We start from the raw sequence: 112,935 nt of genomic DNA, 5'->3' as shown, positions 1-112,935 counted from the left end.
ACCCGTCCGACAACCTCCCGGGCATCCCGGGCGTCGGCGAGAAGACCGCCGCGAAGTGGATCAACCAGTTCGGTTCGTTCGCGGAGCTGGTCGAGCGTGTCGACGAGGTCAAGGGCAAGGCCGGGCAGAACCTCCGTGACCACCTGGAGTCGGTGAAGCTGAACCGCCGGCTCACCGAACTGGAGCGCAACGTCGAGCTGCCGCGCACCGTCACCGACCTGGAGCGCGCGCCGTACGACCGCAAGACCGTCGCGATGGTCCTGGACACCCTGGAGATCAGGAACCCCTCGCTGCGCGAGCGGCTGTTCGCCGTCGACCCGGGGGCGGCGGAGGAGGAGGCAGCCCAGCCGGCCGCGCCCGGCGTGGAGCTGGACGGCGCGGTGCTGGGCGCGGGCGAGCTCGCTCCGTGGCTCGCCGAGCACGGCGAGGCCCCCCTGGGCCTGGCCACCGTCGACGCGTGGGGGCTGGGCACCGGCTCGGTGGCCGAGGTCGCGCTCGCCGCGGCGGACGGCAAGGCCGCCTGGTTCGACCCCTCGCAGCTGGACGAGGCGGACGAGAACGCGTTCGCGGGCTGGCTCGCCGACGCCGCCCGGCCGAAGGTCCTGCACAACGCGAAGGGCGTGATGCGCGTCTTCGCCGAGCACGGCTGGACCGTCGAGGGCGTCACCATGGACACCGCGCTCGCCGCGTACCTGGTGAAGCCGGGCCGCCGCTCGTTCGCCCTGGACGCGCTGACGCTGGAGTACCTGAACCGCGAGCTGGAGCCCGCCGCCGCGGCCGACGGGCAGCTCGCCTTCGGCGCGGACGACCAGGCCGAGGCCGAGGCACTGATGGTGCAGGCCCGCGCGATCCTCGACCTGGGCGGGGCGTTCGGCGAGAAGCTGACGGAGGTCGGCGCGGCCGACCTGCTGCGCGACATGGAGCTGCCGACGTCCGCGCTGCTGGCCCGCATGGAGCGGCACGGCATCGCCGCCGACCGGGCGCACCTGGAGGCCATGGAACAGATGTTCGCGGGCGCCGTGCAGCAGGCCGTGAAGGAGGCGCACGCCTCCGTGGGCCACGAGTTCAACCTCGGCTCGCCCAAGCAGCTCCAGGAGGTCCTCTTCGGCGAGCTGGGCCTGCCGAAGACGAAGAAGACCAAGACGGGCTACACGACGGACGCCGACGCGCTGGCCTGGCTGGCCGCGCAGACCGACCACGAACTGCCGGTGATCATGCTCCGGCACCGTGAGCAGGCCAAGCTGCGCGTGACCGTCGAGGGCCTGATCAAGACGATCGGCGCGGACGGCCGCATCCACACCACGTTCAACCAGACGGTGGCCGCGACCGGCCGCCTGTCCTCCACGGACCCGAACCTGCAGAACATCCCGGTCCGCACCGACGAGGGCCGCGCGATCCGCCGCGGCTTCGTGGTCGGCGAGGGCTTCGAGTCCCTCATGACCGCCGACTACAGCCAGATCGAGCTGCGGGTGATGGCGCACCTCTCCGAGGACGAGGGACTGCTCCAGGCGTTCACGTCCGGCGAGGACCTGCACACCACGGTCGCCTCCCAGGTGTTCTCCGTGGAGCGCTCCGCGGTCGACGCGGAGATGCGCCGCAAGATCAAGGCCATGTCGTACGGGCTCGCCTACGGGCTGTCGGCGTTCGGCCTCTCCCAGCAGCTGAACATCGACGCCGGCGAGGCGCGCGGCCTGATGGACACGTACTTCGAGCGCTTCGGCGGCGTACGCGACTATCTGCGCCGCGCGGTCGACGAGGCCCGCGCCACGGGCTACACGGCGACGCTCTTCGGACGCCGCCGCTACCTGCCCGACCTCAACAGCGACAACCGGCAGCGCCGCGAGGCCGCCGAGCGCATGGCGCTGAACGCGCCGATCCAGGGCACGGCCGCCGACATCGTCAAGATCGCGATGCTCAACGTGGACCGGGCGCTGCGCGAGGCGGGCCTCAAGTCCCGCATGCTGCTCCAGGTGCACGACGAAATCGTCCTGGAGATCGCGCCCGGCGAGCGCGCCCAGGCCGAGGAACTGGTCCGCCGCGAGATGGCGGGCGCGGTCCGGCTACGAGCACCGCTCGACGTGTCGGTCGGCTCCGGCGCGGACTGGGAGTCGGCGGCACATTAGCCCCGGAGCCCCGGGGCACGTGCGTTCCGGGGCGACGGGGGGTCCGACGGGGGCCGAGTCACCGGGGCTGGCGGGGCGGCGTCACCCGGGTCGGGGAGGCGGGGGCGCCCGGCCCGGCGGCGCAGGGTCACCCGGGCCGGGGAGGCGGCGTTGCTCGGGCCCGGCGGCACGAGGGCACTCGGGTCGGGTAGTCAGGAGCGCTTCGGCCTGGTGGCGCGGAGTCACCCTGGCCAACGGGGCAGCGTCACCCCGCCGGGGAGGCAGCGGTGCCCGGCCCCTCGGCGCGATGTCACCGGGGTCTGGCGGTGCGGAGTCACCCGGGACGGGGAGGCAGCGGCGCTCGGCCCGGGGCGCAGGGTCACCCCTGTCGGCGGGGTGACGTGGGGCCTGCCTCGGTTGGGGTGGGTCACCCGCCCGGCCCTCGCGAGAGCGCCCTCGGGCTGCCGGGGCCGTAAGGATGCGGGCATGGGTATACGCATGCTCCCGCGTCGGACGGCGACAGCCGGCCCCCTTCTCTCGGCGGTCGCCCTCGGGGCGGGACTGCTCGCACCGGCCCCGGCCTTCGCGGCCGGGGCCAGCACCGCCCGGCTACGCACCCCTCGCCGCGAGACGTCCAGACGCCGCCCGCTTCGTGATCGCGCCGCCCGCTCGCACCCGCGGCTGCGCGGGGCGGGGGAGAGGATCCGACGCCGTGCCCGGTCCCGAGGGACACGCGCCGGCCGCACGGACGCGATCTGCGTCGCGGCGGGCCACAGACGGGAGGACGAGGTGAGGACCCTCGTCGAGGTGCTGACCGGGACGGCGGTCGCCGAGCGGTGCCGGGCCCTGCGTCGCGACCTCCCCCGGCCATGGCGGGCCTCGCCGCGCGCCCCGCTCGCGAAACCGGGACGCCGCGCCGCACGCCACGCGTGGACCGGCCTGGGGCGCACCTACCTGGGCCGCGTCCTGGTCCGCGCCGCCACGGCGACCGCGGTCGTGGCCCGGGGAGACGCACGGCGCAGGCGCAGGTGCGTGCCGTAGGCCGGGGACGGGCGCCTAGCGCGGCGCAGAGCCCACCCGGCTGCCCGAGCCCGGGCGGAACCCGGAACCCGGCTAGACCCGGAACCCCCGGCCCGGACCCGGAACCCCGGGCGGAACCTGAAGCCCCCGGCGGAACCCGGAACCCCCAGGCCGGACTCAAAACCGCCGCCGGGCCCCCGTACCCCCTCCTCAGCGGGACGTCCGGGTCGGTTCCGTGGGGGATTCCGTGGGGCGGGGTGGGGCCGGGCGGCGCAGGCGGACTCCGGCGCCGTAGACGGCGAGCCCCAGCACCAGCCCCGCACCGGCGCCGAAGCACACCGTCGGGATCAGCTCCCAGAGCTCCGCGTCCGACCCCCAGTACGCCCACCACCGCGACGCACGCTGCACCGCCCCCACGAGGGCGCAGGCCGCGAGCACCGCGACCGCCAGCCATCGGTCCGCCCGGGACAGCACCGGAACGCCCACCGGCTCGCCGGGGACACCCCGCCGCGACGCGACGACGACGAAGGCGAGGATCACGACGGCCGCCACCGCGGAACCGCCGTACTGCAGGTACCAGTACAGCGGGGACCCGGCGATCTCCCGGCCCAGGACGGGAAACACCCGCATCCCCCACCGGTCGAGGTGCGTGAACGCGTCCCACACGACGTGGGTCAGCGCGCCGAGCGCGGCGGAGACGTACCAGCGCAGCAACAGGGAGGGACGCGGACGCGCGCGCGGCGTCCCGCAGTGCAGCAGCGCCGCCGTGCGCGCCTGCCGGGTCCGCGGCAGCAGCGCCACCAGCGGTTCGCGCAGGAACAGCCACAGGCCCACGAGGGCCCAGGCGATGAGCACGTCGACGGTGAAGACGCCGGTGAAGGAGTGCGTGACGTCGCCGAACTCCATCGCACCCGACAGGACACTCGCCGCGTAATAGGTCATGTCGGGAGCGAACGAACCGGCGACGAGGACCGCGGGCACCAGCCTGCCGCGACCGGTCCCGTCACCGCGTACCGCGGGCAGCACGGCCGCCGCGTGGCTGAGAGTGAAAGGCAAGTCGTCCCCCTGCGCCTGGCGTTGGGCGCCCGTCGCGGCGCCCGGTGATCGCTGGCCCCAGTATGAGGGAACCATGAGAATGTCCCGCCAGACCGCCCGCGGGGTGCCTGTGAGCACCGGGTATATGGCCAACCGGTGAAAACCGGGCGTGAACGGGTCCCGGCGCGACGGAAGTTGTCGTAGGGTCACCTGCGTCACCGTGCTGGGGAGCACGGCAGGGAACGGGAAGAGCGCGCGAAGCGCGAGGGTCGGCCACGGGAGGGGTTCACTCAATGGCGGCGCATTTCGGCAGGCTGCGCAAGGGAGCGGCGACGACCGCCGTGGCGGCGGCCGCGGTGGCGGCACTGTCCGCCTCCCAGGCTCCGGGAGTGACCGCTGACGACCCCGGCAGACAGGCGACGGGCTCCGAGGCTTCGGCCGACGGCACCGGCGGCGGCACCGCGACCGGCAACTCGCCCTACTACAAGGACCTCCCGCCGCTCAACAGCCCCACCGCCAAGCCCTCCCCCGACACCGGGGGCGGCACGGGGACGGACTCGGAGTCGGGCATCCCCGCGACCGTCCTCGACGCCTACAAGAAGGCCGAGGCGTCCCTGCGGAAGTCCAAGCCGGGCTGCAACCTGCCCTGGCAACTCCTCGCCGCCATCGGCAAGGTCGAGTCCGGGCAGGCCCGCGGCGGCCGCCTCGACGCGAGCGGCACCACGTACTCGCCGATCCTCGGCCCGGTCCTCAACGGCCAGGGCTTCGCGAACATCTCGGACACCGACAACGGCGCGTACGACGGCGACACCCGCCACGACCGCGCGGTCGGGCCGATGCAGTTCATCCCGTCCACGTGGGAGTGGGCGGGCCGCGACGGCAACGGCGACGGCGTCAGGAACCCGAACAACATCTACGACGCGGCCCTGGCCGCCGGCCACTACCTGTGCCGCTTCGACCACGACATGTCGGTCCAGTCGGAGATGAACGCCTCGATCCTCAGCTACAACAACTCCTCGGAGTACCTCCACACCGTCCTGTCGTGGCTGGACTCCTACCGCAAGGGCACGCACGAGGTCCCGGACGGCACGGGCCCGCTGCCCGAGCACCGCAGCGACGACCCCTCCCTCCCGGTGGTCCCGACGGCTCCGCTCACCCCGCATCCCGACCCGAAGCCGGACAAGCCCGGCACGGACCCGTCGTCGCCCGCGAAGCCGCCGACGACGCCCAGCAAGCCGCCGACCACCCCGGGCACCCCCAGCACCCCGCCCAGCACGCCCGCCACGCCCACCGACACGGTGGACCACCTGGAGGACGCGGGCACCGGCAAGCTCACCGCGACGGCCGGCGACACCTTCGCCAAGAGGATCAGCACGCGCGCCGAGACCAAGTCGGGCTCGGCGGTGGCGAAGGTCCGGGTGCGGTTCACCATCGTCGGCGACACGGACGCCACCTTCACCGGCGGTGAGAGCGTCGCCACGGTCGTCACCGACAGCGCGGGCAAGGCCACCGCGCCCGCGCTCGTCGCCGGCGAGAAGACGGGCGACTTCACCGTCCGCACCGCCGTCGTGGGCCGCTCGGTGACCGGTGTCGACTACCGGGCGACCGTCACCGCCCGCCAGGCCGACGCCCTCGCCCGCACCGCGGACACCGCGCTGACCTGCGTGCCGGGCGGCGAGTTCGCGGACCAGGTCGAGGTGAAGGCCACGTACAAGGGCGCCGTCGCGAAGGGCGTCGAGGCCACCGCCACGCTCGTCACGTCCGCCGAGGACGCCACCGCCAACGACAAGGGCCCCTACTTCAAGGACGCGGACGGCAAGACCGTGCGCACCCTCGCCGGCCTCAAGACGGACGCGAACGGCCTCCTCAAGCTGCCGAAGCTGTACGCGGACGACACGGCCGGCACCTTCCTGCTCCGCGTCACCACCACGGGCGGCGCGACGCTGACCGTGGAGCTGAAGGTGGCCGCCGCGGCCTCCTGACGGCCGCCCGGCACACCTTCCCCGCACGGCTCGTACGGCGGCGCCCCTCCGGTCAGCTCCGGAGGGGCGCCGCCGTCTGTGCGCGACGTGTTCTCATCTCGCCCCGCCGTTGCTACGGTGCCCGACCTGACGAAGTATCAGTTCCCGTTCCCCGCAACGGTTCGGGACGCCCGTCGGCCGGGAGGTCCCGCATGCGTGCCCTGATCGCCGCCGCGACCGGACTGGCCGTCGCGCTCGCCCTGGTCCTCACGGTCACGGCCCTGGGCTCGCCGTCCGGCACGACCTCGCCGAAACCGCTGCTCACCACCGTCCCCGAGCACCCGTAGACGTCCCCGACGCACAGGGAGGGCCGCCGAGATGCGACGCAAGGCCAGCCTCGTCCTGCTCGCCCTCGCCGTGTTCTGCACGGCGCTGTCCCCCCTGCTGCGCTGGTACGCCTTCCCGCGGCTCGCCAAGATCCCCGCCGGCCAGTACCAGGACATGGTCCTGGAGGCGAGGAACGCGACCCTGCTCGACTACGGGACGATGAAGGCCGAGAAGGTCTCCCGGGTGACCGTCGTGCAGACCCTCAAGGGCAACGTGGAGGCGTCCGAGGCGATCGAGCGGACGGCGGGCCGCGATGTCGTCGTCTGGGACTCCCTGTCCTACGTGGAGGGCCCCGACGGCGAGATGGTCTCCAAGCTGCCCGAGCGGTACATCTTCGACGCGCACACCCAGGAACCCGTCCACGCGACCGGCGAGTCGGTCGACGGCGACCCCGTGCGCAGGGAGGGCATCGAGTTCAAGTGGCCCTTCCGGACGGAGCGGCGGGACTACGAGTACTTCGACGCGCAGACCCGCACCTCCGCCCCCATCCACTACAAGGGCACCCGGGACTTCCGGGGCGTCGAGGTCTACTACTTCGAGCAGACCGTGCCGTGGACCGAGGTCCCGTTCCCCGAGGTGATGCCGGTCAAGGGCATCACCGCCGAGTCCGTCGCGAAGACGGGCACCACCCGCTGGTACACCACCGTCCGCAGATTCTGGGTCGAGCCCGTCACCGGCGCCCCCGTCTACGGCGAGGAGATCCACCGCGAGGAACTGCGCGGCGGCAGCCTCCTGGGAGGACGCGACAAGGTCACCGCCTTCGCCGGGCACGTCAAGATGCGCGAGGACTACATCGAGTCGACGGTCTCCCTGGTCAAGTCCAACCGCACGGTGATCCTGCTCATGACCACGTACCTGCCCTGGGGCCTCCTGGTCCTCGGCGTGGGCCTGCTGTCGCTGTCGCTGTACCTGGAGGCCCGCGGCCGCGGGCCGGACGGCCAGGCCCCCGCCGACGACCGGCCGGAACCGGCCCCGGTCAACGCCTGAGCCGCGCGTTCGTGAAGCGGGTCGCCTCGGCGGCGGCCGGATCCTCCGGCCACGGATGCTTCGGGTACCGCCCGCGCAGCTCCGCCCGCACGGACCGGTACCCGTCCCGCCAGAACGACGCGAGATCCGCCGTGACCGCCGCCGGACGTCCGGCGGGCGAGAGCAGATGCACCAGCACGGGCACGCCCGCCACCGCCGGCGACTCCTGGAGTCCGAACATCTCCTGGAGCTTCACCGCCAGGACCGGCCGCTCCGGATCGCCGTAGTCGAGGCGGATCCTGGACCCGCTGGGCACCTCGATCCGCTCGGGCGCCAGCTCGTCCAGCCGCGCCGCCTGCCCCGAGGCCCACGGCAGCAGGCGCGTCAGGGCCTGCCCCGCGTCGATCCGCGCCAGATCGGCCCGCCGCCGCGCCCGGCCCAGCTCGGGCTCCAGCCACTCGTCCACGCGCGCGTGCAGCGCGTCGTCGGCGACATCGGGCCAGGGGGCGCCGAGATGCAGCCGCAGGAACGCCAGCCGCTGCCGCAGCGCCTCGGCGTCCCGCGTCCACCGCAGCAGCCCGAGCCCCTCCTCGCGCAGCCCGCGCACCAGCGCCTGACGTACGAGCGCGGGGTCGGCGTCCCTGATCGGCCGCACCGTCAGCTCCACCGCCCCGAGCCGCTCGACCCGCCGCGCCACCACGTCCCCGTCGGCCCAGCGGACCTCGTCGCCGTCGGCGTGCAGGGTGCCCGCCGCCCGCCGCGCCGTCCCCTCGTCGACGCCCGCCGCGAGCCGCACGCGCGCGTGGCCTGCGCCCACCGGCCGGTCGGCCACGGCGACGGCCAGCCAGGGCGCGCCGCGCAGCCCCGAACCGTCACCGACCTCGGCCCGCGTCCCGGACACCATCAGATACGAACCGCCCTGCGCCCGCGCGATCCGCTCGGGAAACGCGAGGGCGGCCACGAGACCGGCGACCCGGTCGTCCCCGAGGGACGCCCCGCGCTCCCCGGCGCCCTCTCGCCCGTCCCGGTGGTCGCCACGCGCGGCACCCCGTCCCGGGGCCGCCGGGGCCGGGCCCTCCTGTCCGGACCGGCCGGTTCCGGCGGAGCCTCGCTCCGGCGACCCGGGGCCCTCGGCCGCCCGGGTGCCGGAGGTGCCGCCGGCAGCCGCCCGCAGCCGCCGGGCCTCCGTGCGCCAGCGCGCCGCGTAGGCGTCGCCCCCGCGCCGGGCCGTCCGCCAGGCCGCGGCGAGATCGTCGCCGTACTCCCGCGGCGGCTCCTCGCTCAGCAGGGCGACCACCTCGGCGGCCCGCTCGACGCCCACCTCGGGCGCCGCGTCGAGCAGGGCGCGGGCCAGCCGCGGATGCAGCCCGAGCCGGGACATCCGCGCCCCCCGCTCCGTCGCCCGCCCCGCCGGGTCCACCGCGCCGACGGCCTCCAGGACGCTCCGGGCCGCGGCCATCGCCCCGGCCGGCGGCGGGTCGAGCAGGGCCAGGCCCGACGCGTCCGGGTCGCCCCAGCTGGCCGCCTGGAGGGCGAACGCCGTCAGGTCGGCCACCTTGATCTCGGGGGCGGGGAAACGGGCCAGGCGCACGTCCTCGGCCTCCGTCCAGCACCGGTACACGACACCCGGCGCCTCACGTCCGGCACGCCCCGCCCGCTGCCGCCCCGCCGCCTGCGAGGCCCGTACGGTCGCCAGCGCGCTCAGCCCGCGCGCGTGGTCCACCCGCGGCTCCCGGGCGAGCCCGGAGTCGACGACCACGCGCACCCCGGGGACCGTCAGCGACGACTCGGCCACCGAGGTGGCGAGCACCACCCGGCGTCCCGCCCCCGGGGACAGCACCGCGTCCTGCACGGCCGCCGGCGCCCGCCCGTGCACCTGGAGCACCTCGACGCCGGCCACGTTCCCGAGCTGCCCGGCGACCCGCGCGATCTCGCCGACCCCGGGCAGGAAGCACAGGACGTCCCCCTCGTGCTCGGACAGCGCCCGCCGCACCACCGACGCCACGTGCGTCAGCTGGGCCGGGTCCACGCGCATCCCGTGCGGCGGCCGCACCGGCATGGCGGGCGGCGCCCACACCACGTCCACCGGGTACGAGACGCCCTGGGCCTCGACCACCGGCGCGTCGCCGAGCAGCCGGGCCCAGCCCGCCGCGTCGGTCGTGGCGGACGCGGCGACCAGCCGCAGCTCGGGGCGGAGCGCGGCCCGCACGTCCAGCAGGAAGGCGGCGACGGTGTCGGCGTCCAGATGCCGCTCGTGGCACTCGTCCAGCACCACCACGTCCACGCCGGCCAGCTCCTGGTCGCGCTGGAGGCGTTGCAGCAGCACACCGGTCGTCACGACCTCCACGCGCGTGTGCCGCCCGACCACGCGCTCGCCGCGCACGGTGTAACCGACGCTCTCGCCGGTCCTCTCCCCGAGCAGCCACGCCATCCGGCGCGCGGCGGCCCGGGCGGCGATCCGCCGGGGTTCGGCGACGACGACCCGGCGCGCGGGCCCGTCGCCGGTGAGACCGGCGAGGACCAGCGGCACGAGCGTGGTCTTGCCGGTCCCCGGCGGGGCGCACAGCACCGCCGTCCCGTGTCCCTCCAGGGCGGCGCGCAGCGCGGGCACGGCGGAACGGACGGGCAGCCGGTCGAGGGCGTCGGTACGGATCACGCCCCCAGTCTCGTACGGCCGCGGGATCGCCCTCCACGCGCGTGTGCGGGACGGCGGGAGGAGAGGGGGGACGTCAGTCGCGCTCGCACACGAAGATCGCGGTCCCCGGGATCAGGTTGCCGCGCAGCGGGGACCAGCCGCCCCACTCCTGGGTGTTCCACGAGGGCCACTCCGGCTCCACGAGGTCCAGCAGCCGGAAACCGCCCGCCACGACGTCGCGCACCCGGTCGCCGACCGTCCTGTGGTGCTCGACGTACACCGCGCGGCCCTCCTCGTCCTGTTCGACGTAGGGGGTGCGGTCGAAGTAGGAGGCGGCGACGGTCAGGCCCTCGGGCCCGGGCTCGTCGGGGAAGGCCCAGCGGATCGGGTGCGTCACCGAGAAGACGAAGCGGCCACCGGGACGCAGCACCCGGCGCACCTCGCGCAGCACCCGGACCGGGTCGGCGACGAAGGGCAGCGCGCCGTACGCCGAGCACGCCAGGTCGAAGGAGCCGTCCGCGAACGGCAGGGCGCCCGCGTCGGCCTCGACGAGCGGCACACCGCCCCCGATGCGCAGCGCGTGCTGGAGCTGGCGGTGGGAGAGGTCCAGGGCGACCGGACGGGCTCCCTGGGAGACCAGCCAGCGGGAGCACTGGGCGGCGCCGGCGCCGATCTCCAGGACGTCCTTGCCCTTCAGCTCCTCCGGCGGGCCGAGCAGCTCGGCCTCCACCTCGTCGAGCCCCTCGGGACCCCAGACGAAGCGGTCGTCGCCGAGGAAGGTGCCGTGCTCGACCTGGTAGTCGTCCGCGTTGCGGTCCCACCAGCCCCGGTTGGCCCGGGTGCTCTCCGTGCCGTCCGCGTCACGCCGGGTGGCCTCCGGCTCCGCGGCTTCGCCGAGTGCGTCGGTGGGCTGCTCGTGCTCTTGGATGATGGGCTCCCTCGTATTAGTCTGCGGGCTCGTCCGTCCAGGCGTTCCCGGTGTGTCACCGGAGAGGCGTGGAGGGGCCAGTACGGCCTCCAGGGACGGGACTTGTGCCGGGTATGCGGCGATCCGCCCCGGGTGTGCGCCTTCGCGCATTGACCCTGCCCGGCTGCCCCCGTATGCTACAAGTTGCGCTGCGGGCCTGCGCTCCTCAGACGTAGCAGGCTGCGCTCGCATCTGTTGTATGTCCCCTCGGTTTTCGAGGCGCCGACGGCAGTGCCCCTCACCGGGCACCACCGGATCTGGCGCTTCCTTGGCTGTCCGGCTTCTTCAGAGCGAAACGGGCTCCCGGCGTAAGCAGTACCTACGACTCACTGTCCGTACCGGAGCCCTTTCCCACATGACGAGCAGCACCGAGACCACCGCCACCACCCCGCAGGTTGCGGTCAACGACATCGGTAACGAGGAAGCCTTCCTCGCCGCGATCGACGAGACGATCAAGTACTTCAACGACGGCGACATCGTCGACGGCGTCATCGTGAAGGTCGACCGGGACGAGGTCCTGCTCGACATCGGTTACAAGACCGAAGGTGTCATCCCGAGCCGCGAGCTCTCGATCAAGCACGACGTCGACCCGAACGAGGTCGTCAAGGTCGGCGACGAGATCGAAGCCCTTGTTCTCCAGAAGGAGGACAAGGAAGGCCGCCTGATCCTCTCGAAGAAGCGCGCCCAGTACGAGCGCGCCTGGGGCACCATCGAGAAGATCAAGGAAGAGGACGGCATCGTCACCGGTACCGTCATCGAGGTCGTCAAGGGTGGTCTCATCCTCGACATCGGCCTCCGTGGCTTCCTGCCGGCCTCCCTCGTCGAGATGCGCCGTGTCCGCGACCTCCAGCCCTACGTGGGCAAGGAGCTCGAGGCGAAGATCATCGAGCTGGACAAGAACCGCAACAACGTGGTCCTGTCCCGCCGCGCCTGGCTCGAGCAGACCCAGTCCGAGGTGCGCCAGACGTTCCTCACGACCCTGCAGAAGGGTCAGGTCCGCTCCGGCGTCGTCTCCTCGATCGTCAACTTCGGTGCGTTCGTGGACCTCGGTGGCGTCGACGGTCTGGTTCACGTCTCCGAGCTCTCCTGGAAGCACATCGACCACCCCTCCGAGGTTGTCGAGGTCGGCCAGGAAGTCACCGTCGAGGTCCTCGACGTCGACATGGACCGCGAGCGTGTCTCCCTGTCGCTGAAGGCGACGCAGGAAGACCCGTGGCAGCAGTTCGCCCGCACGCACCAGATCGGGCAGGTCGTCCCCGGTAAGGTCACGAAGCTCGTTCCGTTCGGTGCGTTCGTGCGCGTCGACGAGGGCATCGAGGGCCTGGTCCACATCTCCGAGCTGGCCGAGCGCCACGTGGAGATCCCGGAGCAGGTCGTCCAGGTCAACGACGAGATCTTCGTCAAGGTCATCGACATCGACCTCGAGCGCCGCCGCATCAGCCTCTCGCTGAAGCAGGCCAACGAGTCCTTCGGTGCCGACCCGGCCTCGGTCGAGTTCGACCCGACGCTGTACGGCATGGCCGCGTCGTACGACGACCAGGGCAACTACATCTACCCCGAGGGCTTCGACCCCGAGACCAACGACTGGCTCGAGGGCTACGAGACCCAGCGCGAGGCGTGGGAGGGCCAGTACGCCGAGGCGCAGCAGCGCTTCGAGCAGCACCAGGCCCAGGTCATCAAGTCCCGCGAGGCGGACGCCCAGGCCGAGGCCGAGGGTGTCGCCACCCCGGGTGCGGCTCCGGCCGCCTCCGGTGGCGGCGGTTCGTACTCCTCGGAGTCGGACGACAACTCCGGCGCCCTGGCGTCGGACGAGGCGCTGGCCGCGCTGCGCGAGAAGCTGGCCGGCGGCCAGAGCTGATCGCTCACCGCTAGCACTGGCTGAGACTGCGGGCCCGCACCCTTCGGGGTGCGGGCCCGCGGTGCGTTCCCCCAAGAGGCCCCCGGCCGGGGCGAAAACCGGCGTTCCCGTGTCCCGCTCGGGGAATGCGCGTGCTCCGGACCACGTTGTCGAGGAGGAACACGAGGAGGAGCGGTCACAGTGCTTGATCCGCAGGGTTTGTACGCATGGGAGCCGAAGGGCCTGGCCGTCGTCGACATGGCGCTCGCCCAGGAGTCGGCCGGCCTTGTCATGCTCTACCACTTCGACGGATACATCGACGCGGGCGAGACCGGCGACCAGATCGTCGACCGGCTGCTCGACTCGCTGCCCCACCAGGTCGTGGCCCGTTTCGACCACGACCGGCTCGTGGACTACCGGGCGCGCCGCCCGCTGCTGACGTTCAAGCGCGATCGCTGGAGCGACTACGAGGAGCCCACGCTCGAGGTGCGGCTCGTCCAGGACGCCACCGGAGCGCCCTTCCTGCTGCTGTCCGGCCCCGAGCCGGACGTCGAGTGGGAGCGCTTCGCCGCCGCCGTCCGGCAGATCGTGGAGCGGCTCGGCGTCCGGCTGTCCGTGAACTTCCACGGCATCCCCATGGGCGTCCCGCACACGCGCCCCGTCGGCCTCACGCCGCACGGCAACCGCACCGACCTGGTGCCCGGGCACCGCAGCCCCTTCGAGGAGGCGCAGGTCCCCGGCAGCGCCGAGTCGCTGATCGAGTACCGGCTCATGGAGGCCGGGCACGACGTGCTGGGCGTCGCCGCGCACGTGCCCCACTACATCGCCCGTTCGCCGTACCCGGACGCCGCCCTGACGGTCCTGGAGGCCATCACCGCGGGCACCGGCCTGGTGCTGCCCGGCATCGCGCACGGCCTGCGCACCGAGGCGCACCGCACGCAGACGGAGATCGACCGGCAGATCCAGGAGGGTGACGAGGAGCTCGTCGCCCTCGTCCAGGGGCTGGAGCACCAGTACGACGCCGCCGCGGGCGCCGAGACGCGGGGCAACATGCTGGCGGAGCCCGTGGAGATCCCGTCCGCCGACGAGATCGGCCAGGAGTTCGAGAAGTTCCTCGCCGAGCGGGAGGGCGACGGCTGACCGGGGTCCCGCCCGGCGCCGACCGGACCAGGCCCTAAGCTTCCGCTCATGCTGAAGGTGGGCCTGACCGGCGGTATCGGAGCCGGCAAGAGCGAGGTGTCGCGGCTGCTCGTGGAGCACGGCGCCGTCCTGATCGACGCGGACCGGATCGCGCGCGAGGTCGTCGCGCCCGGCACCCCCGGGCTCGCGGCGGTCGTGGAGGCCTTCGGCGAGGAGGTGCTCGCGCCCGACGGCGGCCTAAACCGCCCCCGGCTCGGCTCGATCGTCTTCGCCGACCCGGACCGGCTCGCCGTACTGAACTCGATCGTGCACCCCCTGGTCGGGGCCCGCTCCCGGGAACTGGAGGCCGCCGCCGCGCCGGACGCCGTCGTGGTGCACGACGTGCCGCTGCTCACGGAGAACGGGCTGGCGCCGCTGTACGACCTCGTCATCGTCGTGGACGCCGCCCCCGGGACCCAGCTCGACCGGCTCGTCCGGCTGCGCGGCATGACCGAGGAGGACGCCCGCGCCCGGATGGCCGCCCAGGCCCGCCGCGAGCAGCGCCTGGAGATCGCGGACATCGTCATCGACAACGACGTGCCGCTGGACCGGCTGCGGGAACGGGTCGGGGAAGTATGGGCCGATCTCGTCCGCAGGGCCCGCACACCGCAGGAATAGCGGCCGCCGCCGGGGGCGTTGAACCCTTGCAGTGAGGGAAGGACTCAGCCGTGCCCGACATCAGCGGTTCCACCGGACGTACCCCGGAGACGCACGTCATCGACTTCCGCGCCGCCGAGCAGCTGCTCGACGCCCGCGACCCGCGGGGCGCGGTCAAGCTGCTCGACTCGGTCATCGCCGCGCACCCGGAGAACACGGCCGCCCGGTTGCTGCGCGCCCGTGCCTTCTTCGCCGCCGCGCAACTGCGGCCCGCCGAGCTGGAGTTCACCATCGTCCTGGAGCGCGAGCCGGACAACGCGTTCGCGCACTTCGCGCTGGCCCGCACCTACGAGCGCCAGCGGCGCCCGGACCAGGCCAAGCGCCACTTCAGGCTCGCCGCCGCCCTCGACCCGAAGCCGCAGTACCTGGAAGCGGCCCGCTTCGACTCCTGAGCAGCTTCACGACCCGCCCGGTGATTCCGTCGCCGGGCGGGCACGCGTGTGCCCCGGTCCGTCCTACGGGTGCCGGTGCTCCGGCGGCCGGTAGGGCGGGATGTCGGGGCCCGGCTGGTAGTGCGGTCCCTGCCTGATGTGTCTGAGGACCATCACCAGGTCCACGGTGACGATCAGCCACAGCACGCCGCAGGCCGCCGCCCACCCGGGCCGCCCGACGAGCATGAACGCGGCCGTGCCGCCGGTCGCCCACACCAGGCCCCAGACGCTCAGCCAGAGGCGCAGCCGCAGCGCACTGCGTGCTGTCGTCGGCTCACTGCCCGTACGCATCGCCATCACCGCTCTCTGTGCAAAACGTACTCTTCGTCGCGCCCGTTCACCACGGGACGGCGGCCGGGGCCACGGGGTCCGCCGACGGCGGTACGACAGCCCCGGCGACGTCTTCCGGCACACCCGCCGGGCGGGAGCGGCCCGCGCTCCGGCGGTCGCCGCGCGGCCGGGCCGGAACGGCTCCGCGTCGGCGACCGCTCCCACGGGTTCGGCGCGGCCACCGCCACAAATGCCGGTCCACACCGATGAGTTCCGGCGGGACCGGGGGTCTACCTCTCGACAGCAGCCACCCCGCTTCGCACAGGAGACCTCCATGTCCGAGACCGCCGCCTCCACCGCCTCCGTCGCCTCCACCACCTCCGTCACCCCCACGGCGGGCCGCACGGCACGCAGCCGCCGCGCCCAGATCTCGCTGACCGTGCTGCAGACCGTGCTCGGTCTCTTCTTCGTCCTGGCGAGCGCCCTGCCCAAGCTGATCGCGCACCCGTCGGCCGCCGAGGGCTTCGACAAGCTGGGCTGGGGCAGCACGGGGATGTACATCATCGGCGCGCTCGAACTCGCCGGAGGCATCGCGCTGTTGATCCCGCTGCTGTCCTCGGTGGCGGCCGTGTCCCTCAGCGCCCTGATGGTCGGCGCCTTCATCGTGAACGTCACCGCGATCCACGGGCCCTACCCGGCGACCCCGCTCATCCTGATGCTGCCGCTCGCGCTGATCGCCTGGGCGCGCAGGGGGAACAACGCCGAGCTGGTACGGGTGGTGCGGCGGCGCGTGTGATCCCACGGGACGCCGGGGCCTGCCTTCGGCCCGGCGGCACGACAGCGAGGGCTCCCCGGTCCACCGGGGAGCCCTCTTCGGCGTTCGCGGGCGGGAGGAGGCCCCGGCGTCCGGCCCGGCCGAGAGCGACGGCCGGTCGGTCGCGAGCCCCGCTCCGGTCACGGGGCCACGTACCGGGTGGGGCCGTGTACCGGGTCGGGCCGTGTACGGCGCCCGGCAGGGCGGCACAGGGGTGGGACCGGCACCGACGTCTCGTAGGGCCGGCCCCGGCGTTCAGTGGCCGTCGGTGTCGCCGTCCGGTCGGACGAGGCCGCGCAGGCGCTCCAGCTCGCGGCGGTCCCGTTTGGTCGGGCGGCCCGCGCCGCGGTCGCGGATGCCGGCCGGGGCGACGGCCTCGCGGGGCGGGGGCGGCGGGCTGTTGTCCACGTAGCACTCGGCGGCGACGGGCGGTCCCACCCGCTTGCGGACCACGCGCTTCACGACGACGACGCGTTCCCGGCCCGCGTGGCGCAGGCGCACCTCGTCGCCTACCCGGACCGCGTAGGCGGGCTTGACGCGTTCCCCGTTGACCCGGACATGGCCGCCGCGGCAGGCGGTGGCGCCCATGGAGCGGGTCTTCACGAGCCGTACGGACCAGATCCAGCTGTCGACCCGCACGCTCTCGCCGGTCCGCGGGCCGGCCGCCCGGGCGGCGGCAGCCGGGTCGGCGGTGCCGTGCGCGCCGTCCGTGCCCGTCTCGTCCTCGTCAGCACCCTCAGAAGCCATGCCTCGACCTTAGCCCCGGTGGCGAGCGGTCCTCACACCTTTTCCCGCCCGCCGGTCAGGGCCTTGATCCGCCGCACCGTGGCCTGGTCGTACGGTGGTGGGTATGGACAGCAGCCTGGCCGAACTGGACGCCCGCATCACCGGATGCCGGGCCTGTCCGCGCCTGGTCGAGTGGCGGGAGGAGGTGGCCCGCACCAAGCGCGCCGCCTTCGCCGACTGGACGTACTGGGGACGCCCCGTCCCCGGCTTCGGGCCGCCCGACGCCTCGCTGCTCGTCATCGGACTCGCCCCGGCCGCGCACGGCGGCAACCGGACGGGCCGCATGTTCACCGGCGACCGGTCGGGCGACGTCCTGTACGCGGCGCTGCACGACGTCGGTCTGGCGTCGCGGGGGACCGCGGTGAGCGCCGACGACGGGCTCACGCTGCACGGCGTACGGATCACGTCGCCGGTGCACTGCGCTCCGCCCGCCAACAAGCCGACGCCCGAGGAGCGGGACACCTGCCGCCCCTGGCTGCTGAGCGAGTTGCGGCTGCTGCGTCCCTCGCTGCGGGCGGTGGTGGTGCTCGGAGCGTTCGGCTGGCAGGCCGCGCTCCCCGCGTTCGCCGAGGCGGGGTGGCGGGTGCCGCGGCCCCGGCCCGCCTTCGGGCACGGCGCCCATGTCACCCTGGAGGGCGAGGAGAGCTCCCTGGACCTGTTCGGCTGCTTCCACGTCAGCCAGCGCAACACCTTCACGGGACGCCTGACCCCCCTCATGCTGCGGGACGTGCTGCGGGCGGCGGCGCGGAGCGCGGGACTGCCGACGCTCCCGGAACCCGACCAGGACCATGCGGCGGGAACGGGGCGCATCTGAGCGGCAGTTGGTCCCGCCGGTCCGGCCCGCACGGCAGGCTTCAGCCTCGGTAGCCTCGGGTCATGGCGCTCTATCCGGAGATCGAACCGTACGACCGGGGCATGCTCGACGTCGGCGACGGCAACCACGTGTACTGGGAGGTCTGCGGGAACCCCGAGGGGAAGCCCGCGGTCGTCCTGCACGGTGGACCCGGGTCCGGGTGCACCCCCGGCTTCCGCCGGTACTTCGACCCAGCCGCGTACCGGATCGTGCTGCTCGACCAGCGGGGCGCCGGCCGCTCGACCCCGCGGGCGAGCGCGTACGAGACGGACATGAGCGTCAACACCACCGCCCACCTGATCGCCGATCTGGAGCTGCTGCGACGGCGGTTGGGGATCGAGCGGTGGCTGGTGTGGGGTGTGTCGTGGGGATCGGCGCTGGGGCTGCGGTACGCGCAGACGCACCCGGGCGTGGTGTCCGAGCTGGTCCTGACCGGAATCGCCACCGGTTCCGATCCCGAAGTCGCCCTGCTGACACGGGGACTCGGCAAGATCTTCCCCGAGGCCTTCGCGCGGTTCCTCGCCGAACTGCCCGAGGACGCTCGGGACGGCGATCTCGCCGCCGCCTGCCACCGGCTGATCGAATCGCCCGACCCACGGGTGCGGGCGCGCGCCGCGCGGGCCTGGACCGACTGGGAGACGGCGATCGTGCCGGCGCCGCCGCGATCGGTGCCGCGCTACGAGGACCCGGAGTTCCGCATGGGCTTCGCCCGCACGGTCACGCACTACTTCGGCAACGACCACTTCATGGGCGAGGGCAACGACGAGGGCGTCGTCCTGCGCGACGCCCCGCTGCTCAAGGGCATCCCCGGCACGCTCGTCCAGGGCAGCCTCGACTTTGGCAACCTCCTCGGCACGGCCTGGCGCCTCCACCGGGCCTGGCCGGACAGCGAGTTGACCCTCGTCGACGAGGCCGGACACGACGCGGGCGCGGCGGGCGTGGTCGACCTGCTGGTCGCGGCGACCGACAAGTACGCGCGGCGCTGACCCGCGGGCCGCCGGTGACGCCGCCGGTAGGGCGGTGCGGGCTGCCCGTTTCCCGCACGACCGCGGGAGTACCGCCGCGGGTGTGAGGCGTCCGCCGGTTCCGCCGTGGGACACCCGCCGTCGGAGTGAAATCGCGGCGATCCGACGGCGCACGGCACGGCGGGCGGGCGCCCTGTCAGCAGACTCCGGAGCCAGACGAGCCGCCGCCCTTGCCCGCACCGGCGGCGGAAACGGAGTCGGCCGTGCCCAGACCGCTGTTGAGCGCCCTTGCCTCCCTCGCCCTGGTGGGCCTCTGCTGCACCCGGGCCTCGGGCGCGGACGAGCCGTTCTGGGTGAACCCCGATTCCCACGCCGCCCGACAGGCCGCCGAGTACCGCGCCGCGGGCCGGAACGCCGACGCCGCGCTCGTGGACCGCATCGCGACCCGCGCCCAGGCCGAGTGGTTCAGCGGCTCCGACCCGGAGGCGCGGGTACGGGAGCGGACGACCGCGGCCGCCGCACGGGGGCGTGCCGCCGTGCTCGTGGCGTACTACGTGCCGAACCGCGACTGCGGCGCCTACTCCCACGGCGGCGCCCCCGGCCCGGCCGAATACCGCACCTGGGTCGACCAGTTCGCGGCCGGCGTCGGCGACCGGGACGCGTACGTGATCGTGGAGCCGGACGCCGTCGCCCAGGTCGTGGCCGGCTGCACCCGGGTCGCGGAGAGCGAGCGGTACGCGCTGCTCGCGTACGCCGTCGACCGGCTCCAGCGGCTGCCGCGCGCCCACGTGTATCTCGACGCGGGCAACTCGGGATGGATCCCCGAGGCCTGGCGGCTGGTCGACGCGCTCAGGGAGGCCGGGGCGACGCGCGCGGACGGCATCGCCCTCAACGTCTCCAACTTCCAGACCACCGAGGCCAGTACGACGTACGGGAAGGCCCTGTCGAAGGACCTCGGCGGCGTGCACTTCGTCATCGACACCAGCCGGAACGGCAACGGCCCCTACACCGGCGCGGACAACTGGTGCAATCCGCCCGGCCGGGCGCTGGGCACGCCCCCGACCGAGCGGACCGGCGACCCGCTGGCCGACGCGTACCTGTGGATCAAGCGGCCCGGCGAGTCGGACGGGCAGTGCCGCGGCGGTCCGGTGGCGGGCCAGTGGTGGCCGTCGTACGCGCTGGAGCTCGCCCGCAACTCCGCGGGCGGATCCGGCCCTTGGGGCGTCACTCGGACACGACGGCCGTCGCGGTGATCTCGACCAGCTGTCCGGCGTACCCGAGGCAGGCCACGCCGATCAGGGTCGAGGAGTGCGGGCCGGCGCTGAGGCCGGACGCCTCGACGACCTCCCACACGGCGGACAGGACGGCGGGCTCGCCGCTCACGACGTACACGTCCGTCGACACCACGTGGGCCATGTCGCTGCCGACGGCGCGCAGTTGCTCGTCCAGGTTGGCGAGCACCTGCTCGGCCTGCCGTACGGGATCGCCCGCGCCGACGAGATTCCCCTCGGCGTCGAGCGGCACGGAACCGGCGAGGAAGGCCAGCCTGGTGCCCGCCTCGACCACGGAGGCGTGCGCGTAGACGGGCGGAGGGAAGAGGGTGGGGACGGTGACACGCTGGATCATGGAGGCTCCGGGGGTGTGCGGGCGCGGGCGATCGACGACCTGCCGATGATGCGGGCCGGGCGGCGGCGGACGCAGCCGGTTTTCCCGCGGCCGGTGCCGGTGCCGGTGCCGAGAGGCCGCAGGGCCGGCGAGGTCGGAGGCGGTGAAAGGAGGGTGCCGGCGCGGGAAGGTGCAAGGGGGCCTGGGCGCATCCGCCGACCGGTGGGCGAGGATGGTCCGTGCCGTTTCCCGGCCGACGTGGGTCCGGGGCGGCACGGTGAAGGGGGTTCGGTGGAAGCGGAGTTGACGGCGTCGGCCGGTGCGTCGGCGCTCGTGCGACGGGGACGGGGTGCCTCGCGGTGAACGACGCGGACTTTCTCGATCATGTGGCCGACCGGCTCGCCGCGCTGTCCGGCGTCCGCGCGGTCGCCCTCGGCGGGTCCCGCGCGCAGGGCACCCACACGCCGGCAAGCGACTGGGACACGGCGGTCTACTACCGCGGGCACTTCGACCCGGCGGAACTGCGCGCCGTCGGCTGGGAGGGCGAGGTCTCCGAGATCGGCGGCTGGGGCGGCGGCGTCTTCAACGGCGGCGCCTGGCTGACCGTCGAGGGCCGCCGCGTCGACGTCCACTACCGCGACCTCGACGTCGTCGAGCACGAGCTGGCCGAGGCCGAGGAGGGCCGCTTCCGCGTGGAGCCCCTCCTCTTCCACCTCGCCGGCATCCCCAGCTACCTGGTCGTCGCCGAACTGGCCGTCAACCGTGTCCTGCGCGGAAGCCTGCCCCGCCCCGCGGCATACCCGGAGAGGCTGCGGACGTCCGCCCGCGAACGCTGGCACGGCACCGCCCGCGCCACCCTCGCCTACGCCGGGACCAACCACGCGCCCGCGTGCCGCCTCACCGAGGTCGCCGGTGCCCTCGCCACGGCCGCCGCCCAGGCCGGGCACGCCGTGCTCGCGGCCCGGGGGGAGTGGGTGACGAACGAGAAGCGGCTGCTGGAGCGGGCGGGACTGCGCGGCGTCGACGCGCTCGTGGGGCGGCTGACACCCGAACCGGAGCCCCTCGCCGAGGCCGTCACCTCGGCCCGCCGGCTCATCGACGCCGCCGTCGCCGAGGCGCGAACGTCCGCCGGCACCTGACCTGAGGCACCCCCTTCGGCATCGGACCACGACGGCGGGCGGCGACGGTGGCCCGATGTCGAGGGTTCGGCTTCGGGCCACGACGGCGGGCGGGGGCGGTGGTCCGATGCCGGGGAGTTCGGCTTCGGACCAGGACGGTGGGCGCGGGCGGCGGCCCGATGCCGTAGTCGGCCATCCACTCGTCGTCGAAGATCTTGCCCAGGTAGCGAGGGGCGTGGACCGGGGGCGCCGAAGGCCCGCACAGCCGGTCACCGCCCCGGCCGTCACTCGCACCCCCGTCGCGGAATTGCGTTCATAAAGAAACCGGCATCCCGCCGAAGTGTCACACCGTGGAAACGATCTCGTCCTCTTCACGACGGCAACGCGATCTACCCTGGACCCACCGCCCGGCCGACGTCGCCCGAAGGCAGACCCCCGCCCTCGTCCACGACTGGAGTCCCGTGCCGCTCCTCACCTCCCGTCCCGCCCCGCCGCCCTGGCTCGCCCACGCCCTGCGCGCCCAGCGGGGGCCGGTCCCCTGGAACGCGGTCGTACGCGGGGCGCTGGCCGCCGGACCGCTGCTGCTCGCGGCCGTGCTCGCCGGGCGACCCTCCGCCGGTGTGGCCGCCGCGCTCGGCGCCATGCTCGCCGGCATCAACGACCGGCCCGGCAGCAGGCGGACCGCCGTCGAACGGCTCGGTCTGCCCGCGCTGGCCGGGGCCGGCGGTCTGCTCGTCGGCTCCTACGCCGGCCTGCACACCGGAGCCGTCGCCCTGACCGCCGTACTGACCGGGCTCGGGCTGCTCGCCGGAGCCGTCAGCGCCGTCGGACCCGTCGCGAGCGGATCGGGGACGCAGCTCCTGGTCGCCGCCGCGATCGGCGCGGGCATGCCGCTGCCCGAGCCGGGATGGCAGCGCGCGCTGTACTTCCTCGCCGGCGCCGGCTGGCTGCTGGCGCTGCGGCTCGCCCTGCCGACCCGCGCCGCCGCCACGGCCGGCGACTACCGCTTCGACGGGGAGCGGGACGCCGTCGCCGCCGTGTACGAGGCCGTCGCCGCGCTGCTCGACGCGGCCGGAGGAGCGGACGCCGTCGCCCGCCGGGCCGCGCTCACCGCGGCGCTCGACCACGCGCAGGACGCGCTCTCCGGACCTCGGCTGCGGCGGTACGCCAGTTCCGCGGCCGAGCGGCGGCTGCACGCGCAGTACGCCGCGGCGCTGCCCCTCGCCGAGGCCGCCACGGCGCTCGCCTGGGCCGGGGACGACGTGCCCGCCCGCGCCGCGGAAGGCCCCCGCAGGCTCGCCGCGGCGGTCCGCGCGGGCGGCCCCAGCGGACCGCTCCCCGCACCCGCGCGCTCCGCACCCGCGCTGCGCGCGCTCGACGACGCCCTGCTGCACGCCGCCGACGCCTTCGACCGCGGCGCGGCCGTCCCGCAGCGCGGCGCGCACACCCGGCGCCGTACCGCCGGGTCCCTGCTGCGCACCGTCCTCGGCGCGGGCGGACGCGAGTACGGGCTGCGGGTCGCCCTGTCCTTCGGAGCGGCCGTCGCCGTGGCGCAGGCACTGCACCACACGCGGTGGTACGGGACCCACGCGCACTGGTACTGGCTGCCCGCGACCGCCGTCTTCCTGGTCAAGCCCGACCTCGGGCCGCTCGCCTCGCGCGTCCTGTGCCGGGCGGCGGGGACGCTCCTCGGCGCGGTCCTCTTCGCCGGGTTCGCCGCGCTGCTGCCGAGGCCCGGCGGGCTGGTGGCCCTCGTCGCCCTGTGCGGGGCGCTGATCCCCGTCGCCACCCGGCACTTCGCCGCGCAGACCGCCGTCGTCACCGTCCTCGTGCTCGCCCTCGTGATGGTGGGCGGGGAACCGCAGGCCTCCTGGAGCCGGATCGGCGAGACGCTGCTGGCCTGCGGGATCGTGCTGCTCGTCGGGCATCTGCCCGCGCCGGGGCAGCGCGGAGGGACGGTACGGGCGCGGCTCGCCCGGGCCGCGCGCGCGGCGGACGCCTATCTCACGCACGTCCTCGGCGACGGCACGGCGGACGACCGGTCCGGCCGGTGGGTCCTGCGCCGCGAGGCCTACCGCGCGCTGGCGGAGGCCCGCGCCGCGATCGACCTCGCCGCCGCCGAACTCCCCGCGCTGGCCCGGCACTCGGCGGGCACGGACGAGGTGGCCGCGACCCTCGAACGGCTCGTGGACCTCACCACGGCCTGCGCCGTGCACCTGGACGACACCGGGCGGCTCGGCTCCCGCCACACGGCGCGCATCGCCGACCTGCTCGACGAACTGGCCCGGCAGCGCGAACGGGCGGGACTACGCACGTCGGACATCCCGACCCCGGACACCACCCCGGCCAAGACCTGACGCCCCGGGCACCCCCGCTACGACCGCTCACGGCCGGCAAAACCAGCCTGCCCCGGCGTCCCGACCACTCACGCCCCGACAAACGCGCCCGCCCCCGCGTTCCCGCCGATCACGCGGCTCGACTGACCCGCCCGCACCGCCGTTCACGGGGTTCGGGCAACCGGCCTGCCCCCGCGTCCCCGCCGATCACAGCCCGCACCCGCGTACCCGCCGATCACAGCCCGCCAGCCAGCCCGCCCCCGCGTCCCCGCCGATCACGGTCCAGCAGTCCCGTCCATCCGCCTCGGGCGCCCACCGGCCACCCCTCACGCCCCCACCCGTACCCACACCGGCGCGTGGTCGGAGCCCGGGGCACCGCGCCGTGCCGCCGGCTCCGTGTCCACCGAGGGGAGGCGCGGCGCCCCCGCGCCGGGCAGACCCGTTCCGGCCTCCGTGATCCGGTGGACGAGGCGGTGACTCACCAGGACGTGGTCGATCAGCTCGCGGCGGCCGGAGGTGACGCGCGAGTAGCGCCGGTCGGCCGGGATCAGCGGGGCCACGTCCCACAGCCGCGTCGCGTCACCCCGGTCCGGCTGCCCGAAGCCCGGCGTGCCGATCTCGGAGCCCGGCGGCCCGAGGAGGATCTGCGTCGTCGCGGCCTGAACCTCGTCGTTGAGGTCACCGAGCACCGTCACGTCCCGCTCGCGGCCCTCGCCGCCCAGCAGTTCGTCGGCCAGCGCCCGCAGCGCAGTGGCCTCGGCGGCCCGCCGGTACAGGGCGTACGCGCCGTAGCGGGCCCGCTCGCCCTCGTCGCGCGGCTGGAAGCGGCCGCCGGGGTACGACAGCAGCTTCGACTTCAGATGGCAGACCGCCGCGGTCAGGGGCGCCGTCGGCCCGCTGATCCGCACCGCCAGGAAGCCGCGGCCCGCCCGGGTCACGGGCTCTCCGTCGTCGTCGCCCTGCACGGGCCGGAGCAGGTCCGGGAAGGCGGTCGTGTCCGCGACGACCTCCGGTACGAGGCCGCGGCTGAGGAAGCCGACCCGGATGCCGCGGCTGTCGGCGTGCTCCGAGAGCGCGAGGTGCCAGCCGCCGTCGAGAAGTCCGGCGAGGTCCTCCAGCGCCTCGGGGTCGCCGACCTCCTGGACGCCTAGCAGGGTCGGGCCGAGTTCCGTGACCACGGCGGCCAGTGCGGCGAGCTTCGCCTCGTAGGCGGCCTTGTCCTTGGGGCCGAACGGGCCGCCGGGCCGGTAGAGGTTCTCCAGGTTCCAGGTGGCGAGGAGCATGCCGGGCTCCTTCCGGGAGCGGGTGACGGGAGGCCGGCCCGGTGACCCGGGGGACGGCTGACAGGGGAGGGAGGGCAGTGGAGGGGCGGGGGACGTGCGGCGGGTGTCGCCGGGACGGGTGACGCCAGAGTGCGCGCGAAAACGTCACCGCGACAGAGCGGGGACAGAATGCGCGGTTCACGCCGCCCGACGGCACGACCCCGTCGTACGTCGGTGAGGTGACCTCGCCTCCGGCCGACCTCGTCATCGCCGGCTGCACCGCCCTCGTGCACAGCGCCCGCTCCGGCGACGTCCGCAAACGATCGTTGCCGGGCGGGTGCCGATGCGGGACCGGCGGCTGCTGACCCTCGATCTGCCCGCGACCGTAGGGGAGTCGGAGGAGCGGGTGCCGGCGCTGACCGACCGGGCGAACGGCCGCGGCATCCACCGGTACGACACCTGACGGGCCCGTCGCGGCGCAGGTGGGCGCCCGCCCCGAAAAAACTTCCCGCGGCGCCGATGAGTTCCGATCCCGGGACCGGTCCACCTCAAGGAAGGCACCGTTTCCCGGGCCTTCCGCAGGCAGCAGGCGTTCCGTCGGCAGGAGGGGCACATGACGTATCCGCAGATCGTCTCGCGCGAGGAGTGGCGCATCGCGCGCGAGGAACTGCTCGCCAAGGAGAAGGCCGCCACCCGGGCGCGAGACGCGCTCAACGCCGAGCGGCGCGGACTGCCGATGGTGGAGATCGACAAGGAGTACGTGTTCGAGGGCGGCGACGGCAAGGCGACCCTCCTCGACCTCTTCGAGGGCCGGCAGCAGCTCGTCGTCTACCACTTCATGTTCGCCCCGGAGTGGGACGCGGGCTGTCGCAGCTGCTCGGCGTTCCTCGACCAGATCGGCCACCTGGCGCACCTGCGGGCCCGCGGCACCGCGTTCGCGGCCGTCTCCCGGGCGCCGTACACCAGGATCCTGCCGTTCAAGGCCCGGATGGGCTGGACGGTGCCCTGGTACTCGGCGTACGACACGGATTTCAACCAGGACTTCGAGGTGTCCTTCGAGCGCGACGGCGAGACCTGCGAGCGGCCGGGGATGAGCTGCTTCCTGCGGGACCGCGACCGCGTCTTCCACACCTACTCGACGTACGAGCGCGGTCTCGACGGGCTGGGCTCCACGACCACCCTGCTGGACCTCACCGCCCTGGGGCGGCAGGAGGAGTGGGAGGAGCCCCGGGGCCGGGCCTCGGCGCTGGGCGCCCCGGCGGGCAGCGAACGGATCCGGTACCACGACGAGTACGAGGACTGAGATTCACCGATTCATGTGACTGGCGAGCCCGAAGTGACAGAAGTGGTCGCAATGCGTACTCGGGCGAACACCAGGTGTACGGAGAGTGAGAGAACCCTCACCGCGAGGCGGTGAACTGGTGTCGACTACGTCTCAGTACCGTCACTACGCGAGCCGTTCACCCCATCGTTGGCGTTTAACTCTACGAGTACAGCGCGACATGGAGGTGCAGGGTGAACGGGCGAATGGTGCTGGAGCGCTTTCCCGCCGGTGGGCCGCGTGGTTCGTGGCCGGCGGAGGAGTTCGCACAGGCGTGCCGTCTGCAGGGCCAGGCGGCGGAAGTCGTCATGGACCTCTCCACGGACGCGTTCCTCGTGATCGTGCGCGGAGCGGACGGCGTCGAGTGAGCCGAGGCGCGACAGAGAGTCACCGCGCCTCCCCGGTGGGCACCCTCGCCTCCCCGACGGCAGCCACCTCGCCCGCGGACGCGCCTGCCTCCTGAGCGGACTCGGCCGCGTCGGCGGCCACACCCGCCTTACGAGCGGTCTCGGCCGCCCCTTGCGCCGGCACCGCCTCCCTCGTGGTCCCGTCCACGCCCGCTTTCCGAGCGGTCTCGGCCGCGCCTCCGTCCACAGCCGCCTTCCGGGCGGGTCCGACCCCGGTCGCCCCTCGGGCCGGCACCGCCTCCGCCGTCGTCGCGCTCCCGTTCCCGTTCGGCTTCCCGTTCCCGTTCGGCACCGGGGTGGTGAACTGACCCGCCTGGAGCGCGTACAGCTCCGCGTAGACACCGCCCGTGGCCAGCAGTTCCCCGGGGCTGCCGGACTCCACGAGACGGCCCTGCGCCAGCACGTGCACCAGATCGGCGTGGCGCACCGACGCCAGCCGGTGGGTGATGAGGACGACCGTCTGCCCGGTACCCGCCAGCGCCCTGATCTTCTCGAAGACCTCCAGCTCGGCCCGGGCGTCGAGGGCCGCCGTGGGCTCGTCCACGATCAGGATCCGACCGCGCCGGTACGCCGCCCGCGCGATCCCCAGCCGCTGCCACTGGCCGCCCGACAGCTCGTGACCGCCGCTGAAGGCGCGCGCCAGCAGGGTGTCGAGCCCGCGCGGGAGGTCCGCCACCACGTCCTGGGCCCCGGCCTCGGCGACCGAGGAGGCGAGCCGTTCGTCGGTGAGCGGTGCCGAGGCTCGGCCCACCGCCACGTTGACGCGGGCCGTGAACGGCCACCGCTTGAAGTCCTGAGCCACCATCGCGATGCGCTCCGCGAGCGCGCGCCGGTCCGCCGTCGCGGCGTCCACGCCGTCCCACAGGACACGGCCGTGATCGGGCGTGTAGAGCCCGGCGAGCAGTTTGACCAGGGTGGTCTTGCCCGACCCGTTCTCACCGACGAGCGCGATGATCCGGCCGAGGGGCAGCGTGAGGCTCACGTCGTCCAGTGCGGGCCGGGCCGCCTTGCCGGGATAGGTGAACGTGACGTTCTCGAAGCGGATCTCCCGCGGATCCTCGGGCAGCGGCTCGCCGCCCTCCGGGATCGCGCGCTGCGCCGCCTCCACGTACAGGCGGTGCAGGTCGCCCACGAACAGGGCCTCCTCGTGGAGCGAGTTGACCTCCAGGACGAGGGTGTCCAGGCTCGCGGAGCCGGTGCGGATCGCGATCACCGCCGTACCGGCCACCGACAGCGCCATCGTGCCGGCGAGCAGCAGCCCGCCGAGGGTCGCGTACGTCGCCGCCGTGGCGAGGCCCGTCCAGGCCGCCGCGATCAGCCCCGTGCGCGCGGCCAGACCGGCCAGCCGGGCCTGCTCCGCCTCCGCGGTCTCCGACATCGAGCGGAAGTGGCGCAGCAGGAACGGGCCGACCCCGTGCACGCGGATCTCCGGTGCCGCGGCCGGCTCGGTGAGCAGGTTGCCGATGAGCCGGCCCGCCCGGGCGTGCTGCACCCAGGCGTGGAAGGACTCGTACCGCCGCCGGGCGATCGTCAGGGCGCTCCACGCGCTCGGCAGCGTCATCATCACCAACAGCGGCAGCAGCGCGGGATGCAGCACCGTCAGGACACCGGCCGCCGCGACGAGCGAGATCATCGCGTTCACGACCTGCGTGGAGATCGCGATCATGCGCCGGGCGGACGAGGCGCCGTACTGCGCGGTGTCCAGCAGCTTGTGGAACGCGTCGTCCTCGATCGCGGAGAGCTCCACGGCCGCCGCCCGCTCCAGGTACAGCTCCGTCGCGACCCGCTCGACCTTCGGCTCCAGCCGGCCGGTGGCGTACGTCGAGGCCGCCCGCAGCAGCGCGGCGAACAGCATGACGGCGGCGACCGTGACCAGCGCCGGGGCCGCGCCGCGCAGCCGGTCCTCGACCGGGCCGTCGGCCATCAGCCGGCCCAGCACGCTGTTGACCGCCAGCAGGCTCACCGCCTGCGCCGCGCCGCGCGTGATCTCGGCGGTCAGCACGGTCCGAGCCGCGCCGCGGTCCGCCTGCCAGGCCAGCCGGAAGCTGGACGCCAGCAGGTGGGGGAGCCGCGTCACCATCGCGCGGAAGCCCAGCTCCAGGAAGGCGTCGGAGTGCTGCGACCAGCCCATGTCGTAGCGGAGCGGGCCGCCGAAGAGCAGGCGTTCCGAGTCCGACGGCGACGGATCGGCGTGCTGGCGCTTCTTTCCCACCGGTGACCTCCCCCGAGTGCGCACGCACGGTGCCCTCCCCAGGAATGGCGGCCTCCACCCGTGCCCGCGAGGGCGATCGGGGCGGACCGAAGCACTCGGGCGCCGGTCGCTCACGCCGTCGGCGCCCCCACCGCGCGCCCGGCCTCGTCGCGCCGGGGCGGGTCCGTCAGGCGCTGACGGACCTGGACCACGCCGGGGGAGTGCCCATGACCCGGCAGACGGCCAGGTACAGGGGGATCGGCGGAGTGTACGGAAGCGTACCCTCCGGTTTGTGGATGAGCCCGGGAACCGACGGTGCCTCCGGGACGAGCGCCCCCGTGGCGTACAGGGCGGGCGCGGGCCAGTCCAGGGAGACGTCCGAGTCGGAGGGGACGATCCACCACCACTGGGCGGCGTCGGCGTAGACGCAGCCGACGCGCGGCAGCCGGGACAGGAGCACCGGGCCGAAGCGCGCGGGCACCACCACCGCGTCGCAGCCGAGCGGCACGGTCATGCCGTCGGGTATGGGGAGTCGGCTGGGCGCCCCGGACGTGCGGTGCCCTCGTCGGAGGCGGACCAGCGTGTCCAAGGTCAGCAGGGGGGCCGTCCCGGTCGACGTCGCCCTCACACCCATTCGGCCCCCGTCCCGCGGAACGCCTGCGCCCCGGAACCCCGGCCGTCCGCCGGGGGCTTCTTCGCGCTCCAGCCGAGGTCCGAACTCGCCTCGGTGTCCGGCTCCCGGCCCCCCGAGCGGGCCGGGACCGAGGGGAAGGGCTGGTCCGCGGCGTCCGGCCGCCCGGAGGCGTACGGCACCGGCGCCGGGTGCGGCAGCCGGGGCAGGCTCTCCATGGTGTCCACGGTGTCCGCGGCGTCGGCCTCGAAGATCTCGCCGGTGGCGTCCGCCAGGTCCGCGAAGCCCATCGCGTCCGCGAGGGCGGCGGTCGGGTCGGCGTCCGGCGTGCGCGGCAGCTCGGCCCAGACCAGCAGGCCGGGCCCGTACTCCTGGGCACCCCAGGCTTGGCAGACGGCCGCCACGAGCATCAGGCCCCTTCCGTGTTCGTCCTCGGCGCCCTGCGGCGAGGGTCGCGGCTCACCCGGAGCGCACCCCTCGTCACGTACGGCTATCCGCACCAGGTCGTCGGCGTCGTGCAGCTCGCACACGATGCGCCGGCTCGCGGTGTGCACGATGGCGTTCGTGACCAGCTCGGAGACGACCAGATCCGCCGTGTCGCAGGTGTCCGCGCAGACCTGCCAGCCCGACAACCGGGCATGGGTCAGGTGCCGGGCCTGTCTCACAGAACCCGGATGTGCGGCCAGCTCGAAGCGAAACCGGCGCTCCGCGGTCGCATCGGGGCGCACCCCTGCTGCGGCACGGAGACCGAACCGGTCTGCGGCGGCGTCTGTTCCTAACGGCGCGGACGGAGTCACGCTTGCCACTATCGCCCCGCCGTGAACACTTGGCAAGTGTCACTCTGAAAATTGCAGAGTGCCGTGTGACGCCGTGGAGCGCCATGGCACACTGCTCGCAACAGCACGTCGAGCGGCGCCAGTTGGAATCCGGGAAACGGACTCCGAACGGCGCCGCCCGGGCTGTCCGGACACAGTGGAGGTGGGACGTGAGCGAACCGCGGTCCGCGCCGACGGTCGGCCAGGTCGTCCTCGGCCGGCGACTGCTGGACCTGCGGGAACGTGCGGGTCTGAAGCGTGAGGAGGCCGCACGCATCCTGCGTGTCGCACCCGCCACCGTCCGCCGTATGGAGATGGCCGAGGTCAGCCTCAAGATTCCGTACCTCCAGCTCCTGCTGAAGTCGTACGGCGTCTCCGACGAGGAGGCCGAGGGTTTCGTCCACCTCGCCGAGGAGGCCAACAAACCGGGCTGGTGGCAGCGCTTCCACGACATCCTGCCGGGCTGGTTCTCGATGTACGTCAGCCTGGAGGGTGCCGCCTCCCTGATCCGCTCGTACGAGCCGCACTTCGTGCCGGGGCTGCTGCAGACCGAGGACTACGCCCGCGGGGTCCTGAAGTCGGGTGCCATCGGCCAGACGCAGCCGGACGAGATCGAGCGCCACGTCGCCCTGCGCATGCAACGGCAGAGCCTGCTCACCCGGGAGGACGCACCACGGCTGTGGGCCGTGATGGACGAGACGGCGCTGCGCCGCCCCGTCGTCGGCCCCGAGGTCATGCGCGCCCAGATCGACAGGCTCCTCCAGGCCACGAAGCTGCCCAACGTGACGCTGCAGATCGCCCCGTTCTCCTCGGGGCCGCACCCCGGCACGTACGGGCCCTTCGTGCTGTTCCGCTTCGCCATGCCGGAACTGCCGGACATGGTCTACAGCGAGTACCTGACCGGCGCCGTCTACCTGGACGCGCGTTCCGAGGTGGCGACCCACCTGGAGGTCATGGACCGCATGGCGGCTCAGGCCGCTACGGCACATCGTACGAAGGAGATCCTCCGGGATCTCCGCAAGGAGCTGTGAATGGAACGCATCAAGCCGCGGATACGCACCGTGCGGATCTACAACGGGATGCCCGCCCGCGAGCTGGGCAGCGAGGGCTGGCACAAACCGTGGAGCGGCGGCAACGGCGGCAACTGCCTGGAGGCGATGAAGCTCGACGACGGCCGGATCGCCGTCCGGCAGTCCGCCGACCCGGACGGGCCCGCGCTGATCTACACGCCCGGTGAGATGACCGCCTTCATCCAGGGCGCCAAGGCGGGGGAGGCGGACTTCCTGCTGTCCTGAGCGGGCCTGTTTCGCCCCGCCTCGGGAACGGCACCCCCTGACGTACTTGTGCTCGTCCTTTTCTCTCCTTTGCGTTCAACTTCCTTATTCTGATGTTGAGTTGCCACTTCGGGAGGCGACCGTCAGGAGTCGCCGTCCCGCGACGGGATCACCGGGAGCCACCCTGGGCGACGCGGGGCGCTCACCCCGGCGGCAGCACCTCGCACAACGCGTCCAGGGCGGCGCCGTACGCGTGCTCCACCGGGGTCGCGTAGCCCACGACGAGACCGTCCGGGGCGGACGCCGGCGCCTGCGGATGGCGGAACGCGGCCAGCCCGTCGAGGGCGACCCCCTGCCAGGCGGCGGCCTTGACCACCGACGGCTCGGTACCCGGCGGCAGCCGCAGGACCGCGTGCAGACCGGCCGCGATCCCGGTCACCTCGACGTGCGGCGCGCGGGCGGCGAGCGTGGCGACGAGCCGGTCGCGCCGCCCGCGGTACCGCTGCCGCATACGCCGCACATGACGGTCGTACGACCCCGACGTCACGAAGTCCGCGAGCGCCAGCTGGTCCAGGACGCTCACCCACGCCTCCCGTTCGCCCTTGGCCGCGAGCACCCCCTCGACGTACCGCTCCGGAAGGACCATCCAGCCCAGCCGCAGTGCCGGGGACAGGCTCTTGCTGACGGAACCGATGTGGACGACCCGCTCCGGGTCCAGCCCCTGCAGGGCGCCGACGGGCCTGCGGTCGTAACGGAACTCCCCGTCGTAGTCGTCCTCCAGGATCACCCCGCCACGCGCGCGTGCCCAGTCGACGACGGCGGTCCGCCGCGACGGATGCAGGGGTCCGCCGGTCGGGAACTGGTGGGCGGGCGTGAGGAGTACGGCCCTCTCCCGGTCCAACTCGCCTACGCGGGCGCCGTCTTCGTCGAGGGGCAGCGGCACCGTCCGCACCGAGGCGGCGGCCAGCAGCTCGCGGTGGAATCCGAGTCCGTACGACTCCACGGCCAGCGGGCCCCGCAGCACCGCGCCCGGCCCCGCGAAGAGCAGCCGCAGCGCGTGCGCGAAGCCGGAGCAGATCACGATCCGCTCCGGTTCGGCGCGCACTCCACGCGCGCGGGCGAGGTACTCGGCGAGGGCGCCGCGCAGCTCCCTACGGCCCGCGGGGTCACCGGGCCCGAAGACCTCGTTCGGCGCCTGCTGGAGGGCCCGCCGGTACGACGCGAGCCAGGCGGCGCGCGGGAACGACGAGGCGTCAGGGGTGCCCTGCCGCAGATCGTGCCGTGGCCCACGCGCGTGTGGCGGCGTCTTCTTCGGGACGCGGGAGCGGGACCCGGACGGCTCGGCGCGCTCGGCGACCCGTGTGCCCGAACCCTGACGGGCGGTGAGCCAGCCCTCCGCGACCAGTTCGGCGTACGCGTCGGCGACCGTGTTGCGGGCCACGCCCAGGTCGGCGGCGAGCGAGCGGTACGGCGGCAGGAGGGTCCCCGGCGCGAGCCGGCCCGAACGCACCGCTTCGCGCAGCGCGCGGATCAGCGCGGCCCGGCGCCCGCCCGCCTCCGCCCCGGACAGCTCCAGGTGCAGATCCGCACCGATCCGCTCCGCCGAATTGACCCATGATTCCGCCACGGAAATGCACCCTACAAGGGGTCTATCCGGCCCGTAGATTCGAAGCCATGACGACGAACACAGAGCAGGTGACGGTGTCGGCTCCGACGACGAACGCGGTGCGCACGACGGGCTCGGCGACGAGTGCGGCGGGCACGACGGTGAGTGCGGCGGACTCGGCGACGAGTGCGGCGGGCACGACGGTGAGTGCGGCGGACTCGACGGTGAGTGGGGAACGGACCTCGGACGGGAGCGCCGGCACGGACGCGCACGCCGCGGTGGTTCCGGCGAGGCAGGCGACCGCCTCGTTCACCGAAGAGGCGCCCGCCCGGATCGACTTCGCGAAGGCCGCCCCGAAGGTCTTCCGCGCGCTGATCGGCTTCGACGCGGCGGCCCGCGAGGGACTCGCCCCGGCCCTCGTCGAACTGATCCAGATCCGGGCCTCGCACCTCAACCACTGCGCCTACTGCCTCCACATGCACACCAACGACGCACGCAAGGCGGGCGAGAGCGAGGACCGTCTCCACATGGTCGCGGTGTGGCGCGAGGCGCCCCACTTCTTCACGCCGAGGGAACGCGCGGCGCTGGCACTCACCGAAGCGGTCACCCTCGTGGCCGGGGGAGGGGTCCCCGACGACGTCTACGCGGAGGCCGCCGCCCACTTCGACGACGGGGAACTCGCCCACGTCCTGGCGCTCGTCCTCACCATCAACACCTGGAACCGAGTCGCTTTGTCGACCGCGAAGAAGGCGGGCACGGACACCCGCGCCTGACCCCGACGCGAGCTCGACCACCGGACGATGCCGGTGCGCGGCGCCGTGCGCCATCCGCCGCGCACCGCGCGTCACGCGGTCAGCGGCCGGTCGTACGGGCCGATCGGCTGCGGCAGCCGCGAGTGACCCGTCAGCCGGCGGTCGACCGCGGCCGCCACCGCCCGGCCCTCGGCGATGGCCCAGACGATCAGGGACTGCCCACGCGCGGCGTCACCGGCGACGTAGACGCCGGGCACGTTCGTGGCGAAGTCCGCGTCCCTGGTGACCGTGCCACGGGGGCCGAGAGCGAGCCCGAGCTGGTCGGTCAGGCCGTCGTGCGGGTCGGGACCCGAGAAGCCGAGGGCGAGCAGGACCAGATCGACGGGCAGGGCGCGCTCGGAACCGGGTACCGGCCGCCGCTGCTCGTCCACCTCGACCAGGTGCAGGGCGCGGACGTGCCCGTCCGCGTCCCCGGTGAAGCGGAGCGTGGACGCGGCGAACAGGCGTGCGTCCGCGTCCGCCGCCGGCGAGGTCTCCAGGTCGCGGGCCTCCTCGTGAGCGGCCGAGAGGCGGTAGATCTTCGGGTACGTCGGCCACGGCTCGACGTCCTCGTCACGCGCCGCCCCCGGCTGGGCGTAGATGTCCAGCTGCGTCACGGACGCGGCGCCCTCGCGCACCGCCGTGCCCAGACAGTCGGCGCCCGTGTCCCCGCCGCCCACGATCACGACGTGCTTGCCGGCCGCGGACAACGGCGAGACCTCCAGGTCCCCCTCGCACACCCGGTCGGCGAGCGGCAGGTACTCCATCGCCTGGTGGATGCCGGCCAACTCCCGCCCCGGCACCGGGAGATCGCGCCAGGCGGTGGCACCCAGGGCGAGGACGACGGCGTCGTAGCGCGCCCGCAGCTCCGCCGCGTCGAGGTCCCGCCCGACCGACACCGACGTACGGAACTTCGTCCCCTCCGCCCGCATCTGGTCGAGCCGCCGGTCCAGGTGCCGCTTCTCCATCTTGAACGCGGGAATGCCGTACCGCAGCAGTCCCCCGATCCGGTCGGCCCGCTCGTACACGGCGACGGTGTGCCCCGCACGCGTCAGTTGCTGCGCCGCGGCCAGGCCGGCGGGCCCCGAGCCGATCACGGCGACCGTGCGCCCCGAGAGCCGGTCCGGTGGGCGCGGCGGGGCGAAACCGTCCTCCCACGCCCGGTCGGCGATGGCGACCTCGACGTTCTTGATGGTGACCGCCGGCTGGTTGATCGCGAGCACACAGCCCGCCTCGCACGGCGCGGGACACAGCCGGCCGGTGAACTCGGGGAAGTTGTTCGTCGCGTGCAGCCGGTCGCTCGCCGCCCGCCAGTCGTCCCGGGACACCAGGTCGTTCCACTCGGGGATCAGATTGCCCAGCGGGCAGGCGTCGTGGCAGAAGGGGATCCCGCAGTCCATGCAACGGTCGGCCTGGGCCCCGATGATCGGCAGGAGCGCTCCGGGGACGTACACCTCGTCCCAGTCCCGCACCCGTTCCGCTACCGGCCTGCGGGGCCATTCCTCGCGTGGATTGGTGAGAAAACCCTTGGGATCGGCCATGGCCGTCTCCCTTGCGTGCGCGTGACGTGGGGGCGTGTCCTTTCGGCCACGATACGGCGTCACCGCACCCCGCGCCGCTCGGCTCCACCCGGTTTCCGCTGCTCGGGGGCTTGGGCGCTTGAGGGCTTGGGGCCTGAGGGCTGGAGGCATGGGGCTGGCCCGGGGTCCGGGGGCCTCGCAGTCGGCGGTCGTCACGCGCCGCCCGAGGGAGCAACGGAGGAGGGATTGGTCCGAGGCCGATCCGAGGCTGGGACGGTGCGGGTGCGGGTGCGGGTGCGGGTGCGGGTGCGGGTGCGAGGGCTGGGGCTGGGGCGGTGGGAGGTGAGGGTGAGGGGTCGGGGTGCGGGCGAAGATGAATCCGGGGCTGGGTCCGGGGCGAGGCGGACCGGGGCGGGCGTGAGGTTCAGGTGAGAGCCAGGACGTACGAGAGCGCGGCGAAGGCCGAGGCGACCGTACGGACGTGGTTCCACATCGTCCACTCGCTCACGTACGTGGGCCAGTACGCGGCGGCCTCCGGAGTACCGGGGTCCAGCCTGCCGAGCTCCTCGTTGCGCGGGACGTTCGCGGCGCTCGTCACGCCGAACGAGCCGAACAGGTACAGGCCGCTCCCGAGCAGCAACTCCACCGTGCCCTCGTCCGGCCACACCACGAACGTGACCACCGCCAGCACCACGCACAGCACCGCCGTCCCCACGAACACCAGCATGAACGCCGGCGTCAGCGCCGCCCCGTTGATCGCCTTCATGGCGGCCGCGCCCTGCGCCGCCGGCAACCTGGCCAGCCCCTTCATCACGAACGTCGAGAACCCGCAGAAGACGCCGGCCATCAGACCGGTCCCGAGCACCCCCAGCACCGTCAGCACGAAGTAAGGCCCGTCGATCATGTCTGTTCCCCCATCCAGCCCGAATCAGAGATCCTGCATGCCACTCACCGACACGACAAGTGAAATCCCTCCCTGTCCACCACGACCATGGCCAAGCTGCGCACACCCATACGCGAGCGTCCAGGACGCAAGCCGTACGCCCCGCCTGGCCGACGTGACCTCCGCGCTCCACCACCGCGCCCGCGTCCTCCTTCCGTGAGCGCGGCATCATGGCCCCTGTGCGACTCGAACCGATCACCTGGGAACGGCTCGGCGACCTGCTCGCCGACCGCCTCCTCGACCTGAAGCCGGCCGACGGCAGCCCCTGGCCGCGCGTCGCGTTCGACGGGGCTCCTGCCGCCCGCCCCGGCGACCTCGCGCACCGGGTGTCGGAAGCCCTGCGCCTGCGCGGCCGCTCCTCGCAGGTCGTCGCGGCCGAGGGCTTCCTGCGGCCGGCCTCGCTCCGCTTCGAGTACGGCCACCAGGACGTCGACGCCTACTACGACGGCTGGTTCGACACCGGTGCCCTCTGGCGCGAGGTCTTCAACCCACTCGAACCCAGCGGTGACGGCCGGATCCTGCCCGACCTCTGGGACCCGGTGACCGACCGCGCCACCCGCACCCCCTACGTCCAACTCCCGCCCGGCGGGCTACTGTTGCTGCACGGCCCCCTCCTTCTCCATCACTGGTTCCCCTTCGACCTGACCGTCCACGTGCGTCTCTCGCCGGCCGCACTGCGCCGCCGCACCCCCGAGGCCGAACACTGGAGCCTCCCCGCCTTCGAGCGCTACGAGTCCGAGACCGATCCCGGTACCGCGGCCGACGTCCTTGTGCGCGCCGACGACCCGCGCCACCCGGCATGGAACGGCTGATCGAGAGCGCCGATCCACTCAAAGGGCTTTTGTATGCACGTGCATCTAGTTAGTCTGTGGTCATGACGCAGCCTTCCGATCACCCCGTCACCTTCGACGACTCCGTCCGCACCCTCCTCGACGGCAAGAACTTCGCCGCCGTCGCCACCCTCGGCCCGGACGGCGCTCCCCAGAACTCGGTGGTCTGGATCAAGCGCGAGGGCGACACCGTGCTCTTCTCGTCCACCGACCGACGCCAGAAGGTGCGCAACCTCCTCCGCGATCCCCGTATCAGCCTGTCGGTCTTCGACCTCGCCAACCCCTACACCTCGGTCGAGATCCGCGGCACCGCCCAGATCCTCCCCGACGAGCACAAGCGGCTCCCGCGCGAGCTCTCGCACAAGTACCTCGGCATCGACCCGCCCGCCGAGAAGGACGACGAGACCCGCGTGATCATCCGCGTCGTCCCCGAGAAGATCGTGGGCTTCTCCGCCTGAGCCCTGCCGGGGCGGGCGCCGACCGGCCCGGCAGGCCTTACCGGCCGTCGGCATGGCTCGACCGCTTGCACGGTCCGACCGCCCTCCACGGCCCCTCGGCCCCGCGACCGGCGGTCGTGACTCCACGCGTGATCCGCGGCGACCTCGCGGGTGCCGGTTCCCGCCTGGCTCCCTGGCTCCGGGTGCGTCGCTCCCGTGACCCGGCGAAAATGTAAGGCGTCGGGACTAGCGGTACCCGTCCGTGCCGCGCCGGCCGTCCGGCACCGGGAGGTACTTCATGACCACCGCCGGAGACATCATGCACCGTGGTGCCCAGTGGATCCCCGCCCACGAAACCCTGGACCGCGCCGCCCAGCTGATGCGCGAGCTCAACGTGGGGGCCTTGCCCATCAGTGACGAGAACGAGCGACTCTGCGGCATTCTCACGGACCGGGACATCGTCGTCGGCTGTGTGGCCATGGGTCACGACCCGGCACGCGTCACCGCCGGTGAGATGGCGCAGGGCACTCCGCGCTGGATCGACGCGAACGCCGACGTCGGCGAGGTGCTGGAGGAAATGCAGGGACACCAGATCCGCCGACTCCCCGTCATCGACGACAAGCGCCTGGTCGGCATGATCAGCGAGGCCGACCTCGCCGAACACCTGACGGACGACCAGCTCGCCGTCTGGGTCGAGAGCGTCTACGCCAAGACCCCGACGCGCTGACACCGCGCTGTTCCTGTTCCTGTTCCGACAACCTCCCCCTTTCTGTGCCCTGGTCCGGCCCGCCGACCGACAGGCCGGGCCGGAGTGGGCGTCTCAAAGCCAGCCGTTGCGCCGGAAGCCCCGGTAGAGGGCCAGGCACGCCACGCTGATCACGCCGATGATCAGCTCGTAGCCGTACCGCCAGTGCAGCTCCGGCATGTGGTCGAAGTTCATGCCGTAGACACCGCAGACCATCGTCGGCACGGCGACCACCGCGGCCCACGCCGTGATCTTCCGCATGTCCTCGTTCTGAGCGACCGTCACCTGGGCCAGGTGTGCCTGGAGGATCGAGTTGAGCAGCTCGTCGAACGCGGCTATCTGCTCGGTGACGCGCAGCAGATGGTCGGAGACGTCCCGGAAGTAGGCCTGTATCTCCGGGTCGATCACCCGCATCGGCCGGCTGGCGAGGTCCAGCAGCGGGCGGCCGAGTGGAGCCACCGCCCGCTTGAGCTCCAGGAGTTCACGCTTGAGCTGGTAGATGCGCCCCGGGTCGGCCCGCGCGCCGTTCTCCGCGAAGACGTCCGTCTCCACCTGGTCGATGTCCCCGTGTACGGCGTCCGCGACGGTGAGGTATTCGTCGACCACGTGGTCCGCGATCGCGTGCAGCACCGCGGCCGGCCCCTTGGTCAACTGCTCCGGATCGGCCTCCAGCGCCTCCCTCAGCGGGCCCAGTGAACCGTGTCGCCCGTGCCGCACCGTGATCACGAAGTCGTGGCCGACGAACACCATGATCTCGCCGGTGTCCACCACCTCGCTGGTCGCGGTGAGCTCGGTGTGCTCGACGTAGCAGACCGTCTTGAACACAGCGAACAGTGTCTCGTCGTACCGCTCCACCTTCGGGCGCTGATGGGCGTGCACCGCGTCCTCGACCGCCAGGGGGTGCAACTCGAAGAGCTCGGCTATGCCGGCGAACTCCCGCTCCGTCGGTTCGTGCAGCCCGAGCCAGACGAAACCGTCGTCGTGCTTGCGTACCTCTTTCACCGCGTCGACCACATCGCGCCCGCCCGGGATCCGCGCACCGTCCTTGTACGTCACGCAGTTGACCACCGCGGAGCCCAGCGGCGACCGGGCCGGGTGGCTCAGGTCGACACGCGGTCGCCGCCGCGTCAGCCGCGCCACCCTGCGGAGGCCGCTCACTTTGCCGAGGCTCGTGACCTTCCGCAGATTCCCTGCCATGGACATCTGGATCTCCTCGCGTGGATCTCCTCGCGCCGCGATTGCGCCTTTCCGCGGCCAGTCTGCCAGGACGGCGCGCGGGCCGGTCAGGCCTGTGGGAACGGAGCATTCCACTTCGTTTCGGTGGGCGAGGGGTGCGCAGGGTGCGCACTGGTCCGGCGAACTCGCGGCCAGCCGATGAGGGTGCCGCGGGAAGCGGGCGCCGCGTGATGCGAGCCGGGTGTCCCGGCCCGGGTGCGTCAACCGCGCCGGACGAGTCGGGCAAATGGGATGATCTACCCGTGATTCGAACCGACAGGTATCTCCTGGACAACCGGCAGGCCGAGGCGGGGCAGCGTTTCGACGCCGTCGCCACTCTTTTCGACCCCACGACGTTCCGGCACCTCGAGCGCTTCGGCGTCGGCTCCGGCTGGCGCTGCTGGGAGGTCGGCGCGGGTGGCACCTCGGTGGTCTCGTGGCTGGCCAAGAAGGTCGGCCCGACCGGGCGGGTCCTCGCCACCGACATCGACACCTCGTGGGTCTCCCTCGCCGCCCGCCCGCCGGTCGAGGTCCGCGTCCACGACGTGGGCGTCGAGGAGCCGCCCGGGGAGGGCTTCGACCTGGTGCACGCACGGCTCGTCCTCGTCCATGTGGCGGACCGGGAGCGAGCCTTGAGGTCGATGATCAGGTCCCTGCGGCCCGGCGGCCGGCTCCTCGTGGAGGAGGCCGACCCCGCCCTGCAGCCCCTCCTCTGCCCCGACGAGCACGGGCCCGAGCAACAGTTGGCGAACCGTCTGAGGGGCGGCTTCCGCGACCTCCTCGCCGAACGCGGCGGGGACCTGTCCTACGGCCGCAAGCTCCCGCGTCTGCTGCGCGAGGCGGGGCTGAGTCCCGTGGAGGCCGACGCGTACTTCCCCGTCACCTCGCCCGCCTGCGCCGCCGTCGAGCTCGCGACGATCCGTCAGATCCGCGACCAGCTCGTCGGCGCGGGTCTCGCCACGGACCAGGACATCGACCGCCATCTGGCCAACGTCGCCTCGGGCACCTTGGACCTCACCACGGCCCCGATGATCTCGGCGTGGGGGCGCAAGGTGTGACGGAGAGGTCGACGCCCGCGGGTGAACCGGCCGTTCACCCGTCCCTGCCGGCCGCTCGTCCGCTCATCCGTCGGTCGTCCCTTCGTCTGCCGTCAGCCGCCCCATCTGTCCGCCTGGCGGTCAGCCGACCCCATCCGCCATCCCGTCCGTCCGCCGCCCGTCCCGTCCGCCCGTCCCGTCCGCCCGTCCCGTCCGCCTGTCCTCCTGTCGGTCCGTCGACCCGTCCGTCCATCCACCCGGCGGGGCGGACCGAGTCCTTGGCCACCCGGCGGCGGGTGGCCTGGATGTGATGCCCGGGGCGGAGCCGTGTCACGTGCGGTCATGCCATGCCAGGTCGGCCTAGCCGTGACATGCGGTGCCATGCCATGCCCGCGCGCCAACCGTCCTCGCGCGCCGGGCCGCCGAAACCCCTGGCTCGTCAGGAGACCGGCGGAGGCGCCTTGCGCCCCGTAAGGCGCCTTCCGCTGTCACCCACATGCCGGTCCGGCGCCTCTAGCGCCCGCCAAGGGCCCCGCTCATGGCCCCGCCGGTGGTCTCCCGCCGACGCGTGCCACCGCGGTCGCCCCCGCCGCGCACCCTGCTGCCGCCGCCTCCTCGGGTTCGGCGCCCGTGAGCAGTGCGGCCAGGAACGCGCCGGTGAAGGCGTCACCGGCGCCGGTCGTGTCCACGGGGCGGGCCGGCACCGCGGGGACGCGGGCACGCACCGTGCCGTCACGGGCGACCAGGGCACCGTCGCCTCCCTGTTTCGCGACCACCAGAGGGACGTGCCGGCTCAGCTTGGCCGCCGCGTCCGCCGGATCGGGAAGCCCCGTCAGCAGACACGCCTCGTCCCGGCTCGGCAGCAGCACGTCGACGCCCTCGACGAGACCGAGGAACCGGTTCACCCCCAGCTCCACCAGGAACCCCGTCGACGCGGGATCCACACTCACCGGAACACCACGCGCGCGTGCCGCGTCCAGAGCCGTCGCCACCAGGGCGCGGCACGGCTCGGAGAAGAACAGGTACCCCGACATGTGCAGCCGGGCTACTCCGTCGAGCAGTGACGGCGACCAGTCGTCCGGTTCGAGCCGCAGCGCCGCCCCGCTGTCCGTGAGGAACGTTCGCTCGGCCGCGGCGCCCGTGTCCACCAGGCAGATCACCGTCCCGGTGGGCGCCTCGGAATCGACGACCAGGTGGGTGCGTACGCCCGAGGCCGCCAGTTCCCGGTCGTGCCAGGCGGCCGCGTCCCGGCCCACCCGCCCGAGGAGGCGTACGTCCGGGCAGCCCCGGTGGGACGCCCAGCACGCCACGTTGGCGCCCGCACCGCCCGGCACCGTCCGGATCGCCGCGACCGTGTCCGTGCCCGGTGCGAGCGGGCCGCGGTGCCGGGCGACGACGTCGGTGACGATGTCGCCCACGACGAGCAGGGCACCGCCCGGAGCACCGGGACCGGCGCCCTCCCCGGCCCCGGCTCCCTCGGCCCCGGGACCGCCTCGGTCCGCTGCCGTCACGCCCCGGCCCAGGCCGACGCGATCCTGGCGGCGAGCCGCACGTTGCCGCGTACCGCCGCCAGGTTGGCGCTCAGTGACGCGCCGTCGGTGTGGCGCACCAGGTAGTCGAGCAGGAACGGCGTCACGGCCTGCCCGGTCACCCCTCGCATCTCGCACGCGTGCAGCGCGTCGGCCAGCACACGCGCGTGGAGCTCGGGATCGAGCTGTTCCTCCTCGGGCACGGGGTTGGCGACGATGAGCGCCGACTCCGGTCCGCCGACGGCGTCCTGGGCGCTCATCACGCCGGCCACCTGCTCCGGGGACCGCAGTGTCCAGTCCACCGGGTGTCCCGAGTCGGCCAGATAGAAGCCGGGGAAGCGCTCGGTGCCGTATCCCGCCACGGCGACCCCGAGGGTCTCCAGGCGCTGGAGGGTCGCGGGCACGTCCAGGATGGACTTCACGCCCGCGCAGACGACCGTGATCCGGGTACGGGCCAGTAGGCCCAGGTCGGCGGACTCGTCCTGCGTCACCGTCCACTGCCGGTGCACCCCGCCGAGCCCGCCCGTGGCGAACACCCGCACACCCGCGCGTGCGGCGGACAGCGCCGTGGCCGAGACGGTGGTCGCCCCGCTCACGCCGGCCGCGACGGCGAGCGGCAGATCACGGTGGCCCAGTTTCCGGATCCCGTCCTCGTTCGCGATCCGTTCCAGCTGGCCCTTGTCGAGGCCGACGCACGGGCGCCCGTCGAGGACGGCGATTGTCGCGGGGACGGCGCCCTCCTGTCGTACGACGTCCTCCAGTTCCAGCGCCACCTGCAGATTGCGCGGGCGCGGCAGCCCGTGCGCGATGATCGTCGACTCCAGGGCCACCACCGGCCGGCGCGCGTCGAGCGCCTCCCGCACCTCTTCGGACACCACGAACACGCGCCTGCCTCCTGTCGGTCGGTCTTCCCTCATCCCTGGCGGGCGGCGCGCCCGGCCAAACCCTTGCGGCCCCCGGGACACGGCACCAGCCTGGGCGCATGACGGACAACACGACACGTCTCGACCACATCGTCCTCTGGGTCAGGGACCCGGTCGCCGCCGCCCGCTTCTACGAGGAGACGGTCGGGCTCGAACCCCTGCGAGTCGCCGAGTTCACCGAGGGCAAGGCGTCCTTCCCCTCGGTACGCCTCAGCGAGGAGACCATCTTCGATCTCGCGCCCCTGTCGCTGGCCGAGCGCATGACCATGGTCCCCGGTGCCGCGGACAGCGCGGGCCACCCCGTGAACCACGTCTGCCTCTCCCTGGAGGAGGGTGATTTCGACGCGCTGCGGACCCGCCTGGAGGAGCGGTCCGTGCCGGTCTCGGAGTACTCGTACGGCTCGTTCGGCGCCCGGGGAGAGGCCGTACGCAGCTTCTACTTCCGCGACCCCGACGGGAACGTCTTCGAGGCCCGGCACTACGCCTAGCGACTCCCGGTCCGGGAAAAGGGTGCTCCACGCGCGCGTGGAGCACCCTTTCGGGGTGTCGGCCGGGCCGAGACCGGCGGCGCGCTCTCCGAGGCGCTCGGACCAGGGGAACCGCCTGCGGTCGCCGGTCCGGCGTCGGGCTAGGGTGACCGCTCATGACCACGAAGAACCAGGCCGTTCCGTCCTTCGCCGTGCACATCCCCGACGCCGAACTGGAGCCGGAGCCGCTCGACCCGGCCCAGATCGTCTCCGGCACCCCGGTAGTGACGGGCAAGGTGCTGTGGGAGTCTGCCGACGGCAAGCACGTGCGCGGCATCTGGCAGATGACTCCCGGCGTCGCGACCGACACCGAGGCCGACGAGATGTTCGTCGTGGTCAGTGGCAGTGCCACGGTCGAGTTCGAGAACGGCGACGTGCTGAAGGTGGGCCCCGGCGACGCGGCGATCCTGCGCGAGGGCGACCGCACGACCTGGACGGTCCACGAGACGCTTCGCAAGGCGTACCACATCAGCCTCTGACCACCCCGAGCGTCGGCCTGACTACGTCGTGAGGGCGCCGCCCTCGGGCGGGCGCCGGGCCGGCGTCAGCTTCCGGCCGCGACCGTACGGCGTCCGCGACCGGTGAGGACCATCAGTGCCGCGAGCGGCAGCAGGAGGCAGGCGGCGAGCAGGTTGAGCCATCCGTAGCTCGCCCGCGCGATCACGAGACCCGCGGCCGCGCCGCCGATGCCCGCCGCCGCGTTCATCAACAGGTCCGAGAGACCCTGCGCGGCGGCGCGGGCGGGCTGGGGCACGGAGTCCGTGAGCAGCGCCGAGCCGGACACCATCCCGGCCGACCAGCCCAGCCCCAGCAGGAACAGTCCGACGGTGGTCTGCACGTGATGGCCGTCGGCCGTCCCGGCGAGCAGAGCCGCGCAGGCCAGCAGTCCCACCGCGAGACCGATCCCGGAGAGCCTGCCGAGCCGGTCGGACAGCCGTCCCATGAGCGGCGAGAACGCGTACATGCCGGCGATGTGACAGCTGATCACGAAGCCGATCAGGTCGATGCCGGCGCCGTGGTGATCGAGCTCGATCGGCGTCATCGACATGATCGACACCATCGCGGTGTGGCACACGGCCACCGTCCCCAGCGCCAGCCGCGCCCGCGGTGAGGCGGCGACGGCGCCGACACCGGCCCGCAGCGAACGTGCCTGCGGCGACCGCTCCTCGGCGGGAGACAGGGCGCGGGCCGTCAGGAGTGGGTCGGGCCGCAGCAGTACGGCCACCAGCACCGCCGAGACGACGAAGACCCCGGCTGCCCAGAGGAAGGGTCCCGCGGCCGCGGGTATCCCCAGGCCGGTGACGCTGCGTCCCGCGGGTGCGGCGATGTTGGGACCCAGGACCGCACCGATGGTGGTGGCCCAGACGACGTTCGAGATGGCCCTGGCCCGCCGGTCCGGTTCGGCCAGGTCGGCGGCCGCGAACCGCGCCTGCAGGTTGGCCGACGAAGCGGCGCCGAACATCGCCATCCCGGCCAGCAGCAGCGGGAAGCTGCCGACGGTCGCGGCGATGACCACCACGCCGGCTCCCAGCGCCCCGATCAGGTACGCCAGCACCAGCCCCGGTCGCCGGCCGCGTGCCGTCATCAGAGCGGCCAGCGGCATGGACAGGACCGCCGTCCCGACGACGGTGGCCGTGGGGGCGAGCCCCGACAGGGACTCGGCGCCGCTGACCTCCTCTGCCAACACCACCGCGAGGGCGATACCGGTGGCGACACCGAGACCGCCGAGGATCTGACTCGCGATCAGCACCGCGGAGGTACGGCGCCGGAGCGCGGGTATCGCGGCGACGTCCACCGGCGTGGCGGACCGCTCCACGGCGGTCACCGCGGGCATCCGGGGACGACGGTGGATATCGCGGGTATGTCGGTACGGCGCAGGAAGAAATTCACCGGCGCAGCCTCCCAGCTCACGGCTTTCCGCGCACCGCGATTGTCACCGCGCTTGTGGGCGCACGCTCAGGAACACCTCAGAACGACGGCTTCCGGCGCGCGTGCGCCGGCGTGCGCTGTCCCCGTCGCGGACGCTCTCCGAGGCAACGGCGCCCGGTGCACGCACTGCTCCGACCCGCGGCTCAGAACAGCGGCTCCGGAAGCACTCCCTCCAGGGCCAGCAGCTTCCGCTTGGTCTCCAGTCCGCCGCCGAATCCTCCGATGCCGCCGTCGCTCTCGACGACCCGGTGGCACGGGACGACGACCGGCAGCGGGTTGGACCCCATGGCGGCCCCCACCGCCTGGGCCGCGCCCGGCTGACCGACCCGGCCGGCCAGGTCGCCGTAGCCGACGACCGCTCCGAACGGGACGCCTGAGGCCAGCTCCCGCAGCACCTGCCGGTTGAACCCGGATATCAGCGACCAGTCGAGCGGCAGCTCGAAGTCACGGCGCTCACCCGCGAAGTAGGCCCGCACCTGCTCCGCCGCCTCCGCCAGCAGGGGGGATCCGGGCGCCTCGACGGGCTCGGTGCCGAGACGGGACGCGAGCCTCTCCAGTGCCTTCTCGCGCACCGCGTCCGTGGCGTGGAACACGACGTTCACCAGGCCGTCGGGGGTGGCGGCCAGCAGCAGCGGGCCGATGTCCGTGCCCACGACGGTCCACACGACCTGCTGCTCGTACTGCCCGTGGCTGTCCATGCGACCACCGTACGGCGCGGCACTGACAACGCCCGGGGCGCGAACGCCCTCGGGCGTCCCCACCCCGGGCGCCGCGCTCGGCGGCTCCGGTCAGTACCCGCTGAGGGCCCGGCGCACCACGTCGGGCCGGTTGGTGATGACGCCGTCCACGTCGTAGCCGGCCACCCGGCGGGCGGTACGCGCGTCGTCGACGGTCCAGGTGAGGATCTCCAGCGGTTTGCCGTGCGGCCCGTCGAAGGCGTGGACCGCGGCGACGTAGCCGGTGGAGATGGTGGAGTGCGAGGAGTTGATCTGGTCGGCGAAGCGCGAGTACGCGGGCAGGTTCGCGACCGACGGCGTCCCCAGGAGGGCGGTCTTGACGCCGGGACGCAGGTCGTGGACGGTGCGGACGCTGTCCGGGCTGAAGCTCTGGACGATGAGCCTGCTCCTGAGATGGCCGGGGTCGAGCCAGCCCTCGTTGCTCAGGACCTTGAGCGTCTGACGTTCGATGCCCGGGTACAGCTCGGGGTTCTTGATCTCCAGGACGAGCTTCTGGTGGTTGCGCGAGATGCGGTTCATGTACTGCTTGAGCGTCGGCACGCGTGTGCCCGCGTAGCGCCGGCCGAACCAGCTGCCCGCGTCCAGCCGCGAGATCTCCTTCGCCGTGAAGTCCGCCACCCTCCACGGTGCCCGGTCGGGATAGACCTTCTCGACGTCGGTCGTGCGCGTCAGAGTGGCGTCGTGGACGACGACGAGGACGCCGTCCTTGGTGCGCTGTACGTCGTTCTCCACCCAGCTGAAGCCCAGGTCGTCCGCCTTGTCGACGGCTGCCAGGGTGTTCTCGGGTGCGTACGCGGAGGCCCCGCGGTGCGCTACGACGACCGGTCCCTCGTCGTCGGCGGCGTGGGCGGAGGTGGTGGGGAGTATCAGAACGGTGCCACCGAGAAGCGCGGCGGTCGTGGCGGCGGCAACGCGCGCGTGCATACGTACTCCTCGCGTCGAGCGATCACTGTCAGCACCAGAGTGGCAGCAGAGTGTCAACACGAGGGGGGCGTGGAATGGCCGCAGATTGAATGGAGTTGCCCAAATCCGTGCACAGGGGCCTCACAACTGGGGCAGGCCCGTGATTCTTTGCCGGAAAATCGTTCGACCATTCCGGTGGGGGTCATACTCTTCGCCTCGACCCTGGCCGCTCCGGCGACGCCGGGGGCGGGGGCTTTTCATGGCAAACCGGGATAGATCAGGGCGGGAAGGGCAACCGCGCATGCAGGGCACGGTCGACGGCTTCAGTTACGGACTCGTCACCCCACTGGTGGCGTACCTCATGGCCTGCCTCGGAGGCGCCCTGGGGCTGCGCTGCACCACGAGGTCGATGCTCGTCGCCCGTTCCTGGCGGCCGGGCTGGCTCGCGCTCGGCTCGGCGGCGATCGGCTCCGGGATCTGGACCATGCACTTCATCGCGATGATGGGCTTCTCCGTGGAGGAGAGCCCGGTGCGCTACGACAAGGCGCTCACCTTCGCGAGCCTCGGTGTGGCGATCGTCATGGTCGGCATCGGGATCTTCATCGTCGGCTACCGGGGCGCGACCGGGACGGCCCTCTTCACCGGGGGCACCATCACCGGCCTCGGCGTCGCCACCATGCACTACCTCGGGATGGCGGGCATGCGCCTGAACGGGAAGCTCGAGTACAACACCCTGACCGTCTCCGCCTCGGTGGTCATCGCGGTCGTCGCCGCCACGGCCGCCCTGTGGGCCGCCGGACAGGTCCGCGGCTTCCTGTGGAGCGTGGGCGCGAGCCTCGTCATGGGTCTCGCCGTGACCGGAATGCACTACACGGGCATGGCCGCCCTGAGCGTCCACCTGCACGGGACATCCAGCACCCCGGCGGGCGACTCGCCGGCCGCGCTGCTCGCGCCGATGATGATCGGCCCCCTGGTCTTCCTCGGGCTCGCGGGCGTCGTCGTGATGTTCGACCCGCTGATGGTGATGGGCAGGCCCGACTGGACTCCCACCGAGAACAGGCCCGGTGTCCCGGCCCGCGCCAGCGTGCCGCACCCCGGTCACCGGCCGCCGTCCCACCTCGACCGGCGGCCCGGACACCGCGGCTCACGCACCCCGCAGAACTGGTGATCCGACCCCGTTGTCAGTGCGGGGTCGTACGGTTGATTGCATGCGGCCCGTTTCCAAGATCGAACGTTCGGTGGCGCCCTTCGAGGTCGTCAGCCCCTACCAGCCGAGCGGTGACCAGCCGGCGGCCATCGCTGAGCTCGAAAAGCGCATCCGCGCAGGTGAGAAGGATGTCGTCCTGCTCGGTGCCACCGGTACCGGCAAGTCCGCCACCACCGCGTGGATGATCGAGCGGCTCCAGCGCCCCACGCTCGTCATGGCCCCGAACAAGACCCTCGCCGCCCAGCTGGCCAACGAGTTCCGCGAGCTGCTGCCGAACAACGCCGTCGAGTACTTCGTCTCGTACTACGACTACTACCAGCCCGAGGCCTACGTCCCGCAGTCGGACACCTACATCGAGAAGGACTCCTCGATCAACGAGGAGGTCGAGCGCCTGCGGCACTCCGCGACCAACTCGCTGCTCACCCGCCGCGACGTCGTCGTGGTCGCCTCGGTCTCCTGCATCTACGGCCTGGGCACGCCGCAGGAGTACGTGGACCGGATGGTCACGCTCAAGGTCGGCGACGAGATCGACCGCGACGACCTGCTGCGCCGGTTCGTCGACATCCAGTACACGCGCAACGACATGGCCTTCGCCCGCGGCACCTTCCGGGTCCGCGGCGACACCATCGAGATCTTCCCGGTCTACGAGGAGCTCGCCGTCCGCATCGAGATGTTCGGCGACGAGATCGAGGCCCTGTCCACGCTGCACCCGCTCACCGGCGAGGTCATCAGCGACGACGACCAGCTCTACGTGTTCCCCGCCTCCCACTACGTGGCCGGTCCCGAGCGCCTGGAGCGGGCCGTCAACGACATCGAGAAGGAGCTCGGCGAGCGCCTGGCCACCCTGGAGACGCAGGGCAAGCTCCTGGAGGCGCAGCGTCTGCGCATGCGCACGACGTACGACATCGAGATGCTCCGCCAGATCGGCTCCTGCTCCGGCGTGGAGAACTACTCGATGCACTTCGACGGCCGCGAGCCCGGCTCCCCGCCGAACACACTGCTCGACTACTTCCCGGACGACTTCCTGCTGGTCATCGACGAGTCGCACGTGACGGTGCCCCAGATCGGCGCCATGTACGAGGGCGACGCCTCCCGCAAGCGCACCCTCGTGGACCACGGCTTCCGCCTGCCCTCCGCCCTGGACAACCGCCCGCTGAAGTGGGAGGAGTTCCAGGAGCGCATCGGCCAGGCCGTCTACCTGTCGGCGACGCCCGGCAAGTACGAGCTCTCGCGCGGGGACGGCTTCGTCGAGCAGATCATCCGCCCGACCGGCCTCGTCGACCCCGAGGTCGTGATCAAGCCCACCGAGGGCCAGATCGACGACCTGGTGCACGAGATCCGCAAGCGCACCGAGAAGGACGAGCGCGTCCTGGTCACCACGCTCACCAAGAAGATGGCCGAGGACCTCACCGACTACTTCCTGGAGATGGGCATCCAGGTCCGCTACCTGCACAGCGACGTCGACACCCTGCGCCGGGTCGAGCTGCTGCGCGAGCTGCGCGCCGGCGAGTACGACGTGCTGGTCGGCATCAACCTCCTCAGGGAGGGCCTCGACCTGCCCGAGGTCTCCCTGGTGGCGATCCTCGACGCCGACAAGGAGGGCTTCCTGCGCTCCGGCACCTCACTCATCCAGACCATCGGCCGCGCCGCGCGAAACGTCTCCGGCCAGGTCCACATGTACGCCGACAAGATCACCCCGGCGATGGAGAAGGCCATCGAGGAGACCAACCGCCGCAGGGAGAAGCAGGTCGCGTACAACAAGGAGCGGGGCATCGACCCGCAGCCCCTGCGCAAGAAGATCAACGACATCGTGGCGCAGATCGCCCGCGAGGACGTCGACACCGAGCAACTGCTCGGCTCGGGCTACCGCAAGACCAAGGACGGCAAGCCGGCCAAGGCCCCGGTGCCCGCGCTCGGCAAGGCCGCCAAGGCCAAGGGGAAGAGCAAGGAGACGGTGCCCACCGACCGTCCCGCGGCGCAACTCGCCGAACAGATCGAGGAGATGACGGAGCGGATGCGCGCCGCCGCCGCCGACCTCCAGTTCGAGATCGCGGCGCGACTGCGCGACGAGGTCTCCGAGATGAAGAAGGAGCTGCGCCAGATGAAGGAGGGAGGCCTGGCCTGACGGCCCGGGGTTGCGGCCGGCCGCCGGTGCACCGCGCGCCGGACCTGCGGACGTACGCGCTGTGTTGCAAGACCGACACAAAGTCCGCCCCAGGGTTCGGCACTGTCAGTGCCGCTGCGTAGGGTTCTGGTCATCCGCGGACTCCGCGGAAACAGGGGACGGTTCGAGAGGGGAACAGCGCGTGACGGTCAACATGACCAAGGGTCAGGCCATCAGTCTGCAGAAGAACGACGGGGGCACCCTGACCGCGGTCCGTATGGGGCTGGGCTGGCAGGCGGCACCCCGGCGCGGCCTCTTCGGCTCGCGCACCCGGGAGATCGACCTCGACGCCTCGGCCGTGCTGTTCGCGGACAAGCAGCCCGTCGACGTCGTCTTCTTCCGGCACCTCGTCAGCGACGACGGCTCCGTGCGCCACACGGGTGACAATCTCGTGGGCGGCGTGGGCCAGGGCGGCGACGACGAGGCCATCCTCGTCGACCTGCAGCGGGTCCCGGTCCACATCGACCAGATCGTCTTCACCGTGAACTCGTTCACGGGCCAGACGTTCCAGGAGGTCCAGGACGCGTTCTGCCGCCTGGTCGACGAGACCAACGGCCAGGAGCTCGCCCGCTACACGCTCGCCGGCGGCGGCCAGTACACGGCCCAGATCATGGCGAAGGTGCACCGGGCCGGCTCGGGCTGGCAGATGACGGCCCTCGGCACGCCCGCCAACGGCCGGACGTTCCAGGACCTGATGCCCGCGATCCTGCCGCACCTGTAGGCAGCGGCGGCGCGCAGCACCCGTAGCGAAGTGACATAGGGGGACAAGGCGATGACGGCCGAGCTGGTCCGGGGGCAGAACCATCCGCTCTCCGAGGTCCGTCTTGAGGTCCGCGTTTCGGCAGGCAAGCCGATCGTGGCGGGGGCCACGCTCAGCGACGAGAAGGGCAGGGTCCACGGCGTCGAGTGGGTGGCCCACCCGGGTGCGCCCACCCTGCCCGGACTCGAGGTCTCCAAGCAGGCGGCGGCCGACCATCGCCTCGCCTTCGACCTGGACGCCCTGCCGGACGCCGTGCACCGGGTCAGCGTGCTGCTCGCGCTGCCGACCGGTGTCGGCGGCCCGGTCCGGTTCGGCGTCGTGGCCGCCCCCTTCGTCGCGGTCACCGGCCTCGACGGTTCCGAGGTCGCCAGCTACACCATCACCGGCCTCGACGCCGAGTCGGCGGTCGTCGCGCTGGAGCTCTACCGCCGACAGGGCGCCTGGAAGGTAAGAGCGGTCGGCCAGGGGTACGCGGGCGGCCTCGCCGAGCTGCTCGCCGACCAGGGACTGTCCGAGGCGCGGCAGCTCGCGGCCAGGATCAACGAGGCCGTGGCCCAGGGCCTGGCGCGCTCGGTGGCGGCGCCCCCGCCGCGGCCGTCCGACGCCGACCGCTCGCGTCAGGCGGCCACCTCGGCCACCGGACCGGACCAGCCCTACCCCGGCACTCCGGGCGGCACCGGTGACATACCGCCCACGGTCCAGCCCTCGTCGCCATACGACGCGCCCGGTCTGCACGGGGCGTCGGCCGGGCAGGGCAGCCACCCCGGCGGGCTCGCCCAGCCGGACCCCGCGCCGGTCACCCAGCCGACGGTTCCGGCCGCCGGCGGGCCGGTCGACTACAGCCACCCGCGCCGCCAGCCCGCGGCGCCCCCTCCGCCCCCGCCGACCGCACCCCCGGCCCCGCCCGGCCAGCCGGCCCAGCCCGTGGCGGGCGACGCGACCGGCTGGTCCATGGAGGAGCGGCTCTACAACCAGGTCTGGGGCATGTTCGAGGACCTGGCACGCACCACGGCCGCGTACAGAAGCGCCGTGGATTTCGCCGACTCGCGCATGGAGCAGGAACTCGACAAGGTCCTCTCCGACCCGCGCAGCCGCATCGGAGGCCAGGGCGACGCGGCCCGTGAGGCGGCGCAGGCCAAGCACGCCCACCTGGTCGACCAGGCGAGGGCGGTGCTCGACCGGGACCTCGCGCAGCTCACCGCCGAGGCCGAGGTCGTCGAGCCGGCGCTGCCCCCGGCTTTCGCGCGCTGGGACAACCCCGTCTGGCACGGCTACCGGGTGCCGATGGAGGTCCCGATGGCCCTGCGCCTCGGTGACCTGCATCTGCCCGAGAGCGAGGGACTGAGCATCCCGATGCTGGTCCGGCTGCCGCTGGAGCGCGGCCTGTGGATCGACAGCGGCCGGTCCGGGCTCGACGAGTCCTTCGCCGACTCCGGTGATCTGCGGCGGCTGGCGATGGAGTCGGCGGTGGCGCACGCCGCCCGGCTGCTCGCGGTCTACCCCGCCGGTGACTTCACGGTGCACGCCATCGACCCGGCCGGTTCGGGTGCGGCCGCGCTCGCCCCGCTGGTGCGGTCCGGTGTCCTCGCCGGTCCGCCCGCCGCCGGTGCCGCGGGCGTCTCCGAGGTGCTGGCTCGGCTCACCCAGCGCGTCGACCTGGTGCAGATGGCGTTGCGGGGAGGCGCGACCGACTCCCTGCCGCCCGGCTTCGACACCGCCGAGCAGCTCGTGATCGTGAACGACTTCCCGCACGGCTTCGACGACCGTGCCGTGACCCAGCTGAGGTATCTCGCCGACGAGGGCCCGGCCGTCGGCGTCCACCTCATGATGGTCGCCGACCGGGAGGACGCGTCCGCGTACGGGCCGCTGCTCGATCCGCTCTGGCGCTCGCTCATGCGGCTCACGCCGGTGCCCGACGACCACCTGGCCGACCCGTGGGTCGGTCACGCATGGACGTACGAGCCCTCGCTCGTCCCACCGGGCAGCCAAGTGCTCCAGCAGGTGCTGACGCAGGTCGCGGAAGCACGCCGTTCGTGGAAGCGCTGAGGCCCGCCCCGGGCCTCACCAAGCGTTCGCAAAGCGCCCTGACCAGCGAACTTGGCTTTTCTTTTACCTAGCCCTTTACCTTTCCTTGGTGATTCGCGTACTCTTTTCCGTACGGAGGGGAGTACTCCCTACCAACTGCGACGTACCCGTCAATACGGATCAGGCCAGATCCCGGGGCGTCGGCCCGCAGGCACCGGTCGCATCACGCGCCCCGGCCACCACGGGTGGAAGAGACCTCCGGTAGCGACGACGCTGAAAATCTGCCGTTACGTACTGCCGGAGGCGCAGTGGATGTTTCCGTGACCCTTTGGGTCCTGACCATCGTGGGTCTAGCCGCTCTCATCGCGGTTGACTTCTTCATCGGGCGAAAGCCCCACGACGTATCGATCAAGGAAGCCGGGATCTGGACGGTGGTCTGGATCGCCCTGGCCGGACTGTTCGGCCTCGGGCTCCTGCTGTTCTCCGGAGGGCAGCCCGCCGGAGAGTTCTTCGCCGGCTTCATCACCGAGAAATCGCTGAGCGTCGACAACCTCTTCGTCTTCGTGCTGATCATGGCGAAGTTCGCGGTCCCGACGAAGTACCAGCAGCGTGTGCTGCTCATCGGTGTGCTCATCGCGCTCGTCCTACGCACGATATTCATCGCAGCGGGCGCCGCGATCATCTCGAACTTCGCCTGGGTGTTCTACATCTTCGGCGCGTTCCTCATCTACACCGCCTGGAAGCTGATCCAGGAGGCCCGAGCCGACGAGGACGACGAGGAGTTCGAGGAGAACCGGCTGCTGAAGGCCGCCGAGCGCCGCTTCGGAGTGGCCGACCGCTATCACGGCACCAAGCTCTGGATCCGGCAGAACGGCAAGCGCGTCATGACGCCGATGCTGGTCGTGATGCTCGCGATCGGTACCACCGACGTGCTGTTCGCACTCGACTCGATCCCCGCCATCTTCGGTCTGACCCAGGACCCGTACATCGTCTTCACGGCCAACGCGTTCGCGCTGATGGGCCTGCGGCAGCTGTACTTCCTCATCGGCGGTCTGCTGAAGAAGCTGGTCCACCTCAGCTACGGCCTGTCCGTGATCCTGGGCTTCATCGGCGTGAAGCTGGTGCTGCACGCACTGCACGAGTCCGGGGTGCACGTCCCCGAGATCTCCATACCGGTGTCCCTGGGCGTCATCTGCGCGGTCCTGATCGTCACCACGATCACCAGCCTGATCGCCTCCAGGAAGCAGGCGCAGGAGGAGACCAGGGCGGCCGAGAGCCCGGAGAAGGACAGCATCGACGTCTGACAGGGTCCACGACGATGATCGTCCTGATGCACGACGGCGGTCGTCCCCGTCCGCGCCGGACGGGGGCGACCGAGGACGTCGGGAGGCACGGCGCCCACGCCGTCCCGGCGTCGGTCCGCGGCCGTCGGCGCCCCCGCTGCCGGCTCGGTGCAACCGCTGCCTCATCCGCTCCCGCCGCCGGTCTCACCCCTGAGCGTGCACCGACGGCCGACGATTCCGGGCCGGGCGCCGCCCCCAAGGAGGCCCGGCGCAGCGTGTCGTCGAAAGTGCAGGGCCCGGATGCGTCTGGGACGATCGCCACATGATCGTTCGGCTCCGGTCGCTCGCGACACAGTGGACGGCCGTCGTCCCGGCGGTCGCTGTCGTCCTGCTGGTCTTCACCTGGGGACGTGATCTCCCCGGCGCCGTAGTGGCGCTCGTGACGGTCGTCCTCGCCGGCGCGGTCCTGGCGGCCGTCCACCACGCCGAGGTGATCGCGCACCGCGTCGGCGAACCCTTCGGCTCACTGGTGCTCGCGGTCGCCGTCACCATCATCGAGGTCGCGCTGATCGTCACCCTGATGGTGGACGGCGGTGACAAGAGCTCCACTCTGGCCAGGGACACGGTGTTCGCGGCCGTCATGATCACCTGCAACGGCATCGTCGGCATCTGCCTGCTCGTCGCCTCGCTGCGGCACGGGCTCGCCGTCTTCAACGCCGAGGGGACCGGGGCCGCCCTGGCGACGGTGGCGACGCTGGCGACACTCAGTCTGGTGCTGCCGACGTTCACCACGAGCAAGCCGGGACCGGAGTTCTCCTCGGCTCAGCTGACCTTCGCCGCCCTCGCCTCGCTGGTCCTGTACGGGCTGTTCGTCTCGACCCAGACCGTCCGCCACCGTGACTACTTCCTCCCGATCACCCGGCAGGGCGTGGTCATCGACGGGGACGATCACGCCGACAAGCCGTCCGCGCGGACCGCCGCCGTAAGCCTGGTGCTACTGGGCCTCGCCCTCGTCGGCGTGGTCGGCCTCGCCAAGGGAGTCTCGCCCACCATCGAGTCCGGGGTGGACGCCGCCGGGATGCCGCAGGCCGTGGTCGGCGTGATCATCGCGCTCCTCGTGCTGCTCCCCGAGACCATCGCCGCACTGCGGTCGGCCCGCCGCGACCGGGTGCAGACCAGCCTGAACCTGGCACTCGGCTCGGCGATGGCCAGCATCGGCCTGACCATCCCCGCCGTCGCCCTGGCGTCCATCTGGCTGTCCGGCCCCCTGGTGCTCGGCCTGGACCCCCTGCACATGGTGCTGCTCGCGCTGACCGTCGTCGTGAGTTCCCTGACGGTCGTGCCCGGCCGCGCGACCCCGCTGCAGGGAGGCGTCCACCTGGTGCTCTTCGCGGCCTACCTGGAACTCGCGATCAACCCGTAGGTCCTCTCGCCCGCCGGGACCACGTCGACCCGCGCCACGATCAGTCCGCGACCTCCACGACGCTCAGGCGGGCCACCGGCCGCGTCTCGGGCAGCAGGGCGAAGCACCCGAGACTCAGCAGCGCGATCGCCGTCAGATACGCCGCGACGCCCCAGGGAACCCCGTCCCCTCGCGCCACCGCGGTCGCGACGACGGGCGTCAGGGCACCTCCGAGGACGCCTCCCAGGTTGTAGCCCACGGCGGCGCCGGTGCAGCGGACCCGGGGCTCGTACAGCTCCGGAAGGTACGCGGCGATCACCGCGAACATGGTGATGAACGCGAGCAGCGCCACCAGGAACCCGAGGAACATCAGCAGCGGTTCGCCGGTGGACAGCAGCGCCACCATCGGGAACATCCACAGCGCGGCGGCGCCGCTGCCCGCGAGGCACAGCGGCCGTCGCCCGTAGCGGTCACCCAGCATCGCCGCCAGGGGCGTCAGCGCGCCCTTCACCACGACGGCGGCCATGATGCAGGCCAGCATGACGGTACGGCTCACCCCGAGCCGTTCGACGCCGTAGGCGAGCGCCCACGTCGTCACCGCGTAGAAGACGGCGTAGCCCACCGCGAGGCCGCCCGCCGTCAGCAGGACGAGCCGCCAGTGCCCGCGCACCACCTCGGCGAGCGGCATGCGCGCGTGCTCCCGCAGTTCGAGGAACTGCGGGCTCTCCCGGAGCGAGCTGCGCAGCCACAGGCCGGCGAGCGCGAGGACACCGGCCGCCCAGAACGGCACCCGCCACCCCCAGGCCGCGAACTGCGCGTCGGACAAGGTCGCCGACAGCACCAGCATCACGCCGTTGGCCAGGACGAAGCCCAGGGAGGGGCCGATCTGCGGAAAGCTCGACCACAGCCCCCGCCGGTCGGCGGGCGCGTGCTCGGCGGTCAGCAGCACCGCCCCGCCCCACTCACCGCCGAGCCCGAGCCCCTGAAGGAAGCGCAGCACGAGAAGGAGTACCGGGGCGGCGACCCCGATCGAGTCGTACGCCGGGACGCAGCCCACGGCGACCGTCGCCGCGCCGGTGAGCAGCAGCGAGGCGACCAGGACGGGCCGCCGGCCCCGCCGGTCCCCGATGTGGCCGAACAGCACGGAGCCCAGGGGGCGGGCGACGAAGCCGACCGCGAACGTCCCGAAGGCCGCCAGCGTCCCCGCGAGCGGAGAGAACGTCGGGAAGAACAGCGGGCCGAGGACCAGCGCGGCGGCGGTGCCGTAGACGAAGAAGTCGTAGAACTCGATGGCCGTCCCGGCGAGCGAGGCGGCCGCGAGCCTGAGCATGGAGGGCGCCCTCACGGAGCGTACGTCGTGCATGCCGCGTCAACTACCCAGAGTGACCGACGGTTACGGGGGCGTGCGGAGGTGCGGAAGAACTCAGTAGGTGACCGTGATGCGCCGGGCCGGGCCGTCGACGCGGATCGTGCCGCCGTAAGGAAGGACGAGTTGCGGATCGGTGTGACCGAAGTCCACATCGAGGACGACCATCATGTCCGGGGCGTACATGTCGACCGCCTTCAGCACCGCCTCGTGCTGCTCCCGGACGTAACGGGCCCTCGCCGCAGCGTCGTTGGGCTGCTCGAAGGACCACGTCTTGGGGCGGCCCATGAGCAGGGCGGGGAAGCGCCGCAGGAGACCCCGCTCACCCATGCTGCGCAGGATCGCGAACACGTCACGGGCCCTCGGCATGTCCTCCGAGGTCTCCAGCAGCAGCACATGGCCGTCGTACACGGCGGGATCGGCGGCGATCTCGCGGTCGGCCATCAGCAGCCAGGACAGGATCTCGAGGTTGCCTCCCCAGGAACGCGCCTCGACGACCCGGTCCGGGCTGTGCCAGTGCCACCCGCCGCCCGGCCGTGTCTCGGGCTCACGGTCGAAGGTGGTCGGGTCCTCCCAGGTGCGGTCGATGTCGGTGAAGCGGTCGGCGGGCCGCAACTCGTAGGGCCCGCTGGTGAAAAGCGCCGCCCGCAGCGACTCGGCGGTCAGCTCTGCCATGGCGCCGGGACGGCCCAGCTCGCACATGACGCTCGTGCCGTGGAAGGAGACGATCCCCGTGTTCCACAGGTACACGAGCAGGTTCGTGTTGTCGCTCATCCCGAAGAACGGCTTGGGGTTCGCCCGGATCAACTCGCGGTCCAGATACGGCAGCACGGTGATCTGGTCGTCGCCGCCGATCGAGGCGATCACCGCCTTGACGGACGGGTCGGCGAACGCGGCGTGGATGTCGGCGGCGCGCTCCGCGGGCGTCGCGCCCATCTTGCGGGTGGTCGGGTACTCGACCGGCTCCAGGCCGAACTCCTCGCGCAGGCGTGCCAGGCCGAGTTCGTAGGGGAGCGGCAGGAGTTCCGGCAGTCCGCTGGACGGGGAGAGGACCGCCACCCGGTCCCCGGGCACGGGCTTCGGAGCGTGGACCGGCGTCGTCATGGCGAGAGGGTACGGGCGGCGGGCCTCGCGGCGCATCGTGATAAACCGGGTCCGAGCAGCGGTCCTGAACGGGCCGGCAGACCTGGAAGGACCGGAGGAACCGTGCCCCGCACTCTCGCCCACGCCCCGATCATGATCCTCAACGGGCCCAACCTGAACCTCCTCGGGCAGCGCCAGCCGGAGATCTACGGCTCCGACACCCTCGCCGACGTCGAGGCCCTGTGCGCCAAGGCGGCGTCCGCGCACGGCGGCACGGTGGACTTCCGCCAGTCCAACCACGAGGGCGAGCTGGTGGACTGGATCCACGAGGCCCGCCTGAGCCACTGCGGCATCGTGATCAACCCGGCCGCCTACTCGCACACCTCCGTCGCGCTCCTGGACGCGCTCAACACCTGTGACGGACTGCCGGTGGTGGAGGTCCACATCTCCAACATCCACCAGCGCGAGGAGTTCCGGCACCACTCGTACGTCTCGCTGCGCGCCGACGGCGTGATCGCGGGATGCGGCGTGCAGGGGTACGCGTTCGCGGTGGAGCGGATCGCGGCGCTGGCGGGAACGGGCCGCGCGGAGGCCTGACCGCGGGCGGTCCGGCACGCGGCGGCCGACCACGTGACCAGAGGCGGAACAGCGGAGCTCAGAGCCGGCCGGCCTCCACGATGCGCCGCAGGAACTGCCGGGTCCGTTCCTGCCGCGGGCCGCCGAACACCTCGTCGGCCGTGCCGCGTTCGAGGATCACACCGCCGTCGAGGAAGCACACCTGGTCGGCGACCTCGCGGGCGAAGCCCATCTCGTGCGTGGCCAGCACCATGGTCATGCCCTCGTCCTTCAAGTCCCGCACGACGGCGAGGACTTCCCCGACCAGTTCCGGGTCGAGGGCGGCGGTGATCTCGTCGAGGAGCAGCAGCCGGGGGCGCACGGCCAGCGCGCGGACGATCGCGGCCCGCTGCTGCTGGCCGCCGCTCAGCCGGTCCGGGTACTCGTCCGCCTTCGCGCCGAGCCCCAGCCGGTCGAGCAGCTCACGGGCGTGCTCCTCGGCCCGCGACCGGCTCACGCCGTGCACGCGCCGCGGGGCGAGGGTGATGTTCTCCAGGACGGTCATGTGCGGGAACAGGTTGTACGCCTGGAAGACCACGCCGATCCGGCGGCGCACCGCGTCCTGGTCGGCACGCGGGTCGGTGATCTCCTCGTCGTCCAGCCAGATCGCGCCGTCGTCGATCTCCTCCAGCAGGTTCGCGCAGCGCAGCAGGGTCGACTTGCCGGAACCCGAGGCGCCGATCAGCGCGGTCACCGTGTGCGGGGCGACCTCCAGGTCGACGTCGCGCAGGACGACGGACTCGCCGAAGGTCTTGCGGACGGACTCCATGCGCAGGACGGGGGAGTTGCTCACAGGGTTCCTCCCTGCGCCCGCCGGCGGTCCATCCGTGCCGTCACCCAGTCCGTGAGGCGGGTCATGGGGATGGTCAGCGCGACGAACACCAGGCCGGCGACGATGTACGGCGTGTAGTTGAGGCTGCGGCCCACGATGATGTCGGCGGCCCGCACCGCGTCCACCGCACCCCCGATCGACACGAGACCGGTGTCCTTCTGGAGGGACACCAGGTCGTTCAGCAGGGGCGGCACCTGGCGGCGTACCGCCTGGGGCAGCACCACGTACCGCAGCGCCTGCCGGTTGGTGAGACCGAGCGAGCGGGCCGCCGCGCGCTGCGAGGGATGGACGGACTCGATGCCGGCGCGGAACACCTCGGCCACGTACGCCGAGTACGTCAGCGTGAGCGCCGTGCCGCCCAGCAGCACCGGGTCCACCGTCACGCCCTGGAGGCCCAGCGCGGGGACGCCAAGGACCACGATCATCAGGTTGATGATCAGCGGCAGACCGCGGAAGAAGTCCGTGTAGGCGGCGGCCAGCGCGCGCAGCGGGAAGAACACCGGGCCGCGCAGGGTGCGGGCGATCGCGATCAGCATGCCGAGCACGAGGACCGCCGCGCCGCAGACCAGCAGCAGCCGGACGTTGAGCCACAGCCCTTCGAGGACCTTGGGGAGCGCCTCGCGCGCGTACCGAGCGTCGAAGAAGGTCTCCTTGGTGCGCGGCCACCCGGGGGCGCTGACGACCACGAAGTACAGGACGGCGGCGGTGACGAGGGTGGAGAGAGCGGCGATCGCCGTCGCGCGGCGGGCACGGGCGCGCTTGTGGCGCTCCCGCTCGACGCGCCGCCGGGAGGGTACGTAGCGGTCCCGTGTGCCCTCCTCGCCGGGGTCCTTGCCGGAGCCCTCGCCGGACTCCTCCTTCGTGAGCGTCACTTGAGGACCGGGGCGTCGACGGCGTCGGACAGCCACTGCTTCTCGATCCGCGCCAGCGTGCCGTCCTCGCGGAGGGCGTCGACGGCGCCCGTCACGCACGAGGTCAGCGCGCTGCCCTTGTCGAGGACCAGCCCGAACTGCTCCGGTGTACCGCCCTGGTTCTCGAACTGACCGACGATCTTCGCGTCCGTCACCTCGGCCGCCGTGATGTAGAACGCGGTCGGCAGGTCGGTGACGATGGCGTCGACCTGGCCGTTCTTGAGCGCCGACTTGGCCTGGTCGTTCTTCGCGTACGCGGCGGGCTGACGGGCCGGCTTCACCACGTCGTCGATGTAGTCCAGGCTGGTGGTGCCGACCTGCGCGCCCAGCTTCACGCCCTTGAGGTCCGCGAGGCTCTTCGCCTTCGCGGCCTTGGACCCCTTGAGCGCGATGACGGCCTGGCGGACGTCGTAGTAGCCGGACGAGAAGTCCACGGCCTTCCTGCGCTCGGCACTGATCGACACCTGGTTGATGTCGAAGTCGAAGGTCTTCTCGCCGGGCGCGAAGGCCTTGTTGAAGGGAACCGTCTGCCAGACGACGTCGCCCTCGGCGAAGCCGAGCTGCCGCGCGACGGCGTACGCGACCGCCGACTCGAAGCCCTCGCCGTTCGCCGGCTTGCCGTCCTTGAACCAGGGCTCGTAGGCCGGTTCGTCGGTCGCGACCGTCAGCTTCCCGGCGGTCTCGGTGCTCAACTCGGCCTTCGCGCACGTCTTCGAGGCGCTTCCGGTGGCCTTGTCGCCGGTCTTCTCCTCCGGCTGCGGCGCGCAGGCCACGGCGACGGAGAGCAGGGCGACGGTGGCGGCGGACGCGGCGCGGCGCAGGGCGCGTTGGGCGAGATGCATGGCGGGAGAGTGACAGCGCGACGACCTGTCTGTCCAGGTCACGACAGGAATTGTCCGCATCGTGGGAACGGGTGTTGCAGTCCTGTGAACGCGCTCCCGGCACAGGGTGTTCACGGTCGGCGGCCGGGCTTTCGGGGACGGGGCCGGGGCCGCCGGCCCAGGGCGGGAATCGAAAGGCCGGCGGCCCGTCCGCGCAGAAGCCGTCATCCTGTGCGGGCAGTCTCCAGTGGACTGCACCACTGCGCGCGCCGGGAGCGCGTGAGTACCACCGGCTCGTGCGTTTGCTTCACACGGGGCGCGCGGGAACTTATGAGGTCGACTGGCGCCCGGATCACCCGACACCCGATGTCACCCGACGCCTGATGTCACCCGATGCCCGAGGTCATCGGACGCGCGAGGACACCTGACGCCTGAGGCCACCAGCCGGCGCGCGCGAGGGACCGGACGAGCTCTCTTTCCCGGCTGCCGAGGTCGCGGAGGCGACTGGCCGCCCCGGGACGGCTCACCAGCCCCGGGCGCGCCACTCCGGCAGGTGGGGACGCTCGGCACCCAGCGTCGTGTCGTTGCCGTGTCCCGGGTAGACCCAGGTCTCGTCCGACAGCGGGGCGAAGATCTTCGTCTCCACGTCGTGGATCAGGCTGGCGAAGGCCTTCGGGTCCTTACGTGTGTTGCCCACACCCCCGGGGAAGAGACAGTCCCCGGTGAACACATGTGCGTGCCCGTGCGGATCGTCGTAGACGAGGGCGATCGAACCGGGCGTGTGACCCACCAGGTGGCGTGCGGTGAGTTCCACGCGCCCCACCCGGATGGTGTCGCCGTCGTCCACGAGGACGCCGGTCGGCACGGGGATGCCCTCGGCGTCGTCCCGGCCCGCGTAGGTGCGCGCGCCGGTGGCCGCCACGACCTCCGCGAGCGCCTGCCAGTGGTCGCCGTGCTGGTGGGTGGTGACGACGGACGCGATGCCGTCGTCACCGATCAGCGTGAGCAGCGTCGAAGCGTCGTTCGCCGCGTCGATCAGCAGCTGCTCGCCGGTGGCCCGGCAGCGCAGCAGATAGGCGTTGTTGTCCATGGGGCCGACCGCGACCTTGGAGATCATCAGGTCCGACAGCTCGTGCACCTCGGCGGGCCCGCCGACCTTCACCGCTCCGCTGTACGTCATGAAGGCAGCCTATAGCGGGGGGAGGGCCGGGAGCGGGCCACCGTCGACCGTCAGCCCGGAGCCGTCGCGGCGCCCCGAAAGCCAGCCGAGGAGAGCGGGCGCGGGACCCGTCACCGTGACCTCCGGGGTGCCCTCCCGGCCGCGTCCCGTGCTCCACGCGCGCGTGGAGTCCGTGAGACGCGTGGCGGGCACGTCGGGACGCCCGGCGAAGCGGTCGGCGAGGAACTCGATCTCCCGCTCCGTGAACTCCTCCGGAAGATCTTCGAGCTCGTACCCGACGCCGAGGTCAACGTGGTGCAGCTCGACCTCGGCCCACCGGCGGAACGGCACCCGGGACGCCGAGTCCGTGACGCCGTTGCGCAGCTCCACCGTGCGGGACCAGTCCGCGGGCGCCGCGCCGGTCTCCTGGAAGCGGGCCGCGCTGTCCCGCACGTCCGTGAGCTGCTCGGCGAGGGGACGCGGCGCGTCACGCTCGATGTCCGCGTCCCGCGCTTCCGCGGAGACGTACATGGGGCGTCCGCCGAGGACGTTCACGAGCGCGTCGGCGTTGCGGGCGAGATGGGCGAGGACATGGCCGCGGCTCCAGCCGGGCAGCCGTGACGACTCGGTCACTGCGGCGTTGTCCAGTCGGGCGGCTGCGCTGAGCAGCCGTTCGGTCGCGTCACGTACAGACGCCAGGTCGCGCACATGATCGTTCATGGCCCCGACGATAGCTGCGCCACACGTTCGGGTGAAGGTGCCGGACCATCGCCGCTAATCGAATGCACGTGCTATATGGTCGTCGGTGGCGTCGGGCATGCTGGAGAGCCCGGGATTGTTACCAACCATGGGAACCGACCCGGCGTTGTCAGTGGCTCCCCCTAGTCTGAAAAAGACGGGGCCTCGCCCCTGTCACTTCTCTCAAGAAAGGTGCGGACCGGCGTGGCCGACCGTCTCATCGTCCGTGGAGCGCGCGAGCACAATCTGAAGAATGTCTCGCTCGACCTCCCGCGCGACTCGCTCATCGTCTTCACGGGCCTGTCGGGATCGGGCAAGTCCTCCCTCGCCTTCGACACGATCTTCGCCGAGGGCCAGCGGCGGTACGTCGAGTCGCTCTCGTCGTACGCCCGGCAGTTCCTCGGCCAGATGGACAAGCCGGACGTCGACTTCATCGAGGGTCTCTCCCCGGCTGTCTCCATCGACCAGAAGTCGACCTCGCGCAACCCGCGCTCGACGGTCGGCACCATCACCGAGGTCTACGACTACCTGCGTCTGCTCTTCGCGCGCATCGGCAAGCCGCACTGTCCCGAGTGCGGCCGCCCGATCTCCCGCCAGTCGCCGCAGGCCATCGTCGACAAGGTCCTGGAGCTGCCGGAGGGCAGCCGCTTCCAGGTGCTCTCGCCGCTGGTGCGCGAGCGCAAGGGCGAGTTCGTCGACCTCTTCGCCGATCTCCAGACCAAGGGGTACAGCCGTGCCCGGGTGGACGGCGAGACGATCCAGCTCACCGAGCCGCCCACGCTCAAGAAGCAGGAGAAGCACACCATCGAGGTGGTCGTCGACCGCCTCACGGTGAAGGACGGCGCCAAGCGCCGCCTCACGGACTCCGTGGAGACCGCCCTCGGGCTCTCCGGCGGCATGGTCGTCCTCGACTTCGTCGACCTCCCCGCCGACGACCCCGAGCGCGAGCGCATGTACTCGGAGCACCTGTACTGCCCGTACGACGACCTGTCCTTCGAGGAGCTGGAGCCCCGCTCCTTCTCCTTCAACTCGCCCTTCGGCGCCTGCCCCGAGTGCACCGGTATCGGTACGCGCATGGAGGTCGACCCCGAGCTGATCGTCCCGGACGAGGACAAGTCCCTCGACGAGGGCGCCATCCACCCCTGGTCGCACGGGCACACCAAGGACTACTTCGGCCGTCTCGTCGGAGCCCTCGCGGACGCCCTCGGATTCCGGACCGACATCCCCTTCGCCGGTCTCCCGCAGCGCGCCAGGAAGGCCCTGCTGTACGGGCACAAGACCCAGATCGAGGTCCGCTACCGCAACAGGTACGGGCGCGAGCGGGTCTACACCACGCCCTTCGAGGGCGCCGTGCCGTTCGTCAAGCGGCGGCACAGCGAGGCCGAGAGCGACGCGAGCCGCGAGCGCTTCGAGGGCTACATGCGCGAGGTGCCCTGCCCCACCTGTCAGGGCACGCGCCTCAAGCCGATCGTCCTCGCCGTCACGGTCATGGAGAAGTCCATCGCGGAGGTGTCCGCGATGTCCATCAGCGACTGCGCGGACTTCCTCGGCAAGCTCAAGCTGAACGCCCGCGACAAGAAGATCGCCGAGCGCGTCCTGAAGGAGGTCAACGAACGGCTGCGCTTCCTGGTCGACGTCGGCCTGGACTACCTCTCGCTGAACCGCGCGGCCGGCACCCTCTCCGGCGGCGAGGCCCAGCGCATCCGCCTGGCGACGCAGATCGGCTCCGGTCTCGTGGGCGTCCTGTACGTCCTGGACGAGCCGTCCATCGGCCTGCACCAGCGGGACAACCACCGCCTGATCGAGACCCTGGTCCGCCTGCGCGACATGGGCAACACGCTGATCGTCGTCGAGCACGACGAGGACACCATCAAGGTCGCGGACTGGGTCGTGGACATCGGCCCCGGCGCGGGCGAGCACGGCGGCAAGGTCGTGCACAGCGGTTCCCTCAAGGAACTCCTCGCCAACGACGACTCGGTCACCGGGCAGTACCTGTCGGGCAAGCGGGAGATCCAGCTCCCGGACATCCGGCGCCCCACCGACCCGAGCCGCAGCCTCACGGTGCACGGCGCCCGGGAGAACAACCTCCAGGACATCGACGTGTCCTTCCCGCTCGGCGTGCTCACCGCCGTCACGGGCGTCTCGGGCTCCGGAAAGTCGACCCTGGTCAACGACATCCTCTACACGCACCTCGCCCGCGAGCTGAACGGCGCACGGAACGTGCCCGGCCGGCACACGCGCGTGGAGGGCGACGACCTCGTCGACAAGGTCGTGCACGTCGACCAGTCGCCCATCGGCCGGACGCCCCGGTCCAACCCGGCGACGTACACCGGAGTCTTCGACCACGTCCGCAGGCTGTTCGCCGAGACGACCGAGGCGAAGGTCCGGGGCTACCTCCCCGGCCGCTTCTCCTTCAACGTCAAGGGCGGCCGCTGCGAGAACTGCTCCGGTGACGGCACGATCAAGATCGAGATGAACTTCCTGCCGGACGTGTACGTCCCCTGCGAGGTCTGCCACGGGGCGCGCTACAACCGGGAGACCCTGGACGTCCACTACAAGGGCAAGTCCATCGCCGAGGTCCTCGACATGCCGATCGAGGAGGCCCTGGACTTCTTCGAGGCCGTCCCCGCGATCTCCCGCCACCTCAGGACGCTCCACGACGTCGGTCTCGGCTACGTGCGCCTCGGCCAGTCCGCGCCGACGCTGTCCGGCGGCGAGGCCCAGCGCGTCAAGCTCGCGAGCGAGCTGCAGAAGCGGTCCACGGGACGCACGGTGTACGTGCTCGACGAGCCGACCACCGGTCTGCACTTCGAGGACATCAGCAAGCTGATCAAGGTCCTCTCGGGTCTGGTCGACAAGGGCAACACGGTCATCGTCATCGAGCACAACCTCGACGTCGTCAAGACCGCCGACTGGGTCATCGACATGGGCCCCGAGGGCGGCAGCGGCGGTGGCCTGGTCATCGCCGAGGGCACGCCCGAGCAGGTCGCCGGGGTCTCGACCAGCCACACCGGCAAGTTCCTGCGCGAGATCCTCGGCGCCGAGCGGATCAGCGACGGCAGCTCGGTCAAGGCACCGCGCAAGGCCGCCAGGAAGACGGTGGCGGCGGGGGCGACGGCACGGAAGACGGCCACCAAGGCCGTCGGCACGGCCGCGAAGAAGACGGCTGCCGCGGCGAAGAAGACCGCGGCGGAGAAGGCGCCCGCCAAGAAGACGGCCACGAAGGCGGCCCCCGCAAAGAAGACCACGCGGGCCCGCAAGGCCTGACGGGCCGGGCGCGCGACGCCCTCGCCCGACACCGGCAGAAACGCGGCGCCCCACGGGAACCTCCCGTGGGGCGCCGCGCGTTTCCGCGGTCGGGCGCGGTGATCATCCGGGCACGTCGGCGGGCCTGCTCGCCTTCGTCAGCGCGCGGCCTACAGGTCGCCGCCCAGTTCGGAGGCGTACGGCGGTTCCGCGCCCTCGCGTGAGCAGGTGATCGCCGCCGCGCGGGCGGCGAAGGTCAGCAGCTCCGTCCAGCCGTCGGGGCCCAGGCCGGCCAGAGCCGCCGGTGACAGGGCGTCGCGGACGGCGAGGCCGTGCAACAGCGCCGCGTTCACCGTGTCACCGGCGCCGATCGTGTCCACGACGGTGACCGGCTCACCGGGCACGGAGTGCACCGAGCCGTCGCGGGTGAACACGGTCAGACCGTCCCCGCCTCGCGTGACCACGACAGCGGTGGGGCCCGAGGCCAGCCACTCGGCCGGGGTGCCGCCGAGCCACTCGGCGTCCTCAGCGGACAGCTTGAGCAGCGAGACCGACGGCAGCCAGCTCTTGAACCGGGCGCGGTAGGCGTCCGCGTCGGGGATCAGCACCGCCCGGATGTTCGGATCGAGGGCGGTGAACACACCGTCCGCGGCGGCGGTCCTCATCAGCGTCTCGTACGCGCTCGCCCCCGGTTCGAGGACGAGCGAGCAGGTGCCGAAGGACACCGCGGTCGTGCCGTCTGGAAGGCGCTCGGGCTCCGCGAACAGGCGGTCGGCCGTGCCCTCGACGTAGAAGGAGTACGCGGCCGAACCGTCCGCGCCGACCGAGGCGAGGGCCAGCGTGGTCGGCTCGGCACCCCGCTGCACCGACGACACGTCGACGTCCGCCTCGCGCAGACCGTCCAGCAGCGCGTCACCGTAGACGTCGGTCGAGACGCGGGAGCAGAAGGCGGTGGGGGAGCCGAGGCGGCCCAGGGCCACCGCGGTGTTGTAGGGACCTCCACCGCGTCGGGGCACCAGGCTCACGAGCGCGCCCGCGCCCTGCGGGACCAGGTCGATCAGAGCCTCACCGGCGACGACGATCACGACAGGGGTCCTTTCACACGGCCGCCTATGCGGTCCGACTGGGTTGAGGGGTCGGACTGGTCCGTCTGACCTGCGCGCTTCGCCCTACCCGAGCGCTTCGACTGATCTGAGCGCTCCGACCGATCAGGGGAGTTCGACCGGTCCGGGGAGTTCGAGCGCTCCGAGCGGTCCGACCGGCCTGAAGGGTCGGAGCCGGCGGACGGCGATCGAGGCGTACGTCTCCCCGTGTCCTCCGGGCATCCGCACGAGCCGCGGTGGACGAACGTGCACGGCAGCCGCACGGTCCGTCCCGGACGCTCCGGCGAGGCCAGCCGCTCCAGCAGCAGCCGGACGGCCTGGGCCCCGATCTCCTTGCTGGGCTGGGAGACCGCGGTCAGCCTGGGCGCGAAGAGGTCGGCCCAGGCGAAGTCGTCGAAGCAGCACAGCGCCAGGTCGTCCGGTACCGACAGTCCGAGGTCCTGAAGGGCACGCAACGCCCCGATGGTCATCGCGTTGTTGGCGGTGACCAGCGCCGTGGGAGGCGCCGCGAGAGAGAGCAGGGCTCCGGTGGCCTGTTCGGCGGCCCGGGTCTGCGATTCGCCGTGCACCACGAGCCGTTCGTCGTACGGCAGGCCGGCGCCGGCGAGCCCTTGGCGGTAGCCGAAGATCCGCTCGGTCGTGGTGCTGAGTCCTGGCAGGCCCGCGATCAGTCCGATCCGCTTGTGGCCGAGTCCGGTGAGATGCCCGACCAACTGCGTCATGGGCTCGGCATTCGCGGCACTGATCTGGTCGAAGCGGTACCGGGGAGCCGCGAGCCCGTCGTCTTCGGCAACGTTGGCGTTGGCGCTCCCGGCGCGTGGTCCCTTCGCGGAGGTTCCGCTGTCGACCGCCGAGGCCCCGCTGTCGACCAGCCGGTCGAGGAACACCGTCGGCACGTTGTGACGTCCCAGGTAGCCCAGCAGCCCGGACGGGTCCGCGGAAGGGGCGACGATCAGGCCGTCGACCCGTCGCTCGTGCAGGAGCCGCACGACCTTCTGCTCGTGCTCGGGATCGTCGTGCGGGTCGGCGATGAGCAGGCTGTAACCGTGCTCCAGCGCGCCGGCCTCCACCCCCTGCAGGATCTCCGTGAAGTACGGGTTGCTGATCGCCGACACCGCCAGCCCGATCGAACGGGTGCGCGCGGTGACCAGCGAACGGGCCAGCGTGTTAGGCGTGTACCCGAGCGCCTCGATGGCGTCCAGCACCGCCTGACGAGTCTCGGGGCGTACCGGCCGCGAGTCGTTCAGGACGTGCGAGACGGTCGCGATCGACACCCCCGCGTGTCGTGCGACGTCCACCATCGTCGCCATGGCGTTCCCCTTCCGGGAGGGGCTCTCAGGCCCGTCCTGGCGGGAACCTACCGCAAGGCGAGGCGGACGTAAACGCTTACGTAAGCGTTTACGTCCGCGGTTCAGGTGCGGCGCGCGATGCGACGGCGATGCGCGCTTGGTGAGAGACGTAAGCGCTTACGCAAGCGCTTACGTCTCTGCCTACGCCTGCGTCCTGAGTCCCTGGTGGGGCGCCGCAGATGTGGCCTGACGCTGAGGTAAACGCTCGCGTAAGCGTTTACGTCCCCGGGCGCGCGGCTCGCCGTCCCAGGGCGTTCCCCGGCCCGACCGAACCCGGGGCTCAGCATCGCAGTGCGCCTCCGGCCAATGAGGTAAACGCTTACGCAAGCGTTTACGTAAGCGTTTACGCACCCCATCCACTCCGCCGCATCCACCCCACCCCCTCCGTCCCATCCACCCCACCCGTCCCGCCACATCCACCGGCCCCCACCGCACCCCCCACCCCGCCCGTCCCGGACTGATCCACGCCGGTATCGTCGGTTCGTCAGACCCCTCACACGCCTCCGACCAGGGGAGACCTCATGCCCGGCCGTCCGTCCGCGAGCCGCCGTACCGTTCTGCGAGGGGCCGCCGTGGTGCCGGTCGCCGGACTCGGAGTGGCCGCCTGTTCGTCGGGGCCCGATGGCGGTGCGGTCCCGCCGACGCCCACCGCGCCCGTGGAGCTGGGTGCGGAGAGTGAGGTCCCCAAGGGGGGCGCCAAGCTGTACCGGGATCACAACGTGGTTGTCAGTCATGCCGAGGACGGCTCGCTGAAGGCGTACAGCACGATCTGTACGCACGCCGGGTGTCCCATCAACAAGCTGGCGGGGACGACCCTCACCTGTCCCTGTCACGGGAGTGAGTTCGACGCGCGGACCGGCAAGGTGCTGCACGCGCCCGCCACCGAGCCGCTCCACGAACTGTCCGTCGAGGCGAGGGACGGCAAGATCGTCGCGGGCCCGCCGGCCTGACGCCGCTACTCCCAGGCCGCCGCTCCCCGGCTGGCCGTTTCTCCCAGACTGCCGTTACTCCCAGTCCCAGGCGATCCCCACGATGCCGGACCGCACGCGCTGTTCCACGAGGTGCACCGAGCGGTGCTGTCCGCTGAGCGTCAGCTCCTGGCGGCCACCGCGAGGTGCCGCCGCCGAGTGCTGGGTGAACCGGTGGCAGCGCACCGGCAGCGCCCGTTCGTCGAAGCGCACCTGGAGCGCGTACTGCCCGCCGGCGAAGCTGAACCCCCGCAGGTACTCGCTGGACGCGCCCGCCGTGCCGTCGTCGAAGCCGTAGCGGAACAGGAACGTGTCGCCGGCGCGAAGCCGGGTGTCGAAGAGGAACTCGGCCACGAGCACGCCGGTGTCGTGGTGCCAGCGCACGCGGCCCGTCCGGCAGTTCTCCAGGGCGCGCACGGCCATCCGGTTGGGCGCGCACCCCGGGTCGCCGTGGTGGATGGCGACATAGCGGTCGACGCCGTCCTTGTGGGCGCGGACGATGTGCTGCGACTCGCGGCCCCGCAGTTCGCGGTGGGCGCCGATGTGCACCCGCTCGTGGTGGCCGATGGTGTGCAGGCCGCCGTCGAGTGGGGACTCCAGTTCGTCGAGCAGGCGTTCAAGTACTCCGGACGCTTCCACCAGGGCGCGGTAGGAACGGCTCGCCGGGCGGTCCGAGCCCGGGAGTTCCTCGCTCTTGGCGAGTAGCCGGATCAGCGACTCGTCCGGCAGTTGGAGGATCTCCTCCAGGGCGCGCACGGCACGCAGTGACTCCGGGCGCTGTGGACGCCGGGCCCCCTGCTGCCAGTAACTGAGGCTTGTCACGCCCACCTTGACGCCGTAACGCGACAGGTGGTGCTGCACGCGTTGCAGCGGCAGTCCGCGGGCGGCTATCGCGGCGCGCAGTGCGATGTGGAAGGGGCCGCCCCGCAGGGCCGTCTCCAGTTCGGCCGGGACGAGGTCCACGTGCTCTGTGCCGTGCCGCATACGCGGGCCTTTCTGTGAATGTTCACAAACGGCTGGTCAGACCGTCAGCGCGGGTTCCGGGGACCGCCTGGTGGGCGTGCGGGGATTGTTCACATCCGTACGGCGTCGTTCACGGCCCCAAGTTCCACCGCATTGAAGCGTGTTGACCAAGTCCCGACAACACCTGATGCTCAACCGCAGTGTCCGGACGCGTTCCGCTCCGCCCCTCGAACCCCACTCGGGAGGAACGCGATGCGCCGCAGCAGGCTCATCGTCGCCCCGGTCGCCCGCGCGGTCGCCCCGGTGATCGTCCTGGCGGCCCTCTGCGCCGTGCCGACCGCCCCCACGCGCGCTTCGGCGGCCGCCGAGCCGACGGCCCCTGTGCGTGCCTCCACGGTGGTCGCCGCGCCGGCTACCCCAGTACGTGCCTCCGCAACAGCCGTCGTGCCGGCCACCCCTTCCCGTACTCCCGCAGCCCGTACTCCCGCCGCAACCCCCGCGCCGGGGGCCGCTCCCGCCCGCCTTCCGACGGTCCACGTGGCCCCGACCGCCATCGCCATCTCCTCGGTCTCCGCCCGCCGGGCCGACCGCGTCACGGCCCCGCACGGCGTGGGTGTGACGCGTACGGCGAGAGGAGCGGCCAAGCCGGGTAAAACTCACAAACGGAACCAGACGGATGACGTCGGTCCGGCCGTCGCGGTCGTCTCGGCGCTGGCCGGAGCGGGTGCCCTCGTGGCACTCGCCCTGAGCGTGACGTGGGCCCTGCGGCGGCGCCGCCGCTGATCGTGTCCCGTGTGGTGCCAGGCCTCGGGGGGAGTCTCGTCGGGCCGGTCGGGGCATGCAGTGCCGCCGTCCCGGGGTGGGCGAGTCGTCCCAGGCGGGCCGGTGCGGCCCGGCGTGGCCGACCCGGCCAGGTGGTTGTCCACAGGCGGGGCGGGACCCCGTCACGCTGTCACCCCTCGCCAGTAGGGTGTGAGACATGGCCGACCCCTCCAGCTACCGCCCCAAGCCGGGAGAGATCCCGGACACCCCCGGGGTCTACAAATTCCGCGACGAGCACCGCCGGGTGATCTACGTCGGAAAGGCGAAGAGCCTGCGCCAGCGCCTGAACAGTTACTTCCAGGACCTGGCGAACCTCCACCCGCGCACCCGCACGATGGTCACGACGGCCGCGTCCGTGGAGTGGACCGTGGTGTCCACGGAGGTCGAGGCGCTGCAGCTGGAGTACTCCTGGATCAAGGAGTTCGACCCCCGGTTCAACGTCAAGTACCGCGACGACAAGAGCTACCCGTACCTCGCGGTGACCATGAACGAGGAGTTCCCCCGCGTCCAGGTGATGCGCGGCCAGAAGCGCAAGGGCGTGCGCTACTTCGGGCCGTACGGGCACGCGTGGGCCATCCGCGACACGGTCGACCTGCTGCTGCGCGTCTTCCCCGTGCGCACGTGCTCCGCCGGTGTCTTCAAGAACGCGGCCCGCACCGGCCGCCCCTGCCTCCTCGGCTACATCGGCAAGTGCTCCGCCCCGTGCGTCGGCCGGGTCAGCCCCGAGGAGCACCGTGAACTCGCCGAGGAGTTCTGCGACTTCATGGCCGGCCGTACGGGGACGTACATCCGCCGGCTGGAGCAGCAGATGGTGGACGCGGCCGAGGAGATGGAGTACGAGCGGGCGGCGCGCCTGCGCGACGACATCGGGGCCCTGAAGAAGGCCATGGAGAAGAACGCGGTCGTGCTCGCCGACGCGACCGACGCCGACCTGATGGCCGTCGCCGAGGACGAGCTGGAGGCGGCCGTGCAGATCTTCCACGTCCGCGGCGGCCGGGTGCGCGGCCAGCGCGGCTGGGTCACCGACAAGGTGGAGGCGGTCACCACGGGTGACCTCGTCGAGCACGCGCTCCAGCAGTTGTACGGCGAGGAGAGCGGCGACTCGGTGCCCAAGGAGGTTCTCGTCCCGGCGCTGCCCGACCTCGTGGAGTCGGTCCAGGAGTGGCTCACCGCGCGCCGCGGGTCGAACGTGTCGCTGCGCATCCCCCAGCGCGGAGACAAGAAGGCCCTCATGGAGACCGTGCAGCGCAACGCGCAGCAGTCCCTCGTGCTGCACAAGACCAAGCGGGCCTCCGACCTGACCACGCGCTCGCGTGCCCTGGAGGAGATCGCCGAAGCCCTGGACCTGGCCAGCGCGCCCCTGCGGATCGAGTGCTACGACATCTCGCACCTCCAGGGCGACGACGTGGTGGCCTCCATGGTCGTCTTCGAGGACGGGCTCGCGCGCAAGAGCGAATACCGGCGCTTCCAGATCAAGGGCTTCGAGGGGCAGGACGACGTCCGCTCCATGCACGAGGTGATCAGCCGCCGCTTCAAGCGCTACCTCGCCGAGAAGGAGAAGACGGGGGAGTGGGCCGACGGCACGGCCGAGCTCACCGAGGAGGACGGCCGCCCCAAGCGGTTCGCCTACCCGCCCCAGCTCATCGTCGTCGACGGCGGCCGGCCCCAGGTCGCGGCCGCCGCGCGGGCCCTGGACGAGCTCGGCATCGACGACATCGCCGTGTGCGGCCTCGCCAAGCGTCTGGAGGAGGTCTGGGTGCCCGGCGAGGACGACCCCGTGGTCCTGCCGCGCACCAGCGAGGGGCTGTACCTCCTCCAGCGCGTCCGTGACGAGGCCCATCGCTTCGCGATCACCTACCAGCGTGCGAAGCGGGCCAAGCGCTTCCGGGCGAGCCCCCTGGACGACGTGCCGGGCCTGGGCGAGACCCGCAAGCAGGCGTTGATCAAGCATTTCGGTTCGGTGAAAAAGCTGCGATCCGCGACAATCGACCAGATCTGTGAAGTCCCCGGCATAGGCCGCAAGACGGCCGAGGCGATCGCCGTGGCCTTCGCCCAGGCGGCTCCGGCCGCGCCCGCCGTCAACACGGCGACTGGAGAGATCATGGAAGAAGAGGAACCCGGGACGACGGCGGGTCCCTCGGGGGAGCCCGTGTCCGCGGGCGCCTCGGACGAGCGACGGGGGCAGGAGACATGACCGAACGGCACGCTGAGGAAGAACGCCCGGCCCAGGGCCGGGAGACGCACAAGGAGACGAGCGAGGAGAACCCGGAGCGCACGCCGGGCCAGGACGCGGCGGGCGGGGAACAGGGCACCGGGGGAGACGGAGCACAGGTGGGTACGGGCATCGAGAAGGCCGGGGTCCCGGAGGCGGCCATCCCCGAGCTGGTGATCATCTCCGGCATGTCCGGAGCGGGGAGGTCGACGGCCGCCAAGTGCCTGGAGGACCTCGGCTGGTTCGTCGTCGACAACCTGCCGCCCGCGCTGATCCCCACCATGGTGGAGCTCGGCGCCCGCTCCCAGGGCAACGTCGCGAGGATCGCGGTCGTCGTCGACGTACGCGGCCGGCGCTTCTTCGACAATCTACGCGAGTCCCTCGCCGACCTGGAGGCACGGCACGTCACCCGACGCATCGTCTTCCTGGAGTCCTCGGACGAGGCGCTGGTGCGCCGCTTCGAGTCCGTGCGCCGCCCGCACCCCCTCCAGGGCGACGGACGCATCGTCGACGGCATCGCCGCCGAGCGGGAACTGCTGCGGGAGCTGCGCGGCGACGCCGACCTGGTGATCGACACCTCCAGCCTGAACGTGCACGAGCTGCGCGCCAAGATGGACGCCCAGTTCGCGGGCGAGGAGGAGCCCGAGCTGCGGGCGACCGTCATGTCCTTCGGCTTCAAGTACGGCCTGCCGGTCGACGCCGACCTGGTCGTGGACATGCGCTTCCTGCCCAACCCGCACTGGGTCCCGGAGCTGCGCCCCTTCACCGGCCTGAACGAGGAGGTCGCGGCCTACGTCCTCAACCAGCCCGGTGCCAAGGAGTTCCTCGACCGCTACACCGAGCTGCTCCAGCTCATCGCCGCCGGCTACCGGCGCGAGGGCAAGCGCTACGTGACCATCGCGGTCGGCTGCACCGGCGGCAAGCACCGCTCGGTCGCCACGTCCGAGAAGCTCGCCGCCCGACTGGCGTCCGAGGGAGTGGAGACGGTCGTCGTCCACCGGGACATGGGCCGCGAATGACCGGAAGTTCACTGCGGCTGGGCAGGCTGCGCCGGTCCGTCCCGGAGCGCCGCGGCGGCAAGACGCGCCGCCGCGGCGCCCAGCCCAAGGTCGTCGCCCTCGGCGGCGGCATGGGCCTGTCCGCCTCCCTGGCCGCCCTGCGCCGGATCACCGGCGACCTCACCGCCGTCGTCACCGTGGCCGACGACGGCGGCTCCAGCGGGCGCCTGCGCGACGAGCTGGGCGTCCTGCCGCCCGGCGACCTGCGCAAGGCGCTGGCCGCGCTGTGCGGTGACGACGACTGGGGCCAGACCTGGGCCCGCGTCATCCAGCACCGCTTCCAGTCCAAGGGCGACCTGCACGAGCACGCGGTCGGCAACCTGCTGATCGTCGCCCTGTGGGAGCAGCTCGGCGACCACGTCCAGGCCCTGGACCTGGTGGGCAGGCTGCTCGGCGCCCAGGGCCGCGTGCTGCCCATGTCGGCGGTGCCCCTGGAGCTCCAGGCCCTGGTCAGGGGCCACGACCCGGACCGGCCCGACGACGTCGACACCGTCCGCGGCCAGGCCACCGTCGCCCTCACGCCCGGCGAGGTGCAGTCCGTGCACGTCGTGCCGCACGGCCCGCCCGCCGTTCCGGAGGCCGTGGAAGCGGTCCTGGACGCGGACTGGGTCGTGCTCGGCCCGGGGTCCTGGTTCTCCTCCGTGATCCCGCACCTGCTGGTGCCCGACCTGCTCGACGCGCTGATCCAGACGAAGGCGCGCCGGGTGCTCTCCCTGAACCTCGTGCCGCAGCCCGGAGAAACCGATGGCTTCTCCCCGCAGCGTCATTTGGAGGTTTTGGGACGACACGCCCCTAAACTCGCCCTGGACGTGGTGCTGGCCGACGAGGCCGCCGTGCCCGACCGCGACTCACTGACCGACGCCGCCAAGCGGTTCGGCGCCGCGGTCGAGCTGGCGCCGGTGGCCCGGACCGACGGCACTCCGCGGCACGACCCGGAGCTGTTGGCCGCCGCGTACGACCGTATTTTTCGGATGCATGGAAGGATCGGCCCATGGCGATGACGGCAGCGGTGAAGGATGAGATCTCCCGGCTTCCCGTCACCCGGACGTGCTGCAGAAAGGCGGAGGTCTCCGCCATCCTGCGGTTCGCGGGCGGCCTTCACCTGGTGAGCGGCCGGATTGTGATCGAGGCGGAGCTGGACACCGCGATGGCGGCGCGCCGGCTGAAGCGGGACATCCTGGAGATCTTCGGCCACAGTTCCGAACTGATCGTGATGGCGCCCGGCGGGCTGCGCCGCGGCTCGCGCTACGTCGTGCGCGTCGTCGCGGGCGGCGACCAGCTGGCCCGCCAGACGGGACTCGTCGACGGCCGCGGCAGGCCGATCCGCGGACTGCCCCCGCAGGTGGTCTCGGGGGCCACCTGCGATGCCGAGGCCGCCTGGCGCGGGGCCTTCCTCGCGCACGGCTCCCTCACCGAGCCGGGGCGCTCCTCCTCCCTGGAGGTGACCTGCCCGGGCCCGGAGGCGGCGCTGGCACTGGTCGGCGCGGCCCGGCGGCTGTCCATCGCGGCGAAGGCCCGCGAGGTCCGCGGCGTGGACCGCGTGGTCGTCCGCGACGGCGACGCCATCGGTGCGCTCCTCACCCGTCTGGGCGCCCACGAGTCGGTGCTCGCCTGGGAGGAGCGGCGGATGCGCCGCGAGGTCCGCGCCACCGCCAACCGGCTCGCCAACTTCGACGACGCCAACCTGCGCCGCTCGGCCCGCGCCGCCGTAGCCGCCGGGGCCCGCGTGCAGCGCGCCCTGGAGATCCTCGGCGAGGAGGTCCCCGAGCACCTCGCCGCCGCCGGCCGGCTGCGCATGGAGCACAAGCAGGCCTCCCTTGAAGAGCTGGGCGCGCTCGCCGACCCGCCGCTGACCAAGGACGCCGTCGCGGGCCGTATCCGCCGGCTGCTCGCCATGGCCGACAAGCGCGCCCAGGACCTGGGCATCCCGAGCACGGAGTCCAACCTCACCGAGGAGATGGCCGACAACCTCGTCGGCTGACACCCGGGCCCCGGTCCGGGAAGCGAACAGAGCTCAACACGCCGGTGCCGACGCCCACTTGGGACGTCGGCACCGGCGTCTGCCCGTTGCCGAGGCACCCTTGACTTGATGATGAAGTGTCATGAGCCTGGCTCTGTTCGCCGCCGTGGCGGACCAGTGCAAGGGGGACTCATGAGACGAAGAGCGAGAGCGATCCTCGCTGCGAGCGCGCTCCTGCTGGGCGGTGCGGGCCTGGCCCCGGGCGCCCAGGCACAGGACGGCAGTTCACCCGAGCCGGACGCGAACGCCGTCAAGGTGTTCCGCGCCGAGGTCACGAAGAAGCAGGTACCCCTGCTGCTCGCGGCCGGACAGGACGCCCACGAACTCGGCGAACAGGCGCCGGACAAGGGCACCGCGTCGGTCGAGGTCTACCTCACCGACAAGCAGGCCGAGAAGCTGGAGAAGCAGGGCGTCGAGCTCACGGAGCACAAGCTGTCGGCGCGGGCCGAGGCGCGGGTGGCGGCTGCGGGCGACGGCGTGTTCCGCCCGTACAGCGGCAAGGGGAACCTCCGGGAGGAGATCCTCAGGACCAACCAGGACCACCCGGGTCTCACCAAGGTCGTCTCCATCGGCAAGACCGTCAAGGGCCAGGACATCCTCGCCCTCAAGCTGACCAAGGGCGCCCGGAAGAGCAAGGACGGCGCCAAGCCGTCCGTGCTGTACATGTCCAACCAGCACGCGCGCGAGTGGATCACGCCGGAGATGACCCGGCGCCTGATGCACTACTACCTGGACAACTACTCCACGGACAAGCGGGTCAAGAAGCTCGTCGACTCCACGGAACTGTGGTTCGTGCTGTCCGCCAACCCCGACGGCTACGACTTCACGTTCTCCCCCGAGGGCGACCGGCAGTGGCGCAAGAACCTCCGGGACGTGAACGGCGACGGCGCCATCACGACCGGGGACGGCGTCGACCTCAACCGCAACTTCGCCTACAAGTGGGGTTACGACGACGAGGGTTCGTCCCCCAGCCCGACCAGCCAGACCTACCGCGGCGCGAGCCCCGGCTCCGAGCCCGAGACCAAGGCCCTGGACGCCTTCGAGAAGCGCATCGGCTTCACGTACGGCATCAACTACCACTCCGCCGCCGAGCTGCTCCTGTACGGGGTCGGCTGGCAGGTGGCGACGCCCAGCCCGGACGACGTGCTCTACCGCTCGCTCGCCGGAACCCCCGAGAACTCGGCCGTCGAGGGCTACCACCCGCAGGTCTCCTCGGAGCTCTACACCACCAACGGTGAAGCGGACGGGCACGCGAGCAACGTCAACGGCACGGGGATGTTCACCCCCGAGATGTCGACCTGCCAGACCGCGTCGAACCTCTACCCGGACGACGCCTGGAACGCGGCCGACTGCGCCTCGGTCTTCACGTTCCCGGACGACGAGAAGCTGATCGAGCAGGAGTTCCGCAAGAACGTCCCGTTCGCGCTCTCCGTCGCCGAGACCGCCTCGCACCCCGACCGGCCCTCCTCCTCGGTCGGCATCGACGCCCCCGACTTCAGCCCCGCGGCCTTCTCGACGTCGTACGCGCGCGGCGCCGACCAGGAGGTCTCCGTCGTCGCCCGCAGGTCGGTCCGCGACAAGGAGCTCAAGTACCGCGTCAACGGCGGCCGCACGCACGACATGGCGCTCAGGCCGTGGAAGGGTGGCGAGACCTACGGCGGCGAGGACAACCTCTACTTCGACGAGTACCGCGCCAAGGTCCGGGACGGCGACACCGGCGACAAGGTCGAGGTCTGGTTCACCGGCCGGACCCGCAGCGGGAAGCGCACCTCCAGCAGCCACTTCACCTACACCGTGGCCGAGCGGCCGCGTGCCGACACCCTCGTCGTGGCCGAGGAGGGCGCGACGGCGACCCAGGCGCAGAAGTACACCGACGCGCTGAAGGCCAACGGCCGCAAGCCCCTCGTCTGGGACGTCGCCACCCAGGGCGCCCCCGACGCGCTCGCGGTCCTTGGGCACTTCGGCACGGTCGTCCACTACACGGGCGCCGACCGGCCCGGCAACGCCACCCAGCTCCAGCTGCGCGCCTTCCTCAACGAGGGCGGCAAGCTGATCGAGGCGGGCGAGCAGGCCGGCGGCAACGTCGACCTCGGCGGCGGCACCCTCTCGAACGACTTCAGCCAGTACTACCTGGGCGCCTACTCCCGCACGACGACCCCGGGCGCCACCGGCTTCAACGGCTCCGGCAAGCTCGCGGGCTTCACCGGCGCCCTCGGCGACGCGCCCGGCAACCCGCTGAACGCGGCCGGCGCGTACGGCGTCACCTCCGACACGCTGCCCGTCGCGCAGTACCCGCAGTTCGCCAGCGCGGGCGCCGGCCAGTTCGCCGGGACGGTCAACCCGTACGGGCCGTACGCGGGCTCGTACATGGCCGCCGCCGTCCACACCGACGACGCCTACAAGCGCCTCACCCGCACGATCGACCTCACCGGGGTGAGCGCGGCCGACAAGCCGACGCTGCGCACCCGTCTCCTGTGGGACACCGAGCCCGGCTACGACCACGCGGTGCTGGAGGCCCACACCACCGGGGCCGAGGACTGGACCACGCTCCCCGACGCGGGCGGCGCGACCGGTTCCGCCGTCCCGGCCGAGTGCGAGGCCGGGTTCCTGCTCAACGAGCACCCCTTCCTCAAGCACTACCTGACGCAGGGCGCCACGGCCTGCACGGGCACGGGCACCAGCGGCGCGTGGAACAGCTTCACGGGCGAGTCGGACGGCTGGCAGCAGGTCGAGTTCGACCTCAGCGCGTACGCCGGCAAGTCCGTGGAGGTCTCGCTGAGCTACATCACCGACCCGAGCAGCGGCGGCCACGGGCTCCTCGCGGACGACGCCTCGCTCGTCGTCGGAGGCACGGCCACCGCGACCGAGGGCTTCGAGACGTCGCTCGGCGTCTGGCGCGTCCCCGGTCCGCCGGCGGGCAGCCCGGCCGTCCTCAAGGACTGGACGCGCACCGGGGCGCTGTTCCAGACGTACGGAGGCGTCACCACGGACGACACCGTGCTGCTGGGCTTCGGCCTGGAGCACGTCACCGCGGCGGCCGACCGTACGGCGCTGCTCGGGAAGGCGCTCGCGGCCCTGAGGAGCTGATTCCCCCTCGTCAACACGGCGTGACGTCGCGTAGCCGTCACGAGTGACCGGATCTCCCGGGCCGGGCGGTCCGTACCCCTACTGGCGGGTACGGACCGCCCTGCCGTGTATGGGCCCTCTCGATGTCACTCAGGAGGCGTCAGGGAGGTAGGGTCGTAGGCGGTCGGGGACATCCCATACAACTCGCCGGCATCTGAGCCGGCGTACCAACGAGGAGATCGGTTTCGTGACGATCCGCGTAGGCATCAACGGCTTTGGCCGCATCGGTCGTAACTACTTCCGCGCGCTGCTGGAGCAGGGTGCTGACATCGAGATCGTGGCTGTCAACGACCTGGGTGACACCGCGACCACCGCTCACCTGCTCAAGTACGACACCATCCTGGGCCGCCTCAAGGCCGAGGTGTCGCACACCGCCGACACGATCACCGTCGACGGCCACACCATCAAGGTGCTCTCCGAGCGCAACCCCGCGGACATCCCGTGGGGCGACCTCGGCGTCGACATCGTCATCGAGTCGACCGGCATCTTCACCAAGAAGGCCGACGCCGAGAAGCACATCGCGGGCGGCGCCAAGAAGGTCCTCATCTCGGCTCCGGCCAAGGAAGAGGACATCACGATCGTGATGGGCGTCAACCAGGACAAGTACGACCCGGCGAACCACCACGTCATCTCCAACGCCTCCTGCACCACCAACTGTGTGGCGCCGATGGCCAAGGTCCTCGACGAGAACTTCGGCATCGTCAAGGGTCTGATGACGACGGTCCACGCGTACACGAACGACCAGCGCATCCTGGACTTCCCGCACTCGGACCTGCGCCGCGCCCGCGCCGCCGCCGAGAACATCATCCCGACCACGACGGGTGCCGCCAAGGCCACCGCCCTGGTCCTGCCCCAGCTCAAGGGCAAGCTCGACGGCATCGCGATGCGCGTCCCGGTCCCGACCGGTTCCGCCACCGACCTCGTCGTGACGCTGCAGCGCGAGGTCACCAAGGACGAGGTCAACGCCGCGTTCAAGAAGGCCTCCGAGGACGGCGACCTCAAGGGCTTCCTGACCTACACCGAGGACCCGATCGTGTCCTCGGACATCGTCGGCGACCCGTCGTCCTGCACCTTCGACTCCTCCCTGACCATGGTCCAGGAGGGCAACTCGGTGAAGATCCTCGGCTGGTACGACAACGAGTGGGGCTACTCCAACCGCCTCGTCGACCTCACGGTCTTCGTCGGCGGCCAGCTCTAGTACCCGGAGCAGGCACCTCGATGTGAGAGCAGGGCCCGGGCAGCGCTAGGCCGCGCTGCCCGGGCCCTCTCGCACGTGCTGATCGATCAGCCCTCACGGATCTCACGAGCCTCCCAGGAGTCCCTTCATGAAGACGATCGACGAACTTCTCGCCGAAGGCGTGGACGGCAAGCGGGTCTTCGTCCGCGCCGACCTCAACGTGCCGCTGGCCGACGGCCGTATCACCGACGACGGCCGCATCCGCGCCGTCCTGCCCACCGTCAAGGCCCTCGCGGAAGCGGGCGCCAAGGTGGTCGTCGCCTCCCACCTGGGCCGCCCCAAGGGCGCCCCGGACCCGGCCTTCTCCCTGCTCCAGCCCGCCGAGCGGCTCGGTGAACTCCTCGGCGCCTCCGTGGCGTTCGCCCAGGACACCGTCGGCCCCGCCGCCCACGACGCGGTGAACGGACTGCAGCCCGGCCAGGTTGCCGTCATCGAGAACCTGCGCTTCAACGCCGGCGAGACCTCCAAGGACGACACCGAGCGCGGCGAGTTCGCCGATCAGCTCGCCGCCCTCGCCGACGTCTACGTCGGTGACGGCTTCGGCGCCGTGCACCGCAAGCACGCCTCCGTGTACGACCTCCCGGCCCGCCTGCCGCACTACGCCGGCTACCTCATCGCCACCGAGGTCGGCGTCCTCAAGAAGCTCACCGAGGACGTCAAGCGCCCCTACGTGGTCGCGCTCGGCGGCTCCAAGGTCTCCGACAAGCTCGCCGTCATCGACCAGCTGCTCGGCAAGGCCGACAGGCTGCTCATCGGCGGCGGCATGGCGTTCACCTTCCTCAAGGCCAAGGGGTACGAGATCGGCGCCTCCCTCGTCCAGGAGGACCAGATCCCGGCCGTCGTCGAGTACGTCGAGCGCGCGGAGAAGAACGGCGTCGAGCTGGTCGTCCCCGTCGACGTCGTGGCCGCGACCGGGTTCCCGGACCTGAAGACGAAGGCCCCCTCCGACCCCACCACCGTCGCCGCGGACGCCATCCCGGCCGACCGGATGGGTCTCGACATCGGTCCTGAGACCCGCAAGCTGTACGCCTCGAAGCTCGCCGACGCGGCCACCGTCTTCTGGAACGGCCCGATGGGCGTCTTCGAGCACCCCGATTACGCCGAGGGCACCAAGACGGTCGCCCAGGCCCTTCTCGACTCCCCGGCCTTCACGGTCGTCGGCGGTGGCGACTCCGCCGCGGCCGTCCGCATCCTGGGCTTCGACGAGCAGGCATTCGGCCACATCTCGACCGGCGGCGGCGCCTCCCTCGAATACCTCGAGGGCAAGACGCTCCCCGGCCTCGCCGCACTGGAGGACTGACCTCAATGAGCACGCGCACGCCGCTGATGGCGGGCAACTGGAAGATGAACCTCAACCACCTCGAGGCCATCGCGCACGTCCAGAAGCTCGCCTTCGCCCTGGCCGACAAGGACTACGAGGCCGTCGAGGTCGCCGTCCTGCCGCCCTTCACCGACCTGCGCTCCGTGCAGACCCTGGTCGACGGCGACAAGCTGAGGATCAAGTACGGCGCCCAGGACCTCTCGGCGCATGACTCCGGCGCCTACACCGGCGAGATCTCCGGTGCGATGCTCTCGAAGCTCAAGTGCACGTACGTGGCCATCGGCCACTCCGAGCGTCGGCAGTACCACAACGAGACCGACGAGCTGTGCAACGCCAAGGTCAAGGCCGCGTACAAGCACGGCCTCACCCCGATCCTGTGCGTCGGTGAGGGACTGGACGTCCGCAAGGCGGGCAACCAGGTCTCCCACACGCTCGCGCAGGTCGACGGCGCCCTCAAGGACGTCCCGGCCGAGCAGGCCGAGTCCATCGTGATCGCGTACGAGCCGGTCTGGGCGATCGGCACCGGCGAGGTCGCCACCCCCGAGGACGCCCAGGAGGTCTGCGGCGCGATCCGCGGCCGTCTCGCCGAGCTGTACTCCCAGGAGCTGGCCGACAAGGTCCGCATCCAGTACGGCGGCTCGGTCAAGTCCGGCAACGTCGCGGCGATCATGGCCCAGCCCGATGTGGACGGCGCGCTGATCGGCGGGGCGGCGCTCGACGCCGACGAGTTCGTCAAGATCGTCCGCTTCCGCGACCAGTGAGTATGCGGTAGCGGCGTTACGTCGTACTCTTGCGGGGGTCCGGTGGCAACCCACCGGACCCCCGTTGTCATCCAGATCCGAGGAAGTTGGTCCAGCCGTGGTTATGGGGTTCTCGATCGCCCTGATCGTCTTCAGCCTGCTGATGATGCTGCTGGTGCTGATGCACAAGGGGAAGGGCGGCGGCCTCTCCGACATGTTCGGTGGCGGTATGCAGTCGTCCGTCGGCGGCTCCTCGGTCGCCGAGCGCAACCTCGACCGGATCACCGTGGTGATCGGTCTGCTCTGGTTCGCGTGCATCGTCGTGCTCGGCATCCTGATGAAGACCGGCAACTGATCTCCGGCTGACATCGGTACGGCGTCTCGACAGCGCAATACGCACGCACATTTTGCACGTAAGGCCCCATGTCCGGTACGCGCCTCCCGGCGCGGCCTATCATGGGGCTTGCGTCTAGGGGCGGGGATGTAACTCCAATCACTGGACGCGCGTTGGGCCTTACGTAGACTGAGGCGCTCGCAGCGAAGCGTCACGCCGACTCGCTTCGCGGCACCATTACGCAGGGAGTTACGACCGTGGCAAGTGGCAACGCGATCCGAGGAAGCCGGGTCGGGGCGGGGCCGATGGGCGAGGCCGAGCGCGGCGAGTCCGCGCCGCGGCTGCGCGTCTCCTTCTGGTGCTCCAACGGGCACGAGACGCAGCCGAGCTTCGCCAGCGACGCGCAGGTCCCCGACACCTGGGACTGCCCGCGCTGCGGCTTTCCGGCCGGACAGGACCAGGACAACCCGCCGGACCCGCCGCGCACCGAGCCGTACAAGACGCACCTCGCGTACGTACGGGAGCGGCGCAGCGACGCGGACGGCGAGGCGATCCTCGCCGAGGCGCTCGCCAAACTGCGGGGCGAGATCTAGGAGTTGACAGCCGGCCGGACACCGAGGGGTGCCTGGCCGGACGCGTCTGGTACGGCCGTCCCGCCCGCTCCACGGCCGGTTGTCAGTGGTGCCCTCTACGGTTCTTGCATCAGTGGAAGCCGCGGGGGGCCCGATGACGACGACCGATGTGCCAGAGGCGCGTGCGCCCGCGTGGCGTGGCGGGTTCGGCCGGCTGTGGAGTGCCGCCGTCCTCTCCAGCTTCGGTGACGCCCTGCGGACGGCGGCCCTGCCGCTGCTGGCCGCGACGCTGACCCGCGAGCCCCTCCTCGTCGCGTCCGTCACCGCCTGCGGCTACGTCCCCTGGATCGTCTTCGGACTGCTCGGCGGAGCCGTCGCCGACCGGGTGGACCAGCGGCGCGCGATGTGGACCGTCGACGTGGTGCGGGGTCTGCTGGTGGCGGCCTTCGGCGTGGCCGTCGCCCTGGGACACGCCTCGATCGGCCTGCTGATCGCCCTGGCCCTGGCGCTCACCACCCTCCAGACCCTCTTCGACAACGCGTCCACGGCGCTGCTCCCCGCCCTCGTCGAGCGTGAGGCTCTCGGCAGTGCGAACGCGCGGCTTATGACCGGCCAGCGCGTCGCCGGCGGTCTCCTCGCCGGCCCCCTCGTCCCCGCGCTGATCGTCGCCGGAGCCGCCGTCCCCTTCCTCGCGGACGCCGTGACCTACCTCGTGGCCGCCGCGCTCGTCGCCTCCCTGCGCGGCGCGCCCGCCGAGCGCCCCCCGAGACCCGCGGGCAGCACCCTGCGCGGCGAGATCTCGGCCGGGCTGCGCGTCCTCGCGCGGGACCGGGCGCTGCGCGGACTGTGCGCGGCCACCGCCCTGTGCAACATCGGCATGGGCGCCCTCATCGCCACCCTGGTGCTCCTCGTGACCGGCTGGCTCGACGCGGGGAACGCCGGATACGCGGCGGCGATGACCGCCTACACGCTCGGCAGCCTGGCCGGGGGAGCCGCCAACCGGCGCGTCGTGGCCCGGCTCGGCCGGATGCGTGCCGTGCTGCTCGCCGGGGCCGTGCAGACCGGTGCGCTCCTCGCCATGGGCTCGATACGCAGCCTCGCCGCGCTGACCGTGAGCATGGGTGTCTTCGGGCTCATGGGCATGGTGTGGAACGTCAACACCACGACCCTGATGCAGCAGCGCAGCCCCGCCGGCGCACTCGGCCGCGTCAGCTCGGCGTTCCGGACGCTCGCGGTCGCCGGAGCGCCTGTCGGGGCCCTGCTGGGAGGCGCCGTCGCGACGGCCCTGGGGCTCCACGCCCCGGCGCTGCTGGCCGCCGTGTTCTTCGCCCTCGCCGTCACCGCCCTGACACCCGCGCGCAAGCGGGACGTATCTGTTGTCAACCCGCACGCCCGCTCCACGACAGCTCACGTCGAGCCCTGATCAATTAGGTTGGGACCGGCAGCGGGGCAAGGTACGCAGCAGCACACGCAGGAAAGAGGCGGAAGTCCGAGATGAACGCAGAAAGCCGTACCAGGCTCACCCAGACACCCGAGTGGACCGCTCTGGCCAAGCACCGTGAGGAGGTCGGCGAGACCCGTCTGCGGGACCTGTTCGCCGCCGACCCCGGGCGCGGCTCCCGGTACACCCTCGAAGTCGGTGACCTGCACGTCGACTACTCCAAGCACCGGGTCACCGACGAGACCCTGCGCCTGCTGCGCGAGCTGGCCTCGGCCACCGGCGTCTTCGGCCTGCGGGACGCCATGTTCCGCGGCGACAAGATCAACGTCACCGAGGACCGGGCCGTGCTGCACACCGCGCTGCGCGCCCCGCGCGACGCCGTGATCGAGGTCGACGGGGAGAACGTCGTGCCCGCCGTGCACGCCGTGCTCGACCGGATGAGCGCCTTCGCCGACAAGGTCCGCTCGGGTGAGTGGACCGGGCACACCGGCAAGCGCATCAAGAACGTCGTCAACGTCGGCATCGGCGGCTCCGACCTCGGTCCGGCGATGGCCTACGAGGCGCTGCGCTCCTTCACCGACCGGGGCCTCACGGTCCGCTTCGTGTCGAACGTGGACGGCGCCGACCTGCACGAGGCCGTCCACGACCTGGACCCGGCGGAGACGTTGTTCGTCATCGCCTCGAAGACCTTCACCACGATCGAGACGATCACCAACGCGACCTCGGCCCGCGACTGGCTGCTCACCGGGCTGGGCGCCGGTCAGGACGCCGTGGCGAAGCACTTCGTGGCGCTGTCGACGAACGCCGGAAAGGTGGCGGACTTCGGCATCGACACGGCCAACATGTTCGAGTTCTGGGACTGGGTCGGCGGCCGCTACTCCTTCGACTCCGCGATCGGCCTGTCCCTGATGATCGCGATCGGCCCCGACCGCTTCCGCGAGCTGCTCGACGGCTTCCACCTCGTCGACGAGCACTTCCGCACGGCGCCCGCCGAGTCCAACGTCCCGCTGCTGCTGGGCCTGTTGGGTGTCTGGTACGGGAACTTCTTCGACGCCCAGTCGCACGCGGTGCTGCCGTACTCGCACTACCTGTCCAGGTTCACCGCGTACCTCCAGCAGCTCGACATGGAGTCCAACGGCAAGTCGGTGGACCGCGAGGGACGCCCCGTGGAGTGGCAGACCGGCCCGGTCGTCTGGGGCACCCCCGGCACCAACGGCCAGCACGCCTACTACCAACTCATCCACCAGGGCACCAAGTTGATCCCGGCCGACTTCATCGGTTTCGCCGAGCCGGTCGCCGGTCTGCAGCCGGCCCTGGTCGCCCAGCACGACCTGCTGATGGCGAATTTCTTCGCCCAGACGCAGGCGCTGGCCTTTGGCAAGACGCCGGACGAGGTGCGCGGCGAAGGGGTGCCCGAGGAGCTGGTCCCGCACAAGACCTTCCGGGGCAACCACCCGACGACGACGATTCTGGCCCGCGAGCTGACCCCGTCCGTGCTGGGCCAGCTGATCGCGCTGTACGAGCACAAGGTGTTCGTCCAGGGCGCGATCTGGAACATCGACTCCTTCGACCAGTGGGGCGTCGAGCTCGGCAAGGTCCTCGCCAAGCGCGTCGAACCCGCGCTGACCGAGGGCGCCGACGTGCCAGGGCTGGACGAGTCGACGAAGGCCCTGGTCGCCAAGTACCGCCAGCTGCGCGGCCGTTAGGGCCTGTCCGGCGGATCATGCCGGAGACGCGGGGTCTGGCACGCCCGTCTGCGGCGTTGTCGTCGGTTGCCGACTCCCCCACTCTCGGCTCCACTCGAGCGGGGGGACCCCCATCGCGTCGACGTCCTCCTCCGCCTTGCAGCCGAACGCACCAGACCCCGCTCACCTGGGCTGCAAGGCACTGCCGATTTCCTCCGGCTTGATCCGCCGGACAGGCCCCAGGCCTCCGGCGCGGGGGAGGCGGGTGTGATCGCCCGCCTCCCGTAGACTCGCCGCCGGTCGGATCGACGAGGGCTCGGGGGAGCAAGTGACCGGTTCACGAAGAGGATGGCTGAGCGGCCCGCTGTCGGCGAGGTCGGTCCTGCAGCCGAAGGCCGTGGCGCGGGCCCTGTTCCACCCGGCGTGGATCCCGGCGCCGGCCGACCCGTCCGTGGAGCGGCTCAAGCGCGTGCGGGTGGTCGCCGGGGCGGTCGCCGCGTTCGGGGTCTACACGTTCGTGCAGGGCAGGTTCGAGTTCAGGGAGATCCTGGAGAACATGCTGACGGCGGCCCTCGTGCTGCTGGTCATCACGCCCCTGACGGTCGGCGTGATGCTGTTCGTCTGGCGCCGCACCGGACGCCTCCGCGAGCTGCGCGGGTCGCTCTTCGACTCGCTCAAGCTGCTGCTGCTCTTCATCGGCACGATCGTGGTCACGGTACTGCTGTGGCAGCTGTCGATGTCGCTCGGCGGCAGCCTGCTGATGATGGTCCCCGGGCTGACCGCGATGTGGCTCACCGGCCTCGTCGCGTACGGAGCCGTGCAGGTGTCCGGGAACTTCTTCGGTTCCGCCGGTGTGCACCGCTGCCTGCCGGCGTTGCTCGCCACTGTGACCTCATGGCTCATGGCCATCCCGGACCTGGTCACCGGCGACCTGCACGGGCTCAGCCTCACCATGGGGATCGTCTTCATCCTGGGGGCACCCCTGACGGTGACCGCCATCTCGGCGCTGGAACTGCACCGGCTGCGGCGGCGGCACGGCATCCGGCTGCGGGCGCACCCGGCCACGCTGCCCCGGCCGGTTCCGCCCGCCCCGCCGTACGGGCATCTGCCGCCGCAGCCCGGCCCGTTCGCGCCGAACCCGGCGTTCACGTTCCACCAGGGCGGCCCCTACGCGCCGGGGCCGGGCAACCCGTACCCCCAGCCTCCGCAGCACCCCTACCCCCAGGGACCCGCCAACCCGTACGGCCGGCCCCGGAGCTGAGGCGGGCCCAGCGCCCGGACGGCGGCCACGACGCCGAACGCCGGGCGAGCCTTTCGGCCCGTCCGGCGTTCGAGTGGATTTACGGTGGCGACCCGGAGGCCGGGCCGCCCGTGCCCTACGGCGAGGCGGGCGGGTACAGCGAGCGCGGCAGCTGCGAGGCCGCCGCGGAGTCCAGCAGCCACAGGGTGCGGGCCCGTCCGTAGGCCCCCGCAGCGGGTGCCTGCACCTCGCCCGCGCCCGAGAGGGCGATGGCCGCGGCCTCCGCCTTGTCCTCGCCGGCCGCCAGCAGCCACACCTCCCGCGCGGAGCGGATCGCGGGCAGCGTGAGCGAGACGCGCGTCGGCGGGGGCTTCGGCGCCCCGTGCACGCCGACGACCATGCGTTCCGTCTCCCGGACCGCCGGCAGCTCCGGGAACAGCGAGGCCACGTGGGTGTCCGGGCCGACGCCCAGCATGAGGACGTCGAACGTCGGTACGGAGCCGTGGTTCTCGGGCCCCGCCGCCTTCGCCAGCTCGGCCGCGTAGCCCTCGGCCGCCGCGTCCGCGTCGGCGCCGTACGGGCCGTCGGACGCCGGCATCGCGTGCACCCGGACGGGGTCCAGCGGAACCGCGTCCAGCAGCGCCTCGCGCGCCTGGGTGACGTTGCGCTCCGGGTCGCCCTCGGGCAGGAACCGCTCGTCACCCCACCACAGGTCGAGCCGGGACCAGTCGACGGCGTCCCGGGCGGGCTCGGCGGCCAGCGCGGCGAGGAGGCCGTTGCCGTTGCGTCCCCCGGTGAGCACGACCGAGGCGTAGCCGCGCGAGGCCTGCGCGTCCACGATCTTCGTGACCAGCCGGGCCGCGGCGGCCTTGGCCATCAGCTCCTTGTCGTGGTGGACGACGAGCTGCGGTGTGTTCACTTGGCGGCCGCCTTCTTGGCCGGTGCCTTCGCGGCCTGCTTGGCGGGCGCCTTGGCCGTGCGCCGCGCCGGAGCCTTGGCGGCGGTCTTGACCGCACCCTCCTCCGCGTCGTCGGCCGGGGCCCCGGCGGCACCGGCGTTCAGCCGGTCCACGCCGTACCGCAGCGCCGACGCGTAGGTGTCGTCCGGGTCGAGCCGGCGCAGCTCCTCCGCGATCAGCTCGGCCGTCTCGCGGCGCTTGAGCGCCACCGCGCGGTCGGGCTGGCCCTGGATGGACAGCGTCGCCAGCGAGCCGTCGGCGCGGTCCAGGACGATCGGGCCGCAGTCGGTGGCCATCCGGACGGCGGTGAGGCCGGGGCCGGCGGACACCGAGCGCTTCACCGGGACGGCGAGCCGGTCCGCGAGCCACATGGCGAGCAGCTCGCAGCTCGGGTTGAACTCCTCGCCCTCCACCTCGACCGCGTCGACCTCGCACGCGACCTGGTCGAGCGCGGCGGCCAGCATGGAACGCCAGGGCGTGATCCGGGTCCACGACAGGTCCGTGTCGCCGGGGGAGTAGGCGTCGGCGCGGGCCGAGAGCTCCCGTACCGGCTGCTCGCAGGCGTAGGTGTCGGTGACCCGGCGCTGGGCGAGGGCGCCCAGCGGGTCGTTGGCGGGGTCGCTCGGCGCGTTCACCGGCCACCACGCCACGACCGGGGCGTCCGGAAGCAGCAGCGGCAGCACGACCGACTGGGCGTGGTCCACGACCTCGCCGTACAGCCGCAGGACGACCGTCTCGCCGGTGCCCGCCTCCACACCGAGGCGCACCTCGGCGTCCAGGCGGGACTTCGTGCGGTCGCGGGGTGAGCGGGAGACGCGCTTGATGACCACGAGGGTGCGCGAGGGGTGCTCGCGCGAGGCGTCGTTCGCGGCCCTCAGGGCGTCGTAGGCGTTCTCCTCGTCGGTGACGATGACGAGGGTGAGCACCATGCCGACGGCCGGCGTGCCGATCGCGCGACGGCCCTGCACGAGCGCCTTGTTGATCTTGCTGGACGTGGTGTCCGTGAGATCTGTCTTCATGGCCGCCGCCAGCTCCGTCCGTCTCGTTCCAGCATCTGGTCCGCCTCGACGGGGCCCCAGGTGCCGGCCGGGTACTGCGCGGGCTTGCCGTGCCTGTCCCAGTACTCCTCGATCGGGTCGAGGATCTTCCAGGACAGCTCGACCTCCTCCGTGCGCGGGAAGAGGTTGGAGTCGCCGAGCAGGACGTCGAGGATCAGCCGTTCGTACGCCTCCGGGCTGGACTCCGTGAACGACTCGCCGTACGCGAAGTCCATCGACACGTCCCGGATCTCCATGGAGGTGCCGGGGACCTTGGACCCGAAGCGGACCGTGATGCCCTCGTCGGGCTGGACGCGGATGACGATCGCGTTCGAGCCGAGCTCCTCCGTCGCCGTGTGGTCGAAGGGGGAGTGCGGGGCGCGCTGGAAGACGACCGCGATCTCGGTGACACGGCGGCCGAGCCGCTTGCCCGTACGCAGGTAGAAGGGGACGCCCGCCCAGCGGCGGTTGTCGATCTCCAGCTTGACGGCCGCGTAGGTGTCGGTCTTCGACTTCGCGTCGATACCGTCCTCCTGGAGGTAGCCGACGACCTTCTCGCCGCCCTGCCACCCCGCCGCGTACTGCCCGCGGACCGTGTTCCTGCCCAGGTCCTTCGGCAGCCTGGCCGCGCCGAGCACCTTGGTCTTCTCGGCGGCGAGCGCGTCCGCGTCGAAGGAGGCGGGCTCCTCCATCGCGGTCAGGGCCATCAGCTGGAGCAGGTGGTTCTGGATGACGTCACGGGCGGCGCCGATGCCGTCGTAGTAGCCGGCCCGGCCGCCGATGCCGATGTCCTCGGCCATCGTGATCTGGATGTGGTCGACGTACGACCGGTTCCAGATCGGCTCGAACATCTGGTTGGCGAAGCGCAGCGCCAGGATGTTCTGGACGGTCTCCTTGCCCAGGTAGTGGTCGATGCGGAAGACCTGGTCCGGGGCGAAGACCTCGTGGACGATTCGGTTGAGCTCCTCAGCCGACTTCAGGTCGTGTCCGAAGGGCTTCTCGATGACCGCGCGGCGCCAGGAGCCGCCCTGCTGGTCGGCCAGCCCGTGCTTCTTGAGCTGCTGCACGACCTTGGGGAAGAACTTCGGCGGTACGGAGAGGTAGAAGGCGAAGTTGCCGCCCGTGCCCTGCGCCTTGTCGAGGTCCTCGATCGTCGCCTTGAGCTGCTCGAAGGCGTCGTCGTCGTCGAAGTCGCCCTGGACGAAGCGCATCCCCTGGATGAGCTGCTGCCAGACCTCCTCGCGGAACTCGGTGCGCGCGTGCTCCTTGACGGCGTCGTGGACCTCCTGGGCGAAGTCCTCGTCCTGCCACTCCCGCCGGGCGAAGCCGACGAGCGAGAAGCCCGGTGGCAGCAGTCCGCGGTTGGCGAGGTCGTACACGGCGGGCATCAGCTTTTTACGTGACAAATCGCCCGTGACGCCGAAGATGACCAGGCCCGACGGCCCCGCGATACGCGGGAGCCGTCGGTCTGCGGGGTCACGCAGCGGATTGCTGCTCGACAAGATTTCAGCCCTCCGAAGGGGCGAGGCGCTGGAGCTCCGCCTCGGTCGACTTGAGCAGGTCGTTCCAGGACGCCTCGAACTTCTGGACGCCCTCGACCTCCAGCAGCTCCACGACCTCGTCGTACGAGATCCCGAGCTTCTCGACCGCGTCGAGGTCGGCACGAGCTTGCTCGTACGTACCCGTGACGGTGTCGCCGGAGATCTCGCCCTCGCTCTCGGTGGCCTCGAGGGTGGCTTCCGGCATGGTGTTCACCGTGTTCGGCGCGACCAGTTCCTCGACGTACATGGTGCTCTTGTACGCCGGGTCCTTGACGCCGGTGGACGCCCACAGCGGACGCTGCTTGTTGGCCTGCGCCTTGTCGAGGGCGGCCCAGCGCTCACCGCTGAACACCTCCTCGTACGCCTGGTAGGCGAGGCGCGCGTTGGCGACGCCGGCCTTGCCGCGGGCGGCCTTGGCCTCGTCGGTGCCCAGCGCGTCGATCCGCTTGTCGATCTCCGTGTCCACGCGGGACACGAAGAAGGACGCCACCGAGTGGATCTTGGAGAGGTCCAGGCCGCGCTCCTTGGCCTTCTCCAGACCGGCAAGGTAGGCGTCCATGACCTTGCGGTAGCGCTCCAGCGAGAAGATCAGCGTCACGTTCACGCTGATGCCGAGGCCGATGACCTCGGTGATCGCCGGGATGCCCGCCTCGGTGGCGGGGATCTTGATGAGCGTGTTCGGGCGGTCCACCAGCCAGGCCAGCTGCTTGGCCTCGGCGACCGTCGCCTTGGTGTCGTGGGCCAGACGCGGGTCGACCTCGATCGAGACCCGGCCGTCCTGACCGCCCGTGGAGTCGAACACCGGGCGCAGGATGTCGGCGGCGTCGCGGACGTCCGCCGTCGTGATCATGCGGATGGCTTCCTCGACCGTGACCCGGCGGGCCGCGAGGTCGGAGACCTGCTGGTCGTAGCCGTCGCCCTGCGAGATGGCCTTCTGGAAGATCGAGGGGTTGGTGGTGACGCCCACGACGTGCTGCTGGTCGATCAGCTCGGCGAGGTTGCCGGACGTGATCCGCTTGCGCGACAGGTCGTCCAGCCAGATCGCGACGCCTGCTTCGGAGAGGCGCTTGAGTGCGTCTGTCATGGAAAATGCATCTCCTACGTGTCGTATGTCAGCGTCAGCGCTGGGCTGCGGCGATCGATTCCCGGGCGACGGAGGCGACGTTCTCGGCAGTGAAGCCGAACTCCTGGAAGAGCACCTTGCCGTCGGCGGAAGCGCCGAAGTGCTCCAGCGAAACAATGCGTCCGGCGTCGCCGACGAACCGGTGCCAGGTGAGACCGATGCCGGCTTCCACCGCCACCCGCGCCCTGACGGACGGCGGCAGGACGCTGTCCCGGTACCCCTGGTCCTGCTCCTCGAACCACTCCACGGACGGCATGGACACGACCCGCGTCGGAATGCCCTCGGCCTGAAGCTGCTCACGTGCCTCGACAGCCACATGCACCTCGGAGCCCGTGCCGATCAGGATGACCTCGGGGGTGCCGCCCTCGGCCTCGAACAGCACGTAACCGCCCTTGGCGGCGTCGTCGTTGGCCTCGTACGTCGGCACGCCCTGGCGGGTCAGCGCGAGACCGTGCGGAGCACCCTTGCCGAACACCTTGGTGTAGCGGCGGAGGATCTCGCGCCAGGCGATCGCGGTCTCGTTGGCGTCGGCGGGGCGGACGACGTTCAGGCCCGGGATGGCGCGCAGCGAGGCGAGGTGCTCGACGGGCTGGTGGGTGGGGCCGTCCTCGCCGAGGCCGATGGAGTCGTGCGTCCACACGTACGTCACCGGCAGGTGCATGAGGGCGGAGAGGCGGACGGCGTTGCGCATGTAGTCGGAGAACACCAGGAAGGTGCCGCCGTAGATGCGGGTGTTGCCGTGCAGCGCGATGCCGTTCATCTCCGCGGCCATGGAGTGCTCGCGGATGCCGAAGTGGATCGTGCGGCCGTACGGGTCGGCGCCGGGCAGCGGGTTGTCGGCCGGCAGGAACGAGGAGTTCTTGTCGATCGTCGTGTTGTTCGAGCCGGCGAGGTCGGCGGAGCCGCCCCACAGCTCGGGGATGACCGCGCCGAGGGCCTGGAGGACCTTGCCGGACGCGGCGCGCGTGGCGACGCCCTTGCCCGCCTCGAAGACCGGGAGCTTCTCCTCCCAGCCGGCCGGCAGCTCGGTCGCGTCGATGCGGTCGAACTCGGCGGCGCGCTCCGGGTTGGCGGTGCGCCACGCGGCGAACGTCTTGTCCCACTCGGCCTTGGCCTCACGGCCGCGGTCGAGCGCGCCGCGGGTGTGGGCGAGGACCTCGTCGGAGACCTCGAAGGACTTCTCCGGGTCGAAGCCGAGGACGCGCTTGGTGGCCGCGACCTCGTCGTCGCCGAGCGCCGAGCCGTGCGCGGCCTCGGTGTTCTGGGCGTTCGGGGCCGGCCAGGCAATGATCGAGCGCATCGCGATGAACGACGGCTTGTCCGTCACGGCCTTGGCGGCCTGGATCGCCGCGAAGAGGGCCTCGGGGTCGAGGTCGCCGTTCTCCTTGGGCTGCACCCGCTGCACGTGCCAGCCGTACGCCTCGTACCGCTTGACGGTGTCCTCGGAGACGGCCGTCTCGGTGTCGCCCTCGATCGAGATGTGGTTGTCGTCCCACAGCAGGACCAGGTTGCCGAGCTTCTGGTGACCCGCCAGGGAGGACGCCTCGGCGGAGATGCCCTCCTGGAGGCAGCCGTCACCGGCGATCGCGTAGATGAAGTGGTCGAACGGGGAGGTGCCGGGGGCCGCCTCCGGGTCGAACAGACCGCGCTCGTAGCGGGCGGCCATCGCCATGCCCACCGCGTTGGCGACACCCTGGCCGAGCGGGCCGGTCGTGGTCTCGACACCGGTGGTGTGGCCGTACTCGGGGTGGCCGGGCGTCTTGGAGCCCCACGTCCGGAAGGACTGGAGGTCCTCCAGCTCCAGGCCGAAGCCGGCCAGGTACAGCTGGATGTAGAGGGTCAGGGACGAGTGACCCGCGGACAGCACGAAACGGTCGCGTCCGGTCCAGTCGGCGTCCGCCGGGTCGTGCCGCATCACCTTCTGGAAGAGGGTGTAAGCGGCGGGCGCCAGGCTCATCGCCGTACCCGGATGGCCGTTGCCGACCTTCTGTACGGCATCGGCGGCCAGGACGCGGGCGGTGTCGACGGCCCGCTGGTCCAACTCGGTCCACTCGAGGTCTGTGGTGGTCGGCTTGGTGCTCACCCTGAGTCAGGGCTCCTCTCCACATGGTCCACATGTCGAATGCCGGTGGGCTCGGCGCCCACCGGACTTTGTCGAGCCTACCCCCGTAAGTACGTGCGTTTTTTCGACTCATTCCAGACTGCCGGGACTGGACGCGATCCGCCTCCCGACCGGTGTGTTCCCCGTGTGGCAAGTGAATACGGAGCCGCTCATCTGACTGCTCAATCGAGAGGTGCCCGGCTCTTTGTGCGCGGGCCCCCAACACGACCCCACCCCCGCGAAGAGCGGGGTCTGGGCAACGTCTACAGTGGCGTGGTACGCGCGAGCCTTTACCGGGAGTTCACACCCGGGGCTTGCTGGGATGTCTCTGTCAGGGGTGTGCGTGACGGCCGTCGAATCCCGTCCAGCGGGTGGGGGCACCACCCATGCCGTGAAGGCCGTGGGGGAGCTCGGGACGAGCAGCCCGCGGGGCCAGCGGCCGTTCGGGGCCCGTGTCATGGCGTTCGTGGCGCTGACCAAGCCGCGGATCATCGAGCTGCTGCTGATCACCACCGTTCCGGTGATGTTCCTGGCCGAGCAGGGCGTGCCCGACCTGAAGCTGGTGCTCCTCACCTGCCTCGGCGGCTACCTGTCGGCCGGCGGAGCCAACGCGCTCAACATGTACATCGACCGTGACATCGACGCCCTGATGGACCGGACGGCGCAGCGGCCCCTGGTCACCGGCATGGTCAGCCCCCGCGAGTGCCTGGCCTTCGGCCTCTCGCTCGCGGTGGTCTCCACCCTGCTCTTCGGCCTCACGGTCAACTGGCTGTCGGCCTGGCTGTCGCTCGGAGCACTGCTCTTCTACGTGGTCGTCTACACGATGATCCTCAAGCGCCGCACCTCGCAGAACATCGTCTGGGGCGGCATCGCCGGCTGCATGCCGGTCCTCATCGGCTGGTCCTCGGTGACCGACTCGATGTCGTGGGCCCCGGTCGTTCTCTTCCTCGTCATGTTCTTCTGGACGCCGCCGCACTACTGGCCGCTGTCGATGAAGGTGCGCGAGGACTACGCGCGCGTGGGCGTGCCGATGCTGCCGGTCATCGCCTCCAACAAGGTGGTCGCCCGCCAGATCGTCCTCTACAGCTGGGTGATGGTCGCCGTCTCGCTGCTGCTGACCCCGCTCGGCTACACCGGGTGGTTCTACACCTCGGTCGCGCTGGTGGCCGGCGGCTGGTGGCTGTGGGAGGCGCACGGGCTGCAGAACCGCGCCCGGTCCGAGGCGACGGGCGGCAAGCTCAAGGAGATGCGGCTGTTCCACTGGTCGATCACCTACGTCTCGCTGCTCTTCGTGGCGGTCGCGGTGGACCCCTTCCTGCGCTAGACGCGCTCGGACACTCCCGACGGGCGGGGTGCGTGGCCAAAGCCACGCACCCCGCCCGTCGCCGTTTGATCTACCCGTCGGTAGCATCCTGGCCATGGCAGACACCGAGCAGGTTGACGAGAGCACCGGCGCCAAGCAGGACGCCAAGGCCGAGCGCAGGGCCGCCCGGCTCGCCAAGGAGATCGCCGCCTTCGCCAAGGCGCACGGCGGCACCGAGGGCCACGTCGAGTACCTCGGGCAGCGCGGAGCCCGGATCGTGCTCGTCGGCGCCGACGGCGGCTGGGGCGACGTGGTGGCCCCCACCCACGCGATCGCCGAGCAGGCCGTGAAGAAGGCGGGCATCACCGTCCACGAGGAGTTCGACGGCGAGTTCGCCGCCAAGGTCGAAACGGGCCCCTACGAGTGGAAGCGCATGGCAGGCCTACAACTGGGCAACCCCACCAGCTGAGCAAGCCCCGCAAGGGGCGCGGGGAACGGCGCGCCCAGCCCCTACGCACCCGCACCCAAGGTCCCGGGCGCAGCCCCGTAAGGGGCGCGGGGAACGGCGCGCGCAACCCCCACCCACCCGCACCCAAGGTCCCGGGCGCAGCCCCGTAAGGGGCGCGGGGAACGGCGCGCGCAACCCCCACCCACCCGCACCCGAAGTCCCGGGCGCAGCCCCGCAAGGGGCGCGGGGAACGGCGCGCCCAACCCCCACCCACCCGCACCCGAAGAGCCAGACGCACCCCGTAAGGGGGCGCAAGGAACGGCGCCCCCCGCCGGGAACACGCCCCTCCGCCCCCCGGCGGAAACCCCGGCGCACCCCCAAGAACAGGTGACAAAGCGGAGCGCCTTCGCACGGGGTGTGCGCCAGCAACACCTGAACCCGCCTCACCCGTTAGGACCTGAGTAAGCACGGTCCACACACGGGAGCCCGGATGATCGAAACGCCGTCCCTCGTGGACCAGTACTGCCACGGAGTGCTCCGCACGGAGCTGGGCCTCGGCACCTTCGAGGCCCATCTCTCCCGCACCGAGGGCCCCGCCGCCCCCGGCACCACCTTCTTCGACACGCAGACTGGTTTCGCGGTACGCCGCTGGTGCCCGCCCCTGCTCGGCCTCGAACCGCACTGTCCGCCGGCGCACTACCTCGCCCGGCGCCGCGAACTGGGCGTCCTGGAGTCGGGCCGCAGGCTCCTGCGGGGCAGCGGCATCACGACGTACCTCGTCGACACCGGACTGCCCGGCGACCTCACGGGTCCCGGCGAGATGGCCTCGGCGGGGGCGGCCGATGCCCACGAGGTGGTCCGGCTGGAGCTGCTCGCCGAGCAGGTCGCCGACACCTCAGGCACCGTCGAGTCGTTCCTCGCCAACCTCGCGGAGTCCGTGCACGGCGCGGCCTCGAACGCCGTCGCCTTCACCTCCGTGGCCGGCATGCGGCACGGCCTCGCGCTGGCACCGGAGCCACCGGGACCGGGGGAGGTGCGGGGTGCGGCGGGCCGCTGGCTGGCCGGGCGGCGCGTGGGCGGCGAGCTGAGCGACCCGGTCCTGCTGCGGCACCTGCTGTGGATCGCCGTGGCCTCGGGACTGCCGCTCCAGCTCCACGCGGGCGTGGGCGAGCCCGGCCTGCGCATCGACCGCACCGACCCGGCCCTGCTCACCGACTTCGCCCGCGCCACCGCCGGGCTCGGCACCGACCTCGTACTGCTGCACGGCTACCCGTACCACCGTCACGCGGCCCATCTCGCCGGCGTCTATCCGCACGTGTACGCCGACCTCGGTGCCGCGCTGGTGCGCACCGGGGCACGGGCGGCCGCGGTGCTCGCGGAGATCCTGGAGCTCGCGCCCTTCGGCAAGCTGCTCTTCTCCAGCGGCGCCCACGGCCTGCCCGAACTCCACGTGGTGGGCGCCCGCCTGTTCCGCGAGGCGCTCGCGCGGGTGCTCGGCACCTGGGTGGCCGAGGGGGCCTGGTCGCTCGCGGACGCGCAGCGGGTGGCCGGCCTCATCGCGGCGGGCAACGCCCGGCGGGTGTACGCCCTGGAGTGAGCGTCCCGGCGGTGCGGGAGCGTGCGTCCCGCGGGCGCGGGACGCGGCTCACGCGCGCGTGAGTGCCGATTCCGCCGAGGGACCGGGGACGTCCGCCACGGCGTCGGGCCGCTCGCGCAGCGCCAGCAGCACGCGCAGGACGCCGATCCACACCAGGCAGGAGCCCAGCATGTGCAGGCCGACCAGCGCCTCGGGGAGGTCCGTGAAGTACTGGACGTAGCCGATGACGCCCTGTCCGAGGAGGATCAGGAACAGGTCGCGGGTGCGGTCCAGCGGGCCCCTGGGGGCGTCGACGGCCTTGAGGACGAACCACAGTGCGAACGTCAGCGTCACCACGATCCAGGCCAGCACGGCGTGCAGCTTGGTCACGGTCTCCCAGTCCAGCGGCATGCGGTCGACGTCGCTGGAGTCCCCCGCGTGCGGACCCGCGCCGGTGACGACGGTGCCGACCGCGATCAGCAGCACGGACGCGGCGACCAGGAACCACACGAGCTGCTGCACGGCCTTGCCGACCAGCGGGCGCGGCTCGGCGTCGCCCTCCCGGGTGCGCTGCCACATCACCGTGGCGACCGCGATCAGTGCCGTGGAGAGAAGGAAGTGAGCGGCGACCGTGTACGGGTTCAGGCCGACCAGGACGACGATCCCGCCGAGGATCGCGTTGCCCATGACCACCCAGAACTGCGCCCAGCCGAGCCGGGTGAGTCCGCGCCGCCACGGCTTCTGCGAGCGGGCCGCGATGATCGCCCAGCCGACCGCGGCGCACAGCACGTAGGTCAGCATCCGGTTGCCGAACTCGATGACGCCGTGGAGGCCCATCGCGCTGGTGGTGGTCAGCGAGTCGTCCGTGCACTTGGGCCAGGTCGGGCAGCCGAGCCCGGAGCCGGTCAGCCGCACGGCGCCGCCGGTGACCACGATGACCACCGCCATGACGAGGGCGGCGAGGGCCGCCCGCCGCACCGTCCGGGGCGTGGGGGTCCAGTGTTCGGCGATGAAGGCGAGCGGACTGCGCGCGGCGAGGGCCACGTCGGCTCGGGTCACGTTTGGCACGTGCACCATCGTAGGCGGAGGCTTGTGCACGCCTTCACGAGGGGGAGGTCTCTACTCCCACCGGAAGAATCGGGCAGCCGCGCCGAGCCCCACGACCGCCCAGACGGCGAGGATCCCCAGGTCCCCCCACGGCATCCCGGCGCCGTGCTGGAGCACGTCCCGCAGACCGTCCGACAGGGCGGAGATCGGCAGCAGCCCGAGCACGTCCTGCGCCCCGGAGGGGAACTTGTCGAGCGGGACGACGACGCCGCCGCCGACCAGCAGCAGCAGGAAGACGAGGTTGGCGGCGGCCAGCGTTGCCTCCGCCTTCAGCGTGCCGGCCATCAGCAGCCCGAGCCCGGAGAAGGCGGCGGTGCCGAGGACGAGCAGGAGCAGCACGGCCAGCGGGTTGCCGTGCGGGGACCAGCCGAGCGCCAGCGCGATCGCGGTCAGCAGGATCACCTGGAGGATCTCGGTGACCAGCACGGACGCCGTCTTCGCGGTCATCAGCGCCCAGCGCGGCAGCGGGGAGGCGGCGAGCCGCTTCAGGACCCCGTAGCGGCGCTCGAAGCCCGTCGCGATGGCCTGCCCGGTGAACGCGGTCGACATCACCGCCAGCGCGAGGATGCCCGGCGCGAGGAAGTCGACGGCCTCGCCCTTGCCCGTGTCGACGATGTCCACCGTGCTGAACAGGACGAGCAGCAGCGTCGGGATGACGACCGTGAGGAGGAGCTGCTCGCCGTTGCGCAGCAGCATCTTCGTCTCCAGGGCCGCCTGCGCGCCGATCATCCGGGGGAGCGGCGCGGCTCCCGGCCGCGGGGAGTACGTACCGGCGGCGCTCATCCGCGCAGCTCCTTGCCCGTGAGTTCCAGGAAGACGTCTTCGAGGGTGTGGCGTTCGACGGAGATCTTCTCCGGCATCACCCCGTGCTGCGCGCACCAGGAGGTGACCGTCGCCAGCAGCTGCGGATCGACCTTGCCGCCCACCCGGTACGCGCCCGGCGTCAGCTCGGCCGCCGTCGAGTCCGCCGGGAGGGCCTTGAGCAGGGACCCCACGTCGAGTCCGGGGCGGCCGCTGAAGCGCAGGGTGTTCTCGGCGCCGCCGCGGCACAGCTCGTCGGGCGAGCCCTGCGCGATGACCCGGCCGGCGTCGATGATCGCGACGTCGTCGGCGAGTTCCTCGGCCTCGTCCATGTGGTGCGTGGTGAGGATGACGGAGACGCCGTCCGCGCGCAGATCGCGGACGAGGTCCCAGGTCGCGCGGCGGGCCTGCGGGTCGAGGCCCGCGGTGGGCTCGTCGAGGAAGACCAGCTCGGGGCGGCCGACGACGGCCATGGCGAGCGCGAGCCGCTGCTGCTGGCCGCCGGACAGCCGGCGGTACGTCGTCCGGCCGCAGCCGCCCAGTCCGAGCCGCTCGATCAGCGCGTCCACGTCCAGCGGGTGCGCGTGCAGCCGGGCCACGTGGCGGAGCATCTCCTCGGCGCGCGCGCCCGAGTACACACCGCCGGACTGGAGCATCACCCCGATCCGCGGACGCAGCCGGGCGGAGTCCCGGACCGGGTCGAGCCCCAGGACGCGCACGCTGCCGGAATCCGGCTTGCGGTACCCCTCGCAGGTCTCGACGGTGGTGGTCTTGCCCGCGCCGTTGGGTCCGAGGACGGCGGTGATGCCCGCCCCGGCCACCAGGTCGAGGCCGTCCACCGCGGTCTTCTTGCCGTACCGCTTCACCAGGGACTGGACCTGGACGACGGGCTCGCTTCGCATGAGGCGCAAGTCTAGGGACGCGACCGGGTGCCGCGGCGGGCGGGGGCCACGACCCCGGGGGCCCCGGACGTTCCCGCGCGGCCCCGCGACGGCTCCCCGGTGATCCACTCCTCGCGCGGGCGGTGCAGCGCCAGCCACCGCTGCGCGTACGCCACGGCGGCGGCCACCGGGAACAGCCGGGTCTCGGCGGCGCCCACCCGGCCGCGTACGACCGTGCGGTCCCGCTCGAAGTCGGCGCCCAGTTCGTCGAAGCGCTCCGAGCTGACCGACACCTCGGTCACCACCTCCCAGCGCGCCTCCCCGTCGGGCCCGGTCACCGGCCGCCCCACCTCGGCCAGGGGCGAGGGAATGCGGTACTCGGCCAGGTGGAAGGCGGTGCACGCGTCGTATCCGGCGCCGAGCAGCAGGACCCGGGCGTCCATGGCCTCCAGGCGGGCCAGCGGGCTGCGCTCGCCGAGGCGGCAGTCCGGGGCGTGCCCCTCGATCACCTGCGCCGCGCGCGGCCCCACGGCGGCGAACGAGGTCTGCGGGTGCGCGCTGCGCAGCGCGCCGGGCCAGGTGCGCACGGTCTCCGGGATCACGCCGACCCCCCGGCTGGGCGTCACGCGCGGGTCGTACGGGGGCATCGTCGCCCGGATGGCGGCCCACCACTCCTCGGGGACCGGCGGGTTCGCCCAGAGCGCGGGGTCGGACAAGTCACCCGTCTGGGTGGGGACCACCAGGGTTCCCTCCGGACCGAGCGCGTCCAGCAGTCCCAGAACGACGGCCGGGGCCCCGCCGCAGACCCAGCCGAGCGAGCCGAGGGAGGAGTGCGCGAGGAGGGTCTCGCCGGGGCGGACACCGAGCGCTCGCAGCTGCTCGGCGACGTCGGCGCGGGTGACGAGTGGGCCGGTCGGAGGCGGTATGGGCACGCCCGGCAGTCTGGTGGACCGCCTCCGGGATTACCACCGTATTGATCGATCAAAGATCGTTTCCGCAGGTCATATTAGGTATACCTAAGTGATGCAGCGCACCGTCCACCCCGAGGGGGGCGGGTTGTCAGGCTCAAAGGAATTACGCAACAATGGCGTTGTGAAAAAGGTTGGCGAGGCTCCGCAGGAGGAACTCGCGACCGGTGAGCGGTCCACCCGCAACCGGGTCGCGCGCTCCATCCTGGACCACGGCCCGTCCACCGTGGCCGATCTCGCCGGGCGGCTCGGACTCACGCAGGCCGCCGTCCGCCGCCACCTCGACGCACTCGTCGCCGACACCGTCGTCGAAGCCCGCGAGCAGCGCGTCTACGGCGCACGCACGCGCGGACGCCCCGCGAAGGTCTTCGCCCTCACCGACTGCGGCCGGGACGCCTTCGACCAGTCCTACGACAAGCTCGCCGCGGACGCGCTCCGCTGGATCGCCGAGCGCGAGGGCGGTGACGAGGCGATCGTCGCCTTCGCCCGCGCCAGGATCGCCGCACAGGCCGGGGCGTACCGCGAAGCCATCGAGGCCGCGACCCCCGAGGAGCGCACCGAAGCGCTGGCCAGGGCCCTGAGTGCGGACGGGTACGCTGCTACGGCGCGCAGCGCACCGGTCGGCGAGCAGCTCTGCCAGCACCACTGCCCGGTCGCCCACGTCGCCGAGCAGTTCCCGCAGCTGTGCGAGGCGGAGACCGAGATCTTCTCCCAGCTGCTCGGTACGCATGTGCAGCGGCTGGCCACCATCGCCCACGGCGACGGTGTGTGCACCACCTTCATCCCCAAGATTTCCCAGACCACTGACAACGCATCTGCAAGCACGGCCGGGAGGAACCCCGCATGACTCTCCCCACGGAGACTGCTCACCCCGAACTCGAGGGTCTGGGCAAGTACGAATACGGCTGGGCCGACTCCGACACGGCCGGCGCCTCTGCGAAGCGCGGCATCAACGAGGACGTCGTCCGCGACATCTCGTCGAAGAAGAACGAGCCGGAGTGGATGACCAAGCTCCGTCTCAAGGGCCTGCGCCTGTTCGAGAAGAAGCCCATGCCGAACTGGGGCTCGGACCTGTCGGGCATCGACTTCGACAACATCAAGTACTTCGTGCGCTCCACGGAGAAGCAGGCGGAGTCCTGGGAGGACCTGCCCGAGGACATCAAGAACACGTACGACAAGCTCGGCATCCCCGAGGCGGAGAAGCAGCGCCTCGTCGCCGGTGTCGCGGCCCAGTACGAGTCCGAGGTCGTCTACCACCAGATCCGCGAGGACCTGGAGGAGCAGGGCGTCATCTTCCTGGACACCGACACGGCCCTGAAGGAGCACCCGGAGCTCTTCAAGGAGTACTTCGGCACCGTCATCCCGGTCGGTGACAACAAGTTCGCCTCGCTGAACACCGCCGTGTGGTCCGGCGGCTCGTTCATCTACGTCCCCAAGGGCGTGCACGTCGAGATCCCGCTCCAGGCCTACTTCCGTATCAACACGGAGAACATGGGCCAGTTCGAGCGGACGCTGATCATCGTCGACGAGGACGCCTACGTCCACTACGTCGAGGGCTGCACGGCGCCGATCTACAAGTCGGACTCCCTGCACTCCGCGGTGGTCGAGATCATCGTGAAGAAGGGCGCCCGCTGCCGTTACACGACCATCCAGAACTGGTCGAACAACGTCTACAACCTGGTCACCAAGCGCGCCGTGGCGTACGAGGGCGCGACCATGGAGTGGATCGACGGCAACATCGGCTCCAAGGTCACCATGAAGTACCCGGCCGTCTACCTGATGGGCGAGCACGCCAAGGGCGAGACCCTCTCCATCGCCTTCGCGGGCGAGGGCCAGCACCAGGACGCCGGCTCCAAGATGGTCCACATGGCGCCGAACACGTCGTCCAACATCGTCTCCAAGTCCGTGGCGCGCGGCGGCGGCCGCACCTCCTACCGCGGTCTCGTCGAGATCGGTGAGGGTGCCCACGGCTCGAAGTCCAACGTGCTGTGCGACGCGCTGCTCGTCGACACGATCTCCCGCTCCGACACGTACCCCTACGTGGACGTCCGCGAGGACGACGTGTCCATGGGCCACGAGGCGACCGTCTCCAAGGTCTCCGAGGACCAGCTCTTCTACCTGATGAGCCGCGGTCTCTCCGAGTTCGAGGCGATGGCCATGATCGTGCGCGGCTTCGTCGAGCCGATCGCGAAGGAACTCCCCATGGAGTACGCCCTCGAACTCAACCGGCTGATCGAGCTGCAGATGGAAGGCGCGGTCGGCTGAGACCCGTCCTGACAGCAGCGGCAATTTTCTGACGTAGGAAAGAGAGCAGACCGACAGCCATGGCTGAGGCTACGAATATCCCGGTGGGGTCCACCACCGCCGGCCAGATCGCGGTGGCCGCCGAGTCGACCGTCGCCACGCGCATGAGCGCGCCCCCCTCCTTCGACGTGCAGGACTTCCCGGTCCCGCACGGCCGCGAGGAGGAGTGGCGGTTCACCCCGCTGGAGCGCCTGCGCGGACTGCACGACGGCACCGCGGTCGCCACCGGCGAGGGCGTGAAGGTCGACGTCCAGGCCCCCGAGGGCGTCATCGTCGAGGCGGTCGGCCGTGACGACGCCCGCCTCGGCCGGGCCGGCACCCCGGTGGACCGTGTCGCCGCCCAGGCCTACTCGGCGTTCGAGAAGGCCGGTGTCGTCACCGTCCCCAAGGAGACGGTGCTCACCGAGCCGATCCGCATCGCCGTGCACGGCCAGGGCGGTGTCGCCTACGGCCACCAGGTCATCGAGCTGGGAGCCTTCGCCGAGGCCGTCGTCGTCATCGACCACACCGGTGACGCCGTACTGGCCGCCAACGTCGAGTACGTCCTCGGCGACGGCGCCAAGCTGACCGTCGTCTCCGTCCAGGACTGGGACGACAAGGCCGTCCACGTGGCCCAGCACAACGCGCTGATCGGCCGGGACGCCACCCTGAAGTCGTTCGTCGTCACCTTCGGCGGCGACCTCGTACGGCTGCACCCGCGCGTGGCCTACGCCGGCACCGGCGGCGAGGCCGAGCTGTTCGGCCTGTACTTCACCGACGCCGGCCAGCACCAGGAGCACCGCCTCCTCGTCGACCACAACACCCCGCACTGCAAGTCGAACGTCGCCTACAAGGGCGCGCTCCAGGGCGACGGCGCCCACGCGGTGTGGATCGGTGACGTCCTCATCGAGGCCAAGGCCGAGGGCACCGACACCTACGAGATGAACCGCAACCTGGTTCTGACCGACGGCGCCCGCGTCGACTCCGTGCCGAACCTGGAGATCGAGACCGGCGAGATCGTCGGCGCCGGCCACGCTTCGGCGACCGGCCGCTTCGACGACGAGCAGCTCTTCTACCTGATGGCCCGCGGCATCCCGGCCGACGACGCCCGCCGTCTGGTGGTCCGCGGCTTCTTCGCCGAGCTGGTCCAGCAGATCGGGGTCGCCGACATCCAGGAGCGCCTCCTCGCCCGTATCGACGAGGAGCTGGAGGCGTCGGTCTGATGACTGCTGCGTCCTTCGTACGCGCCTGTGCGCTGAGCGAGCTGGAGGAGGACACCCCCAAACGGGTGGAACTCGACGGCACGCCGGTGTCCGTGGTGCGCACCGAGGGCGAGGTGTTCGCGATCAACGACATCTGCTCGCACGCGAACGTCTCGCTCTCCGAGGGCGAGGTGGAGGACTGCCAGATCGAGTGCTGGCTGCACGGCTCCGCCTTCGACCTCCGCACCGGCAAGCCGTCCGGCCTTCCCGCGACGCGCCCCGTCCCCGTATACCCCGTAAAGATCGAAGGGGACGACGTGCTCGTCTCCCTCTCCCAGGAGTCCTGAGGCACCCATGGCAACGCTTGAAATCCGAGACCTGCACGTCACCGTCGAGGCCGACAACGCCACGAAGGAGATCCTCAAGGGCGTCGACCTCACCGTGAAGCAGGGCGAGACGCACGCCATCATGGGCCCCAACGGCTCCGGCAAGTCCACGCTCGCCTACTCGCTCGCGGGTCACCCGAAGTACACGATCACCGGCGGCACCGTCACCCTCGACGGCGAGGACGTCCTGGAGATGTCCGTCGACGAGCGCGCCCGCGCCGGCCTGTTCCTGGCGATGCAGTACCCGGTCGAGGTCCCCGGCGTCTCGGTCTCCAACTTCCTGCGCACCTCCGCCACCGCGATCCGCGGCGAGGCCCCCAAGCTGCGCACCTGGGTGAAGGAGGTCAAGGAGGCCATGGAGCGCCTCAACATGGACCCCGCCTTCGCCGAGCGCAACGTCAACGAGGGCTTCTCCGGCGGCGAGAAGAAGCGCCACGAGATCCTCCAGCTCGAACTGCTCCGGCCGAAGGTCGCGATCCTCGACGAGACGGACTCCGGTCTGGACGTCGACGCGCTCCGCATCGTCTCCGAGGGCGTCAACCGCGTCCGCGAGACCGGCGAGGTCGGCACCCTGCTGATCACGCACTACACGCGCATCCTGCGCTACATCAAGCCCGACTTCGTCCACGTCTTCTCGGCCGGCCGCATCGTCGAGTCCGGCGGCGCCGAGCTCGCCGACAAGCTGGAGAACGAGGGCTACGAGGCTTACACGAAGGGTGGCGTATCCGCGTGACGCAGCTGCCGGGCCTCCTCGACACCGAGGCGATCCGCAAGGACTTCCCCATCCTGGACCGGCAGGTCCACGACGGTAAGAAGCTCGTGTACCTGGACAACGCGGCGACCTCGCAGAAGCCGCGCCAGGTGCTCGACGCCCTCAGTGGTTACTACGAGCGCTACAACGCCAACGTCCACCGCGGTGTGCATGTGCTCGCCGAGGAGGCCACGGCGCTGTACGAGGGCGCGCGCGACAAGGTCGCCGCCTTCATCAACGCGCCGAGCCGCGACGAGGTGATCTTCACCAAGAACGCCTCCGAGTCGCTCAACCTCGTGGCCAACATGCTGGGCTGGGCCGACGAGCCCTACCGCGTGGACCACGAGACCGAGATCGTCATCACGGAGATGGAGCACCACTCCAACATCGTCCCGTGGCAGCTGCTGTCGCAGCGCACGGGCGCGAAGCTGAAGTGGTTCGGGCTCACCGACGACGGCCGCCTCGACCTGTCCGACATCGAGGAGGTCATCACCGAGAAGACGAAGATCGTCTCCTTCGTGCTGGTCTCCAACATCCTGGGCACGGTCAACCCGGTCGAGGCGATAGTGCGCCGCGCCCAGGAGGTCGGCGCGCTGGTCCTCATCGACGCCTCGCAGGCCGCCCCGCACATGCCGCTGGACGTGCAGGCGCTGCAGGCCGACTTCGTCGCCTTCACCGGACACAAGATGTGCGGCCCGACCGGCATCGGCGTCCTGTGGGGCCGCCAGGAGCTGCTGGAGGACCTGCCCCCGTTCCTCGGCGGCGGCGAGATGATCGAGACGGTGTCGATGCACTCGTCGACGTACGCTCCCGCTCCGCACAAGTTCGAGGCGGGCACGCCCCCGATCGCCCAGGCGGTCGGTCTCGGCGCGGCCATCGACTACCTGAGCTCGATCGGCATGGACAAGATCCTCGCCCACGAGCACGCGCTCACCGAGTACGCGGTACGGCGGCTCGCGGAGGTCCCCGACCTCAGGATCATCGGCCCGACGACGGCCGAGGACCGCGGTGCCGCGATCTCGTTCACGCTGGGTGACATCCACCCCCACGACGTGGGCCAGGTCCTGGACGAGCAGGGCATCGCCGTCCGGGTCGGACACCACTGCGCGCGCCCGGTCTGCCTGCGGTACGGAATTCCTGCGACCACGCGAGCGTCGTTCTATCTGTACTCCACGCCTTCCGAGATCGACGCCCTGGTCGACGGCCTGGAGCACGTACGGAACTTCTTCGGCTGAGGAGCTGGCTGAGTCGTGAAGCTTGATTCGATGTACCAGGAAGTCATCCTGGACCACTACAAGCACCCGCACGGGCGCGGTCTCCGGGATGGCGACGCCGAGGTGCACCACGTCAACCCCACGTGCGGCGACGAGATCACGCTGCGCGTGAAGTACGACGGCGAGCAGATCGCGGACATCTCGTACGAGGGCCAGGGCTGCTCGATCAGCCAGGCCTCGGCCTCCGTGCTGAACGAGCTTCTCGTCGGCAAGGGGCTGTCCGAGGCGCAGAAGGTCCAGGAGACCTTCCTGGAGCTGATGCAGTCCAAGGGCCGGATCGAGCCGGACGACGCGATGGAGGAGGTGCTGGAGGACGCGGTCGCGTTCGCCGGCGTCTCCAAGTACCCGGCCCGGGTCAAATGCGCCCTCCTGAGCTGGATGGCATGGAAGGACGCGACGGCCCAGGCACTGGGCGAGAGCGCCGAGAGGAAGACGGCATGAGCGAGAACGAGACCCTGACGACGAAGCCGGCCTCGGAAGAGGAAGTCCGTGAGGCGCTGTACGACGTCGTCGACCCCGAGCTGGGCATCGACGTCGTCAACCTCGGCCTGATCTACGGCATCCACATCGACGACGCGAACATCGCGACGATCGACATGACGCTGACGTCCGCGGCCTGTCCGCTGACCGACGTCATCGAGGACCAGGCGAAGTCCGCCACGGACGGCATCGTCAACGAACTGCGCATCAACTGGGTCTGGATGCCCCCGTGGGGCCCCGACAAGATCACGGACGACGGGCGCGAGCAGCTCCGCGCGCTCGGGTTCAACGTCTGATCCACACCCCGTGAACGAGGCCCCCGGCATCCCGCCGGGGGCCTCGTCCGTGTGCGCGTCGCGCATTTCCCGTCCGGGCCGATTCCCGATCCCAGGTCCCGCCCGCGGTCGCCGACGGCTCCGAGGGTGTCCGTCGTTGTGTACGCGCGTACACAAACGACGGGTACCCTCGCCCGCATGGGATACGTGCTGCTCGCCGGGGCCATCGCCGCCGAGGTGGCCGCCACGACCGCCATGAAGTACAGCGAGGGCTTCAGCAGACTCTGGCCGTCGCTGGTGACGCTCCTCGGCTACGTCGTCGCGTTCGCGCTGCTGGCGCAGACCCTCAAGACGGTGTCGGTCGGCACCGCGTACGCCATCTGGGCGGGTGCCGGGACCGCCGTCATCGCCGCCATCGGGATGCTCTTCCTGGGCGAGGGCCTCACCGCGGCCAAGCTCACCGGCATCGCGCTGATCATCGCCGGGGTCGTCGTGCTGAACCTGGGCGGGGCCCACTGATGGCCCGCCGCCACGACCCGGAGCGGCGCGGGCGGATCGTCGAGGCGGCGATCCGCGTCGTCGGCGCCAAGGGCATCGCGGGGCTGACCCACCGCTCCGTCGCCGCCGAGGCCGACGTGCCGCTCGGCTCCACCACCTACCACTTCGCCACCCTCGACGAACTGCTGGTCGCCGCGCTGCGCCAGGCCAACGAGGGCTTCGCGAAGGTGCTGGTCTCGCGCGGCGCCCTGGAGGACACCCGGGCCGACCTGGCCGCCGAACTCGCCGGACTTCTGGGGGAGTGGCTGGCCGGGGACCGCACGGGCGTCGAGCTGGAGTACGAGCTGTACCTCGCCGCGCTGCGCCGCCCCGCGCTTCGGCCGGTCGCCGCCGAGTGGTGCGAGGACCTCACCGAACGGCTCGCCCGCCGCACGGACCCGCTCACGGCACGGGCCCTCGTCGCCCTCGTCGACGGGATCTGCCTCCAGGTGCTGCTGACCGGGGCGTCGTACGACGAGGAGTACGCGCGGGAGGTGCTGGCTCGGGTTGTTCGGTGAGGGGTGGGTGGGGTCGGTGGGTGGTGGGCCGGGGCGGGGCGTGAGCACGGGCGCGGGCCGACGGGGTGGGCTGCGGCGGGCGGCCCGGGTGATCCGTCGGTGGCGCAGAGGGGGACCGGTGTTTCCTGGGCGCCCCGGCCGGCGGGGGAGTGGTCGCCGGTGGTCCGGCCGGCCCGGTCTCTGAGACGCCCCGCGCACGGGTTCGCCTCCGCGGCCCTCGGCCGGTTAGGTTGCCCTCATGACCGACACGACTGCTACTCGCACCACCGGCGCCGTCGCCGCCGGGCTCGCCACCCTCACCGCCGACGGCACCGTCCTCGACACCTGGTTCCCCGCCCCCGAACTGTCCGCCGAGCCCGGCCCGGCCGGCACCGAGCGGCTGTCCGCCGAGCGTGCCGTGGAGCTGCTCGGCGAGGGCGCCGCCAAGGCCATCGGGCCCGACGCCCGCCGTGGCGTCGAGGTGGTCGCGGTCCGTACGGTCATCGCCTCGCTCGAAGAGAAGCCGACCGACGCCCACGACGTCTACCTGCGCCTGCACCTGCTCTCGCACCGGCTGGTGCAGCCGCACGGCCAGAGCCTGGACGGCATCTTCGGCCACCTCGCCAACGTCGCCTGGACCTCGCTCGGCCCGGTCGCCGTGGACGACGTGGAGAAGGCCCGCCTGAACGCCCGTGCCGAGGGCCTGCACCTCCAGGTGACGTCCATCGACAAGTTCCCGCGCATGACCGACTACGTCGCCCCGAAGGGCGTCCGCATCGCCGACGCGGACCGCGTCCGGCTCGGCGCGCACCTCGCCGAGGGCACGACCGTCATGCACGAGGGCTTCGTGAACTTCAACGCGGGCACGCTCGGCACGTCGATGGTCGAGGGCCGCATCTCGGCCGGCGTCGTCGTCGGCGACGGTTCGGACATCGGCGGCGGCGCCTCCACGATGGGCACCCTCTCCGGCGGCGGCAACGTCCGTATCACCATCGGCGAGCGCTGCCTGGTCGGCGCGGAGGCAGGCGTGGGGATCGCGCTGGGCGACGAGTGCGTGGTGGAGGCCGGTCTGTACGTCACCGCCGGCACCCGCGTCACGATGCCCGACGGCCAGATCGTCAAGGCCCGCGAGCTCTCAGGCGCCTCGAACATCCTCTTCCGCCGCAACTCGGTCACGGGCACGGTCGAGGCCCGCCCGAACAACGCGGTCTGGGGCGGCCTGAACGACGTGCTCCACAGCCACAACTGACCACAGGCGGCCGTGACTTGCGGCCACCTCATCGGTCAACGCCCCGACCTGCCGCCGAGTTGCCGGTAGCTGTCGACGTTGACCACCATTGAGCGCCCTTCCATGGCCCGAGGACGGCCGGGGAGGGCGTTCGCCTTCCCCGGCACCGTGCCGGGAGGACGTCCGCTGCTGTCGGCACGGGAGCGGTGCGTGCGGTGAACCCTGTTCAGGTGGTGTGCGCTCCCTCTGTGCGCTGGTTGCGACCTTGTGTGACTCGCCCGGGCGCAGCACGGTTCAGGTGGACGCTGCTCGGTGCTTGCTGCAGGACCGTCACGGAGGGGTGGTACGTCGTGGGTTCAGCCAGCGAATGGGCACGTGAGACCTTCGGGGACATCGCCGGTGAGCTGGCCGACATCATCCCGGCTTGCCTCCTCCGGGCTCATGACCGTGCCCGGACCGGGCACGAGGGCGTCCACACGCAGACGCTCGAAGCCTACGGACACGGCCTCTACGCGGTGCAGTACGAGGAACTGGCCGCCGGTATCTCCGGGCTCGGGGAAGCCGTGCGCCTGCAAGGGCGCACGCTCATGCTCGTCCGCGGCCACCTGATCTACCCCCTCCGCTACGCGAAGAAGGACGTACCCGTCACGGCCGCACGTCTCCGTCGAGCCACGGGCTTCCGAGCAGACCTGATCCGACGCCACGGCCCACCTCCCAGGCAGCAGGCATTCGACCTGGACTGGGGAGAACTCGATGACTCCGAGGTGCATCCAGACCTGGAGCTGCTTCCGGAAGACGTACGGCTCGTCCTTGTCGCCTACGCCTGCTCGATGGAGAAGGGCGTCATGCGCATCGAGTGGGGTTCCGCGGAGCTGCGC

General features: G+C 71.8%; 103 protein-coding genes (2 of these 103 only partly in view). 65 read left to right on the top strand and 38 right to left on the bottom strand.

What is annotated here, in order from left to right; translation table 11 throughout:
- Positions 1–2,123, top strand: partial view of a DNA polymerase I gene (gene polA / locus ACZ4VA_RS18060; protein ID WP_356169177.1) — the 3' portion only. 604 nt of this gene lie to the left of the window's left edge; 2,123 of the gene's 2,727 nt are visible here — the last part of the coding sequence; its start codon lies off the left edge, out of view; it ends in the stop codon at positions 2,121–2,123.
- 768 nt (positions 2,124–2,891) lie between these two features.
- On the top strand, positions 2,892–3,143 hold the full coding sequence (locus tag ACZ4VA_RS18055; RefSeq protein ID WP_356169180.1) for a hypothetical protein: 252 nt from the start codon (positions 2,892–2,894) through the stop codon (positions 3,141–3,143).
- A gap of 189 nt (positions 3,144–3,332) precedes the next feature.
- Here ACZ4VA_RS18055 and ACZ4VA_RS18050 read toward each other — a convergent pair whose 3' ends face one another.
- Positions 3,333–4,178, bottom strand: coding sequence for a DUF4184 family protein (locus tag ACZ4VA_RS18050; protein ID WP_356169183.1), 846 nt, complete (start codon positions 4,176–4,178; stop codon positions 3,333–3,335).
- 272 nt (positions 4,179–4,450) lie between these two features.
- On the opposite strand from ACZ4VA_RS18050, the gene ACZ4VA_RS18045 reads away from it, so the two are divergent.
- The 3 genes from ACZ4VA_RS18045 to pgfA all read left to right on the top strand — a co-directional run bounded on the left by ACZ4VA_RS18045 (position 4,451) and on the right by pgfA (position 7,492).
- Positions 4,451–6,139 (top strand): lytic transglycosylase domain-containing protein, encoded by a 1,689-nt coding sequence (locus ACZ4VA_RS18045; RefSeq protein ID WP_468081986.1) that lies wholly within the window; start codon positions 4,451–4,453, stop codon positions 6,137–6,139.
- A gap of 191 nt (positions 6,140–6,330) precedes the next feature.
- Entirely contained in the window at positions 6,331–6,465 is a 135-nt protein-coding gene (locus ACZ4VA_RS18040) for an SPW_0924 family protein (protein ID WP_355787852.1), read from the top strand.
- A gap of 31 nt (positions 6,466–6,496) precedes the next feature.
- Complete coding sequence (gene pgfA, locus ACZ4VA_RS18035; RefSeq protein WP_355787855.1) at positions 6,497–7,492, top strand: cell envelope lipid trafficking protein PgfA; 996 nt, start codon at positions 6,497–6,499, stop codon at positions 7,490–7,492.
- Here the strand turns inward: pgfA and ACZ4VA_RS18030 are convergent.
- Positions 7,482–10,127, bottom strand: a complete 2,646-nt coding sequence (locus ACZ4VA_RS18030; RefSeq protein WP_468081983.1) for an ATP-dependent RNA helicase — start codon at positions 10,125–10,127, stop codon at positions 7,482–7,484. The genes pgfA and ACZ4VA_RS18030 overlap by 11 nt on opposite strands.
- A 73-nt stretch (positions 10,128–10,200) precedes the next feature.
- Positions 10,201–11,184 (bottom strand): class I SAM-dependent methyltransferase, encoded by a 984-nt coding sequence (locus ACZ4VA_RS18025; protein ID WP_355786348.1) that lies wholly within the window; start codon positions 11,182–11,184, stop codon positions 10,201–10,203.
- Between the two features lie 244 nt (positions 11,185–11,428).
- Between ACZ4VA_RS18025 and rpsA the strand changes: the two genes are divergently transcribed.
- From rpsA to ACZ4VA_RS18005, 4 genes are all read left to right on the top strand, one after another.
- A complete protein-coding gene (gene rpsA / locus ACZ4VA_RS18020) occupies positions 11,429–12,931 on the top strand; it encodes a 30S ribosomal protein S1 (RefSeq protein ID WP_355786350.1) in 1,503 nt (500 codons plus the stop codon).
- Between the two features lie 180 nt (positions 12,932–13,111).
- Complete coding sequence (locus tag ACZ4VA_RS18015; RefSeq protein ID WP_355786353.1) at positions 13,112–14,050, top strand: PAC2 family protein; 939 nt, start codon at positions 13,112–13,114, stop codon at positions 14,048–14,050.
- Between the two features lie 48 nt (positions 14,051–14,098).
- A complete protein-coding gene (gene coaE / locus ACZ4VA_RS18010; RefSeq protein ID WP_355786356.1) occupies positions 14,099–14,707 on the top strand; it encodes a dephospho-CoA kinase in 609 nt (202 codons plus the stop codon).
- 50 nt (positions 14,708–14,757) lie between these two features.
- Positions 14,758–15,138 carry a tetratricopeptide repeat protein gene (locus ACZ4VA_RS18005; protein ID WP_356169197.1) on the top strand — a complete coding sequence of 127 codons (381 nt, stop codon included), beginning with the start codon at positions 14,758–14,760 and terminating at the stop codon, positions 15,136–15,138.
- A gap of 63 nt (positions 15,139–15,201) precedes the next feature.
- On the opposite strand, the gene ACZ4VA_RS18000 is transcribed toward ACZ4VA_RS18005, so the two are convergent.
- Positions 15,202–15,474 (bottom strand): DUF6343 family protein, encoded by a 273-nt coding sequence (locus tag ACZ4VA_RS18000; RefSeq protein ID WP_355786362.1) that lies wholly within the window; start codon positions 15,472–15,474, stop codon positions 15,202–15,204.
- A 307-nt stretch (positions 15,475–15,781) separates the two neighbouring features.
- Here ACZ4VA_RS18000 and ACZ4VA_RS17995 point away from each other — a divergent pair, with 307 nt between their 5' ends.
- Positions 15,782–16,243 (top strand): DoxX family protein, encoded by a 462-nt coding sequence (locus tag ACZ4VA_RS17995; protein ID WP_356169200.1) that lies wholly within the window; start codon positions 15,782–15,784, stop codon positions 16,241–16,243.
- A 273-nt stretch (positions 16,244–16,516) separates the two neighbouring features.
- Here the strand turns inward: ACZ4VA_RS17995 and ACZ4VA_RS17990 are convergent, their stop codons facing one another.
- A complete protein-coding gene (locus tag ACZ4VA_RS17990; protein WP_356169203.1) occupies positions 16,517–17,008 on the bottom strand; it encodes an RNA-binding S4 domain-containing protein in 492 nt (163 codons plus the stop codon).
- A gap of 103 nt (positions 17,009–17,111) precedes the next feature.
- On the opposite strand from ACZ4VA_RS17990, the gene ACZ4VA_RS17985 reads away from it, so the two are divergent.
- The 3 genes from ACZ4VA_RS17985 to ACZ4VA_RS17975 all read left to right on the top strand — a co-directional run bounded on the left by ACZ4VA_RS17985 (position 17,112) and on the right by ACZ4VA_RS17975 (position 20,118).
- Positions 17,112–17,861 (top strand): uracil-DNA glycosylase, encoded by a 750-nt coding sequence (locus tag ACZ4VA_RS17985; protein WP_355788088.1) that lies wholly within the window; start codon positions 17,112–17,114, stop codon positions 17,859–17,861.
- A gap of 62 nt (positions 17,862–17,923) precedes the next feature.
- Entirely contained in the window at positions 17,924–18,886 is a 963-nt protein-coding gene (pip, locus tag ACZ4VA_RS17980; protein ID WP_355788090.1) for a prolyl aminopeptidase, read from the top strand.
- 242 nt (positions 18,887–19,128) lie between these two features.
- Positions 19,129–20,118 (top strand): glycoside hydrolase family 6 protein, encoded by a 990-nt coding sequence (locus tag ACZ4VA_RS17975; protein WP_355788093.1) that lies wholly within the window; start codon positions 19,129–19,131, stop codon positions 20,116–20,118.
- Here ACZ4VA_RS17975 and ACZ4VA_RS17970 read toward each other — a convergent pair.
- On the bottom strand, positions 20,090–20,491 hold the full coding sequence (locus ACZ4VA_RS17970) for a RidA family protein (protein WP_355788095.1): 402 nt from the start codon (positions 20,489–20,491) through the stop codon (positions 20,090–20,092). The two genes, ACZ4VA_RS17975 and ACZ4VA_RS17970, sit on opposite strands and share 29 nt — an antisense overlap.
- Positions 20,492–20,829: 338 nt before the next feature.
- Between ACZ4VA_RS17970 and ACZ4VA_RS17965 the strand changes: the two genes are divergently transcribed.
- Positions 20,830–21,609, top strand: a complete 780-nt coding sequence (locus tag ACZ4VA_RS17965; RefSeq protein WP_356239003.1) for a nucleotidyltransferase domain-containing protein — start codon at positions 20,830–20,832, stop codon at positions 21,607–21,609.
- Positions 21,610–22,049: 440 nt separating this feature from the next.
- Entirely contained in the window at positions 22,050–23,945 is a 1,896-nt protein-coding gene (locus ACZ4VA_RS17960; protein WP_356169220.1) for an FUSC family protein, read from the top strand.
- Between the two features lie 305 nt (positions 23,946–24,250).
- Here ACZ4VA_RS17960 and ACZ4VA_RS17955 read toward each other — a convergent pair whose 3' ends face one another.
- A complete protein-coding gene (locus ACZ4VA_RS17955) occupies positions 24,251–25,207 on the bottom strand; it encodes an endonuclease/exonuclease/phosphatase family protein (RefSeq protein ID WP_388905413.1) in 957 nt (318 codons plus the stop codon).
- Positions 25,208–25,523: 316 nt separating this feature from the next.
- Between ACZ4VA_RS17955 and ACZ4VA_RS17950 the strand changes: the two genes are divergently transcribed.
- The 3 genes from ACZ4VA_RS17950 (at position 25,524) to ACZ4VA_RS17940 (ending at position 26,875) form a co-directional block, all read left to right on the top strand.
- Positions 25,524–25,649: a hypothetical protein gene (locus ACZ4VA_RS17950; RefSeq protein WP_388905411.1), complete on the top strand. Its 126-nt coding sequence runs from the start codon at positions 25,524–25,526 to the stop codon at positions 25,647–25,649.
- A 150-nt stretch (positions 25,650–25,799) separates the two neighbouring features.
- Complete coding sequence (locus ACZ4VA_RS17945; RefSeq protein ID WP_355785617.1) at positions 25,800–26,489, top strand: DUF899 domain-containing protein; 690 nt, start codon at positions 25,800–25,802, stop codon at positions 26,487–26,489.
- A 212-nt stretch (positions 26,490–26,701) separates the two neighbouring features.
- Positions 26,702–26,875 carry a hypothetical protein gene (locus ACZ4VA_RS17940; protein WP_355785619.1) on the top strand — a complete coding sequence of 58 codons (174 nt, stop codon included), beginning with the start codon at positions 26,702–26,704 and terminating at the stop codon, positions 26,873–26,875.
- Positions 26,876–26,894: 19 nt separating this feature from the next.
- Here ACZ4VA_RS17940 and ACZ4VA_RS17935 read toward each other — a convergent pair whose 3' ends face one another.
- The 3 genes from ACZ4VA_RS17935 to ACZ4VA_RS17925 all read right to left on the bottom strand — a co-directional run bounded on the left by ACZ4VA_RS17935 (position 26,895) and on the right by ACZ4VA_RS17925 (position 30,401).
- Positions 26,895–29,045, bottom strand: a complete 2,151-nt coding sequence (locus ACZ4VA_RS17935) for an ABC transporter ATP-binding protein (RefSeq protein ID WP_468082105.1) — start codon at positions 29,043–29,045, stop codon at positions 26,895–26,897.
- 247 nt (positions 29,046–29,292) lie between these two features.
- Complete coding sequence (locus ACZ4VA_RS17930; protein WP_355785621.1) at positions 29,293–29,739, bottom strand: hypothetical protein; 447 nt, start codon at positions 29,737–29,739, stop codon at positions 29,293–29,295.
- Entirely contained in the window at positions 29,730–30,401 is a 672-nt protein-coding gene (locus ACZ4VA_RS17925) for an ATP-binding protein (protein WP_468081976.1), read from the bottom strand. Before ACZ4VA_RS17925 ends, ACZ4VA_RS17930 begins: the two co-directional genes overlap by 10 nt.
- Positions 30,402–30,721: 320 nt before the next feature.
- On the opposite strand from ACZ4VA_RS17925, the gene ACZ4VA_RS17920 reads away from it, so the two are divergent.
- Positions 30,722–31,582, top strand: a complete 861-nt coding sequence (locus ACZ4VA_RS17920) for a helix-turn-helix domain-containing protein (protein WP_355785626.1) — start codon at positions 30,722–30,724, stop codon at positions 31,580–31,582.
- Positions 31,583–31,846 carry a DUF397 domain-containing protein gene (locus ACZ4VA_RS17915; protein ID WP_355785629.1) on the top strand — a complete coding sequence of 88 codons (264 nt, stop codon included), beginning with the start codon at positions 31,583–31,585 and terminating at the stop codon, positions 31,844–31,846.
- A 181-nt stretch (positions 31,847–32,027) separates the two neighbouring features.
- Here the strand turns inward: ACZ4VA_RS17915 and pdxR are convergent, their stop codons facing one another.
- A complete protein-coding gene (gene pdxR / locus ACZ4VA_RS17910; RefSeq protein ID WP_388905409.1) occupies positions 32,028–33,452 on the bottom strand; it encodes a MocR-like pyridoxine biosynthesis transcription factor PdxR in 1,425 nt (474 codons plus the stop codon).
- Positions 33,453–33,709: 257 nt separating this feature from the next.
- Here pdxR and ACZ4VA_RS17905 point away from each other — a divergent pair, with 257 nt between their 5' ends.
- The gene (locus ACZ4VA_RS17905) at positions 33,710–34,204 is read left to right on the top strand and encodes a carboxymuconolactone decarboxylase family protein (protein WP_468082102.1); all 495 of its coding nucleotides are present in this window, start codon (positions 33,710–33,712) and stop codon (positions 34,202–34,204) included.
- A 71-nt stretch (positions 34,205–34,275) separates the two neighbouring features.
- Here ACZ4VA_RS17905 and ACZ4VA_RS17900 read toward each other — a convergent pair whose 3' ends face one another.
- Complete coding sequence (locus ACZ4VA_RS17900) at positions 34,276–35,763, bottom strand: glutamate synthase subunit beta (RefSeq protein WP_468081973.1); 1,488 nt, start codon at positions 35,761–35,763, stop codon at positions 34,276–34,278.
- Positions 35,764–36,166: 403 nt separating this feature from the next.
- Positions 36,167–36,646 carry an anthrone oxygenase family protein gene (locus ACZ4VA_RS17895; protein WP_355779705.1) on the bottom strand — a complete coding sequence of 160 codons (480 nt, stop codon included), beginning with the start codon at positions 36,644–36,646 and terminating at the stop codon, positions 36,167–36,169.
- A 209-nt stretch (positions 36,647–36,855) separates the two neighbouring features.
- Between ACZ4VA_RS17895 and ACZ4VA_RS17890 the strand changes: the two genes are divergently transcribed.
- The 3 genes from ACZ4VA_RS17890 (at position 36,856) to ACZ4VA_RS17880 (ending at position 38,679) form a co-directional block, all read left to right on the top strand.
- Positions 36,856–37,497 carry a nucleoside/nucleotide kinase family protein gene (locus ACZ4VA_RS17890; protein ID WP_355779702.1) on the top strand — a complete coding sequence of 214 codons (642 nt, stop codon included), beginning with the start codon at positions 36,856–36,858 and terminating at the stop codon, positions 37,495–37,497.
- Positions 37,498–37,559: 62 nt separating this feature from the next.
- Positions 37,560–37,973, top strand: coding sequence for a PPOX class F420-dependent oxidoreductase (locus ACZ4VA_RS17885; protein ID WP_355779699.1), 414 nt, complete (start codon positions 37,560–37,562; stop codon positions 37,971–37,973).
- Between the two features lie 277 nt (positions 37,974–38,250).
- Positions 38,251–38,679, top strand: coding sequence for a CBS domain-containing protein (locus ACZ4VA_RS17880; RefSeq protein ID WP_355779696.1), 429 nt, complete (start codon positions 38,251–38,253; stop codon positions 38,677–38,679).
- A gap of 93 nt (positions 38,680–38,772) precedes the next feature.
- On the opposite strand, the gene ACZ4VA_RS17875 is transcribed toward ACZ4VA_RS17880, so the two are convergent.
- Positions 38,773–39,900 (bottom strand): magnesium and cobalt transport protein CorA, encoded by a 1,128-nt coding sequence (locus tag ACZ4VA_RS17875; RefSeq protein ID WP_356169238.1) that lies wholly within the window; start codon positions 39,898–39,900, stop codon positions 38,773–38,775.
- Positions 39,901–40,175: 275 nt separating this feature from the next.
- On the opposite strand from ACZ4VA_RS17875, the gene ACZ4VA_RS17870 reads away from it, so the two are divergent.
- A complete protein-coding gene (locus tag ACZ4VA_RS17870) occupies positions 40,176–40,970 on the top strand; it encodes a class I SAM-dependent methyltransferase (RefSeq protein ID WP_356169241.1) in 795 nt (264 codons plus the stop codon).
- A gap of 515 nt (positions 40,971–41,485) precedes the next feature.
- On the opposite strand, the gene ACZ4VA_RS17865 is transcribed toward ACZ4VA_RS17870, so the two are convergent.
- Both ACZ4VA_RS17865 and ACZ4VA_RS17860 read right to left on the bottom strand, forming a co-directional pair.
- The gene (locus tag ACZ4VA_RS17865) at positions 41,486–42,376 is read right to left on the bottom strand and encodes a carbohydrate kinase family protein (protein ID WP_468082100.1); all 891 of its coding nucleotides are present in this window, start codon (positions 42,374–42,376) and stop codon (positions 41,486–41,488) included.
- Positions 42,377–42,456: 80 nt separating this feature from the next.
- A complete protein-coding gene (locus tag ACZ4VA_RS17860; protein ID WP_468081970.1) occupies positions 42,457–43,362 on the bottom strand; it encodes a pseudouridine-5'-phosphate glycosidase in 906 nt (301 codons plus the stop codon).
- A 98-nt stretch (positions 43,363–43,460) separates the two neighbouring features.
- On the opposite strand from ACZ4VA_RS17860, the gene ACZ4VA_RS17855 reads away from it, so the two are divergent.
- Together ACZ4VA_RS17855 and ACZ4VA_RS17850 are read left to right on the top strand one after the other, a co-directional pair.
- Positions 43,461–43,889: a VOC family protein gene (locus ACZ4VA_RS17855; protein WP_355779685.1), complete on the top strand. Its 429-nt coding sequence runs from the start codon at positions 43,461–43,463 to the stop codon at positions 43,887–43,889.
- 155 nt (positions 43,890–44,044) lie between these two features.
- Entirely contained in the window at positions 44,045–44,407 is a 363-nt protein-coding gene (locus ACZ4VA_RS17850) for a cupin domain-containing protein (protein ID WP_355779682.1), read from the top strand.
- Positions 44,408–44,472: 65 nt separating this feature from the next.
- Here the strand turns inward: ACZ4VA_RS17850 and ACZ4VA_RS17845 are convergent, their stop codons facing one another.
- The 3 genes from ACZ4VA_RS17845 to ACZ4VA_RS17835 all read right to left on the bottom strand — a co-directional run bounded on the left by ACZ4VA_RS17845 (position 44,473) and on the right by ACZ4VA_RS17835 (position 47,518).
- Entirely contained in the window at positions 44,473–45,762 is a 1,290-nt protein-coding gene (locus ACZ4VA_RS17845) for an MFS transporter (RefSeq protein WP_468081967.1), read from the bottom strand.
- A 238-nt stretch (positions 45,763–46,000) separates the two neighbouring features.
- Complete coding sequence (locus tag ACZ4VA_RS17840; protein ID WP_468081965.1) at positions 46,001–46,555, bottom strand: methylated-DNA--[protein]-cysteine S-methyltransferase; 555 nt, start codon at positions 46,553–46,555, stop codon at positions 46,001–46,003.
- 90 nt (positions 46,556–46,645) lie between these two features.
- On the bottom strand, positions 46,646–47,518 hold the full coding sequence (locus ACZ4VA_RS17835) for a glycerophosphodiester phosphodiesterase (protein WP_355779674.1): 873 nt from the start codon (positions 47,516–47,518) through the stop codon (positions 46,646–46,648).
- 280 nt (positions 47,519–47,798) lie between these two features.
- Here ACZ4VA_RS17835 and ACZ4VA_RS17830 point away from each other — a divergent pair, with 280 nt between their 5' ends.
- The 6 genes from ACZ4VA_RS17830 to ACZ4VA_RS17805 all read left to right on the top strand — a co-directional run bounded on the left by ACZ4VA_RS17830 (position 47,799) and on the right by ACZ4VA_RS17805 (position 56,359).
- Positions 47,799–48,665 carry an MHYT domain-containing protein gene (locus tag ACZ4VA_RS17830; protein WP_468081963.1) on the top strand — a complete coding sequence of 289 codons (867 nt, stop codon included), beginning with the start codon at positions 47,799–47,801 and terminating at the stop codon, positions 48,663–48,665.
- A gap of 40 nt (positions 48,666–48,705) precedes the next feature.
- Positions 48,706–50,829 (top strand): excinuclease ABC subunit UvrB, encoded by a 2,124-nt coding sequence (gene uvrB, locus ACZ4VA_RS17825; protein WP_355779668.1) that lies wholly within the window; start codon positions 48,706–48,708, stop codon positions 50,827–50,829.
- A gap of 181 nt (positions 50,830–51,010) precedes the next feature.
- Complete coding sequence (locus ACZ4VA_RS17820) at positions 51,011–51,589, top strand: TerD family protein (protein WP_355779666.1); 579 nt, start codon at positions 51,011–51,013, stop codon at positions 51,587–51,589.
- A 51-nt stretch (positions 51,590–51,640) separates the two neighbouring features.
- Positions 51,641–53,674, top strand: a complete 2,034-nt coding sequence (locus tag ACZ4VA_RS17815; protein ID WP_388905403.1) for a TerD family protein — start codon at positions 51,641–51,643, stop codon at positions 53,672–53,674.
- Between the two features lie 287 nt (positions 53,675–53,961).
- Positions 53,962–54,957: a TerC family protein gene (locus ACZ4VA_RS17810; RefSeq protein ID WP_355780749.1), complete on the top strand. Its 996-nt coding sequence runs from the start codon at positions 53,962–53,964 to the stop codon at positions 54,955–54,957.
- A gap of 301 nt (positions 54,958–55,258) precedes the next feature.
- A complete protein-coding gene (locus ACZ4VA_RS17805; protein ID WP_355780747.1) occupies positions 55,259–56,359 on the top strand; it encodes a calcium:cation antiporter in 1,101 nt (366 codons plus the stop codon).
- Between the two features lie 40 nt (positions 56,360–56,399).
- Here ACZ4VA_RS17805 and ACZ4VA_RS17800 read toward each other — a convergent pair whose 3' ends face one another.
- Both ACZ4VA_RS17800 and ACZ4VA_RS17795 read right to left on the bottom strand, forming a co-directional pair.
- Positions 56,400–57,701 carry an MFS transporter gene (locus ACZ4VA_RS17800; protein ID WP_355780744.1) on the bottom strand — a complete coding sequence of 434 codons (1,302 nt, stop codon included), beginning with the start codon at positions 57,699–57,701 and terminating at the stop codon, positions 56,400–56,402.
- Positions 57,702–57,761: 60 nt separating this feature from the next.
- Positions 57,762–58,808, bottom strand: coding sequence for a S66 family peptidase (locus ACZ4VA_RS17795; RefSeq protein ID WP_389390665.1), 1,047 nt, complete (start codon positions 58,806–58,808; stop codon positions 57,762–57,764).
- 102 nt (positions 58,809–58,910) lie between these two features.
- Here ACZ4VA_RS17795 and aroQ point away from each other — a divergent pair, with 102 nt between their 5' ends.
- The gene (aroQ, locus tag ACZ4VA_RS17790; protein WP_356239030.1) at positions 58,911–59,384 is read left to right on the top strand and encodes a type II 3-dehydroquinate dehydratase; all 474 of its coding nucleotides are present in this window, start codon (positions 58,911–58,913) and stop codon (positions 59,382–59,384) included.
- A 58-nt stretch (positions 59,385–59,442) separates the two neighbouring features.
- On the opposite strand, the gene ACZ4VA_RS17785 is transcribed toward aroQ, so the two are convergent.
- From ACZ4VA_RS17785 to ACZ4VA_RS17765, 5 genes are all read right to left on the bottom strand, one after another.
- Positions 59,443–60,171: an amino acid ABC transporter ATP-binding protein gene (locus ACZ4VA_RS17785; protein ID WP_355780752.1), complete on the bottom strand. Its 729-nt coding sequence runs from the start codon at positions 60,169–60,171 to the stop codon at positions 59,443–59,445.
- A 20-nt stretch (positions 60,172–60,191) separates the two neighbouring features.
- Positions 60,192–61,106: an amino acid ABC transporter permease gene (locus tag ACZ4VA_RS17780; protein ID WP_468081958.1), complete on the bottom strand. Its 915-nt coding sequence runs from the start codon at positions 61,104–61,106 to the stop codon at positions 60,192–60,194.
- A complete protein-coding gene (locus ACZ4VA_RS17775; protein ID WP_356239036.1) occupies positions 61,103–61,987 on the bottom strand; it encodes an ABC transporter substrate-binding protein in 885 nt (294 codons plus the stop codon). Before ACZ4VA_RS17775 ends, ACZ4VA_RS17780 begins: the two co-directional genes overlap by 4 nt.
- 502 nt (positions 61,988–62,489) lie before the next feature.
- Positions 62,490–63,146 carry an MBL fold metallo-hydrolase gene (locus tag ACZ4VA_RS17770; protein WP_355780730.1) on the bottom strand — a complete coding sequence of 219 codons (657 nt, stop codon included), beginning with the start codon at positions 63,144–63,146 and terminating at the stop codon, positions 62,490–62,492.
- 9 nt (positions 63,147–63,155) lie between these two features.
- Complete coding sequence (locus tag ACZ4VA_RS17765) at positions 63,156–63,845, bottom strand: maleylpyruvate isomerase family mycothiol-dependent enzyme (protein ID WP_389390668.1); 690 nt, start codon at positions 63,843–63,845, stop codon at positions 63,156–63,158.
- A gap of 222 nt (positions 63,846–64,067) precedes the next feature.
- Here ACZ4VA_RS17765 and uvrA point away from each other — a divergent pair, with 222 nt between their 5' ends.
- The gene (gene uvrA, locus ACZ4VA_RS17760) at positions 64,068–67,130 is read left to right on the top strand and encodes an excinuclease ABC subunit UvrA (protein ID WP_356239045.1); all 3,063 of its coding nucleotides are present in this window, start codon (positions 64,068–64,070) and stop codon (positions 67,128–67,130) included.
- A gap of 149 nt (positions 67,131–67,279) precedes the next feature.
- On the opposite strand, the gene ACZ4VA_RS17755 is transcribed toward uvrA, so the two are convergent.
- Positions 67,280–68,194 (bottom strand): carbohydrate kinase family protein, encoded by a 915-nt coding sequence (locus ACZ4VA_RS17755; RefSeq protein WP_356239047.1) that lies wholly within the window; start codon positions 68,192–68,194, stop codon positions 67,280–67,282.
- On the bottom strand, positions 68,191–69,522 hold the full coding sequence (locus ACZ4VA_RS17750) for a LacI family DNA-binding transcriptional regulator (RefSeq protein ID WP_468081955.1): 1,332 nt from the start codon (positions 69,520–69,522) through the stop codon (positions 68,191–68,193). Before ACZ4VA_RS17750 ends, ACZ4VA_RS17755 begins: the two co-directional genes overlap by 4 nt.
- Positions 69,523–70,082: 560 nt before the next feature.
- Here ACZ4VA_RS17750 and ACZ4VA_RS17745 point away from each other — a divergent pair.
- Positions 70,083–70,511 (top strand): Rieske (2Fe-2S) protein, encoded by a 429-nt coding sequence (locus ACZ4VA_RS17745; protein ID WP_356169278.1) that lies wholly within the window; start codon positions 70,083–70,085, stop codon positions 70,509–70,511.
- 54 nt (positions 70,512–70,565) lie between these two features.
- Here ACZ4VA_RS17745 and ACZ4VA_RS17740 read toward each other — a convergent pair whose 3' ends face one another.
- The gene (locus ACZ4VA_RS17740) at positions 70,566–71,513 is read right to left on the bottom strand and encodes a hypothetical protein (protein ID WP_356169281.1); all 948 of its coding nucleotides are present in this window, start codon (positions 71,511–71,513) and stop codon (positions 70,566–70,568) included.
- Between the two features lie 231 nt (positions 71,514–71,744).
- Here ACZ4VA_RS17740 and ACZ4VA_RS17735 point away from each other — a divergent pair, with 231 nt between their 5' ends.
- The 14 genes from ACZ4VA_RS17735 to ACZ4VA_RS17670 all read left to right on the top strand — a co-directional run bounded on the left by ACZ4VA_RS17735 (position 71,745) and on the right by ACZ4VA_RS17670 (position 89,321).
- Positions 71,745–72,275 (top strand): hypothetical protein, encoded by a 531-nt coding sequence (locus ACZ4VA_RS17735; protein WP_468081953.1) that lies wholly within the window; start codon positions 71,745–71,747, stop codon positions 72,273–72,275.
- Positions 72,276–72,471: 196 nt separating this feature from the next.
- Positions 72,472–74,508, top strand: a complete 2,037-nt coding sequence (uvrC, locus tag ACZ4VA_RS17730; protein ID WP_356169284.1) for an excinuclease ABC subunit UvrC — start codon at positions 72,472–72,474, stop codon at positions 74,506–74,508.
- Entirely contained in the window at positions 74,505–75,545 is a 1,041-nt protein-coding gene (gene rapZ, locus ACZ4VA_RS17725) for an RNase adapter RapZ (protein ID WP_355784741.1), read from the top strand. Before uvrC ends, rapZ begins: the two co-directional genes overlap by 4 nt.
- On the top strand, positions 75,542–76,585 hold the full coding sequence (locus tag ACZ4VA_RS17720) for a gluconeogenesis factor YvcK family protein (RefSeq protein WP_356239057.1): 1,044 nt from the start codon (positions 75,542–75,544) through the stop codon (positions 76,583–76,585). The genes rapZ and ACZ4VA_RS17720 overlap by 4 nt, the downstream gene beginning before the upstream one ends.
- A complete protein-coding gene (gene whiA, locus ACZ4VA_RS17715; protein WP_121403682.1) occupies positions 76,576–77,565 on the top strand; it encodes a DNA-binding protein WhiA in 990 nt (329 codons plus the stop codon). Before ACZ4VA_RS17720 ends, whiA begins: the two co-directional genes overlap by 10 nt.
- 171 nt (positions 77,566–77,736) lie before the next feature.
- Positions 77,737–80,691 carry a M14 family metallopeptidase gene (locus ACZ4VA_RS17710; protein WP_468081950.1) on the top strand — a complete coding sequence of 985 codons (2,955 nt, stop codon included), beginning with the start codon at positions 77,737–77,739 and terminating at the stop codon, positions 80,689–80,691.
- 226 nt (positions 80,692–80,917) lie between these two features.
- Entirely contained in the window at positions 80,918–81,928 is a 1,011-nt protein-coding gene (gap, locus tag ACZ4VA_RS17705; protein WP_356169294.1) for a type I glyceraldehyde-3-phosphate dehydrogenase, read from the top strand.
- A 127-nt stretch (positions 81,929–82,055) separates the two neighbouring features.
- Positions 82,056–83,267: a phosphoglycerate kinase gene (locus tag ACZ4VA_RS17700; RefSeq protein WP_355789077.1), complete on the top strand. Its 1,212-nt coding sequence runs from the start codon at positions 82,056–82,058 to the stop codon at positions 83,265–83,267.
- A gap of 5 nt (positions 83,268–83,272) precedes the next feature.
- Positions 83,273–84,049, top strand: coding sequence for a triose-phosphate isomerase (gene tpiA / locus ACZ4VA_RS17695; RefSeq protein ID WP_355789074.1), 777 nt, complete (start codon positions 83,273–83,275; stop codon positions 84,047–84,049).
- Positions 84,050–84,152: 103 nt separating this feature from the next.
- Positions 84,153–84,383, top strand: coding sequence for a preprotein translocase subunit SecG (secG, locus tag ACZ4VA_RS17690; RefSeq protein ID WP_355789072.1), 231 nt, complete (start codon positions 84,153–84,155; stop codon positions 84,381–84,383).
- A gap of 236 nt (positions 84,384–84,619) precedes the next feature.
- Positions 84,620–84,955 carry an RNA polymerase-binding protein RbpA gene (locus ACZ4VA_RS17685; protein ID WP_079083975.1) on the top strand — a complete coding sequence of 112 codons (336 nt, stop codon included), beginning with the start codon at positions 84,620–84,622 and terminating at the stop codon, positions 84,953–84,955.
- Positions 84,956–85,088: 133 nt separating this feature from the next.
- A complete protein-coding gene (locus ACZ4VA_RS17680) occupies positions 85,089–86,357 on the top strand; it encodes an MFS transporter (RefSeq protein ID WP_468081947.1) in 1,269 nt (422 codons plus the stop codon).
- A gap of 71 nt (positions 86,358–86,428) precedes the next feature.
- Positions 86,429–88,081 (top strand): glucose-6-phosphate isomerase, encoded by a 1,653-nt coding sequence (pgi, locus tag ACZ4VA_RS17675; RefSeq protein WP_356239065.1) that lies wholly within the window; start codon positions 86,429–86,431, stop codon positions 88,079–88,081.
- 307 nt (positions 88,082–88,388) lie between these two features.
- Entirely contained in the window at positions 88,389–89,321 is a 933-nt protein-coding gene (locus tag ACZ4VA_RS17670; RefSeq protein ID WP_356239068.1) for a hypothetical protein, read from the top strand.
- 115 nt (positions 89,322–89,436) lie between these two features.
- Here the strand turns inward: ACZ4VA_RS17670 and pgl are convergent, their stop codons facing one another.
- The 5 genes from pgl to tkt are packed head-to-tail and all read right to left on the bottom strand — an operon-like array spanning position 89,437 to position 96,042.
- Positions 89,437–90,219: a 6-phosphogluconolactonase gene (gene pgl, locus ACZ4VA_RS17665; RefSeq protein ID WP_468081944.1), complete on the bottom strand. Its 783-nt coding sequence runs from the start codon at positions 90,217–90,219 to the stop codon at positions 89,437–89,439.
- On the bottom strand, positions 90,216–91,277 hold the full coding sequence (gene opcA, locus ACZ4VA_RS17660; protein WP_355786238.1) for a glucose-6-phosphate dehydrogenase assembly protein OpcA: 1,062 nt from the start codon (positions 91,275–91,277) through the stop codon (positions 90,216–90,218). The genes pgl and opcA overlap by 4 nt, the downstream gene beginning before the upstream one ends.
- Positions 91,274–92,800: a glucose-6-phosphate dehydrogenase gene (gene zwf, locus ACZ4VA_RS17655; RefSeq protein ID WP_355786246.1), complete on the bottom strand. Its 1,527-nt coding sequence runs from the start codon at positions 92,798–92,800 to the stop codon at positions 91,274–91,276. Before zwf ends, opcA begins: the two co-directional genes overlap by 4 nt.
- A 1-nt stretch (position 92,801) precedes the next feature.
- On the bottom strand, positions 92,802–93,920 hold the full coding sequence (tal, locus tag ACZ4VA_RS17650) for a transaldolase (RefSeq protein WP_355786241.1): 1,119 nt from the start codon (positions 93,918–93,920) through the stop codon (positions 92,802–92,804).
- A gap of 34 nt (positions 93,921–93,954) precedes the next feature.
- Entirely contained in the window at positions 93,955–96,042 is a 2,088-nt protein-coding gene (tkt, locus tag ACZ4VA_RS17645) for a transketolase (protein WP_356169312.1), read from the bottom strand.
- Between the two features lie 355 nt (positions 96,043–96,397).
- Between tkt and ACZ4VA_RS17640 the strand changes: the two genes are divergently transcribed.
- The 3 genes from ACZ4VA_RS17640 (at position 96,398) to ACZ4VA_RS17630 (ending at position 99,408) form a co-directional block, all read left to right on the top strand.
- Positions 96,398–97,384 carry a heme o synthase gene (locus ACZ4VA_RS17640; RefSeq protein WP_388905468.1) on the top strand — a complete coding sequence of 329 codons (987 nt, stop codon included), beginning with the start codon at positions 96,398–96,400 and terminating at the stop codon, positions 97,382–97,384.
- Positions 97,385–97,478: 94 nt separating this feature from the next.
- Positions 97,479–97,832, top strand: coding sequence for a hypothetical protein (locus tag ACZ4VA_RS17635; protein ID WP_355794364.1), 354 nt, complete (start codon positions 97,479–97,481; stop codon positions 97,830–97,832).
- A gap of 469 nt (positions 97,833–98,301) precedes the next feature.
- Positions 98,302–99,408 (top strand): amidohydrolase family protein, encoded by a 1,107-nt coding sequence (locus ACZ4VA_RS17630; RefSeq protein ID WP_356175649.1) that lies wholly within the window; start codon positions 98,302–98,304, stop codon positions 99,406–99,408.
- Positions 99,409–99,456: 48 nt separating this feature from the next.
- Here ACZ4VA_RS17630 and ACZ4VA_RS17625 read toward each other — a convergent pair whose 3' ends face one another.
- The 4 genes from ACZ4VA_RS17625 to ACZ4VA_RS17610 are packed head-to-tail and all read right to left on the bottom strand — an operon-like array spanning position 99,457 to position 103,108.
- Positions 99,457–100,464, bottom strand: coding sequence for a COX15/CtaA family protein (locus tag ACZ4VA_RS17625; protein ID WP_468081940.1), 1,008 nt, complete (start codon positions 100,462–100,464; stop codon positions 99,457–99,459).
- A 42-nt stretch (positions 100,465–100,506) separates the two neighbouring features.
- On the bottom strand, positions 100,507–101,277 hold the full coding sequence (locus tag ACZ4VA_RS17620) for an ABC transporter permease (protein WP_355794178.1): 771 nt from the start codon (positions 101,275–101,277) through the stop codon (positions 100,507–100,509).
- A complete protein-coding gene (locus tag ACZ4VA_RS17615; protein WP_468081938.1) occupies positions 101,274–102,197 on the bottom strand; it encodes an ABC transporter ATP-binding protein in 924 nt (307 codons plus the stop codon). Before ACZ4VA_RS17615 ends, ACZ4VA_RS17620 begins: the two co-directional genes overlap by 4 nt.
- 11 nt (positions 102,198–102,208) lie before the next feature.
- Positions 102,209–103,108 carry an AAC(3) family N-acetyltransferase gene (locus ACZ4VA_RS17610; protein ID WP_356239077.1) on the bottom strand — a complete coding sequence of 300 codons (900 nt, stop codon included), beginning with the start codon at positions 103,106–103,108 and terminating at the stop codon, positions 102,209–102,211.
- Between the two features lie 160 nt (positions 103,109–103,268).
- Between ACZ4VA_RS17610 and ACZ4VA_RS17605 the strand changes: the two genes are divergently transcribed.
- The 12 genes from ACZ4VA_RS17605 to ACZ4VA_RS17550 form a co-directional block, all read left to right on the top strand.
- Positions 103,269–103,991: a helix-turn-helix transcriptional regulator gene (locus tag ACZ4VA_RS17605; protein ID WP_355786272.1), complete on the top strand. Its 723-nt coding sequence runs from the start codon at positions 103,269–103,271 to the stop codon at positions 103,989–103,991.
- Positions 103,988–105,409 (top strand): Fe-S cluster assembly protein SufB, encoded by a 1,422-nt coding sequence (gene sufB / locus ACZ4VA_RS17600; protein ID WP_355786275.1) that lies wholly within the window; start codon positions 103,988–103,990, stop codon positions 105,407–105,409. Before ACZ4VA_RS17605 ends, sufB begins: the two co-directional genes overlap by 4 nt.
- Before the next feature lie 59 nt (positions 105,410–105,468).
- The gene (gene sufD / locus ACZ4VA_RS17595) at positions 105,469–106,650 is read left to right on the top strand and encodes a Fe-S cluster assembly protein SufD (RefSeq protein WP_356175637.1); all 1,182 of its coding nucleotides are present in this window, start codon (positions 105,469–105,471) and stop codon (positions 106,648–106,650) included.
- Positions 106,650–106,976 (top strand): bifunctional 3-phenylpropionate/cinnamic acid dioxygenase ferredoxin subunit, encoded by a 327-nt coding sequence (locus ACZ4VA_RS17590; protein ID WP_355790809.1) that lies wholly within the window; start codon positions 106,650–106,652, stop codon positions 106,974–106,976. Before sufD ends, ACZ4VA_RS17590 begins: the two co-directional genes overlap by 1 nt.
- 7 nt (positions 106,977–106,983) lie before the next feature.
- Positions 106,984–107,748: a Fe-S cluster assembly ATPase SufC gene (gene sufC, locus ACZ4VA_RS17585; RefSeq protein ID WP_355790812.1), complete on the top strand. Its 765-nt coding sequence runs from the start codon at positions 106,984–106,986 to the stop codon at positions 107,746–107,748.
- Positions 107,745–109,001, top strand: coding sequence for a cysteine desulfurase (locus ACZ4VA_RS17580; RefSeq protein ID WP_355790815.1), 1,257 nt, complete (start codon positions 107,745–107,747; stop codon positions 108,999–109,001). Before sufC ends, ACZ4VA_RS17580 begins: the two co-directional genes overlap by 4 nt.
- Positions 109,002–109,016: 15 nt before the next feature.
- Positions 109,017–109,481, top strand: a complete 465-nt coding sequence (gene sufU, locus ACZ4VA_RS17575) for a Fe-S cluster assembly sulfur transfer protein SufU (RefSeq protein ID WP_355790818.1) — start codon at positions 109,017–109,019, stop codon at positions 109,479–109,481.
- On the top strand, positions 109,478–109,816 hold the full coding sequence (locus ACZ4VA_RS17570; RefSeq protein WP_355790821.1) for a metal-sulfur cluster assembly factor: 339 nt from the start codon (positions 109,478–109,480) through the stop codon (positions 109,814–109,816). The genes sufU and ACZ4VA_RS17570 overlap by 4 nt, the downstream gene beginning before the upstream one ends.
- A 177-nt stretch (positions 109,817–109,993) precedes the next feature.
- Positions 109,994–110,314, top strand: coding sequence for a DMT family transporter (locus tag ACZ4VA_RS17565; RefSeq protein ID WP_356175633.1), 321 nt, complete (start codon positions 109,994–109,996; stop codon positions 110,312–110,314).
- Entirely contained in the window at positions 110,314–110,850 is a 537-nt protein-coding gene (locus tag ACZ4VA_RS17560; protein WP_356239082.1) for a TetR/AcrR family transcriptional regulator, read from the top strand. The genes ACZ4VA_RS17565 and ACZ4VA_RS17560 overlap by 1 nt, the downstream gene beginning before the upstream one ends.
- A 238-nt stretch (positions 110,851–111,088) precedes the next feature.
- The gene (dapD, locus tag ACZ4VA_RS17555; RefSeq protein ID WP_356175628.1) at positions 111,089–112,078 is read left to right on the top strand and encodes a 2,3,4,5-tetrahydropyridine-2,6-dicarboxylate N-succinyltransferase; all 990 of its coding nucleotides are present in this window, start codon (positions 111,089–111,091) and stop codon (positions 112,076–112,078) included.
- A gap of 329 nt (positions 112,079–112,407) precedes the next feature.
- Positions 112,408–112,935: the 5' portion of a hypothetical protein gene (locus ACZ4VA_RS17550; protein ID WP_355786761.1), read on the top strand. Its footprint extends 57 nt past the window's final position; the window shows 528 of its 585 coding nt (coding positions 1–528); its start codon is at positions 112,408–112,410; the stop codon falls past the right edge of the window.

This window comes from Streptomyces sp. NPDC028308, assembly GCF_055565855.1.
Note: the sequence above shows the minus strand (reverse complement) of the source record. Positions and strands in the feature narration are given on the sequence as shown.

Excerpts from the sequence above, each read along its gene's own strand:
- ACZ4VA_RS17620 (WP_355794178.1), bottom strand. The coding sequence starts at position 101,277 with ATGAGCGCCGCCGGTACGTACTCCCCGCGGCCGGGAGCCGCGCCGCTC.
- ACZ4VA_RS17835 (WP_355779674.1), bottom strand. The coding sequence starts at position 47,518 with ATGCACGCGCGCGTTGCCGCCGCCACGACCGCCGCGCTTCTCGGTGGC.
- sufB (WP_355786275.1), top strand. The coding sequence starts at position 103,988 with ATGACTCTCCCCACGGAGACTGCTCACCCCGAACTCGAGGGTCTGGGC.
- ACZ4VA_RS17795 (WP_389390665.1), bottom strand. The coding sequence starts at position 58,808 with ATGACGACGCCGGTCCACGCTCCGAAGCCCGTGCCCGGGGACCGGGTG.
- ACZ4VA_RS17750 (WP_468081955.1), bottom strand. The coding sequence starts at position 69,522 with ATGGCGACGATGGTGGACGTCGCACGACACGCGGGGGTGTCGATCGCG.
- ACZ4VA_RS17990 (WP_356169203.1), bottom strand. The coding sequence starts at position 17,008 with ATGGCTTCTGAGGGTGCTGACGAGGACGAGACGGGCACGGACGGCGCG.
- ACZ4VA_RS17880 (WP_355779696.1), top strand. The coding sequence starts at position 38,251 with ATGACCACCGCCGGAGACATCATGCACCGTGGTGCCCAGTGGATCCCC.
- ACZ4VA_RS18045 (WP_468081986.1), top strand. The coding sequence starts at position 4,451 with ATGGCGGCGCATTTCGGCAGGCTGCGCAAGGGAGCGGCGACGACCGCC.
- ACZ4VA_RS17855 (WP_355779685.1), top strand. The coding sequence starts at position 43,461 with ATGACGGACAACACGACACGTCTCGACCACATCGTCCTCTGGGTCAGG.
- ACZ4VA_RS17785 (WP_355780752.1), bottom strand. The coding sequence starts at position 60,171 with ATGGAGTCCGTCCGCAAGACCTTCGGCGAGTCCGTCGTCCTGCGCGAC.
- pip (WP_355788090.1), top strand. The coding sequence starts at position 17,924 with ATGGCGCTCTATCCGGAGATCGAACCGTACGACCGGGGCATGCTCGAC.
- pgi (WP_356239065.1), top strand. The coding sequence starts at position 86,429 with ATGAACGCAGAAAGCCGTACCAGGCTCACCCAGACACCCGAGTGGACC.
- ACZ4VA_RS17745 (WP_356169278.1), top strand. The coding sequence starts at position 70,083 with ATGCCCGGCCGTCCGTCCGCGAGCCGCCGTACCGTTCTGCGAGGGGCC.
- ACZ4VA_RS17570 (WP_355790821.1), top strand. The coding sequence starts at position 109,478 with ATGAGCGAGAACGAGACCCTGACGACGAAGCCGGCCTCGGAAGAGGAA.
- ACZ4VA_RS17775 (WP_356239036.1), bottom strand. The coding sequence starts at position 61,987 with ATGCATCTCGCCCAACGCGCCCTGCGCCGCGCCGCGTCCGCCGCCACC.
- ACZ4VA_RS17850 (WP_355779682.1), top strand. The coding sequence starts at position 44,045 with ATGACCACGAAGAACCAGGCCGTTCCGTCCTTCGCCGTGCACATCCCC.
- ACZ4VA_RS17615 (WP_468081938.1), bottom strand. The coding sequence starts at position 102,197 with ATGCGAAGCGAGCCCGTCGTCCAGGTCCAGTCCCTGGTGAAGCGGTAC.
- ACZ4VA_RS17710 (WP_468081950.1), top strand. The coding sequence starts at position 77,737 with ATGAGACGAAGAGCGAGAGCGATCCTCGCTGCGAGCGCGCTCCTGCTG.
- ACZ4VA_RS17840 (WP_468081965.1), bottom strand. The coding sequence starts at position 46,555 with ATGGACAGCCACGGGCAGTACGAGCAGCAGGTCGTGTGGACCGTCGTG.
- ACZ4VA_RS17995 (WP_356169200.1), top strand. The coding sequence starts at position 15,782 with ATGTCCGAGACCGCCGCCTCCACCGCCTCCGTCGCCTCCACCACCTCC.
- ACZ4VA_RS17720 (WP_356239057.1), top strand. The coding sequence starts at position 75,542 with ATGACCGGAAGTTCACTGCGGCTGGGCAGGCTGCGCCGGTCCGTCCCG.
- ACZ4VA_RS18000 (WP_355786362.1), bottom strand. The coding sequence starts at position 15,474 with ATGGCGATGCGTACGGGCAGTGAGCCGACGACAGCACGCAGTGCGCTG.
- ACZ4VA_RS17635 (WP_355794364.1), top strand. The coding sequence starts at position 97,479 with ATGGCAGACACCGAGCAGGTTGACGAGAGCACCGGCGCCAAGCAGGAC.
- secG (WP_355789072.1), top strand. The coding sequence starts at position 84,153 with ATGGGGTTCTCGATCGCCCTGATCGTCTTCAGCCTGCTGATGATGCTG.
- ACZ4VA_RS17930 (WP_355785621.1), bottom strand. The coding sequence starts at position 29,739 with ATGGGTGTGAGGGCGACGTCGACCGGGACGGCCCCCCTGCTGACCTTG.
- ACZ4VA_RS17845 (WP_468081967.1), bottom strand. The coding sequence starts at position 45,762 with ATGCCCGCGGTGACCGCCGTGGAGCGGTCCGCCACGCCGGTGGACGTC.
- rpsA (WP_355786350.1), top strand. The coding sequence starts at position 11,429 with ATGACGAGCAGCACCGAGACCACCGCCACCACCCCGCAGGTTGCGGTC.
- ACZ4VA_RS17830 (WP_468081963.1), top strand. The coding sequence starts at position 47,799 with ATGCAGGGCACGGTCGACGGCTTCAGTTACGGACTCGTCACCCCACTG.
- opcA (WP_355786238.1), bottom strand. The coding sequence starts at position 91,277 with ATGAAGACAGATCTCACGGACACCACGTCCAGCAAGATCAACAAGGCG.
- ACZ4VA_RS18025 (WP_355786348.1), bottom strand. The coding sequence starts at position 11,184 with ATGCGCGAAGGCGCACACCCGGGGCGGATCGCCGCATACCCGGCACAA.
- whiA (WP_121403682.1), top strand. The coding sequence starts at position 76,576 with ATGGCGATGACGGCAGCGGTGAAGGATGAGATCTCCCGGCTTCCCGTC.
- ACZ4VA_RS17565 (WP_356175633.1), top strand. The coding sequence starts at position 109,994 with ATGGGATACGTGCTGCTCGCCGGGGCCATCGCCGCCGAGGTGGCCGCC.
- ACZ4VA_RS17770 (WP_355780730.1), bottom strand. The coding sequence starts at position 63,146 with ATGACGTACAGCGGAGCGGTGAAGGTCGGCGGGCCCGCCGAGGTGCAC.
- dapD (WP_356175628.1), top strand. The coding sequence starts at position 111,089 with ATGACCGACACGACTGCTACTCGCACCACCGGCGCCGTCGCCGCCGGG.
- ACZ4VA_RS17895 (WP_355779705.1), bottom strand. The coding sequence starts at position 36,646 with ATGATCGACGGGCCTTACTTCGTGCTGACGGTGCTGGGGGTGCTCGGG.
- ACZ4VA_RS17805 (WP_355780747.1), top strand. The coding sequence starts at position 55,259 with ATGATCGTTCGGCTCCGGTCGCTCGCGACACAGTGGACGGCCGTCGTC.
- pgfA (WP_355787855.1), top strand. The coding sequence starts at position 6,497 with ATGCGACGCAAGGCCAGCCTCGTCCTGCTCGCCCTCGCCGTGTTCTGC.
- uvrC (WP_356169284.1), top strand. The coding sequence starts at position 72,472 with ATGGCCGACCCCTCCAGCTACCGCCCCAAGCCGGGAGAGATCCCGGAC.
- uvrB (WP_355779668.1), top strand. The coding sequence starts at position 48,706 with ATGCGGCCCGTTTCCAAGATCGAACGTTCGGTGGCGCCCTTCGAGGTC.
- ACZ4VA_RS17875 (WP_356169238.1), bottom strand. The coding sequence starts at position 39,900 with ATGTCCATGGCAGGGAATCTGCGGAAGGTCACGAGCCTCGGCAAAGTG.
- coaE (WP_355786356.1), top strand. The coding sequence starts at position 14,099 with ATGCTGAAGGTGGGCCTGACCGGCGGTATCGGAGCCGGCAAGAGCGAG.
- ACZ4VA_RS17915 (WP_355785629.1), top strand. The coding sequence starts at position 31,583 with ATGGAACGCATCAAGCCGCGGATACGCACCGTGCGGATCTACAACGGG.
- ACZ4VA_RS17625 (WP_468081940.1), bottom strand. The coding sequence starts at position 100,464 with ATGGTGCACGTGCCAAACGTGACCCGAGCCGACGTGGCCCTCGCCGCG.
- ACZ4VA_RS17800 (WP_355780744.1), bottom strand. The coding sequence starts at position 57,701 with ATGCACGACGTACGCTCCGTGAGGGCGCCCTCCATGCTCAGGCTCGCG.
- rapZ (WP_355784741.1), top strand. The coding sequence starts at position 74,505 with ATGACCGAACGGCACGCTGAGGAAGAACGCCCGGCCCAGGGCCGGGAG.
- ACZ4VA_RS17955 (WP_388905413.1), bottom strand. The coding sequence starts at position 25,207 with ATGCTCCTCGCCACCTGGAACCTGGAGAACCTCTACCGGCCCGGCGGC.
- ACZ4VA_RS17890 (WP_355779702.1), top strand. The coding sequence starts at position 36,856 with ATGGCCCCTGTGCGACTCGAACCGATCACCTGGGAACGGCTCGGCGAC.
- ACZ4VA_RS17630 (WP_356175649.1), top strand. The coding sequence starts at position 98,302 with ATGATCGAAACGCCGTCCCTCGTGGACCAGTACTGCCACGGAGTGCTC.
- sufC (WP_355790812.1), top strand. The coding sequence starts at position 106,984 with ATGGCAACGCTTGAAATCCGAGACCTGCACGTCACCGTCGAGGCCGAC.
- ACZ4VA_RS17885 (WP_355779699.1), top strand. The coding sequence starts at position 37,560 with ATGACGCAGCCTTCCGATCACCCCGTCACCTTCGACGACTCCGTCCGC.
- tal (WP_355786241.1), bottom strand. The coding sequence starts at position 93,920 with ATGACAGACGCACTCAAGCGCCTCTCCGAAGCAGGCGTCGCGATCTGG.
- ACZ4VA_RS17900 (WP_468081973.1), bottom strand. The coding sequence starts at position 35,763 with ATGGCCGATCCCAAGGGTTTTCTCACCAATCCACGCGAGGAATGGCCC.
- ACZ4VA_RS17740 (WP_356169281.1), bottom strand. The coding sequence starts at position 71,513 with ATGCGGCACGGCACAGAGCACGTGGACCTCGTCCCGGCCGAACTGGAG.
- tpiA (WP_355789074.1), top strand. The coding sequence starts at position 83,273 with ATGAGCACGCGCACGCCGCTGATGGCGGGCAACTGGAAGATGAACCTC.
- ACZ4VA_RS17945 (WP_355785617.1), top strand. The coding sequence starts at position 25,800 with ATGACGTATCCGCAGATCGTCTCGCGCGAGGAGTGGCGCATCGCGCGC.
- ACZ4VA_RS18040 (WP_355787852.1), top strand. The coding sequence starts at position 6,331 with ATGCGTGCCCTGATCGCCGCCGCGACCGGACTGGCCGTCGCGCTCGCC.
- ACZ4VA_RS17815 (WP_388905403.1), top strand. The coding sequence starts at position 51,641 with ATGACGGCCGAGCTGGTCCGGGGGCAGAACCATCCGCTCTCCGAGGTC.
- ACZ4VA_RS17765 (WP_389390668.1), bottom strand. The coding sequence starts at position 63,845 with ATGAACGATCATGTGCGCGACCTGGCGTCTGTACGTGACGCGACCGAA.
- ACZ4VA_RS17700 (WP_355789077.1), top strand. The coding sequence starts at position 82,056 with ATGAAGACGATCGACGAACTTCTCGCCGAAGGCGTGGACGGCAAGCGG.
- ACZ4VA_RS17680 (WP_468081947.1), top strand. The coding sequence starts at position 85,089 with ATGACGACGACCGATGTGCCAGAGGCGCGTGCGCCCGCGTGGCGTGGC.
- ACZ4VA_RS17985 (WP_355788088.1), top strand. The coding sequence starts at position 17,112 with ATGGACAGCAGCCTGGCCGAACTGGACGCCCGCATCACCGGATGCCGG.
- ACZ4VA_RS17935 (WP_468082105.1), bottom strand. The coding sequence starts at position 29,045 with ATGGGCTGGTCGCAGCACTCCGACGCCTTCCTGGAGCTGGGCTTCCGC.
- ACZ4VA_RS17735 (WP_468081953.1), top strand. The coding sequence starts at position 71,745 with ATGCGCCGCAGCAGGCTCATCGTCGCCCCGGTCGCCCGCGCGGTCGCC.
- ACZ4VA_RS17970 (WP_355788095.1), bottom strand. The coding sequence starts at position 20,491 with ATGATCCAGCGTGTCACCGTCCCCACCCTCTTCCCTCCGCCCGTCTAC.
- ACZ4VA_RS17560 (WP_356239082.1), top strand. The coding sequence starts at position 110,314 with ATGGCCCGCCGCCACGACCCGGAGCGGCGCGGGCGGATCGTCGAGGCG.
- sufD (WP_356175637.1), top strand. The coding sequence starts at position 105,469 with ATGGCTGAGGCTACGAATATCCCGGTGGGGTCCACCACCGCCGGCCAG.
- ACZ4VA_RS17590 (WP_355790809.1), top strand. The coding sequence starts at position 106,650 with ATGACTGCTGCGTCCTTCGTACGCGCCTGTGCGCTGAGCGAGCTGGAG.